This window comes from Emticicia sp. TH156, from assembly GCF_002855535.1.
Classification (GTDB): domain Bacteria; phylum Bacteroidota; class Bacteroidia; order Cytophagales; family Spirosomataceae; genus Emticicia; species Emticicia fluvialis.
The window spans coordinates 1-115,343 of the sequence record NZ_PKRS01000007.1 but is presented as its reverse complement, the minus strand read 5'-3'; the positions used below and the strand labels follow the sequence as shown (position 1 = coordinate 115,343).

100 protein-coding genes and 3 tRNA genes (1 of these 103 running past the window's edge) are annotated in these 115,343 nt (G+C 40.8%); 54 read left to right on the top strand and 49 right to left on the bottom strand.

The window, feature by feature from the left end:
• Window positions 1-756 carry the 5' end (the start) of a type I DNA topoisomerase gene (gene topA, locus C0V77_RS14160; RefSeq protein ID WP_101726993.1) on the bottom strand. 1,713 nt of this gene lie to the left of the window's left edge, so 756 of the gene's 2,469 nt are visible here — the first part of the coding sequence; its start codon is at window positions 754-756; the stop codon falls past the left edge of the window.
• A 306-nt stretch (window positions 757-1,062) separates the two neighbouring features.
• Here topA and C0V77_RS14155 point away from each other — a divergent pair, with 306 nt between their 5' ends.
• Window positions 1,063-3,330: an aconitate hydratase gene (locus C0V77_RS14155; RefSeq protein ID WP_101726992.1), complete on the top strand. Its 2,268-nt coding sequence runs from the start codon at window positions 1,063-1,065 to the stop codon at window positions 3,328-3,330.
• Between the two features lie 76 nt (window positions 3,331-3,406).
• Here C0V77_RS14155 and C0V77_RS14150 read toward each other — a convergent pair whose 3' ends face one another.
• The 6 genes from C0V77_RS14150 to C0V77_RS14125 form a co-directional block, all read right to left on the bottom strand.
• On the bottom strand, window positions 3,407-4,774 hold the full coding sequence (locus tag C0V77_RS14150; protein WP_101726991.1) for a glycoside hydrolase family 140 protein: 1,368 nt from the start codon (window positions 4,772-4,774) through the stop codon (window positions 3,407-3,409).
• Window positions 4,775-4,931: 157 nt separating this feature from the next.
• The gene (locus tag C0V77_RS14145) at window positions 4,932-6,128 is read right to left on the bottom strand and encodes a hypothetical protein (protein ID WP_101726990.1); all 1,197 of its coding nucleotides are present in this window, start codon (window positions 6,126-6,128) and stop codon (window positions 4,932-4,934) included.
• A 42-nt stretch (window positions 6,129-6,170) separates the two neighbouring features.
• On the bottom strand, window positions 6,171-6,983 hold the full coding sequence (locus C0V77_RS14140) for a type 1 glutamine amidotransferase (RefSeq protein ID WP_101726989.1): 813 nt from the start codon (window positions 6,981-6,983) through the stop codon (window positions 6,171-6,173).
• A 195-nt stretch (window positions 6,984-7,178) separates the two neighbouring features.
• Window positions 7,179-8,276: a carboxylate-amine ligase gene (locus tag C0V77_RS14135; protein ID WP_101726988.1), complete on the bottom strand. Its 1,098-nt coding sequence runs from the start codon at window positions 8,274-8,276 to the stop codon at window positions 7,179-7,181.
• A gap of 83 nt (window positions 8,277-8,359) precedes the next feature.
• Window positions 8,360-9,466 (bottom strand): RimK family alpha-L-glutamate ligase, encoded by a 1,107-nt coding sequence (locus tag C0V77_RS14130; protein ID WP_101726987.1) that lies wholly within the window; start codon window positions 9,464-9,466, stop codon window positions 8,360-8,362.
• Between the two features lie 58 nt (window positions 9,467-9,524).
• Window positions 9,525-10,244: an alpha/beta fold hydrolase gene (locus C0V77_RS14125; RefSeq protein ID WP_101726986.1), complete on the bottom strand. Its 720-nt coding sequence runs from the start codon at window positions 10,242-10,244 to the stop codon at window positions 9,525-9,527.
• A 373-nt stretch (window positions 10,245-10,617) separates the two neighbouring features.
• On the opposite strand from C0V77_RS14125, the gene C0V77_RS14120 reads away from it, so the two are divergent.
• The 6 genes from C0V77_RS14120 (at window position 10,618) to C0V77_RS14095 (ending at window position 17,160) form a co-directional block, all read left to right on the top strand.
• Window positions 10,618-11,421 (top strand): esterase family protein, encoded by an 804-nt coding sequence (locus tag C0V77_RS14120; RefSeq protein WP_101726985.1) that lies wholly within the window; start codon window positions 10,618-10,620, stop codon window positions 11,419-11,421.
• Window positions 11,422-11,452: 31 nt separating this feature from the next.
• Window positions 11,453-14,071: a DUF5686 and carboxypeptidase regulatory-like domain-containing protein gene (locus C0V77_RS14115; RefSeq protein ID WP_101726984.1), complete on the top strand. Its 2,619-nt coding sequence runs from the start codon at window positions 11,453-11,455 to the stop codon at window positions 14,069-14,071.
• A 26-nt stretch (window positions 14,072-14,097) separates the two neighbouring features.
• Window positions 14,098-14,796, top strand: coding sequence for a murein L,D-transpeptidase family protein (locus C0V77_RS14110; protein ID WP_101726983.1), 699 nt, complete (start codon window positions 14,098-14,100; stop codon window positions 14,794-14,796).
• 92 nt (window positions 14,797-14,888) lie between these two features.
• Window positions 14,889-15,581, top strand: a complete 693-nt coding sequence (locus C0V77_RS14105) for a 16S rRNA (uracil(1498)-N(3))-methyltransferase (RefSeq protein WP_101726982.1) — start codon at window positions 14,889-14,891, stop codon at window positions 15,579-15,581.
• Between the two features lie 68 nt (window positions 15,582-15,649).
• Window positions 15,650-16,270, top strand: coding sequence for a DUF4159 domain-containing protein (locus C0V77_RS14100; protein ID WP_409012798.1), 621 nt, complete (start codon window positions 15,650-15,652; stop codon window positions 16,268-16,270).
• Window positions 16,271-16,413: 143 nt separating this feature from the next.
• Window positions 16,414-17,160 carry an acyl-CoA desaturase gene (locus tag C0V77_RS14095; protein WP_101726980.1) on the top strand — a complete coding sequence of 249 codons (747 nt, stop codon included), beginning with the start codon at window positions 16,414-16,416 and terminating at the stop codon, window positions 17,158-17,160.
• A gap of 80 nt (window positions 17,161-17,240) precedes the next feature.
• Here the strand turns inward: C0V77_RS14095 and gldC are convergent, their stop codons facing one another.
• Complete coding sequence (gene gldC / locus C0V77_RS14090; protein ID WP_101726979.1) at window positions 17,241-17,588, bottom strand: gliding motility protein GldC; 348 nt, start codon at window positions 17,586-17,588, stop codon at window positions 17,241-17,243.
• Between the two features lie 421 nt (window positions 17,589-18,009).
• On the opposite strand from gldC, the gene rhaM reads away from it, so the two are divergent.
• Genes rhaM through C0V77_RS14075 form a run of 3 tightly spaced genes read left to right on the top strand, consistent with a single transcriptional unit; the run spans window position 18,010 to window position 20,739 of the window.
• Window positions 18,010-18,327 (top strand): L-rhamnose mutarotase, encoded by a 318-nt coding sequence (rhaM, locus tag C0V77_RS14085; protein WP_173830550.1) that lies wholly within the window; start codon window positions 18,010-18,012, stop codon window positions 18,325-18,327.
• Window positions 18,328-18,337: 10 nt separating this feature from the next.
• Complete coding sequence (gene rhaT, locus C0V77_RS14080; protein WP_101726978.1) at window positions 18,338-19,378, top strand: L-rhamnose/proton symporter RhaT; 1,041 nt, start codon at window positions 18,338-18,340, stop codon at window positions 19,376-19,378.
• 14 nt (window positions 19,379-19,392) lie between these two features.
• Window positions 19,393-20,739 carry a glycoside hydrolase family 105 protein gene (locus tag C0V77_RS14075; RefSeq protein ID WP_101726977.1) on the top strand — a complete coding sequence of 449 codons (1,347 nt, stop codon included), beginning with the start codon at window positions 19,393-19,395 and terminating at the stop codon, window positions 20,737-20,739.
• A gap of 177 nt (window positions 20,740-20,916) precedes the next feature.
• Here the strand turns inward: C0V77_RS14075 and C0V77_RS14070 are convergent, their stop codons facing one another.
• Window positions 20,917-21,714 (bottom strand): hypothetical protein, encoded by a 798-nt coding sequence (locus tag C0V77_RS14070; RefSeq protein WP_101726976.1) that lies wholly within the window; start codon window positions 21,712-21,714, stop codon window positions 20,917-20,919.
• Between the two features lie 215 nt (window positions 21,715-21,929).
• Here C0V77_RS14070 and C0V77_RS14065 point away from each other — a divergent pair, with 215 nt between their 5' ends.
• Window positions 21,930-22,277, top strand: coding sequence for a hypothetical protein (locus C0V77_RS14065; protein WP_229236283.1), 348 nt, complete (start codon window positions 21,930-21,932; stop codon window positions 22,275-22,277).
• A gap of 286 nt (window positions 22,278-22,563) precedes the next feature.
• On the opposite strand, the gene C0V77_RS14060 is transcribed toward C0V77_RS14065, so the two are convergent.
• Window positions 22,564-23,295: a DUF4197 domain-containing protein gene (locus C0V77_RS14060; RefSeq protein ID WP_101726975.1), complete on the bottom strand. Its 732-nt coding sequence runs from the start codon at window positions 23,293-23,295 to the stop codon at window positions 22,564-22,566.
• 134 nt (window positions 23,296-23,429) lie between these two features.
• On the opposite strand from C0V77_RS14060, the gene C0V77_RS14055 reads away from it, so the two are divergent.
• The 5 genes from C0V77_RS14055 (at window position 23,430) to C0V77_RS14035 (ending at window position 28,772) form a co-directional block, all read left to right on the top strand.
• The gene (locus C0V77_RS14055; RefSeq protein ID WP_101726974.1) at window positions 23,430-24,704 is read left to right on the top strand and encodes a competence/damage-inducible protein A; all 1,275 of its coding nucleotides are present in this window, start codon (window positions 23,430-23,432) and stop codon (window positions 24,702-24,704) included.
• A gap of 28 nt (window positions 24,705-24,732) precedes the next feature.
• A complete protein-coding gene (locus tag C0V77_RS14050; RefSeq protein WP_101726973.1) occupies window positions 24,733-26,046 on the top strand; it encodes a dihydrolipoamide acetyltransferase family protein in 1,314 nt (437 codons plus the stop codon).
• Window positions 26,047-26,166: 120 nt separating this feature from the next.
• Window positions 26,167-26,700 (top strand): hypothetical protein, encoded by a 534-nt coding sequence (locus C0V77_RS14045; protein WP_101726972.1) that lies wholly within the window; start codon window positions 26,167-26,169, stop codon window positions 26,698-26,700.
• A 15-nt stretch (window positions 26,701-26,715) separates the two neighbouring features.
• Window positions 26,716-27,558 (top strand): MoxR family ATPase, encoded by an 843-nt coding sequence (locus tag C0V77_RS14040; RefSeq protein WP_101726971.1) that lies wholly within the window; start codon window positions 26,716-26,718, stop codon window positions 27,556-27,558.
• 17 nt (window positions 27,559-27,575) lie between these two features.
• Window positions 27,576-28,772 (top strand): VWA domain-containing protein, encoded by a 1,197-nt coding sequence (locus tag C0V77_RS14035; protein ID WP_101726970.1) that lies wholly within the window; start codon window positions 27,576-27,578, stop codon window positions 28,770-28,772.
• Here C0V77_RS14035 and C0V77_RS14030 read toward each other — a convergent pair.
• Window positions 28,769-29,788 carry an acyl-CoA reductase gene (locus tag C0V77_RS14030; RefSeq protein WP_101727200.1) on the bottom strand — a complete coding sequence of 340 codons (1,020 nt, stop codon included), beginning with the start codon at window positions 29,786-29,788 and terminating at the stop codon, window positions 28,769-28,771. The two genes, C0V77_RS14035 and C0V77_RS14030, sit on opposite strands and share 4 nt — an antisense overlap.
• A 117-nt stretch (window positions 29,789-29,905) precedes the next feature.
• On the opposite strand from C0V77_RS14030, the gene C0V77_RS14025 reads away from it, so the two are divergent.
• The 3 genes from C0V77_RS14025 to C0V77_RS14015 all read left to right on the top strand — a co-directional run bounded on the left by C0V77_RS14025 (window position 29,906) and on the right by C0V77_RS14015 (window position 33,132).
• On the top strand, window positions 29,906-30,256 hold the full coding sequence (locus C0V77_RS14025) for a 4Fe-4S dicluster domain-containing protein (protein WP_101726969.1): 351 nt from the start codon (window positions 29,906-29,908) through the stop codon (window positions 30,254-30,256).
• Between the two features lie 343 nt (window positions 30,257-30,599).
• Window positions 30,600-31,721, top strand: a complete 1,122-nt coding sequence (locus C0V77_RS14020) for a porin (RefSeq protein ID WP_101727199.1) — start codon at window positions 30,600-30,602, stop codon at window positions 31,719-31,721.
• Between the two features lie 76 nt (window positions 31,722-31,797).
• On the top strand, window positions 31,798-33,132 hold the full coding sequence (locus tag C0V77_RS14015) for an ammonium transporter (RefSeq protein ID WP_409012793.1): 1,335 nt from the start codon (window positions 31,798-31,800) through the stop codon (window positions 33,130-33,132).
• A 244-nt stretch (window positions 33,133-33,376) separates the two neighbouring features.
• Here the strand turns inward: C0V77_RS14015 and C0V77_RS14010 are convergent, their stop codons facing one another.
• The 4 genes from C0V77_RS14010 to mtaB all read right to left on the bottom strand — a co-directional run bounded on the left by C0V77_RS14010 (window position 33,377) and on the right by mtaB (window position 37,286).
• The gene (locus C0V77_RS14010; RefSeq protein WP_101726967.1) at window positions 33,377-33,784 is read right to left on the bottom strand and encodes a hypothetical protein; all 408 of its coding nucleotides are present in this window, start codon (window positions 33,782-33,784) and stop codon (window positions 33,377-33,379) included.
• Between the two features lie 29 nt (window positions 33,785-33,813).
• A complete protein-coding gene (locus C0V77_RS14005; RefSeq protein ID WP_101726966.1) occupies window positions 33,814-34,227 on the bottom strand; it encodes a hypothetical protein in 414 nt (137 codons plus the stop codon).
• Window positions 34,228-34,358: 131 nt separating this feature from the next.
• The gene (locus C0V77_RS14000) at window positions 34,359-35,723 is read right to left on the bottom strand and encodes a M20/M25/M40 family metallo-hydrolase (protein WP_101726965.1); all 1,365 of its coding nucleotides are present in this window, start codon (window positions 35,721-35,723) and stop codon (window positions 34,359-34,361) included.
• Between the two features lie 234 nt (window positions 35,724-35,957).
• On the bottom strand, window positions 35,958-37,286 hold the full coding sequence (mtaB, locus tag C0V77_RS13995) for a tRNA (N(6)-L-threonylcarbamoyladenosine(37)-C(2))-methylthiotransferase MtaB (protein ID WP_101726964.1): 1,329 nt from the start codon (window positions 37,284-37,286) through the stop codon (window positions 35,958-35,960).
• Window positions 37,287-37,392: 106 nt separating this feature from the next.
• Between mtaB and C0V77_RS13990 the strand changes: the two genes are divergently transcribed.
• On the top strand, window positions 37,393-37,881 hold the full coding sequence (locus C0V77_RS13990; protein WP_143706099.1) for a GNAT family N-acetyltransferase: 489 nt from the start codon (window positions 37,393-37,395) through the stop codon (window positions 37,879-37,881).
• Window positions 37,882-37,943: 62 nt separating this feature from the next.
• On the opposite strand, the gene C0V77_RS13985 is transcribed toward C0V77_RS13990, so the two are convergent.
• The gene (locus tag C0V77_RS13985; protein ID WP_101726962.1) at window positions 37,944-38,960 is read right to left on the bottom strand and encodes a glutamine synthetase beta-grasp domain-containing protein; all 1,017 of its coding nucleotides are present in this window, start codon (window positions 38,958-38,960) and stop codon (window positions 37,944-37,946) included.
• Window positions 38,961-39,522: 562 nt separating this feature from the next.
• On the opposite strand from C0V77_RS13985, the gene C0V77_RS13980 reads away from it, so the two are divergent.
• From C0V77_RS13980 to metE, 3 genes are all read left to right on the top strand, one after another.
• Window positions 39,523-39,888: a hypothetical protein gene (locus tag C0V77_RS13980; protein ID WP_229236282.1), complete on the top strand. Its 366-nt coding sequence runs from the start codon at window positions 39,523-39,525 to the stop codon at window positions 39,886-39,888.
• A 116-nt stretch (window positions 39,889-40,004) separates the two neighbouring features.
• Window positions 40,005-40,529 carry a ferritin gene (locus tag C0V77_RS13975; protein ID WP_101726960.1) on the top strand — a complete coding sequence of 175 codons (525 nt, stop codon included), beginning with the start codon at window positions 40,005-40,007 and terminating at the stop codon, window positions 40,527-40,529.
• A gap of 528 nt (window positions 40,530-41,057) precedes the next feature.
• A complete protein-coding gene (gene metE / locus C0V77_RS13970; RefSeq protein WP_101726959.1) occupies window positions 41,058-43,373 on the top strand; it encodes a 5-methyltetrahydropteroyltriglutamate--homocysteine S-methyltransferase in 2,316 nt (771 codons plus the stop codon).
• Window positions 43,374-43,495: 122 nt separating this feature from the next.
• Here metE and C0V77_RS13965 read toward each other — a convergent pair whose 3' ends face one another.
• Complete coding sequence (locus tag C0V77_RS13965) at window positions 43,496-43,762, bottom strand: ferredoxin (protein ID WP_101726958.1); 267 nt, start codon at window positions 43,760-43,762, stop codon at window positions 43,496-43,498.
• A 2-nt stretch (window positions 43,763-43,764) separates the two neighbouring features.
• A complete protein-coding gene (locus C0V77_RS13960; RefSeq protein WP_101726957.1) occupies window positions 43,765-45,603 on the bottom strand; it encodes an LTA synthase family protein in 1,839 nt (612 codons plus the stop codon).
• A 191-nt stretch (window positions 45,604-45,794) separates the two neighbouring features.
• On the opposite strand from C0V77_RS13960, the gene C0V77_RS13955 reads away from it, so the two are divergent.
• Window positions 45,795-47,987 (top strand): glutamine synthetase III, encoded by a 2,193-nt coding sequence (locus tag C0V77_RS13955; protein WP_101726956.1) that lies wholly within the window; start codon window positions 45,795-45,797, stop codon window positions 47,985-47,987.
• Window positions 47,988-48,085: 98 nt separating this feature from the next.
• Here the strand turns inward: C0V77_RS13955 and C0V77_RS13950 are convergent, their stop codons facing one another.
• The 6 genes from C0V77_RS13950 to ispG form a co-directional block, all read right to left on the bottom strand.
• The gene (locus C0V77_RS13950) at window positions 48,086-50,578 is read right to left on the bottom strand and encodes a DUF5686 and carboxypeptidase-like regulatory domain-containing protein (RefSeq protein WP_101726955.1); all 2,493 of its coding nucleotides are present in this window, start codon (window positions 50,576-50,578) and stop codon (window positions 48,086-48,088) included.
• Between the two features lie 173 nt (window positions 50,579-50,751).
• Window positions 50,752-51,171, bottom strand: coding sequence for a gamma-glutamylcyclotransferase (locus C0V77_RS13945; RefSeq protein ID WP_101726954.1), 420 nt, complete (start codon window positions 51,169-51,171; stop codon window positions 50,752-50,754).
• Between the two features lie 9 nt (window positions 51,172-51,180).
• Window positions 51,181-51,735 (bottom strand): M48 family metallopeptidase, encoded by a 555-nt coding sequence (locus C0V77_RS13940; protein WP_143706098.1) that lies wholly within the window; start codon window positions 51,733-51,735, stop codon window positions 51,181-51,183.
• Window positions 51,736-51,739: 4 nt separating this feature from the next.
• Window positions 51,740-52,096, bottom strand: a complete 357-nt coding sequence (locus C0V77_RS13935; RefSeq protein WP_101726952.1) for an MmcQ/YjbR family DNA-binding protein — start codon at window positions 52,094-52,096, stop codon at window positions 51,740-51,742.
• Window positions 52,097-52,106: 10 nt separating this feature from the next.
• Window positions 52,107-52,298, bottom strand: a complete 192-nt coding sequence (locus C0V77_RS13930) for a DUF6728 family protein (RefSeq protein ID WP_101727198.1) — start codon at window positions 52,296-52,298, stop codon at window positions 52,107-52,109.
• A gap of 16 nt (window positions 52,299-52,314) precedes the next feature.
• Window positions 52,315-54,285, bottom strand: a complete 1,971-nt coding sequence (ispG, locus tag C0V77_RS13925; RefSeq protein WP_101726951.1) for a (E)-4-hydroxy-3-methylbut-2-enyl-diphosphate synthase — start codon at window positions 54,283-54,285, stop codon at window positions 52,315-52,317.
• A 273-nt stretch (window positions 54,286-54,558) separates the two neighbouring features.
• On the opposite strand from ispG, the gene C0V77_RS13920 reads away from it, so the two are divergent.
• Window positions 54,559-55,140: a 7-carboxy-7-deazaguanine synthase QueE gene (locus C0V77_RS13920; protein WP_101727197.1), complete on the top strand. Its 582-nt coding sequence runs from the start codon at window positions 54,559-54,561 to the stop codon at window positions 55,138-55,140.
• A 64-nt stretch (window positions 55,141-55,204) separates the two neighbouring features.
• Here C0V77_RS13920 and C0V77_RS13915 read toward each other — a convergent pair whose 3' ends face one another.
• On the bottom strand, window positions 55,205-55,759 hold the full coding sequence (locus tag C0V77_RS13915) for a YbhB/YbcL family Raf kinase inhibitor-like protein (RefSeq protein WP_101726950.1): 555 nt from the start codon (window positions 55,757-55,759) through the stop codon (window positions 55,205-55,207).
• 59 nt (window positions 55,760-55,818) lie between these two features.
• Window positions 55,819-57,330 carry a vanadium-dependent haloperoxidase gene (locus C0V77_RS13910; protein ID WP_101726949.1) on the bottom strand — a complete coding sequence of 504 codons (1,512 nt, stop codon included), beginning with the start codon at window positions 57,328-57,330 and terminating at the stop codon, window positions 55,819-55,821.
• Window positions 57,331-57,439: 109 nt separating this feature from the next.
• Between C0V77_RS13910 and polA the strand changes: the two genes are divergently transcribed.
• From polA to C0V77_RS13890, 4 genes are all read left to right on the top strand, one after another.
• Complete coding sequence (polA, locus tag C0V77_RS13905; RefSeq protein ID WP_101726948.1) at window positions 57,440-60,301, top strand: DNA polymerase I; 2,862 nt, start codon at window positions 57,440-57,442, stop codon at window positions 60,299-60,301.
• Window positions 60,302-60,454: 153 nt separating this feature from the next.
• Window positions 60,455-61,072: an NTP transferase domain-containing protein gene (locus C0V77_RS13900; protein ID WP_101726947.1), complete on the top strand. Its 618-nt coding sequence runs from the start codon at window positions 60,455-60,457 to the stop codon at window positions 61,070-61,072.
• Window positions 61,072-61,971, top strand: coding sequence for a lysophospholipid acyltransferase family protein (locus C0V77_RS13895; protein WP_101726946.1), 900 nt, complete (start codon window positions 61,072-61,074; stop codon window positions 61,969-61,971). The genes C0V77_RS13900 and C0V77_RS13895 overlap by 1 nt, the downstream gene beginning before the upstream one ends.
• Window positions 61,968-62,924, top strand: a complete 957-nt coding sequence (locus C0V77_RS13890; RefSeq protein ID WP_101726945.1) for a glycosyltransferase family 9 protein — start codon at window positions 61,968-61,970, stop codon at window positions 62,922-62,924. Before C0V77_RS13895 ends, C0V77_RS13890 begins: the two co-directional genes overlap by 4 nt.
• A 6-nt stretch (window positions 62,925-62,930) precedes the next feature.
• Here the strand turns inward: C0V77_RS13890 and nudK are convergent, their stop codons facing one another.
• On the bottom strand, window positions 62,931-63,515 hold the full coding sequence (gene nudK / locus C0V77_RS13885; protein WP_101726944.1) for a GDP-mannose pyrophosphatase NudK: 585 nt from the start codon (window positions 63,513-63,515) through the stop codon (window positions 62,931-62,933).
• A 54-nt stretch (window positions 63,516-63,569) separates the two neighbouring features.
• Between nudK and C0V77_RS13880 the strand changes: the two genes are divergently transcribed.
• Window positions 63,570-64,322: a DeoR/GlpR family DNA-binding transcription regulator gene (locus tag C0V77_RS13880; RefSeq protein ID WP_101726943.1), complete on the top strand. Its 753-nt coding sequence runs from the start codon at window positions 63,570-63,572 to the stop codon at window positions 64,320-64,322.
• A 33-nt stretch (window positions 64,323-64,355) separates the two neighbouring features.
• On the opposite strand, the gene C0V77_RS13875 is transcribed toward C0V77_RS13880, so the two are convergent.
• The 4 genes from C0V77_RS13875 to C0V77_RS23600 all read right to left on the bottom strand — a co-directional run bounded on the left by C0V77_RS13875 (window position 64,356) and on the right by C0V77_RS23600 (window position 69,709).
• On the bottom strand, window positions 64,356-65,504 hold the full coding sequence (locus C0V77_RS13875) for a DUF1624 domain-containing protein (protein ID WP_101726942.1): 1,149 nt from the start codon (window positions 65,502-65,504) through the stop codon (window positions 64,356-64,358).
• A 247-nt stretch (window positions 65,505-65,751) separates the two neighbouring features.
• Entirely contained in the window at window positions 65,752-67,776 is a 2,025-nt protein-coding gene (locus tag C0V77_RS13870; protein ID WP_101726941.1) for a beta-L-arabinofuranosidase domain-containing protein, read from the bottom strand.
• A gap of 34 nt (window positions 67,777-67,810) precedes the next feature.
• A complete protein-coding gene (locus C0V77_RS13865) occupies window positions 67,811-69,340 on the bottom strand; it encodes an alkaline phosphatase family protein (RefSeq protein ID WP_101726940.1) in 1,530 nt (509 codons plus the stop codon).
• A gap of 156 nt (window positions 69,341-69,496) precedes the next feature.
• A complete protein-coding gene (locus tag C0V77_RS23600) occupies window positions 69,497-69,709 on the bottom strand; it encodes a T9SS type A sorting domain-containing protein (protein ID WP_409012797.1) in 213 nt (70 codons plus the stop codon).
• A gap of 191 nt (window positions 69,710-69,900) precedes the next feature.
• Between C0V77_RS23600 and C0V77_RS13855 the strand changes: the two genes are divergently transcribed.
• The 9 genes from C0V77_RS13855 to C0V77_RS13815 all read left to right on the top strand — a co-directional run bounded on the left by C0V77_RS13855 (window position 69,901) and on the right by C0V77_RS13815 (window position 80,580).
• On the top strand, window positions 69,901-71,241 hold the full coding sequence (locus C0V77_RS13855) for a Gfo/Idh/MocA family protein (protein WP_101726939.1): 1,341 nt from the start codon (window positions 69,901-69,903) through the stop codon (window positions 71,239-71,241).
• A 62-nt stretch (window positions 71,242-71,303) separates the two neighbouring features.
• Window positions 71,304-72,560: a sugar MFS transporter gene (locus tag C0V77_RS13850; RefSeq protein WP_101726938.1), complete on the top strand. Its 1,257-nt coding sequence runs from the start codon at window positions 71,304-71,306 to the stop codon at window positions 72,558-72,560.
• A gap of 74 nt (window positions 72,561-72,634) precedes the next feature.
• Window positions 72,635-73,813 carry a thiolase family protein gene (locus C0V77_RS13845; protein ID WP_101726937.1) on the top strand — a complete coding sequence of 393 codons (1,179 nt, stop codon included), beginning with the start codon at window positions 72,635-72,637 and terminating at the stop codon, window positions 73,811-73,813.
• Window positions 73,814-73,868: 55 nt separating this feature from the next.
• Window positions 73,869-75,200, top strand: a complete 1,332-nt coding sequence (locus tag C0V77_RS13840) for a GHMP kinase (protein ID WP_101726936.1) — start codon at window positions 73,869-73,871, stop codon at window positions 75,198-75,200.
• Between the two features lie 8 nt (window positions 75,201-75,208).
• Complete coding sequence (locus tag C0V77_RS13835) at window positions 75,209-76,069, top strand: glycerophosphodiester phosphodiesterase family protein (protein ID WP_101726935.1); 861 nt, start codon at window positions 75,209-75,211, stop codon at window positions 76,067-76,069.
• Between the two features lie 137 nt (window positions 76,070-76,206).
• On the top strand, window positions 76,207-77,559 hold the full coding sequence (locus tag C0V77_RS13830; RefSeq protein ID WP_101726934.1) for an amidohydrolase: 1,353 nt from the start codon (window positions 76,207-76,209) through the stop codon (window positions 77,557-77,559).
• A 98-nt stretch (window positions 77,560-77,657) separates the two neighbouring features.
• A complete protein-coding gene (locus C0V77_RS13825; RefSeq protein ID WP_101726933.1) occupies window positions 77,658-78,290 on the top strand; it encodes an L-threonylcarbamoyladenylate synthase in 633 nt (210 codons plus the stop codon).
• A gap of 171 nt (window positions 78,291-78,461) precedes the next feature.
• Window positions 78,462-79,445 (top strand): c-type cytochrome, encoded by a 984-nt coding sequence (locus C0V77_RS13820; protein WP_101726932.1) that lies wholly within the window; start codon window positions 78,462-78,464, stop codon window positions 79,443-79,445.
• A 202-nt stretch (window positions 79,446-79,647) separates the two neighbouring features.
• A complete protein-coding gene (locus C0V77_RS13815; RefSeq protein WP_101726931.1) occupies window positions 79,648-80,580 on the top strand; it encodes an SPFH domain-containing protein in 933 nt (310 codons plus the stop codon).
• Between the two features lie 39 nt (window positions 80,581-80,619).
• On the opposite strand, the gene C0V77_RS13810 is transcribed toward C0V77_RS13815, so the two are convergent.
• Both C0V77_RS13810 and C0V77_RS13805 read right to left on the bottom strand, forming a co-directional pair.
• The gene (locus tag C0V77_RS13810; protein ID WP_101726930.1) at window positions 80,620-81,225 is read right to left on the bottom strand and encodes a LysE family translocator; all 606 of its coding nucleotides are present in this window, start codon (window positions 81,223-81,225) and stop codon (window positions 80,620-80,622) included.
• Between the two features lie 21 nt (window positions 81,226-81,246).
• Window positions 81,247-81,804 carry an NUDIX hydrolase gene (locus C0V77_RS13805; RefSeq protein WP_101726929.1) on the bottom strand — a complete coding sequence of 186 codons (558 nt, stop codon included), beginning with the start codon at window positions 81,802-81,804 and terminating at the stop codon, window positions 81,247-81,249.
• A 597-nt stretch (window positions 81,805-82,401) separates the two neighbouring features.
• Here C0V77_RS13805 and C0V77_RS13800 point away from each other — a divergent pair.
• The 3 genes from C0V77_RS13800 (at window position 82,402) to C0V77_RS13790 (ending at window position 89,111) form a co-directional block, all read left to right on the top strand.
• Window positions 82,402-85,656, top strand: coding sequence for a TonB-dependent receptor (locus C0V77_RS13800; RefSeq protein WP_101726928.1), 3,255 nt, complete (start codon window positions 82,402-82,404; stop codon window positions 85,654-85,656).
• A gap of 28 nt (window positions 85,657-85,684) precedes the next feature.
• Window positions 85,685-87,454: a RagB/SusD family nutrient uptake outer membrane protein gene (locus C0V77_RS13795; RefSeq protein WP_101726927.1), complete on the top strand. Its 1,770-nt coding sequence runs from the start codon at window positions 85,685-85,687 to the stop codon at window positions 87,452-87,454.
• Between the two features lie 130 nt (window positions 87,455-87,584).
• On the top strand, window positions 87,585-89,111 hold the full coding sequence (locus C0V77_RS13790; RefSeq protein WP_101726926.1) for a c-type cytochrome domain-containing protein: 1,527 nt from the start codon (window positions 87,585-87,587) through the stop codon (window positions 89,109-89,111).
• A 9-nt stretch (window positions 89,112-89,120) separates the two neighbouring features.
• Here C0V77_RS13790 and C0V77_RS13785 read toward each other — a convergent pair whose 3' ends face one another.
• Together C0V77_RS13785 and surE are read right to left on the bottom strand one after the other, a co-directional pair.
• Window positions 89,121-90,683, bottom strand: coding sequence for a GH3 auxin-responsive promoter family protein (locus C0V77_RS13785; RefSeq protein ID WP_101726925.1), 1,563 nt, complete (start codon window positions 90,681-90,683; stop codon window positions 89,121-89,123).
• Window positions 90,684-90,790: 107 nt separating this feature from the next.
• A complete protein-coding gene (surE, locus tag C0V77_RS13780) occupies window positions 90,791-91,558 on the bottom strand; it encodes a 5'/3'-nucleotidase SurE (protein WP_101726924.1) in 768 nt (255 codons plus the stop codon).
• Between the two features lie 129 nt (window positions 91,559-91,687).
• Between surE and C0V77_RS13775 the strand changes: the two genes are divergently transcribed.
• Complete coding sequence (locus tag C0V77_RS13775) at window positions 91,688-92,197, top strand: GNAT family N-acetyltransferase (RefSeq protein ID WP_101726923.1); 510 nt, start codon at window positions 91,688-91,690, stop codon at window positions 92,195-92,197.
• On the opposite strand, the gene C0V77_RS13770 is transcribed toward C0V77_RS13775, so the two are convergent.
• Complete coding sequence (locus tag C0V77_RS13770; protein WP_101726922.1) at window positions 92,192-92,749, bottom strand: YdeI family protein; 558 nt, start codon at window positions 92,747-92,749, stop codon at window positions 92,192-92,194. The two genes, C0V77_RS13775 and C0V77_RS13770, sit on opposite strands and share 6 nt — an antisense overlap.
• A 114-nt stretch (window positions 92,750-92,863) precedes the next feature.
• On the bottom strand, window positions 92,864-93,898 hold the full coding sequence (locus C0V77_RS13765) for a rhodanese-related sulfurtransferase (protein WP_101726921.1): 1,035 nt from the start codon (window positions 93,896-93,898) through the stop codon (window positions 92,864-92,866).
• Between the two features lie 134 nt (window positions 93,899-94,032).
• Here C0V77_RS13765 and C0V77_RS13760 point away from each other — a divergent pair, with 134 nt between their 5' ends.
• Window positions 94,033-94,674, top strand: a complete 642-nt coding sequence (locus C0V77_RS13760; RefSeq protein WP_101726920.1) for a deoxynucleoside kinase — start codon at window positions 94,033-94,035, stop codon at window positions 94,672-94,674.
• A gap of 15 nt (window positions 94,675-94,689) precedes the next feature.
• Here the strand turns inward: C0V77_RS13760 and C0V77_RS13755 are convergent, their stop codons facing one another.
• Together C0V77_RS13755 and C0V77_RS13750 are read right to left on the bottom strand one after the other, a co-directional pair.
• Window positions 94,690-96,162, bottom strand: a complete 1,473-nt coding sequence (locus C0V77_RS13755; RefSeq protein ID WP_101726919.1) for an LptF/LptG family permease — start codon at window positions 96,160-96,162, stop codon at window positions 94,690-94,692.
• A gap of 79 nt (window positions 96,163-96,241) precedes the next feature.
• Window positions 96,242-96,625: an START-like domain-containing protein gene (locus C0V77_RS13750; RefSeq protein ID WP_101726918.1), complete on the bottom strand. Its 384-nt coding sequence runs from the start codon at window positions 96,623-96,625 to the stop codon at window positions 96,242-96,244.
• A gap of 204 nt (window positions 96,626-96,829) precedes the next feature.
• Between C0V77_RS13750 and C0V77_RS13745 the strand changes: the two genes are divergently transcribed.
• Window positions 96,830-96,903: transfer RNA gene (locus C0V77_RS13745), tRNA-Met, on the top strand.
• Window positions 96,904-97,755: 852 nt separating this feature from the next.
• Window positions 97,756-99,357: an HTH domain-containing protein gene (locus C0V77_RS13740; protein ID WP_101726917.1), complete on the top strand. Its 1,602-nt coding sequence runs from the start codon at window positions 97,756-97,758 to the stop codon at window positions 99,355-99,357.
• On the opposite strand, the gene C0V77_RS13735 is transcribed toward C0V77_RS13740, so the two are convergent.
• A complete protein-coding gene (locus tag C0V77_RS13735) occupies window positions 99,349-101,232 on the bottom strand; it encodes a sigma 54-interacting transcriptional regulator (RefSeq protein WP_101726916.1) in 1,884 nt (627 codons plus the stop codon). The genes C0V77_RS13740 and C0V77_RS13735 overlap by 9 nt on opposite strands.
• A 640-nt stretch (window positions 101,233-101,872) precedes the next feature.
• On the opposite strand from C0V77_RS13735, the gene C0V77_RS23180 reads away from it, so the two are divergent.
• On the top strand, window positions 101,873-102,031 hold the full coding sequence (locus C0V77_RS23180; RefSeq protein WP_158237958.1) for a hypothetical protein: 159 nt from the start codon (window positions 101,873-101,875) through the stop codon (window positions 102,029-102,031).
• A gap of 246 nt (window positions 102,032-102,277) precedes the next feature.
• Here C0V77_RS23180 and C0V77_RS13730 read toward each other — a convergent pair whose 3' ends face one another.
• From C0V77_RS13730 to C0V77_RS13715, 4 genes are all read right to left on the bottom strand, one after another.
• Window positions 102,278-102,664 (bottom strand): VOC family protein, encoded by a 387-nt coding sequence (locus C0V77_RS13730; protein WP_101726915.1) that lies wholly within the window; start codon window positions 102,662-102,664, stop codon window positions 102,278-102,280.
• An 89-nt stretch (window positions 102,665-102,753) separates the two neighbouring features.
• Window positions 102,754-103,098 carry a hypothetical protein gene (locus C0V77_RS13725; protein ID WP_101726914.1) on the bottom strand — a complete coding sequence of 115 codons (345 nt, stop codon included), beginning with the start codon at window positions 103,096-103,098 and terminating at the stop codon, window positions 102,754-102,756.
• A gap of 558 nt (window positions 103,099-103,656) precedes the next feature.
• Complete coding sequence (gene holA / locus C0V77_RS13720) at window positions 103,657-104,664, bottom strand: DNA polymerase III subunit delta (RefSeq protein WP_101726913.1); 1,008 nt, start codon at window positions 104,662-104,664, stop codon at window positions 103,657-103,659.
• Between the two features lie 4 nt (window positions 104,665-104,668).
• The gene (locus C0V77_RS13715; RefSeq protein WP_101726912.1) at window positions 104,669-105,295 is read right to left on the bottom strand and encodes an ACP phosphodiesterase; all 627 of its coding nucleotides are present in this window, start codon (window positions 105,293-105,295) and stop codon (window positions 104,669-104,671) included.
• Window positions 105,296-105,398: 103 nt separating this feature from the next.
• On the opposite strand from C0V77_RS13715, the gene C0V77_RS13710 reads away from it, so the two are divergent.
• On the top strand, window positions 105,399-105,911 hold the full coding sequence (locus C0V77_RS13710) for a peptidylprolyl isomerase (RefSeq protein ID WP_101726911.1): 513 nt from the start codon (window positions 105,399-105,401) through the stop codon (window positions 105,909-105,911).
• On the opposite strand, the gene C0V77_RS13705 is transcribed toward C0V77_RS13710, so the two are convergent.
• The 3 genes from C0V77_RS13705 to C0V77_RS13695 form a co-directional block, all read right to left on the bottom strand.
• Entirely contained in the window at window positions 105,905-106,381 is a 477-nt protein-coding gene (locus C0V77_RS13705) for a dCMP deaminase family protein (RefSeq protein WP_101726910.1), read from the bottom strand. The two genes, C0V77_RS13710 and C0V77_RS13705, sit on opposite strands and share 7 nt — an antisense overlap.
• A 190-nt stretch (window positions 106,382-106,571) precedes the next feature.
• Window positions 106,572-107,864 (bottom strand): M43 family zinc metalloprotease, encoded by a 1,293-nt coding sequence (locus C0V77_RS13700; protein WP_101726909.1) that lies wholly within the window; start codon window positions 107,862-107,864, stop codon window positions 106,572-106,574.
• Between the two features lie 56 nt (window positions 107,865-107,920).
• The gene (locus tag C0V77_RS13695) at window positions 107,921-108,868 is read right to left on the bottom strand and encodes a PhoH family protein (RefSeq protein ID WP_101727195.1); all 948 of its coding nucleotides are present in this window, start codon (window positions 108,866-108,868) and stop codon (window positions 107,921-107,923) included.
• Between the two features lie 253 nt (window positions 108,869-109,121).
• On the opposite strand from C0V77_RS13695, the gene dnaB reads away from it, so the two are divergent.
• Entirely contained in the window at window positions 109,122-110,729 is a 1,608-nt protein-coding gene (gene dnaB, locus C0V77_RS13690) for a replicative DNA helicase (protein WP_101726908.1), read from the top strand.
• 71 nt (window positions 110,730-110,800) lie between these two features.
• On the opposite strand, the gene rlmD is transcribed toward dnaB, so the two are convergent.
• Window positions 110,801-112,210, bottom strand: a complete 1,410-nt coding sequence (gene rlmD / locus C0V77_RS13685) for a 23S rRNA (uracil(1939)-C(5))-methyltransferase RlmD (protein WP_101726907.1) — start codon at window positions 112,208-112,210, stop codon at window positions 110,801-110,803.
• Between the two features lie 179 nt (window positions 112,211-112,389).
• A complete protein-coding gene (locus C0V77_RS13680) occupies window positions 112,390-113,016 on the bottom strand; it encodes an SH3 domain-containing protein (protein ID WP_143706097.1) in 627 nt (208 codons plus the stop codon).
• 249 nt (window positions 113,017-113,265) lie between these two features.
• On the opposite strand from C0V77_RS13680, the gene C0V77_RS13675 reads away from it, so the two are divergent.
• From C0V77_RS13675 to C0V77_RS13655, 5 genes are all read left to right on the top strand, one after another.
• Window positions 113,266-113,338, top strand: a tRNA-Lys gene (locus tag C0V77_RS13675).
• 41 nt (window positions 113,339-113,379) lie between these two features.
• Window positions 113,380-113,452, top strand: a tRNA-Lys gene (locus C0V77_RS13670).
• Between the two features lie 68 nt (window positions 113,453-113,520).
• Complete coding sequence (locus tag C0V77_RS13665; RefSeq protein WP_101726905.1) at window positions 113,521-113,703, top strand: hypothetical protein; 183 nt, start codon at window positions 113,521-113,523, stop codon at window positions 113,701-113,703.
• A gap of 213 nt (window positions 113,704-113,916) precedes the next feature.
• The gene (locus C0V77_RS13660) at window positions 113,917-114,246 is read left to right on the top strand and encodes a helix-turn-helix transcriptional regulator (protein ID WP_101726904.1); all 330 of its coding nucleotides are present in this window, start codon (window positions 113,917-113,919) and stop codon (window positions 114,244-114,246) included.
• Window positions 114,247-114,282: 36 nt separating this feature from the next.
• Window positions 114,283-115,284 (top strand): hypothetical protein, encoded by a 1,002-nt coding sequence (locus tag C0V77_RS13655; protein WP_216824439.1) that lies wholly within the window; start codon window positions 114,283-114,285, stop codon window positions 115,282-115,284.
• Window positions 115,285-115,343 lie beyond the last annotated feature (59 nt).

Below are 115,343 nucleotides of genomic sequence, written 5' to 3'. Positions count from 1 at the left end.
AAATGGCGCTGCCGGAGATTTTTTACCCGGCTTTACCTCCAGGTTTTTGATGGTAAAGATGGCGTTGCGGCATTTTTCAAGAAAAGTTCTTGCCTGCTCTTCGGTTTCAAAGTTTTTTGGTAACTCGGCGTTCAGAACCTTGCCCTTTTCAACCAGAAACTGCGCTATTACCTTAAAAGAAGATTTTGAATTGTGACCATCAATTTCTCTTTCACGTTCTACAATTAAACGCACTGCCACTGACTGCACCCTTCCGGCAGATAGATTTGTGCGTTCGCCGGTTCTGATTTTCTGCCATAAAACCGGCGACAATTCAAAGCCCACCAGGCGGTCCAGAATTCTCCGTGCCTGCTGTGCATTCACCAGGTCCATATCAATGGTGCGAGGGTTTTCAATGGCATTGGTAATGGCTTTTTTAGTAATTTCTCTGAAAACAATCCTTGGCGTGCTGTCTTTCAGTCCTAAAGATTCTTTCAGATGCCATGATATGGCTTCTCCCTCACGGTCGTCGTCAGTTGCCAGCCATACGGTTTCCGATTCTTTGGCAATTTTCTTCAGTTCGTTTATAACCTTCGTTTTATCAGCAGAAATAGTGTATTTGGGAGCGAAGTTTTTATTTATATCAATGCCCAGTTCTTTTTCAGGCAAATCTCTGACATGGCCAAAACTTGATTTCACAATAAAATCTTTTCCAAGATAACCTTCTATGGTTTTTGCTTTTGCAGGGGACTCAACTATGACTAAGTTTTTTGACATTCTTTGGTCTTCAATTTTAAATTTTGTGCGATATTAAGATATTAATGCAAAAGAGAATACAAAAGTTTTGGAAATTTTAATAAAAAAATCTAAAACGGATAAGTTTTGAACAAAAATGCAATGGTTTGAGGTTTAATAAATAGATAGCCCTGAATATTAATAGCAGTGATATGCGTTTAGATATATATTTTTAGCAATATTTAATAAATTACTATTCAAAATTTGACGATGTTTTGTAATTTTGGCGCAATCCTCATCTATACAATCCGTATTTGAGTTTTTAACATTTAAAAATTTCTTTAACAAATGGCAGTTTTTGATTTAGATATGATTAAGAGCGTCTATGCTCGAATGCCCGAAAGAGTAGAGGCCGCTCGAAAATTAGTAGGTAGACCTCTTACTTTAGCGGAAAAAATCCTTTATTCTCACTTGTGGGAGGGAAACCCTGCAAAAACGTATAGCAGAGGCGTAGACTATGTTGATTTTGCTCCTGACCGCGTAGCTATGCAAGATGCTACCGCACAGATGGCATTATTGCAGTTTATGACTACCGGACGCCCAAAAGTTGCTGTTCCTTCTACTGTACACTGCGACCACCTGATTCAGGCAAAAGTAGGCGCGGCAGAAGATTTGAGAGTTGCCAACGAAAAAAATAAAGAAGTATACGATTTCCTTTCTTCGGTTTCAAATAAATATGGCATTGGTTTCTGGAAAGCCGGTGCGGGTATCATTCACCAGGTTGTAATTGAAAACTATGCTTTTCCGGGTGGTATGATGATTGGTACCGACTCTCACACGCCGAATGCCGGTGGTTTGGGTATGGTTGCTATTGGTGTAGGTGGTGCCGATGCCTGCGACGTAATGTCTGGCCTGGCTTGGGAACTGAAAATGCCTAAACTGATTGGCGTTAAATTAACCGGAAAACTGAAAGGATGGGCAGCACCAAAAGATGTAATTCTTGAAGTGGCAGGCCGCCTGACTGTTAAAGGTGGAACAGGTTATATTGTTGAATATATTGGTAAAGGCGCAGACAGCCTTTCGGCAACCGGTAAAGGTACTATCTGTAACATGGGTGCCGAAATTGGTGCAACTACCTCTTTATTTGGTTATGACCGCAAAATGGCGGCTTATCTGAAAGCCACAGGCCGTGCCAAAGTAGCTTCTCTGGCCAATGGCATTAAAGATTTGTTACGCCCTGACCAGGAGTGTATCGATAATCCTGAAGCCTACTACGACCAGGTAATTGAAATTAATCTTTCAAGATTAGAGCCGCGTATCAATGGTCCGTTCACACCAGACCTTGCCTGGCCTCTTTCTAAATTTGCCAAAGCCGTTAAGAAAAACAAATGGCCTGAGAAACTGGATGTAGGCCTGATTGGCTCATGCACCAACTCATCTTATGAAGACATGACCCGCGCGGCATCTGTTGCAGCGCAGGCGGCCTCAAAACATATTTTGGCAAAATCTGAGTTTACCATCACTCCGGGTTCTGAGCTGGTGCGTTACACTGCCGAAAGAGACGGTATTCTTGATACTTTTAATTCTATTGGCGGGGTAGTACTGGCTAATGCCTGTGGGCCTTGTATTGGCCAATGGGCGCGTCATGGCGCTGAAAAAGGCGAGCGTAACTCTATCATTACCTCATTTAACAGAAACTTTGCGAAACGTGCCGATGGTAACCCAAACACACACGCGTTTGTGGCATCACCGGAAATCGTTACCGCATTTGCCATTGCAGGTAGCCTGACTTTCAATCCTTTGAAAGATACCTTACTTAACGAAAAAGGTGAGCAGGTAAAACTGGATGCACCACAGGGTGTTGAATTGCCTCCAATGGGCTTTGACGTAAAAGATGCCGGATACCAGAAACCTAAAAAAGACGGTAGCAAAGTAAAAGTTGCAGTAAGCCCGACATCTGACCGTCTGCAATTGTTAGAGCCTTTCAAAGCCTGGGAAGGTACAGACCTTACCGGCCTGAAATTGTTGATAAAAGCCAAAGGTAAATGTACAACTGACCATATTTCTATGGCTGGCCCATGGTTGAAATACCGTGGACATCTGGATAATATTTCTAATAACCTGTTGATTGGTGCCATTAACTTTGCTAACGGCTCAGCCAATACGGTTAAGAATCAGATAACCGGCCAATACGGTGAAGTACCAACCGTACAACGTGCCTACAAAGCTGCCGGAATTGGCACTATTGTAGTGGGCGACGAAAATTACGGTGAGGGTTCGTCTCGTGAGCATGCTGCTATGGAACCACGCCACCTGGGTGTGCGAGCCATTGTTGTACGTTCATTTGCACGTATCCACGAAACCAACCTGAAAAAGCAAGGGATGCTGGCATTGACTTTTGCCAACCCTGAAGACTACGATAAGATTCAGGAAGATGATACTTTTGATATTCTTGGCCTGACCACTTTTGCTGAAGGAGTACCTTTAACACTGGTGGCACACCATGCCAATGGTTCGAAAGATGAAATCAAGTTGAACCATACCTACAACGCGAGCCAGATTGAATGGTTCAAGGCTGGTTCGGCGCTGAATCTGATTGCATCAGAAGTTGCCTGATAAGATTCGTAATAAATTGGAAATATGAAAATATCCCGCAGTAATGCGGGATATTTTTTTGAGATATAGTACTTGTTTAGCGCATCTGGTAGTTTTTTGATACATCGTCCAGCACTAGCACCCAGTCTTGTCCGTATCCTTCACCTGGTGGGGTAAATCTGTATTTTCCACTGTTATCAAATTGACCGATGTATTGAGTTCTGCCATTGCGGGGGTCATACCAGTATGCGTTTAACTCTTTGCCTGATATTTTACCCATATTTACGGTAAAGGCTTTTCCTGCAGTTGAATAAATATAGGCGAAGTCTTTACCCCTGGTGGCCTGAATACGCTCGGCAGCAGCAAGATTGTTTTCTTCAATAATTGATTGATCTGGCACCCTGCCAAGAATAGGATGAGACTCTATCAGTCTTTTTAACCACTGCATTTGTTTAGCACCCGGCAGTTCTATAGCCTGCTGCCAGTATATATGCGGGTTATTAACGGCTTCCCGATTCGGCGAATACATCTGCCATATACCATGACAGCCATATGTATGCCCAAAGGCTCCCGCAAAAACCTCCTGATAGGCATATTTACGCACATCATAGGCATTAGAGGTTCCTAAATCTGTTGCATTGAAACAAACGGGGTGGTCTTCATAAATGGGTTCTCCGTCTATTACGGGTTTGATTCTGGTGCGGTTGTAGGCGTCTTTGATGCGGTCATAAACGGGGGTGTCGCGGCAATGCCCGTTCTGAAACATATTGAAGTCGAACCAGGAATCGTCATGAAACCACTCACTGGCACCTTCTTTATTGGGCTGAGGGTGAAAGGTAATTAATGCCTTATCCTTCCCACCTACACCTTCTATTATTCCGGCTGCTATGGCTCGCCACACTTCTACATCGTTGGTATTGGGGCGGGGGTTGCGGTCTCCACCCAGAATCCAGATAATATTTTTGCGATTTTTGTAACGATTCCCAAGCCACTTGCCATAAACCCGTGCATTTTCAGGATTGAATACCTCTGGCCCCTTTCCCCAACTTGCTTTAAACAGCTTATCGCCCCAGGTAGGTAAAAAACCTATAACAAGACCATATTCTGCAGCTTTATCAATTATATAATCTACATGACTGAAGTAGCCCTCAATTGGTCTGGCAGGGTCATTATCAATCAGAGGCCGGTAACCATAAGCATTAGGAGTATTCAGGCCATCCAACTCGGCCAAGGCAACGGCCTGAATCACCGTAAATTGTTGATCAGCCCGTTTTTTAAGGTAATAATCGGCCTCTTCACGGTCTAGTCTATGAAAAAGCTCCCAAGCGGTGTCGCCCAACCAGAAAAAGGGCGCACCATTTTTCAGAATGAATCGTTTGTTGTCGCTTACTGTAAATGTTTGTGCTGATGCAAAAAAACCTGAAAGAAGAAGCAAAAGGGTAATCAGAGCAAAGTTTGATTTCATTGTTTTAGATAATTTCTCGTTTTAATATTAAACAATATAAAGAAAAAATTAAATAAAACAATGAAAATGTGATTATACTTTAAATAGTACATCTATATAACAAAAGCCAGTGGGCTAATTAACTGCGCCGGCTTTTTATAACTTGAGTTTTATCTTTTCAATCTTCAAAGAAGGCGCAACTGCCGCCGACCCAGTCGAAATTTTTATTAAAATTGACACCTATCATTTCTCCGCGGCTGAGCCTTGCCAGATTGGTTACAAGTGAAGGTCGCTGTGCAGCATCGTCCCACACAAATAGCATCCGTATTTCAGTTTTTATGAGCTTGCCCTCTGTATCTTCAATAATTGGCTCATATTTTACTTTTTTCTGAATCAGATAATTTTCTTTGTCGCTGATAGCATCCAGGTCAGACTTCGTAAAATCAAGTTTTACACCACTTCCTGCGAAGGAAAACAAGGGCTTAAGCACATAATTTTCTAGGTCGGCCGGATATTCTTTTAAATCAGACAAATAATAACTCTCAGGCACATAAGGGCTCCTGAGCAGCGGCAATGTAAACTTACTGATTCTGAAAAACCAGTTGGGGTGTGTTACCCATTTTACATCTACGTCGTCAGTCAGTTTAAATTCTGTCTCTAAATCAGGATAATTCTGCAGCAGGTCATCAAAAATCAGCCGGTTGTAAATCCGTTTGATTTCAATCTGGCGGCCTTCTTTTTCATAATAGAGTTTCCGTCCGTTTTTCTTTATTTTTGTATAACAAACCGGCTCAATACCCCAAAGTTGTTTGCTTATTTCAAAGTCAAGCCTTGTTTTTTGCTTTTCAGGGTAAATCTCAAGCAGAATTACATTTTCGGCTTTTTCATTGCCTAACAATACTTTTCTCATGGCTTCTACATAAGTAGCCATATTTAGCCGGTTAAAAAACTGGTTAAAGTTTTTAGGTACGGCAAAAAACTTTCTGTATTTCTGGCCCAGATACCATTGGTAAGCAAACAAAGACGGAAAACCTTGTAATTCTATCAGTTGGGGTGTTAATTCACCATTGGCGTCTTTACAAACCGCAAAATCAATAGCCAGAAAATTAGGATGTTTATCTTCATTGGGTACATACTGATTAGCCGGAATAGCCCTATCTGTCTTTGCCTTAAAATCATCTTTTTTTATGGTATCAATAATATCATTACAAGCCTGCAATAGCTTTATTTTCAATGCCTGCGGTACAAAAACGGGTGTTTCAGCAATGCGGAAGTCCAGTTGGCCGGGGAAGTCTCTTTCAATTTCAGCCAAAAAGGCTTCATATCTTTCTGTTGAAAAACTTTCGTTAAACTGGCGGCGTATTTCAGGAATCATAAATAACGCTTTTAATAAATGTAAAAATAAATTTTGCTGATTTTACGCCAGCTCTAACAGATGCTCAGCCGCATTTCTCAGGAACGTCGGAATAATTACCGCCTCGGTAAGCATTATCTTGTCGGGGTCATCCAGCCTGTCAATCATTTCTTCGTATTTGTCGGCCCCGTATTCTTTAATAACGGCCAGCATTTTTTCTTCCTGCTTAAAGTATCTCTTCATACCTTCAGAATCAGCTTCCGGGTGAAACTGCGTACCGAAAACTTCATCAGAGAACCTGATGGCCATAATAGCCCGCTCTAAAGGAACATAAGGTCTGATTTTCTCGAGGCATAGTACTTTGGCGCCAAACGCGTTTATTTTCTCCCAATCAGGCTGAATTAGCTGATAGTCTCTTGAGTCAACTGCATAAAATAGCTCAGGTAGTTTATCAAATAATGGCTCGCTTTCACCTTCGTGCGTGCGGTGTATTGGCATTACACCAAATGAGGTAGACCTACGCTTGCAAACGCTACCAAAACCCAGATGATGACTGGCTATCTGAAAAGAATGACAAATCAGAAACAGGTATTTCTTTACATCATGCGTTGCATTGTAGGCAAAGATGCTGTCAATAAAGCCGGTAAATTTTTTCTCCCAAGGGTGCCCTTCAGGCAAAGGGTTACCGGGGCCGCCGGTAGATATAAAAATCTGATAATTGTATATATCGGGTATTTCGTTTTTCTGACGTACATCAAAAATATCGTACTGACCACCAGTACCTTCCTGTGCCAGAAACTGGTCGCACAACATTTTTATACAACGCATACCTTCGTTGGGTCGGCCGTCATATAGGTCTAAAATTGCAATCTTCATCATTATAAGGGGCTTATGCGTAGCAACATAAGGCTTATTTTAGTAAAAAATAACACAAATTTAACAAAATCTGTGGAAATACAGGGCATAAATACCCTTAAAAGAAGCCAAATCCTGCAAGTTAACGTGCTAACCTACAGGATTTGGCCTTTACAATTCAATAAAAACATCTATTTCAGGTCTGATTGTTCCTTACTACAAACCAACTCTGGTTTCAGAAACTATGTAATCAACCACCGACTTCATGTTTTGGGTTTGTTCAAACACCCGCAGCTGTCTGTCGGCACCTGTACCCATCTTTAAAATTTCATGAATGTATTCCACTTCTTTACGGCTGCCCAGTTCATCAAGTACATCATCAACAAACTCCATAAGTTCTTCTGCCAGGTGGCTGTATGGAACTTCTATTTCTTTACCAAAATCAATCAGGTTTCCGGCAATACCGTACCTGGCTGCACGCCATTTGTTTTCGCTGATGAGCATCCGGTGGTAGGGTCTGAAACTCAGGTTCTGTTGGTGCAGCTTATGTATTTTAGCCACTATTGCCTGCATTAAAGCAGCCAGACAGATGGTTTCGTCGGCACGCATAGGGATATCGCAGATACGGAACTCAACCGTAGGATAGACCGGATGCAGGCGGATATCCCACCAGATTTTCTTGCCGTTATCAATACAGTTGGTTTTAATGAGCAGGTTTACGTAGTTGTCGTACTCTGCCACGCTTGAAAAATAATCTGGTATACCAGTTCTAGGAAATTTATCGAAAACCTTTGAGCGATACGACTTAAAGCCAGTATTTCGCCCGCACCAGAACGGCGAATTGGTTGATAAGGCGTATATGTGCGGCAGAAAATAGCGGGCGGTGTTCAGAATCTGCATACCTTCTTCACGATTAGGAATACCCACATGCACGTGTAAGCCAAAAATAAGATTTGAACGAGCCACATCGCGCATGTCGTCAATCAGTTTTTCATATCTTTCGTTGGGGGTAATGAGTTGCCGTTGCCAGTCTGAAAAAGGGTGAGTACCCGCAGCGGCAATGTGTAGGTTTTGTTTGGCTGCCAGGTCAAACAGCATTCGGCGCAGGTAAGTAACTTCTTCACGCGCCTGCTGAATGTTCTCGCACACACTTGATATCATCTCTACCACTGCCTGGTGCATTTCCTGCTTGATTCTCTCCTGCAGAATCACCTGGCCACCCTCTACAATTTTAGACATGTGCGAACGAAGCTCACGGGTTTTGGGGTCAATAGTCTGAAATTCTTCCTCAATACCTAGTGTAAATTGCGCCATAATTTTCTTAGTTCAGGATGTATAAGAGAGAAACAGTTTAGCTTGGGTGGGTAATAAACCCTTATTACCCACCAAGATAAAAATTATTTTTTCTTTGCAACTGTTTTAGCGGCAGGTTCTTCTTTTTTGGCCGGGGCTTTTTTATTTTTTGCAACTTTTGGTGCGGTTTCAGCTTTTTTTACGGCAGGAGCCTTTTTCTCGGGCGCAGCCGGCTGGAAGGTCGTAGTCAGTAAATCATTACCTGTAATTGATGCCCGCGTGAAGGTACCCCATGTACAGTTGTTTTTGCCATCTTGTTGCTCTATGGCTCTTTCAATGGCCATTTTGGCTGCATTTTTTACAATCCAATCAAAATTTTCGTTACCTACCGAATTGATGTCGGCATCAGGGGCCGGGTTGCAGAAGTCAATGGCATACGGAATACCATTGCGAACGGCAAACTCTACCGTGTTGAAATCATAGCCTAATGCGTGGTTGAGTTTCAACACATAGTCTGTAATGGTTTCCATCAGTTTTTTGTGCTCTTCACCCTGTGTTTTAGGCTGAGTAGCATAACGCAAATGATGCGGATTACGGGGCTCGTAAGGCATAATGTGCACATATTTTCCATTGAGGCAGTAGCAACGGTAATAATCGGTAAACTCTATTTCTTCCTGCAGCAACATAACCAGCTGGCCTGTTTCTTCGTGTTTCTGCCATAGGTCGTTCGGGTCATAAACTTTATATACGCTTTTCCAGCCGCCACCGGCGTGGGGTTTCATATAGGCCGGAAAACCAATCTGACCGAACATATATTCCCAATCCATCGGAAACTTCAGGTTGCGGAATGAACGGTCGGTGGTGTCGGTTGGTCTCTCTTTCGACGGAAGTAAAACCGTTTTTGGCACAGGAACACCCAGCTTTACAGCCAGGCAGTTATTGAAAAACTTTTCGTCGGCGCTCCACCAGAATGGGTTATTGATAACAGCCGTGCCGCACAACGCCGCGTTTTTAAGATACGCCCGATAAAAAGGTACATCCTGCGATATCCTGTCTATAATTACTGCGTAATCTGTTGCTACGCCCTGTTCTACCTTGTCAATCAACACGGGTTCGGCAATGATACCGGCCGGGGCTGTTCTGTTTACTTCTTCAATAAATGCCCACGGAAATGTATCTTCCATTCCAAAAAGAATTCCTATTTTTTTCATGATGCTATGCTTTGTTATGAATGCTTTAGTATTTATTTTTCTTTGATTAAATTCTTGTTTAGAGTTCGCCTGCCAGCATTTTGCCTACATACTCAGGGAACATCATGCGCCAGAGAGGCCAGTCGTGCGACGCCCACTGTTTCTCGTCATACCAATGATGGATACCTCTTGAACGTAAAATGTGCGACATATTGACGTTGTCTGCCTTGCAGATGTCCCAGTCTGATGTGCCCAATACAATTTTCATGTGGTTGTATTTCCAGCCATCCTGGCTTTGCATGTAGTCAACCGGGTTGTTAAAATAAACGTTATCATCAAAATGGCCTTTCATAAAGCTTTTGATGTCAAACGCACCACTCATACTGAAACAATACTCAACTAAGTCGGGATATTTCAGGGCAAAATTGGTACAATGAAATCCTCCGAAACTACACCCGGCTACCGCAATGCGGTGTACGCTGCATTCGCGCTGAATGGCCGGCACCAGCTCTTCTTTTATAAACCTGGTGTACAGGTTATAGTTATGAATCTTTACGTCGGGTGGAAGGTCGCGGCCATAAAAACTCTGAAAATCGATGCTGTCTACGTTATATAACTTCACTCTGCCATCGTTAACAAACTGAGCTATGGAATGGTTAAGGCCGAAGTCACGATTCTGAAGATAATTACCCATTGAGGTAGGAAACATAAGAATAGGGTAGCCCCAGTGGCCGCTTACCAGTAAATCAATGTCTCTGCCCAGAATATGAGAATAGAATTTAATGTGTCGTTCGTCCATACAGTTTTGCAGGCTTTTATGTTTTGGTTTTTGATGATTTACTGATGTTTATTTTAGAAAATCTGTCACAAAATTGGCTTATTAAATGCAAACGATAAAAGATTAAACCAAATAAAATACTGGCAAAGAGTAAACTGAATTATTGATTTGAGACTAAAATTCTGACAATGGTCGGTCATGTAAAATAAAATATTGTTTTATAGCATTCTGGTGTTTTAGCGTATTGAATTTGTAATTTTGCCAGAACAAAACAAATCTTTGAAATATTAGTCGATTTTGCTCAATGTTACAAATGATTTCAGGAAAATTTATTGATACGCTGTAGCCAAAAACTAATGTTTCTGTTTTTTTGTCATCTTAAAACTAATCAAAAGTGCATTTCATTTCAGTTAAGAAAAACCTAAAAATTTACTCTGAACACCTAAAAAGAGAAGTTGTTTACGACATCATTTTGCCGCATCAGCACTCAACTCAACAGTCTTCGCATAAAGTTTTATTGATGAACGACGGGCAGGACCTGGCCGCGCTGCAAATAGAGCGCATACTGCAAAGCCTTTATGCGAACAACGAAATTGTGCCTTTTGTTTTAGCCGCCATACATACCAACGAAAACCGCCTGAAAGAATATGGTACATCTGCCATGCCAGATTACAAAAACAGGGGTAATATGGCCGGTAAATATGAACAGTTTATAATTGAGGAGTTTTTACCGTTATTAAGACAGACTTACCAAACCTCATTAAAAATAGAAGACAACTACTTTTGCGGTTTTTCGCTCGGTGGTCTGTCGGCTATGGATATCACCCGCAACAACCCGCATGTTTTTTCTAAAGTCGGGGTTTTTAGTGGTTCGTTCTGGTGGCGCAAAAAAGCCTATGAGGAGGGTTATGATGACGAAAACGACCGCATTATGCATGTGCTGGTGAGAAACGGGCGTTACCATGCCAAACAAAAATTCTGGTTTGAATGCGGCACAAACGACGAAAAAGACGACCGAAACGGCAACGGAATTATAGATTCTATTGAAGATACGCTTGATTTAATAACAGAATTAGAAAAACTGGGTTATAAACCGCAGGAAGACATTGTTTATTATGAAATAAATGGCGGAGAACACAACTACCAGACCTGGAGCCAGGCCATGCCCGTTTTTCTGAAATGGCTGGTAGGTAAATAAACTTTTTAACTGTTGCCGGGGCAACAATCTTATGCTTAGACTGACACTTATTTCTGTTCTTGTTTTTATCAGCACTTTAGTGCGTGCCGGAGGCATAAAAGGCATAGTAACTGACGCTACCGGAGAGCGTATGGCGTTTACGTCTGTTATAGTAAAAGGCCAGAACGCCGGAACCATGACCAATGCAGAAGGTGAGTATAGGATAAATCTGAAACCGGGCAGTTATGAGATTAACTTTCAGTTTATAGGCTTTAAAACTGTTACCCGCCGTGTAGTTGTGGCTAATGAGTTCATAGAACTAAATGTGCGTATGCACGAGCAAACCATTATGCTGCAGGAGACCAGTATAAGTGCCAAAGAAGAAGACGCCGCCTATACCATTATGCGCAAGGCAATAGCCAAAAGCAAAATTCATCAGAAACAGGTGGTGAGCTACCAGGCAAATGCGTATGTACGTAATTCAATATTACTCAACAAAATTCCGCTGGTACTCAAAAAGGATCTTTACCGACAAAACATTAAAGAGGGGATACCGTTTTTGTCTGAGTCGGTAATGGAAATAGTTTTCAACGAGCCCAACTCTAAATTTACCAAGGTGCTGGGGCAGAAGAGTTCTTTCAACAATATTTCTATTTCTGACGGTTTTTATCTTTTCGATTTCTACGACCCGGGTCATTACCGTGTTTCTCCGCTTTCGCCACAGGCTTTCAGATACTACCGCTTTGAATACGATGGTTTTTTTGAAGACCGCGGCCTGATTATCAATAAAATAAAAATCATTCCGAAGTCGTTCGGGGAAGGCGTTTGGCAGGGAACCATTTATATTATAGACGATTACTGGAATATCCATAGCATTGATGCTGAAACTATTGAAAACGGCCTTAATCTTAAAATAAACCAGTATTATAGCCCGGTTGAGAAAGTCTGGATGCCGATTAACCAGCGGATAGACTTTTACGGAAAATTGTTAGGATTTGACTTTGTTATTAAGGCACAGTTAAATGCCGGTTATACTGCCGTAAAAACGAATCCGGCTTTTGTGGAAGACATAAAAATTATTGACGAGAAAAAAGAGGGGAAAACGATGGAAGGGATTTCGAAAAATTCTCTGAAAAATTCGAAAACTGAAGAACTGCTGAAAGACAACAAAGAGTTTTCGGTGAAGAATCTCATGAAAATAATGAAAGATTATGAGAAAGAAGAAAGAACCCGGGCCAGAGCGAACAAAGAAGAAGCAGCGGTTGTAAGCAGAGAATTGATGGTAGTAGAGCCATCTGCCAAAAGCAAAGATTCTACTTTCTGGAATTCTATGCGTAAAATACCGCTTACCAAAGAAGAAAGCGAAAGCTACCAATACAGCGACAGTGTAAAAATTGCAAAAATTGAAAAAAGAGACAGCTTGCAAAGAGATTCGCTGAAAAAAGCATGGCGGTATTTTTTGTTAAATTATGATTTTAAACTCAAAAATGGCAGATATCTGCATTTTGAACCACCCTACACTCCGTTTGTAGGTTTAAACTATAATTCGGTTGAGGGCATTGTGTCTGATATGGGTATCGGCTTTAAAAACTATACATCTCTTGGCGCAAAACCCAGAGTAAGATACAATGTGTCGGCAAATATGCGTTATGCTTTTCAGGAAAGGGCATTGCGTGGTAAAGTAGGCGGAGAATACGAGGTTGGCACATCAAAACTAACAATTGGTGCGGGAAATTATATTGAACAATTTGACCCCAACAGCCTAATTTTTGAATGGATGAACACCGTAACCACTTTGTTTAATGAGCAAAACCTGATGAAGATTTACGGCAAGAAATTCGTTAACATTGGCTACAGCTATAACGAAGATGCCCGGTTGACTTTTTCAACCAACATGGAACTGGCAAGGAGGTCTCCGCTGGAAAACCTTCAGAAAATATACCGCATAAAAGATTTTGAAAAAAACGGGTTTTCGCCTAATAATCCATCCAATCTTGAGCTAGGCGAAACCGCTTTTACTACACACAATGCGCTTTTATGGCAGAATATGATAAAATGGACACCGTCTTCTAAAGTGATAATCAGAAACGGGGTGCGCAAGTATCTGACAGGCGGAGCACCCATTATTACTTTTATTTATAAGAAAGGAATGCTTGATGCCAATTTTGACTACCTGAGCCTGAATGTAAAGCAACACGTAAATACCGGGGTATTGGGCAAACTGGATTATATGGTTGAAGTAGGTGATTTCGTTAACGACCGCAGCGTTTACCTGATGGATATGAAGCATATTAATAATAGCTACCTGAATGCCCTGCGGATTGGTCTTTTTGCCAGATACCGGTTGTTAGAAACCCGTATGCCCCTGCCTGAAGATAGCGGAGCCAAATCTATAAACCTTTACCGTTTTAGTACCAAAGGCGCATATTTGCAGGCCCATGTAATTAATGAATTTAAGCAGCTTATTTTTACCCGTCTGCCTTTTGTAAAGAGATGGGGGCTAAAAGAAGACCTCTTTGCCAATTATCTGAACACTCCCGCTGTAAAAAACTATATAGAAGTTGGTTATGGTATTGATGGCATCATGAGGGCATTAAGAATTGAAGCCGTAAGCAGTTTTGAAAACGGCATATACAAGAGGGCTGGTATTAAATTAGGTGTAACTATGTAAAATCAGGCTTGCTTAGTTTTTAAAATATGGGTTTAGACAATTTGCTTCAAAAACAATTGCTTTACGAACGTGTGGCCAATGCCTATAAGGCAAAAAGTGCCATGCTTGACAGTATTTTAGTTGAAAAATCAATTAAAAACAGAAATTTCAGGTTCTTTATCAGGGTGTTTAAAAAGGAGCAAATACTTGAAGCTTGGATAAAACACCCTGAAAAAGCAAGGTATGAATTGCTAAGCAAGTATAACTTTACGGGTAGCTCAGGTAATGCAGGTCCTAAGCGGAAATCAGGCGACGGGCAGATTCCGGAAGGAATCTATCAAATTACTAATTTTAATCCTTTAAGTGCCTTTCATTTGTCGCTCAGAGTAAATTACCCAAATATTGCAGATACACACTGGGCTGATAGCGAAAACCCGGGTGGAGATATTTACCTGCATGGCGGTAACACAAGTACAGGGTGTATTCCGGTAGGTGATGATTGTATTGAAGAACTCTATCTGCTTTCGGTTTATGCTGCTGATGCAGGCCATTTGCCAGACGTACATATTTACCCTACCATTATGGCTGGCGCGGCTTTTAACTCACTTATTACTGGCCATAAAAATAATATACACCTGATTAACTTCTGGCACAAGCTAAAAGCAATATTTGATGATTTTGAGCAAACAAATGCGTTGAAATCAATAAAAACAGACCAGAAAGGCCATTATTATCTGGCAGACTAAATTTCCCTGATTGAGGTAAATGAATTATATTTGGCATTCTATAAAATTAATCCTGCCGGTTAAATAACCGGCCAATCTATTACATTACCTGCATGCTTTTATTTTATCAGCCAGCTATAGCCACCAGTCATTTTCTTGATACAGACGACTCACGTCATTGCGTAAAGGTGCTTAGAAAAACACCTAAAGACATAATTCATGTGGTTGATGGCACAGGCGGGCTTTATGAATGCGAAATAACAAAAGCCAACGAAAAAAAATGTGAAGTAAAGATAGTTTCGTGGCAGACAGATTTTCAGAAAAGAAACACGTACCTTCATATTGCCATTGCCCCAACCAAGAACGCCGATAGGCTTGAATGGTTTATTGAGAAGGCTGTTGAAATAGGCATAGATGAAATTTCGTTAATCCTTACGAAGCACTCAGAACGCAGGCAGCAAAAAACAGAGCGGCTGGAGAAAATTGCGGTTTCGGCCATGAAACAATCTTTGAAGGCCTATTTGCCAAGAATTAACGAACTAGTGCCGTTTGAGAAATTTTTGAAGAGTGTATTGCAGGAACAGAAATTTCTGGCGCATTTAACTGAGGAATCAAAGCCGCTGGTTAGTAAACTTAAGCCCGGCACAGCACATTGTATTATGGTTGGCCCCGAAGGCGATTTTGCTGCTGAAGAAATACAATTGGCTCGTGATAATGGTTTTGAATGGGTTACACTCGGAAACGCCCGCCTCAGAACAGAAACAGCAGGCCTGGTGGCATGCACGCTAAGCAACAACATGTTTTAACGAAGTTAGTCTTTATGAAGCAAATCATTACATATTTAATGCTGGGTATTTTTTGTTCATTCATTAGCATGACCAAAATTATGGCTCAGCAGCCTACGCTTAAAATTGCTAAACTGAGGTATGGCGGTGGTGGCGACTGGTATGCCAATAAGACCTCATTGCCGAATCTGATTAAGTTTTGTAACCAGCATCTGAAAATGAACCTGTATCCGGAAGAAGACATTGTGGAGGTTGGAAGCGGTGATATTTTTCAATATCCTTTTATACACATGACAGGCCACGGAAATGTGGTTTTTACAGATGCCGAGGTGCAAAACCTACGTAAATACTTAATATCAGGTGGTTTTTTGCATATCGACGATAACTACGGTCTGAATAAGTTTATCAGACGAGAAATGAAAAAAGTTTTTCCTGAACTTGAGTTCATTGAACTGCCTTTTTCACATCCAATCTATCAGCAGAAATACAAGTTTCCGAACGGCCTGCCTAAAGTGCATGAGCATGACAACCTGCCTCCGCAAGGTTATGGGCTAATCTGGCAGGGAAGGCTGGTTTCTTTTTTTAGTTACGAATGCGACCTCGGCAACGGCTGGGAAGACCAGAGCGTACACCATGACCCGGAAGAACTACGCCAGAAAGCGCTTCAAATGGGGGCAAATCTTGTGCAATATGCCTTTACAAGTTATTAAAATAATGAATTGTACATTTCAAAGTGCTGGTTTTGGACATTTTGAAGAACTTTTCGCTTTCTTTTGCAACAGCGTAACATTATGCTTGCAGTTATTGTTTTAGGTTTATATTTGTATTTTAATCTAATCCTTATTACGTTCAAATGGTTGCCGCAATTTCTTTTTTTATTGGTCATTGGTACTTATCCTTATTTAGTCAGACATTCTTCTTACACCGATATTCAGCTCACAAAATGTTTACGATGAATAAGTTCTGGGAAAGGTTTTTCTATTTCCTTACTTATGTATCGCAGGGGTCTTCCTATCTTAATCCTCGTTCGTACGCCATTTTGCACCGCATGCACCACGCTTACAGCGACACCGAGCGCGACCCGCATTCGCCGCATCATACAGAAAACGTTTTTACCATGATGTGGAAAACCAAAGAAATTTATAATTCTTTACTTAACTATAAGTATAAAATTGAAGAGCGCTTCGAAAAAGACTTACCAGAGTGGAGAATCATTGATAAAATAGGAGATACGTGGTTTTCAAGAATTGCCTGGGGTTCAAGCTATGTAGTGTTTTATGTGCTTGGCTTTTTGTATTTCGATATCCACTGGGGTTTCTTCTTCCTGTTGCCGATACACTTCCTGATGGGCCCAATTCATGGTGCTATTGTAAACTGGAGCGGCCATAAATATGGCTATCAGAACTTTGACAATAAAGACGAATCTAAAAACTCATTGTTTTTTGATTTTCTGATGCTGGGCGAATTGTTTCAGAATAACCACCATAAACACCCGATGTCAATCAATTTCGGTAAAAAGTGGTATGAGATTGACCCGACCTATCCGGTTATTAAATTTCTAACCTGGACCAAGATAATCAAGCCTAAACGGGCAAAATAATAGCTTTCAAATGAAAAAGATTTGACATTCATAGCCAATGGCTTAGATTGTCAAATCTTTTTTTATGTTTTTCACCTCAATTATTGTTGGTTTTCGTTCTTCAGCTCTTCATCTAAATGGCGTTTCAGGCTTCTGCAGGTACTCTCTAAGATCTCAATCATTTTCTTGTCGCCTGTTGCATCGCTTATCATTTGTGCTACATTTCCTACAATATCAATAGCAAAGTGCTTCATTTCGTCGGTTGCCATCTCTTTTGTCCAGAGATTAATTCCCAGCAGACCTTTATGGTAGTGGTCCCAGACACTTATTGAAATAGCCTTTGATTCATTGATACCCTCATTCGGGTTTTCAGTAGCATCCCAGAATATTTTTTCAGGGACTCTGGCTGCGTCAAGCTCGATAGTAAAATTAATTTCTGATTTCTTCATTCAATTTAAGAGTAAATAAGATAATAGATTAAAAATTAAAATTCCGGGCAGAAAGTTCAAAATCTGAACAAAAAACTACACAGACATTTTTGACAATTCAGAGCCGTTATGGTGCAAATGTAACTTTTCAATGAAAAAATTTAATTAACATGAGAGTACAGGAGAGGATAACAGCGGTTATTGAGTATCTTTGGATAAAGTTGTAGGTCTATATTAATTAAACTTTACACGCCTGTGTTGCATAGCAATGCTGGTTTTTCCATTACGACAATACGATTTTTTTAAGGCCGACACTTTTGGGTATTGGCCTGTATGTAAATAATGTGTTAGCGTTAATTACTTACCTGAACTTGCATTTACAAGCTGGCAATTTTATTGATTACAGATTTGAAACTTCAAAAGCCTTTTTGAAAACAAGAATATGAAGCATAGAGTGGCACTAAAAATGAAGCTCCACCCCGGGCAGGCCGAAGAATACAAGCAACGCCACGACGAATTGTGGCCGGAGATGAAAGCGCTACTGAAAAGCATTGGTGTGGAAGATTATGCCATTTTTCTGGATGAAGAAACCAATATTTTGTTTGCCTCGCTAAAAATAGAAGACCCATCGCTTTTAGATACATTACCCGGCCACCCTGTTATTCAAAGCTGGTGGAAATACATGGCTGATATTATGGATGCCAATGCTGACAATTCGCCTGTTTCAATACCCTTAAAAGAAGTATTTTACTTGCCCTAACTAAAAACTTATGAATGCAATTCTTGGTATCATTTTTCATTTCATAGGCGGTTTTGCCTCTGGTAGTTTTTACATTCCTTATAAAAATATAAAGCAATGGGCCTGGGAAAGTGGCTGGATAATAGGCGGGGTGGCCTCATGGATTATAGCTCCCTGGCTTTTCGGATTCATAACCGTGCACGACTTATTACCGAGTATTCAGTCGGCCGATAGCAAAACTATTTTCTACACAGTGCTATTTGGTGTGTTGTGGGGTTTCGGAGGGCTTACTTACGGGTTAACCATGCGTTACCTGGGTGTGTCGTTGGGTGTGGCAGTTGCGTTGGGTTTTTGTGCTGCATTTGGTACGCTTATTCCACCAATTTATGAAGGTCGTTTTGGAGAATTGCTCTCTACCAGTTCAGGGCAGATAACCCTGGCAGGGGTCGTACTTTGCGTGGCCGGTATATTTGTATGCGGTAAGGCCGGAATGATGAAAGAAAAAGAACTTGACAACGCAGCCAAACAGGAAACCGTAAAAGAATTTAACCTTAAAAAAGGTTTGTTCGTGGGTACCTTCTGTGGTATTATGAGTGCCTGCTTTGCTTTCGGGCTTGCTGCCGGGGCACCCATTGCGGCTCAGGCAGAAGCCAACGGAACCGACCCTCTGTTTAAAAATAACGCCATATTACCGGTGCTGCTGATAGGCGGTTTTGCCACTAATTTTGTGTGGTGTATGATTCTGAATTTCAGAAATAAATCTTTTGGTGATTACACCGACACCAAAACACCCCTAAAAAGCAATTACCTGTGGGCTATGCTGGCCGGTGTAACCTGGTATTTCCAGTTCTTCTTCTACGGCATGGGGCAGTCAAAACTGGGTAAATCGTTAGACTTTGCTTCATGGACACTCCACATGGCATTTATAATATTGGTAGGCACCTTGTGGGGGCTTTTCTATAAAGAATGGAAAGGCGCCAGCAGCGCAACCATGCGGGTGCTGTATCTGGGCTTATTCATCATTATACTTTCTTCTGCTTTTATTGGTATGGGAAGCTATTTTGTTCATTAAATCTATTATTTATTATGCTTAAGATTTTTAAGACGGTTGCCCTGCTTGTGGCAATCGGATTTACTTGTTTTGCTCAGCAACAGGCACCAGCATCTGCATTACACTCAGATGCCCTGCATACGGCCAAGCCAGATTACCCAACTTTATACGGCACTACCAAACCGGAAGATATTATTGCTGTGATGAACCGTGTCAGGAATAATCTTGAGAGGGTTACACCTACAAGGGTGGTAGATAAAAATACAAATGAGGTTATAAATGACTTTTCAAAAATTGATAATAACGCTATTGTTTTTAAAGGGGATTTCAGCCTGACCAGTTATGAGTGGGGAGTAACCTACGAGGCCATGTTGCTGGCAGGTGAGGTAACCGGCGACACTGCTTTTACTAATTATACCGCGCGTCGATTCAAATTTCTGGCAGATGTTGTACCTTATTTCAGAGAAGTATATAAAACAAATAAGCAGACATCACTAAAACAGATGATTGACCCACATGCACTTGATGATTGCGGTGCCATGTGTGCGGCTATGATAAGAGCCACCAAAAGCGGTGTAGTGAAAGCCAATCTGAGACCCATCATTGATAATTACATCAATTACATTGTCAATAAAGAGTTCCGTCTGAAAGATGGTACATTGGCTCGTAATCGCCCATTGCCAAATACTTTGTGGCTCGATGATATGTTTATGGGTGTACCTGCCATTGCCCAGATGGGCAGCCTGACAGGCGACAAAAAGTATTATGATGAAGCCGTGAAGCAGGTGCTACAGTTTTCTAAACGCATGTTCAATAAGGATTTAAATTTATACATGCACGGCTGGGTGCAGGAAATGGAAACCCACCCTGAGTTTCATTGGGCAAGGGCAAACGGCTGGGCTATTTTAACAATGGTTGAGCTGCTGGAAGTACTACCTGAAACTCACCCGGGCAGAACGGCCATACTAAACCAACTAAAAGCACATGCCAAAGGGCTGGCCGCACAGCAATCGGGTAGTGGTTTCTGGCATCAATTGCTTGACAAACATGATTCATTTCTGGAAACATCATCCACTGCTATTTATACGCATAGTATTGCCAAAGCCATTAACAGAGGCTGGCTTGATGCTACCACATACGGCCCGATGGCCTTATTGGGTTGGAACGCCGTTGCCACCAAAGTAAATGAAAAAGGACAGGTAGAAGGTACCTGCGTTGGCACCGGCATGGGTTTTGATCCTGCGTTTTACTATTACAGACCCGTAAATGTATATGCAGCACACGGCTATGGCCCGGTACTTTTGGCAGGCTCAGAAATGATTAAATTATTGAAAAATAAGAATTTTGCTTTGAATGATAGTGCGGTGATGTTTGGGAAGTGAGATATAAGTTAAGACGCAATATTGTTTTCCTGCAAAATGGAGACGCATTCAGCGCCTCCAAATTCAACACAGGTTAGAACCACATTGTATGATGGGGAAAATGCATGTTTATATGTTTATAAATACTCTATTACAATTGCTCGTCTCGCTAATCTAATTGGCAAATCATCTTCTTTATCAATCAGGTATTTTTATTTTACCATTATCTACATCTTCTTGGAAGATTACTTGACCATCTAGAAGGATGTAGCCATCTGGATTTTCATCGTAAGGAATTGAGCCTGGAATTATAACTTCTCCTATTTCTAATCTCCCATCTAATTCGCCAATCAGTTTTTTTAAATCTCGTAAAAAGCTATTATATTTGGGCGTAATTCGGTAAGCTGTTGGTCGATTATTAAATGGAGGGTCAAAAAGTGTGTACTCAAATTTTTCTTGTTCGTTTCCAGTAGGAATCAACCCCAATTCTATTGTATCTAGCCAAACATTGGATTTTGAATAAAGACTAAAGGTTAAATCTTGACCCTGCCCGTCCTTCAAGTCTTCTCGATTAATTCCAAGGCTATAATAGTGCAAAGGCGAATTATTATATTCTCCAGAAATACTAAAATGCTTATACTCCCACACGTCTCCTACTTTTATTGGTAATAATATAGAAACGTCCCAAAGCCTCTTGGCATAAACATTTTCTACTAATAAATCCCAATCATAAATACGAATTAGAGCCACATCTTCACTTCCATTAAGTAATTGCACAATTCTATTTTGCTGATAATTTTTAATAAATTCGCTGACTGTAAAATTTTCACCAGTAAGAGAATGTATTTTATGTAAACCATAGAAATCAGCTAATTCAAGAAAATTACTATCAAACTTTAAAATTTTTTTTACATAATTTTCATAATTTACTGGAATATGCACAGTAAATCCAAAAGCTACTAAATCGCTTAAATGTTCATTCCATATTTTATTCATTAGACTAAATTTAAGGTATTATGTTAAAATGATTATTCCCCCAATAACTGTGCAGTAAATTAAGGTAAAATAACTTAAATTTACTGGAATATGAAACGTAGAAATTTCCTTATCCACCACCTCTCATACTTAAATCTTCCAACATTTATTATAAAAAGCTGTCCTATTAACTGAATATTATTCGTCTTAGAGTAAAATTTTAAACAAATAATCAGATGACACTACCTAACATTTTTACAGAGCCGGTTTCAACACAAGTTGTTAACTGCATCAATCAACTGCAACCTGTAACTACTCCACAGTGGGGTAAAATGACAGTAGACCAGATGCTGGCACATTGTAGTGTGGCTTATGAAATGGTTTATGAAGATATTCACCCTAAACCCGGATTCTTCATGAAAATTATGTTGAAGCTGTTTGTAAAACCAGCCACTACGGGATTGAAGCCATATAAACGTAATTCCCCAACAGCACCTGCTTTTATAATTAAAGACCGAAAAGATTTTGAAGCGGAAAAAAGCCAATTGATAGCATACATCACTAAAACACAAGAACTCGGATAAATGCACTTTGACAATAAAGTGTCTGATTCGTTTGGAGTATTGACTACAGAAGAATGGAATAATCTATTTTATAAACACATAGACTACCACTTAACACAGTTTGGGGTGTGAACCCCACTCCCTGCCTCTCCCCAACAATGGGGAGAGGAGTTATATGAATATTATTTACATAAAATAATTAAACTATTCTTAAGAATTTTTACTGTACTCATATTCTCAAAATTCTTATTCCTTCCCCATTGTTGGGGCGACCCGCGCAGAGAGGGTTTTGGTGGGTTTTCCTCTGTCATATCGCACCAAAAACCTTCTTCAACAATTCTGTAGTTCTTGCCCAGGGATTTTCTCTTATTTTCAATTCTTCGTTTGCAACTAATATAAACAGACCGTCTATGGCTTTTTGTGTGGCGTAGGCGTTCAAATCTGTATTTACTTTTTTAACAAATGGTAATCGGTTATAAGCCGTTGCCAAATCGGTGTAGTATTTGGTGGCCTGAGTTTTTTGAAGGGCATTTTGCACAACGGGCGAAAATTTGGCAATCAGTTGGTCAGATGTCGTCCTTTTCAGGTATTCGGTTGCGGCATTTTTTTCTCCTTTCAATATTCCCCAGGCATCAGTAATGGTCATACCGGTAATGGCGCTTACAAATATAGGTTTGGCCTCTTTGGCAGCTTCTTCGGCGCCTCGGTTTAAAGCTACTACAAACTTATCTACTTCGCTACCAAGCCCGGCTCTGCGCAAGGCAGTTTCAACTCTCTCAATTTCAGGCGGGAACGGAATTTTTATAGTAGGGTTTAGGTAATACCCATTAAGCCTTGATGCGCTGTCGGCTCCTTTATTGATACCCACCTGAAGCGCCTGCTTCAAACCCGCCACTACTTCCTGAGTGCTTAATGAGCCGGTGCCCTGTACATGTTTATTGACTTCATTTAATACTTTACCCAGATTTAATTTTTGTCCGGCGCAACTTTGCAAGCCTAAAAGACCAGTTATCAACACCAGAATAAGTACTCTTCTCATTTTCGACTAATTTTAAATGTGAATTTTTATAATTAATAATTGTCTTACTAACGAATGAACCCCGAAAATTGTATTTTTGTGCAGATTTAGTTTTATCGGCACATACAGGTATAACAAAACGCAATATTGTAAATATGAAACTAATTTTAGCAGAGGTTGTCACGATTGGAGACGAAATTTTATACGGACAAATTACAGATACCAATACACAATGGATGAGTACTGAACTTGATAAGATTGGTATCAAGACAGTTCGGAAATCGTCGGTGGGTGACCAGGAAGATAAAATTTTACAGATACTTGAAGAGGCAGGAAGCCGGGCCGATATTGTTTTGATAACAGGTGGCCTTGGCCCTACCAAAGACGATATTACCAAAAAAACGCTTTGTAAGTATTTTGGCGATGAGTTAATCATGAATGAAGATGCCTTGGCCTTTGTAACTGATTTCTTTAATAAAAGAGGCAGACCATTAACAGAAATCAACCGTCAGCAGGCATTAATACCAAGCCGATGTACGTATCTGCCCAATAAAACCGGCACGGCCCCGGGTATGTGGTTTGAGAAAAAAGAAGGAGACCAAAAAGGCAGGATATACGTTTCAATGCCGGGTGTGCCGTCAGAAATGAAATACCTCATGACAAACGAGGTGATTCCGAGATTGAAGAAATACTTTGACACTCCGGTAATATATCATAAGATGATTCGTACAATAGGTATCGGAGAGTCTTTACTGGCAGAAAAAATTGAGCATTGGGAAGACAGCCTGCCTGCGCATATCAAACTGGCCTACCTGCCCAGCTTCGGACAGGTGCGTTTACGCCTGACAGGTGTAGGTGAAAACGAGGAAATACTGAAACAACAGGTGCAGGCAGAAGTTGATAAGGTATTACCCCTTATTAATTCTTATGTTTTTGGTTTTGACGATGAAGACCTGGAAGTAGCCATAGGCAAGATACTTAAAAGCAAAGGGCAGACCGTATCTGCTGCCGAAAGTTGCACAGGTGGCTTTGTTTCGCACATGTTTACCAAGGTGCCGGGTAGCTCTGCCTATTTTATGGGAAGCGTGGTGAGCTACGATAACTCGGTAAAAATGAATGTGCTGGGCGTAAAGCCGGAAACACTGGAGGCACATGGGGCAGTGAGCGAAGAAACAGTTACCCAAATGGCCGAAGGCGCAAGGGCATTGATGAAAACAGACTATGCCATTGCTACCAGCGGAGTAGCAGGGCCAGACGGCGGCACACCTGAAAAGCCGGTTGGCACGCTCTGGATTGCCTGCGCTATGGATGGCAAAACGGTGGCACGAAAAATACAAATGTCGAACCAACGAGATACTAATATAAACTATGGCAGTGTAGTTGCGCTCAATCTGTTAAGAAAAATGCTGATTGGCGACTACGAATCTTAATCTGACATCAACAAAATCGAAAAAGAATATGGCTCTTGTAGAAATGATAATGCCAAAAATGGGCGAAAGTATATTTGAATGTACTGTCCTGAACTGGTTGAAGAATGTGGGCGACACAATAGAACAAGATGAAATGATTCTGGAAGTGGCTACAGACAAGATTGATACCGAGATAGGCTCACAATACGATGGCGTTATTAAAGAAATACTGGTAAAACAAGGAGAAATAGCCACCATAGGCAAACCTATATGTATTATTGAAACAGATGCTGTTCAGGCTGCTGCAGCCAAAGAAAAAACTGCTGATGCAGTGGTTGTCATAGAAGAAAAAGAACCGGAGATACTGGCGGCAGAGCTGGAGCAACAGGCGAAACTAACGAATGTAATTCTTGAAAACGCCGAACCAAAGGTAAACTCGCTGAGCGGCAGGTTTTATTCGCCACTGGTGCAGAACATAGCCAGGGAAGAGAATATATCTATTGAAGAGCTGGAAAGCCTGAAAGGTACAGGCATTGAAAACCGTGTTACCAAAGATGATATTCTGGCTTATGTGCAACTGAAAAATGATAAAAAAAGTGTAGCATCTGTAGCGCAACCGGTTGCAACCACGAGTAACTATACACCACAGGCCACCGACCAGATTATTGAAATGGACCGTATGCGGAAAATGATTGCCGAGCGGATGATTGAATCGAAGCGGATTTCGGCGCATGTTACTTCATTTGTAGAAACCGACATGACCAACGTGGCCTTATGGAGAGACAAAATAAAGACCAAATTTCAGCAGGAAACCGGAGAGAATATCACCTTTACGCCATTGCTGATTGAGGCGGTTGTGAAAGCCATCAAGGATTTTCCGATGATTAATATTCAGATAGACGGAGACAGGATTATCCGCAAAGGTAAAATCAATATCGGTATGGCGGTAGCATTACCAAGCGGTAACCTTATTGTTCCGGTTATACATGAGGCAGACTCTTACAGCCTGATTGGCCTAACAAAAAAAGTAAATGAGCTGGCACAAAGAGCCAGAGGCAATAAGCTAAAGGCCGACGATTTGTCTGACGGCACCTTGTCAATCTCTAACATAGGTTCATTTGGTAACATTGCCGGTACACCAATTATTATGCAGCCACAGGTTTCTATACTGGCGTTTGGTGTTATTCAAAAGAAAGTATCGGTAATTGAAACCGCACATGGCGATACGATTGGCATCAGACAGAAAATGATTATTTCGCATTCTTATGATCACCGCGTGGTTGATGGCTCGCTTGGCGGCCAGTTTGTGAAGCGGGTATCTGATTACCTGGAAAACTTTGATTTAGATAGAAAGTTGTTTTAAACGATACACGGAGGTCTGGCAGTGGTCAGACCTTTGTTATATTCATTGAATCACCCTGATTATTGTAAAAGACATTAATTTGCGTTAAAGCATATAATCTCACATTTAAAATCTAATTGTATGAAAAACGAAGGATTTGACCCCGCAGAAATAGCCGAACTGAAAGCTGAATGCAAAGCAGAAGGGCAGAACTATATAGTAGTAGAAGACGAAGATGGCATGAGTGACTCCGGCGAGTTTGCCCATATTCAGTTTGTTGGTAAGCATGATGGCGCAGAGGTAATCTATGATGCCGTTATCAGCACCTTGCGTCTGAACCACAGCAGTCTGGTTTTTGAAGAAGCCGAAGAAAGAATGAAAAAGGCCTACCCGAACTATGTAGAGGTTGACAGACGCAAAGCCAACTATAAAATGACCGAAGATATGGAGCTGATGCTGGAAGAAATCATTGAAGAGCTGGAAGAAGAAGAGGTAATTAAGGTGTCGGAGTTTCTGGATATCGACGAAGACTTTGAATACGGCATAGGGCTTGATGTTTCGCTCAATGTTGAAGAAATAACCGATGAGGTGGTTACTAAATTTGTGAATGATTTCAACGCAGGTACACTTAAACTAGATAATACGCTTTACAGCTTTACCAGCGAAGAAGAATAAACCGCAAATAAAAGCATGGCAGGAAGTTTTACAGGAACCGATAATTATATAGCCACCCGCGAACTGCAAACTGCAGTGAATGCTGCGGTGGCGTTGCAAAGGCCATTGTTAATTAAAGGTGAACCAGGCACCGGTAAAACCCTGCTGGCGTTTGAGGTAGCACGAGCTTTAAACAGACCGCTGTTTACGTGGCATGTAAAGTCTACCACTACTGCACAGCAAGGGCTTTATGAATATGATGCCGTTTCTCGCTTGCGTGATTCCCAGCTGGGTGATGCTCGGGTAAATGAGGTGGCAAATTATATCAAAAAGGGTAAAATATGGGAAGCATTTGATACTGATGAACCCAGCGTATTGTTGATAGATGAAATTGATAAAGCGGATATTGAGTTTCCGAATGATTTGTTGCAGGAGCTTGACCGGATGGAGTTTTATTGCTACGAACTGAAAGAAACCATTCGGGCCAGGCACAGGCCGATTATTATCATTACGTCAAACAATGAAAAAGAACTGCCTGATGCCTTTTTGCGACGTTGTTTTTTTCATTTCATTCGTTTTCCGGATAAAGAAACCATGCAACAAATAGTAGATGTGCATTATCCGGGTCTGGAAGAAAACCTGCTTGCCAATGCTTTAAAGACTTTCTTTGGTATCAGAGAAATCAAAAATCTAAAAAAAAGGCCTTCTACCAGTGAGCTGATCGACTGGCTTAAATTATTGCTGGCAGGTAAGGTGTCGGCAGACGACCTGAACGATTTAAGCAAATTGAATGAAATTCCGCCATATCTGGGTGCGCTGCTGAAAAATGAATCTGACTATGATTTGTACAAGGCATTAAGAGAAAAGGGAATCAAATAATTTAAACTATTAAGGCTTTGCTTTTAGATTTCTTCTATCATTTAAAGGCCAATCATCTGCCTGTTTCGTTGAGAGAGCATCTGACCCTGTTGGAAGCGCTCAATAAAGAGGTAATTGCATACAATGTAGAAGAGTTTTATTTTTTAAGCAGAGCCATTTTTGTAAAGCACGAGCAAAACCTTGATTTGTACGATAAACTATTTGGTGAGTTTTTCGGAGAAATGGAAAGTGTGCCGGTTGAAAGCCTGATGGCCAATATCAATGAAGACTGGTTGAAGGCCCATTTCTTGAAAGAGTTGAGCGAAGCGGATAAACAGGCCATTGAGGCAGCGGGAGGGCTTGAACAATTGCTGGAACGACTCAGAGATTTGTTAAATGAGCAAAAGGAAAGGCATGAAGGCGGAAGCAAATGGATAGGTACCGGAGGCACTTCGCCTTTTGGTAACTCGGGGTATAACCCGGCCGGAGTACGGGTAGGAGGGAAAGGCGGCGGTAAAACTGCAGTAAAGGTTTGGGACAAACGCGATTTTAAGAACTATGATAATGACCTTGAACTGAACACCCGCAATACCAAAATGGCCTTAAGAAGGCTCAGGATATTGACCAGAGACGGGGTAGAAGATGAGTTGAATATTGAAGAAACAATTGACCGGACATCACAGAACGCCGGATTGCTTGATATTAAAATGCAGGCTTCCAGGCAAAACAGGGTAAAAGTATTGCTGTTGTTGGATGTAGGTGGGTCAATGGATGATTTTATTGAAGAATGTTCAACTTTGTTTTCATCGGCTAAGTATCAGTTCAAGCATCTGGAGTACTTTTATTTTCATAATTGCATTTATGAAACCATGTGGAAAGATAATGCCCGTAGATATGAAGACAAAATAGCTACCTGGGATATACTGAATAAATATAACAAAGACTATAAAGTTATCTTCGTTGGCGATGCCTCCATGTCTCAGTGGGAGTTGTCAGAGCCACGCGGTAGTGTTGAGCATTATAACGAAGAATCGGGTTTAACCTGGTTGTCAAGATTCAAAGATAAATTCCCGAATCTGGTTTGGCTAAACCCGATTAACGACGGCTACTGGCAATATACACACAGCATTAAACTGATAAGAGACTGGTCTGACGACCGAATGTTTCCGCTTACCATAAACGGAATCGAAAAAGCGATGAAATGCCTTAAAAACAATAAGCTGAAATTCAGTTAAATTCCTTTCAGAAACGATAATGTATTTACGCCATCTGCAAAATCGTTCAGTTTAGGGCATTGTGCCTCTCCAAAATCAAAACTGTTTTCAATTTGTCTTTGGCCAGATACAATACATTGTATTTTGTCTTGCTGCTCAGCCAGTAATTGTTTCAGATGCGCTTCATTTTCGTAATATTCAAAATAGCAGACAGATATTGGCGAAACAAGCGATGGCTCTTCGCGGAGCAGTAAAAAACCGTTATCGAAATGTGCAATTTTGTTTACTAGTAATACAGACTTGTTGTAGTCGTAGTTATTATTGTATTTATGATGAATACTGATGGTGCTCCAGTATTCTATTGACTCATAGAACTTATCAAATGTATAGCCTGCCGGCACATATAATTTTGAAACGTTTCTACACCCCAACCCGAAATACTGAAAAATATCATTACCCAGATTCGCCAGCTCTGTTCTTGTTTCATTGCCTGTCAGTACAGCTACCGAAGTCCGGTTTTTACGGATTATATGCGGAATCTTAGAAAAATAATATTCAAAGTGTTTTGCTGTGTTATCACTTCCGGTTGCAATTACGGCATCGGCAGTATTCAGTTTATCAGCCATTTGTAAGTATGGCTCAATGGCAGAGTTAATAGCAATCAATCTGGCAATGAGCATACGCATCAGAACCGAATCGCTAGAGCTGAGCTTAATCAGCGCAATATTACCGCTCAGCAATACGCACAGCAAATCATGAAACCCAACCAAAGGTATGTTGCCAGCCATTACAATACCTACTTTTTTAGATGGGTTGGCAACAGCTAAGTTGTTGGCTGTAACAAAATCTTCAAGTTCAGTTTTAGTAAGGTAATAACGAGCTATATTTTGAAGCGATAACAATACATTATCTTCTGTAAACCAGGCATTTTCGTTGCGCGCCGCCACCGACCACTGCTTCAACACATCGGCATTCTTTTCATCGAGCAGGAAGTCTCCTAATTGAGAAAATGTAACAATAAAATCTTTTAATTGCATTATTTTTGGAAAAAGTACCCTGTTATTTAAAATCATACAAAAATACGACTAATTTGAAACTTTGAAGGTGTATATTTGTTGATTATTTGAAATAACTACTAAAAATATAGAGAGAGTATGGCAATTATGATTACAGACGAGTGTATCAATTGTGGTGCATGCGAACCTGAATGCCCTAATACGGCAATCTATGAAGGAGGAGTGGAATGGACATGGGGTGGAGGAACAAAATTGACAGAGGTAGAGTTAGGTGATGGAACGATTATCGGAGGCAAAGATCCAATGTCGCCCGTTTCCGATGAGTTTTATTATATAGTGTCTGATAAGTGTACTGAATGCCATGGTTTTCATGAAGAACCGCAATGTGCAGCCGTTTGCCCGGTTGATTGTTGCGTGCCAGACCCGGACAATGTAGAAGACGACGAAACGCTGGAAGCGAAAAAAGCTTGGCTTCATGCTGAAGCCTGAAAAATAAAAGAGGCGCCTAGCTGACGCACTTATTAAAGCCTGACGGGTATTACCGTCAGGCTTTTTTTGTGGCTTATTCTTACAATTGTACATATTTAAGAAATAATTGCACTCCAAAACAATCTACTGAATATTAGATAAAAATCAATAGAATATTTGTTTTGTTAAATTCTTGCACTTTTTTTATATTTTATATTTTTTTACACACAGAAATTGGCAAAAAACAATTTTGTTGTAATATTTTAATTTTTTTTGAACATAAAATTTGGATATAAAAGATTTTTGCCAAACATTTGCATTGAAATTCAGTTTCAAACAATCGCCACTTAAACCAAAGATTATTATGAAAAAATTAGTTTTTACAGTATTATCGTTGCTTACAGTAGCGGCGACCCAAGCACAAGAAAGTACAACAACCACAGAAAAAACAAACCCACTAACATTCTCAGGTTACGTTGATACCTACTTCTTCGCCAATTTTAATAATCCAAAATCAAGATCAAATTTAGGTACCTCAGGCTACGAACGCGTTTTCGACCAAAAAGCCGGTCAGTTTCAGGTTGGTCTTGCTCAAACAAAATTGTCTTACTCAACCGAAAAAGTAGACGCAGTGATTGACCTTGTATTTGGTAACCATGCTGACCTTGGCAACTACGCCAACGTTATCAGCCCGGTTTCTGGCGCAACCAGTACAGCGCTTGCTATCAAACAGGCTTACATTACCTGGAAAGCCACAGATAAATTCTCTTTAACGGCTGGCCAGTTTGGTACACATATTGGTTATGAAGTTATTGATGCCCCGGTTAACTTTAACTACTCACTTTCAAACCTTTTTGGTAATGGTCCATTTTACCACACAGGTTTAAAAGCAACCTTTGCTACTTCTGAAAAATCATCATTAATGGTAGGTTTAGTAAACGGAGTTGATTCTAAAGATGATAACAACGACAAATTGGGTATCATTGGTCAATTCTACATTTCCCCTGCTGAAGGCTGGAATTTGTATCTGAACTGGATTGGTTCTGATGAAGGAACTACCGAGAAGTCTTACTATTCATTATTTGATGTTACTACTTCTTATCAAATTACTGAAAAATTATTGTTAGGCTTAAATGCCGCTACAGGTAGCCAGAACAAAAAGACCTGGGGAGGTGCAGCTTTCTATGCGCAATATGCAATTACCGATAAATTTGCTTTGGGTGGTCGTTATGAATACTTTGACAACCTGAGCGCTATCCGTGGTTTGCAAAACTCAAAAAGACTAGGCGGCGGTACTTCGGTTAATTCATTTACATTAACTGGAAATGTTACCATCTCTGAAAATCTGTTGTTCAAACCTGAGTTCCGTCTTGACAGCTACGCCAAGTCTTCATTGGCTGATGGTCAGCAATTCCAGGACAAAGATGGCAACTTCACTAAAGACTCACAGTCTACTTTTGGTGGTGCGCTAATCTTTAAGTTTTAATCAATTACACTTTTTCAATAACCTAAACTAAACATAAACCTTTACTTTTTGTACAACACTTAAACCCAAACACATTATGCGTAAAAATCCTCTCCCTCTCATTATTTTGCTTGCCATAGCAATTGCCGGGGTATTTATGCCTGCTGTACCTTCTACTATCGTAACAGAGGGTATTGTTGGCGCCGACGTAGCATGGATGCTTGTAAGTACTGCCTTAGTGCTTATCATGACACCAGGTCTTGCATATTTTTACGGTGGTATGGTAAACGCCAAAAACGTTATTTCAACCATGCTTCAGAGCTTCATTGCTATGGGTGTTATTTCTATTCTTTGGGTTACAATTGGCTTTAGCCTTGCATTTGGTGATTCAATTGGTGGCTTTGTTGGCGACCCTACTACTTTCTTTATGTTTAAAGGTGTGCTTGAAAGCAAACCGTGGTCGCTTGCCCCAACCATTCCTTTAGTTGTTTTTGCGTTTTTCCAATTGAAATTTGCCGTTATCACACCCGCCCTTGTTACGGGTTCATTAGCAGAACGTATCAATTTCAAATCATACGTATTGTTCATGATTCTTTTCAGTTTGTTTATCTATGCTCCTTTGGCGCACTGGACATGGCATCCTGAAGGTTTCCTTTTCAAACTGGGTGTGCTTGACTTCGCCGGTGGTACCGTTGTACACATGTCGGCCGGTTGGGCTGCATTGGCTGGCGCTATCTACCTGAAACGTCGTCGTGCACACGTTGAAAGCAGTTTCTTGCCTCCTGCCAATATTCCTTATGTATTGTTAGGTACTGGTTTACTTTGGTTCGGTTGGTTTGGTTTCAATGCGGGTTCAGCATTAAGTGCAGGTACATTGGCTGCTTCTGCTTTTGCTACTACTAATACTGCCGCTGCTGCTGCAGGTTTGGCGTGGGTGTTGTTTGATGCCGCACGTGGTAAAAAAGTATCGGCACTTGGTTTTAGCATTGGTGTTGTTGTAGGTTTAGTTGCCATTACTCCGGCGGCTGGATTTGTTACCATTCCTCACTCAATCTTTATCGGAGCTATTGCCTCTCTTATCTCTAATTACCTGGCGCACCTTAAAACCAAAACAGCTCTGGACGATACGCTTGACGTGTTCCCTTGCCATGGTGTTGGTGGTATGGTTGGTATGGTTATGACAGGTATTTTTGCCAGCAAAGGTGTTAACAGCGCCGTAGCTGACGAAGGATTGTTCTTTGGTACATCAAAACTATTTGTTAATCACATGATTGCGCTAGTAGTAGTTTCGGTGTTTGCATTTGCCATGTCTTTTGTTCTTTTGAAAATTACTGATTTAATTCTTCCACTACGTGTGAGCGAGTCTGACGAAAAAGAAGGTCTTGACATCAGCCAACACGATGAGTCTCTTCTTGAGGCCGCTGGTGCGTAAGCAATTAAACGCAGAAGATATACCCAATATGTAACAAAATCACAATTGCGGGTTAAACCGTACTTTTATTGTGGTTTTGTTGTACTCCATAAGTTAAAATGCCCGCTATATTAGTGGGCATTTTCTTTTATATAGGTTCTCGTGGCTAATCTAATTACCGGTTGGTAGAGAAATGACATAAGAAAAGGAATCTCAGCATCACATCTGCAAGTTGAGATTCCTTTATAAAAGAGTAGTTCCTTTTTTATTTTACCCTTAGGTATTTGCTTCTGCTCTCTGCACTTCCAATAACCATTACTTTTGAATCTAACTGATAAATTGTCCATTGCGGACCGGTTACACAACTTACATTCGGACAATCTTTAAGGTCAGAGAAGAAAATGGTTTTATCTTTAACAGTGTATTTGTTACCTGCGCTACAACATTCTGCTCCGGGTTTACCATCACGTAAAAACGCACCACTGGTTTTAAATTCTATGTTGGGTAAAGCCATTAAAGTATTAATGGTTACCCATTTACCCCATTTACCATTTTCTTTTTGTTGCATTTCATAAGTGGGCGACCATTCGCCGATTAACTTCTTAGGTGAAATGTCTGACTGACAAGATAATAAGCCAATGGTAATGCCCAGAGCAACAACCAGTTTTTTCATTTTAAGTAAAATTAGGGAAAGGGGCTAAATTATTTTGCTCTTGAGTACTTTACCCTGGTACCGCAACTTTCAGCAACCAGTGTATCGGTATCCAGGCGTGGAATACCCCATTCTGAGCAAGGCATACAGCTTGCGTAAGGGCAGCTTTTCAGGTCTGAAAAAATTATCTTTTCGTTTACTACAGTAAATTTATTTCCGGCAGAGCAGCATTCTGCGCCATCTTTGCCGTCGCGCAGGAAACGGCCATTGGCTGTAAATTCTATGGGCGCCAAAGCGGCAAAGGTTGAGATATATTGCCACTGGCTCCAGGAGCCATCGGTGGTTTTGGTCTGAATCTGGTAGGTATGGTTCCATTTGCCAACCAGTTTTTCAGGCACAACAGCATCTTTTTGACAAGCCGCAAAAGCAAAGGCGAACATGAAAATTTTTATAAATGTTTTCATTTAATTAGGTTGTTTACCTGAATGATGCTTTAGCGGCAAAAAACGTTGGAATAGAAGTAAAATTTTTATAGCCAGCGGTTTATATTAAAACAAGGCACCCGGTTGATTGAGGGTGCCTTGTTTTGTAAATGCTATTCACCGGCATTTCTTAAACCAACTCTTGGCAGCACCGGTAAACTCTCATTGCCGTCTTCGCTAACGGCCTGCACTGCAAAAAAGTAGTTGTCTTTAGAGTACGGCAGCGTAATTTTTACATCTGTGGTAAAGAACTTCTTCTGCCAGTAGGGCATGGCGGTTTCACGCATTAAAACGTAATATCCTTTTACCTTGCCGGTTTTTGAAGCTTTCCAGCGCAGACTGGTTGAATTACCCAGGCCTCGCACATCAAGAATTACGTCTTCCGGCATGGATGGTGACTTTGCCAGATTGGCCAGAGTTGCAGCATTAATGGCCGTGTTTTTACGGAGGTATTCAAAATCCATGTATCGGGCATGATCGCCAATTTCAATGCCTTTTTCAATGCGTAAATCCTGATGCTGACGCAAAAAATTCTCGTTCATTTCAGAAAGACGCACAGCAGCAAAGCCTTTGTTCACAAACGGGGTGTGGTCGCCGCCACGTAAGAAACGATCGTTTCTGTATATCATAACCACCTCCAGGTTATCAACGTATCGTTCACCTGTTTCTTTTACATAACGCGCCAGCTGGCGGGCTTTACCGTCATTCTCTACGCCATACTGTCTGATTGCCCCCACCTTTTTATCCAACTCAAAGGCAGGTAATCCCTCGCTGAAAACCCGCAGACGGGTGTTGTCTATTATATTGGTTTCATTGCTGTGGTTTGAACCCATGATGTCGTTATTGAGCACGCCTTCAATATTCCAGTTTTCGGCAACCGCTCTTTCTGCGAGATGATTCGCACCCAAAAGCCCTTGTTCTTCGCCGCTCACGGTTACAAAAATAATAGTTGCCGGAAACTTAGACTTTGCCATTACACGTGCCAGTTCAATAACGGCAACGGTTCCACTACCATCATCATTAGCGCCGGGTGCGTCAGCTTCGCGGTTCATTACATCCGTAACACGGCTGTCTATATGGCCACTTACAATAAAAATCCGGTTGTCGGTGGGGTCGGTGCCTTTTAAGGTGGCCATTACATTGCCAATCTCAATGGTTTTATCTACACGTTTACCATCCGGCTGGAGCGTCCAGGTATCAATATAAGCGGTCATACGGCCATCTGATTGCCTGGCAAATTCCTGAAACTTACTTAAAACCCACTTACGGGCGGCCCCAATACCCCGTTTGTTGTCTGTAGTGGTTGATAGCGTGCTTCTGGTACCAAAACTTACCAGTTTGTCTATATATGCTTTCAGGCTATCGCTTGAAACCTGATTGACGATTGTCTCAATTTGTGGGTCGCGGTTAATGATTTTCTGTGCTGACAGTTGAGAAGAGATGATGATGAAGTTGATTGCCAGGAGTACTTTTTTCATAGATATGTTTTGATTAGATGTCTCTAAACAAAAATACTAAACAATTGGCAGATGAAAACAACCATGCAAAAAGTTTTAGTCACAAACTGACGGTTTGTGGAGTAAGTAGAGGAATTATGGATTGTAGAAGGCTATCATTCATTACACCGACTAAAGTTGGCTGTATAGTTACGAATTAAACAAAAAAGGATGCTTCGGTTAAGAAACATCCTTTAATATAACTAATAAATAGATTTAAGCATGCAACAGTTCTTCGTAGGCTTCTTCTACTTCAACCAGCATTTCTTCATTGATTGAAACCAGTTGAACCTTCTTGGTTTCGTTGATTAGCAATGGGTCGTACCTGGCAACTACACGAACATAGTTTTCAGTAAAGCCCTGCATCAAGCCGTTTTCAACATCTTCTTCAAACAATACCGAAAAAGACTTGCTTAATTGCTGCTCGTAGAAAAAGCGTCTTTTCTTATCAGAAAGGATATGAAGCATTTTGGAGCGTTCAGCTCTTTTGCTGGCAGGTACAACGGGTTTAATGCTCAAGGCGGTTGTATTAGGGCGCTCTGAGTAAGTAAAAACGTGCAGGTAACTAATATCTAAATCGTTTAAGAACTGGTAGGTAGTCAGAAACTCCTCGTCAGTTTCGCCCGGGTGGCCTACAATTACATCAACTCCAATACAACAGTCAGGCATCAACTCTTTAATTTTCGTTACCCTGTCGGCATATAATTCTCTTTTGTACCTGCGGCGCATCAACCCTAATACTTTGTTGGAGCCAGACTGCAAAGGAATATGAAAATGCGGTACAAAACGTTTTGATTGCGCCACAAACTCAATGATTTCATCAGTAAGCAAATTTGGTTCGATGCTGGAAATCCTGAATCTTTCAATGCCTTCTACTTCGTCTAACGCTTTTATCAGTTCCAGAAAAGTTTCTTTTCTTTCATCATGCTGCAGGCCGAAATCACCGATGTTTACACCCGTAAGCACAATTTCTTTTACACCTCTATGGGCAATTTCAGAGGCCGCTTTCAATACATTCTGAATAGTATCTGAGCGGCTTTTGCCTCTGGCCAGTGGAATAGTGCAATAAGCGCAAGGATAATCGCAGCCATCCTGAACTTTCAGAAAAGTACGGGTACGGTCATTCAATGAATAAGAAGTATGGTAATCAATGGCTTCTTCAATATTAGAATTATATACTTTTGCGCTTGCCTGTTTTGGCACTTTTACAAAATCGCCGATGATATCAATAAGCCTGAATTTTTCAGCAGCGCCCAGCACCGCATCTACGCCTTCAATTTCAGAAATTTCCTTTGGTTTAAGCTGGGCATAACAACCTATAATAGCTACGTAGCCATCCGGGTTTATTTTATTGGCTTCCTTAACTATCTTTTTGCACTTCTTGTCTGCGTTTTCGGTAACCGAGCAGGTATTAATTATAAAAATATCAGGTTGTTGGTTAAACTCAACTTTCTGATACCCCCGCTCTTCAAACATCCGCCCGATGGTTGAGGTTTCAGAATAATTAAGTTTACAGCCTAACGTATAAAACGCTACTTTCTTCATATATTCAAATTTCTGTGCAAATTTAATTAAAATTAATAGATTTGTTTATATATCATTGAAAACCAATGGTATCAATACTACCGACCCAAAAAATCAATGCTTTTTTATGCTAAAAAGTTCAAGACTCAACTTTCTGAAAATTAACGAATCGTGCGTTGACCTATTTACAGATGCACAGTTTACTTACCCGGTTATGAAATATATAACCGGCCACGCTTTAACCAAAGAGGAAGCCATTGAAAGATATCTGAAATTTACAGATGAGCCCATTGCCGGTAACTATTTTGTACTGGATGCTGCCAGTGGCCAGACAATCGGTCTAGCCAAGCTGGCGGTCGAATCGCCGGGTGTGGTAGAAATTGGCTACAGTCTTTTTGAAGATTACTGGGGCAGGGGATTAGCCTATGAAATGGCGCAGGCATTAATGGATTATGCACTTGAAACCCTGAAACCCGTAAAAATAATTGGTTTCGTAGATAGCCGGAACAGGGCATCGGTGAGAATATTAGAAAAAGTGGGATTAACTTTAGAAAGCGAAGTTAAAGAGCGGCAGGGTGGAAATGTCTGGTTGTTTTCAAAAACCATAACCTATTAAAAAACAAAAACCCCATCAAAAGATAATGGGGCTTTGTAAACAAAATATTATTCGAAAAAGTCTTATACTTCTGCAGTCTTAACGGTTTTGATAATACGCGCAGCCACTTTGTATGGATCTGCCGCTGAGTTTGGACGACGGTCTTCCAACCAGCCTTTCCAACCTTTCTGAACCGCTGCAATCGGGATACGGATAGACGCACCGCGGTCAGACACACCGTAAGAGAATTTGTCAATTGATTGTGTTTCGTGCTTACCAGTTAAACGAAGGTGGTTATCGGCACCGTAAACAGCAATGTGTTCTTTCACAAATGGAGCGAACGCCTGACATATAATATCGTAAGTTTCTTTTTTGCCTGCAGTTCTCAAAATAGTGTTTGAGAAGTTTGCGTGCATACCAGAACCATTCCAGTCTGTTGCGCCTAGTGGCTTACAATGCCAGTTAATTGCAACATTATATTTTTCACCTAATCTTTCTAACATATAACGTGCAATCCAGGTTTCGTCACCTGCTTGTTTTGCACCTTTTGCAAATACCTGAAACTCCCATTGTCCGGCAGCTACCTCAGCGTTGATACCTTCAACGTTCAAACCAGCTTGCAGACAAAGTTCCAGGTGTTCTTCAATGATATCACGACCGAAAGCGTTGTTAGCGCCAACCGAGCAATAATACTGGCCTTGTGGAGCAGGGTAGCCGTTTGCCGGGAAGCCTAACGGTTTGTTTGTTTCCGGATTCCACAAGAAATACTCCTGTTCAAAACCGAACCAAAAATCGTTATCGTCATCTTCAATAGTAGCACGACCGTTTGACTCATGAGGAGTACCATCGGCGTTCAATACTTCGCACATTACTAAATAACCGGTTCCCAGACGAGCAGGGTCAGGACAAATGAAAACGGGTTTCAATAAACAGTCAGACGAACCACCAGGAGCTTGTTCAGTAGAAGAGCCATCGAAAGACCACATATCACAATCTTCCAATTTGCCACTGAAATTCTTTTCTATTTTGGTTTTGCTGCGAAGGCTTTGAGTTGGTTTGTAACCGTCAAGCCAGATGTACTCTAATTTAGCTACTGACATTGTTGTAATTTTTTAAGATGTATCGGTTATTGATCAAAGAATATGTTACAAATATAAATGCAAAAAACAATATAAGATTCTTTAAACAGCAATTATTTTAGTGAAAAATTTTATTTTCTTTAAAAAATGCAATTAATTATAGAAATATTAAGATTGCCTTGGTTTGTAATAATTCTTTGAGTGTGATTATGTTGTAAATCTACTAATTTTAATGATACATCAACTATTTTTGAAACCTATTTTTGACGAATTAACAAAAAAAATATAAATATTGGCCTGAAATTGCACTGATATTTTTCAAAATTGCATTTTTATCGGATTTCATTTTTCTAAGAAATAGCCGCAAAGGTAATCTGGCTACTATAAGTATAAATACTCACAGGTGAAACGCAACTTTATTAGGTTTCGACGCCAGAAAAAAGGAATACTTTAAGAGGTATGCACAAACAGATAATAATTATTTAGACCAGTTCCAAATAGTTTTAATTTTATTTGGATTTATTCTAAACAGCATCTAATTTTGTAGTGCAATATTTTTACAGTCAATCAGAGTTTTGAAGAAATGGAAAAACTAAACGTGCCGGATAGGATGAAAGCGGAGCTGCATAAAACAAATAAAGGGATTGTTTGGCAATGTGACCTGACTAACAGGATTTTTGTTGAGTTTGGAGGAATGACCACAGCATTTAAAATTCATAATTTTATAAATTTTAAACGGCTGGTTGACAGCATTAATATTATAGATAAATTATACGATTTATCTGACGAGGCCGACTTCGACATCATTGAGGCACCTAATACAAATCATACATTTACGCTACACCTTTGTGACCTTATCCACCTGAGAGAGTTATTGTCTGGTGCCAAATTTGCCTTATATGTTAATTCATTTCTGATTGAATTGCTGGGTGATTATGAAGTTGTTTAATCTTCTCTATATTTAGATTATCTCTAAATTTTATCTTTTCGGGCTATTATTTGAACAATTACGGTTTTCTGATTGTAATATTGTCATACATTTGAACAAACAATATTATTTATATTATGAAAGACCTGGTTAGACTTCGTACGTCTCTTAAAGAAGAAATTGAAACCGCATTAAATGCGCAGATAAAAATGGAAGCTGAGGCTTCTGCCAAATATTTGTCGATGGGTTCATGGTGTGAGCGCAATGGCTACATAAAAAGCGCCGAATACCTGTATCGCCAGTCGAACGAAGAGCGCGAGCACATGCTGAAAATTTTCCATTACGTAGCATCTGTAGGCGGAACAGCCATCAGCCCTGCCGTTGAAACGCCGCAATTAGAGTGGGGGACTTTCCAGAGTGTATTTGAAGCCGCCTTACAAAGCGAGATTAACGTAACGCATGCTATCAATAAACTGGTTACCAAATGCCGTAATGCTGAAGATTACGCCACTGAGAATTTCTTACAATGGTTTGTAAAAGAACAAATTGAAGAAGAAGCCAACGCACGCCGTGCCCTTGAACTGTTTGATGTGATTGGTACTGACGGAACAGGATTGTTTGTAGTTGATAAAGAAATAGGAAAAATAGGCACAGAAGAATAGAGTTTTGTTTTCTGTAAGATAAAGCACAGGTATGGCCTGTGCTTTTTTTGTTTTTATGCGTGCTGCAAAAAATTGTTTTATCCGTTAAATCGTAATAGTGTAGTATAAGTATCTATAATTGTAATTACAATTGGATATTTTATCTTGTTTTTGTTTTAATAATAGATGTTTTATTTTACTTTTGCAGTGTCTTCGCAATACCTTTCAATCGGGTTAACGGTTTTTATTGAGGCTTGCTTTAATAAAACCAAGAAGGAATCGTGTGAGAATCACGAACAGACGTGCTACTGTAATTAAATGTTCTTTAGAGAACAGTTTAAAAGTCAGATACTTGCCGTTAACCTAAATGACTACGCCTTCACGATTAAGGTTTTAGTCAAGCATTGTTTTTATGGAATCAAAAAAAAGGATGTTCCGGCCATTAATAAATGGTTGGGCTGGCATTGCTTTGTTTTTTCTGTAAAATCCCGGCCTTGAAACGGGAATTGGTGGGTTCGGGGTAATGATAACCTTTAACAAATCAATCAAATGTTTACTCACAATCTGGGTTACCCGCGCATCGGTAACAAACGCGAATTAAAAAAAGCCTGCGAGGCATTCTGGGCAGGTAAAATCACAAAAGAAGAATTGTTGGACACCGGCCGACAAATCAGGCTCAAAAACTGGCAGATTCAAACAGAAGCAGGTATTGAGCTTGTACCGTCTAACGATTTTTCATTGTACGACCAGGTGCTGGATATGTCGCTCATGTTGGGGGCGATACCTACGCGATACCATTCTTTGCAGGCACATGAACTGGAGCTCTATTTCGCTATGGCAAGGGGTGTACAAAAAGACGGTATGGACATAAGCGCTATGGAAATGACCAAGTGGTTTGACACCAACTACCATTACATTGTGCCAGAATTTATAAAAAATCAGCAGTTCAGCAATTTCTCGAAGAAAGCCATAGAAGAGTTTGAAGAAGCCAGAGAGCAGGGATTTTTAACAAAGCCGGTATTGATTGGGCCGGTGTCTTATTTGTTACTAGGTAAAGAAAAAGAAGCGGGTTTTAATAAAATAGACCTGCTGGAAACACTTTTACCAGTTTACCTTGAAATATTGCAGGAACTATCTTCTAAAGGTGCAGAATGGATTCAGATAGATGAACCTTATCTGGTAATGGACCTGAGCGAAGAAGAAAAGACAGCCTTTGCCAAGGCTTATCAGGTAATCAGGAAGGCCCTGCCTGAACAAAAAATTTTACTTGCCACTTATTTTGAAGACCTGGGGAATAATTTCGAGCTGGCGCTTTCTTTACCTGTTGATGCCCTGCATATTGATTTGGCCAGAGCGCCACAGCAGTTAGAGGCTATTTTAAGCAATGAAGGTTTCAAGGCTTCAGAAAAAATTCTTTCATTAGGAATAGTGGATGGCCGGAATATCTGGAAAAACAATTTTACAGCTTCCTTAGTGCTTATAAAAACAGCTTTGAAAACGCTTGGTGCAGGCAGGGTGGCGGTTGCCCCGTCATGCTCATTATTGCATGTGCCTTGCGACCTTGCATTTGAAAAAGATGAGGAGTCGCTCCCGACTGAAATCAAAAACTGGCTTGCCTTTGCGAGACAAAAGCTCTGGGAAGTGTGTACCCTTGCCAAACTGGCTGAGCCAGACACAACAAATACGTTTTTGGACACACTGACAGAAAACCAGCAGGCAATCAGGCAACGCAGGGAATCGGCAAAAATTCACAAATTTATCGTAAAAGAACGATTGGGGAAATTAAATGCGCATGATTTTAACCGTGCAAGCAATTTTGAGATCAGACAAAAGCTGCAGTGGAAGGCTCTGAATCTGCCGGTTTTTCCTACAACCACCATTGGGTCGTTTCCACAGACCTTAGAAATACGAAAATTACGTGTAAGCCTGAAAAAAGGAGAAATATCGCCCGAAACCTACGAAAAACTTATTGAAGAAGAGATTCAAAAAGCAATCTGCTGGCAGGAAGACCTGGGCATTGATGTGCTGGTACACGGAGAGTTTGAAAGAAACGACATGGTTGAATATTTCGGCGAGCAACTGACGGGCTACGTATTTACACAAAACGGATGGGTACAAAGCTATGGTAGCCGTTGTGTAAAACCACCCGTCATCTACGGCGACATAGAACGCCCACAAGCCATGACAGTCCGCTGGTCTGCCTTTGCGCAGTCAAAAACAAAACGTTTAATGAAAGGCATGCTTACCGGGCCGGTTACCCTATTGCAATGGTCATTTGTGAGAGACGACCAACCCCGCTCGCAAACGGCTTTCCAGATTGCGCTGGCCATCAGAGATGAGGTAGTTGACTTAGAAAAAGCAGGCATTAAGGTGATACAGATAGATGAGCCGGCTATCAGAGAAGGCTTGCCACTCAGAAAATCGAAATGGGACGAATACCTGAAATGGGCCGTGAATGCTTTCAGGTTGAGCGCAGCCGGGGTGAAAGACGAAACGCAGATACATACGCACATGTGTTATTCTGAGTTTAACGACATCATTTCATCTATTGCAGCTATGGATGCAGATGTGATAACCATTGAGACGTCGCGCTCTCAGATGGAATTACTAAAGGCCTTTGCAGACTTTAAATATCCGAACGAAATAGGGCCGGGGGTTTATGACATACATTCTCCGAGGATTCCGACTGTTGAAGAAATGGTTTCCTTGCTCGATAAGGCCCTGGAGGTAATACCTGCCCGCAACTTGTGGGTGAACCCCGACTGCGGCCTTAAAACCAGAGGCTGGCAAGAAACCGAAGAAGCCCTTAAAAACATGATAGAGGCTGCCAAACGTATGCGTAGGGTGGTGCAGATTAATTCGTAAGGCTTCATCCCAACCTTCCTCCACAGTAGAGAAGTAGTAAAACAAAAATCTCTCCGCACGGTGTTTGCTCCCTCATGTGGGGTCATACTGCCGAGGCGGAGAGAAATGAAGCCTATCAGGTTTTATTCACCCAGTATATATTTACCAAAAAATTTCTCTGCTTTTTTCTCTGTTACTTCTCCATGCCAGGCGTTTTCGGGCTGAAAACAAACCACAGGAGCGTAATCGCAATTATCAGAGCAGTCCATCTTTACAAGCAATACTTCTGCTTTCAGATGGTTTTCTTTGATTTTCTCTTTAAAAACCTTCCTTATTTCTTTGCTGTATTTACCGCATTTACTACCGTCGCACACAAATATGGTATGGTCAGGAATTTCTATCTTGCTCATGGCTATTTATCTAGGTAATCCTGAAAAGTACGCTGGATGAGCGCTTTGCCTAATTCAAGGTCATGAGGGGTAATGTCTCCGTCAGACTCAATCATTTTCTTACCGATGTTGTCGAAAATTAGGTTTTTCTTTGGTTGCACAAACCCAAACCCATTATTAAACGAGAAAAACGCCCAAGGTCTTACTTTGGGGTCAAAAATATTTTTACTCCAGTTATAGGCATAGGCATTAAAACCCACCTGATGCAACAAAGTAGCTGAAATGTCTATCTGCGATGCCACCGACGAAATCTCAATGCCTGTTTTAGCCAAAGCGCCACCCAGCCAAAGCATCGGTATTTTAAAATCATCAACTTTTTTGCCAGTTGGCGGTATCCGGTGGCCGTGGTCGGCTATAATAATAACCAGGGTGTTATTCCACCAGGGCTGTTTTTTAGCCGTTTCAATAAAGTCTCCGAGCGAATGATCAGCATAATACATGGCATTCATGAATTTTGTTTGCTCATCATCACCCTCAAATGCGTTGGCAATCGGAATTTCAAATGGTTCATGGCTGCTCAGCGTTAATATGGTCGAGAAAAAGGGCTGATTCATAGTAGCATGGTCGGCCAGAAACTTGTTAAAAACGATGTCATCATGCGCACCCCATTTAGAGTTCCAGTATTTTGAATCAAAATCCTGCTTGCTCACAATCTTCTGAAAATCAGAAGAATAGAGATAAGACTTAATATTGGCAAATTCAATTTCTCCGCCATAATAAAAATCGGTTGCGTAGGCGTTCTGCTCAAAATCTTTACTTAAAACCGGCAACTTGGCCGATTTGTTGGGTTCTGTAATGATAGATGCAATTGGCTGTGCCGGATACCCACTCAAAATAGCCGGTATACCTTTGTCTGTTCTGTCGCCGCTGGCATAAATATTCGAAAAATAAACGCCTTCTTTTTTCAGTGCATTGAAACGGGGTGTAACTTCAACACCGTTAATCTGATGTCCGGTTGCCTTTTTTGTAAAACTCTCCCAGATTACAATCAGTACATTCGGTTTTTTGATACCCTGTTTTAAAATTTTCTGCCCTTTTTTTGAGCTCACATATAATTCCTTGATTTTGTCGCTCAATTCTTCTTTAGGCAGGTAGGTATAAGGATTTACCTTATCTATAGAACCATTAACCAGCGAGCTGAAGAAGTTCCAGGTGGGGTTAACCGCAGCAATATTGGCAAAATTATTGGTAGAAAAATAAACGGTACTCTGGTTCATGGGCGATACCCCCAGGCTGCCGCGTATGGGTATTATCAGCGAGCCGGTAACAAGTATTGCAACCGGTATAAATGGCAGATTGTCAATGTAATTCCAGTTGTCAATATTTCGCGTTATGATTCTGTAAACAATTAATGACGCAACGGTTAGCAGTATCAGAAAGCTGAGAAACAACTGTAACAGCGGAGAAGAACTAACCGATGCCCAAGCTTCGCGCGGTGTTTTCAGATACCGCAAAGGGGTGGCATCCAGGTGGTATCCCCAGGTATTAAAAACCTGAAGGTCAATTACAACAATGAGATTGGCAAAAAGAACCATTATAAAAGTATAGCTGAAAATCCAGTTTTCGAGCCTGCTTTTTTTAATGAAGTTAGAGAATGCCACCAGCAAAAAAGGAATAACAGACAGGTAACCTGCCATTGAAAAATCCATTCTTATACCGTTCCAGAAAATCCCCCATACGGTTTGCAAGGTAAGCAGTTTGGTGTCTTCAATATGATAACCCAAAAAAATTAGTCTTGCAACCAGAAAGAAGATAACCCAAAACCCATAGTAAATCAGTAAAAATTGTAATCTTTCTTTCATTGAATCGGTTTAGTAAAATTAGCTCAAGCTTTATACAAAGTTTGCGCAGCCAATAATTGAGGCTGGCAGATTTGTTTTTAATAAAGAAATATCACTTTTTGTGCAAAAGTTATAAATGCTTTTTTAATCGATGTTCTTTCTCTATTTTTAACCCCAAATATAGGACATCTCAACAAAACTACTAATAAAAAATGGCAAGATTAAGATTTAAGGCGGTAGATGAAGCCCAAACCCGCCAAACTATTAAAGTAGACATACCTGCTGGCAAAGTAACAGAATACTATGGCGCAAATATCTTTAATGATGACGTGATGCGCGCCATGTTGTCGCCGGAGGCATATACCAAAGTAACAACAGCCATTAAGAGTGGTGAAAGAATTGATCGTGAGATAGCTGACGAGGTGGCGTCTGCCATGAAATCGTGGGCGGTTTCAAAAGGTGCCACACACTATACGCACTGGTTTCAACCTTTAACGGGTGGCTCTGCCGAAAAACATGATGCTTTTTTTGACATTAATTTTGACGGCAAAGCTCTGGAGAAATTCAAAGGCAGCTCATTGGTGCAGCAAGAACCAGATGCCTCTTCGTTTCCGAGCGGGGGTATCAGGGCCACTTTTGAGGCGCGTGGTTATACCGCCTGGGACCCTACTTCTCCGGCGTTTATTATTTACAACGACGCCGGCACAGGTACGCTTTGTGTACCTTCTATTTTTGTGTCGTACACAGGTGAGTTGCTTGATTCCAAATCGCCGTTGTTAAAGTCTCTATCGGTGCTCGACAAAGCTGCTACCGAAGTAGCAACTATTTTTGACCGCCATGTTGAGAAAGTATCAGCTACATTAGGTGCAGAACAGGAGTATTTTCTCGTGGATAAGGCCTTATTCAATGCCAGACCTGACCTGATGATGGCCGGTAGAACTGTTTTTGGCCATGCCCCGGCAAAAGGCCAACAGCTGGAAGACCACTACTTTGGCAGTATTGCCCCAAGAGTTAATGCCTTTATGGTTGACTTTGAATTTGAGTGCCTTAAACTGGGTATTCCGGTTAGAACGCGTCATAACGAGGTAGCCCCGGCTCAGTTTGAAGTAGCCCCTACTTTTGAAGAAGTAAATCTTGCCTGCGACCACAACATTCTGTTAATGGACGTAATGCGTAAAGTAGCTAAAAAACACCACTTTGAAGTTTTGTTTCATGAAAAACCATTTGCTGGTATTAACGGTAGCGGTAAGCACAACAACTGGTCGATGGGTACAGATACCGGCGTAAACCTTTTAGGCCCAAGTACCAAACCTAAAGAGAGCTTACGTTTTGTAACGTTTCTGATAAATGTAATAAAAGCTGTGCACGACAATGCCGATTTGCTGAGAGCCAGTATCGCCACCGCAGGCAACGAACACCGCCTGGGCGCTAATGAGGCGCCTCCGGCCATTGTTTCTATCTTCCTGGGTTCAGAAATGATTAAGGTACTGGAAGACATAGAAAACAAAGAAATAGTTTCTATTGAGAAAGGTGAGAACGCGTATATTAAACTGGGTTTGAATCGTATTCCGTCTATTTTGCTTGATAATACCGATAGAAACCGCACATCGCCGTTTGCATTTACCGGTAATAAGTTCGAATACCGCGCTGTGGGTAGTTCTGCCAACTCAGCTCAGCCTATGATGGTGCTGAATACCATTGTGGCTAATCAGCTAATAAAATTCCGCCAGGATTTTGATGCGGAAATGACCGAGCATGAAGGTAAAAAAGAAGAGGTAATTGTAAAGATTCTGAAAGGCTATATTAAGGAGTCAAAGAAGATATTGTTTGAAGGAAACGGTTATTCTGACGAGTGGAAAGATGAAGCGGCCAGAAGAGGCTTGTCTAATGTTGCCAGTGCTCCTGAGGCGCTGAAAGCTTATCTGAAACCTGAATTTATTGCAGTATTTGAAAAACTCGGCGTGCTGACAGAGCGAGAAATTCATGCCCGCTATGAAATAGAACTGGAGAATTATATCAAGAAAATTCAGATTGAATCTCGCCTTATCGGCGACCTGGCAATGAATCACGTAGTTTCTACGGCCGTTAATTATCAGGGCAAGATGGTGCAAACCGCCAAGGCACTGCGCGATATGGAATTAAACAAAGAGGCCGAGCCAGTATTGAATATCATTAAAGAAATATCGCTCCGGGTTTCTGAAATATCTAAAAAAGTAGAAGAGATGACAGAAGCACGCAAGCACGCCAATGCAGTAGACGACATTGAAGAAAGAGCAAAACTTTACGGAAACGACATTAAGAATTTCTTTGAAGAAATCAGATATCATGTTGATAAACTGGAATTACTGATAGACGATGAAGACTGGCCACTGGTAAAATACAGAGAGCTGTTGTATATCAGATAATACCTGGATTAATAAGCAATCAAAGAAAAGGTTTGTTCAGCAATTGATTGAACAAACCTTTTTCTTTTGGGTTATTTCCTTAAAATAGAATACAAAGCTTAAAGTGTTATTTCGGCAGATACTTTAACCCCAAAACGCTGTACATCCGGCTTGTTTAGGTAAGTAAGGCGGTGCATGGCTTCAACCCTGAAAAACTTAAAAATATTGCTTACGCCATACCCTAATTCAATGTAAGGTGATTTGCCCAGCCCTGAGAAATTCCTGAAGCCGGCATCAGAATTGGGCGGCGTAATTGAATAGTTTTTATCGCTAAGTGTACCCCATAAAAATTTTCCGGTGGTAAAGGTTCTCCATTTCCATTTTTTAATGAGCGGAAAACGGTTAAAAAGCAAGCCCTCAAAATCATGATTGTATCGAACGGTGGCGTAGCGGTCACTAACAAACTCAAAGATATTCATGAGATTGAAAGAGTTGCTGACAATAAAAATGGATTCGTTACCGAGATGGCTTTTCAGCAATGGGTAAGGAACGGTACCAAATATAGCCCCTGCTTCTGCTCTGTAGTAGGTCTTACCAAAATACCCGAGATTAAGCGTATGGCTGAACTTGGCCATCAGGTTATGGTAGTTAAAATCGCTGTTCAGAATATTCTTGGCGCCAAGTGTATATTTGAAGGTAATGGTAGGAGACTTAACCGTGCCAAAGCTGAGCCTTTCGTTATCGTTAATAACAGCCAGTTCGTCGCGCGCAAAAGTTATTTCAGACAACAGCTCTGATGTGTTAAAGCGTGTGGTAAGTGGCGAGGTGTCGCCCATGTGTGGTAAACTTCTGTACTGAAAATTATAAAGGGGGTCGAAACTCCGGGTTCTTACTCCAAACGACGTAAACACGCCCTTTGATACTTCTCTCTGAAACTGTATTCTGTTTTCGTTTTCATAATACGGTCTGTTCAAAGTGAAGAAACGCATATAGGCCGAAAAAATAGGCCCCAGCCCCAGGTCTTCCTTGCGCAAGCCTACCTGCTCAATATCATGAGAAACCTTCATACTCATGGTTGTCCAGGGCTTTCTTGAAAATATACGGGTTACTTCTCCGCTCATTTTCCATTCTTCATCTTTTGTGCCATAAGCAAGGTAACCTTCCAGCACCCATTTTCTGCTGAACTCATAATTGGTTCTTAAGCCCAGCCTGAGGCGCACGCCTTCAACATCGTTTATGGCGCCAGTGTAAACCAACGAACCCAACTCAATGCCTGTAAACAAGCGGGTATAGCCACTGGTAAGAATCTTGGCTATTTCTGTATAGTTTTTAATGGCCGGTATAGTCTTGATGGTATCTATCATGGTATAGGCCAGTTGTTCGTCTTTTGTAAATGGTTCCGGCCGTACCGACTGCCAGTATTTATTGTCGGTCTCGCGGTAGTCTGGCGATATCTCAATACCGCTTGCATAAAACTTTACATCTTTGGGGCGATTTATAACAATATCTTCATTATAGTTAGTAAACTTGAGCAAAAGCCCGGCCGAACCTTTGGTAACTTCGGAGACATCAACCAGAATACGGTTTTTAACGGGCATCCAGATATTATCCACCGGTTCCAGTTCCTGCTGGATTTTAATTCTTTCTACAAAATTAAGGTTGGCATCTTTTGAGATGGCCGCGTCTATCTGCACAATTCCCCAGGTGCCTTTATGTATCCACATGGTGCCAGCAAAGGCTAAGTCCTGCTTTCTTTTGGGTGTAAACTCAATGCGGTAGCAGAAATCATCGCCCAGGTAGGTGCTGTCTGCCAGGTAATAATCATATACCAGGCGCCAGTCGTCTGCAATAGGAGAGGCAAAAGTTTTGTTCAGGATATCAACCTGATTGACATAAAAATTATATTGCTGAAATGTAGACCCTATCAACTGCGACGTAAGGCTGCCATCTGTAACGCCAATGCCTTTAATGTTGGTCTTTTCTATTATTTCTTTCGATAACCGAGGGTCGTTTCTGAAATAATAATGCGATACCGATTCAGATATAAACGTAGGCACCAGTGCCTTACCTTCGTCGTCAGTTAGTGTACCCAGTTCTTCAATGGCTTTGTTTACTTTTTGCGCCAGTTTTCGTTTTCTGAGCTTATCTGTAATGTTATTGATATCTACCTCAATTTTATTATAGCTTTTGTAATCAAAGGCGCTTAATTTCTTGAAATTGTTTTCTGATTTGGCAGCAACTGCCTTCCTGATAATAGCCCAGGCGGGGTTTTCTCCGGCATGAACAGTGATTTCATGCAGCAGAATCTCGGTTGGTTTTAATTGGATATTGACTGTTTGGGTCAGGGAGTCGCGCCGAATAAAAACTGTTTTGCTGGCATAGCCCATACAGCTGATAAGCAGGGAGTCTGAATTGAGGGCCGGAAGTATGAGAACAAAATTACCTTCAAAATCGGTGTTTTTGCCGATGGTGGTATTTTTTAAGCTGATAGAGGCAAACGGTACAGGGTCATGCGTAACAAAGTCTGTTACTTTGCCTTTAATTGTGTAAGAATTTTGAGCAGCAGCAATGGTGGATGCAAGGTATAAGACCAACAAGTAAAGTCTTTTCATTTCATATCTTGGTGAATTCACTAATCTATAAGATAAAACGCAGCCGCTCTGCCAAAGGTTGCCTTATTTAGCAAAATAAGTGTTTTTATAATAGTTATTGTTGAAAAAATACAAAAAAAGTTGGCAGTTTTTCTCTGCCAACTTTGTGTTTTTGTGAGCCGGTAATTCAGCCGCTATTTATGGTATTCGTTTATGAAATCTCCTTTGGGCATAAATTCAAGATCTTCAACCGACTGATTGAAATAATACACCCAGGCTTCGTATTCCTGCTGATTGCTTTTCAGTATTACCCTGGCTTTTTTTCTTACGTATTCAGAGTGGTCAGGGTCCATCGGGTAGTACTCTTCGTATTTGTCTAAGAGAGAAAAAAGCTTGTCAGGTTCTTTCAATTGGTAGAGTTCTCCTTTTACAAAGTATTTTTCTCCGCTGGGGCAAGGTATTATACCCGGGTAGTAGTCTACCATATACATTTTGCCCTCCATAGCTGCCTTACCCAAAGGTTCGGCATACTGATTTATCCAATCGTGCGATTCAATGTTTCCGTACTCGCTCAACAGAGTACCATACACAAACAGATACTGGTTTTCATTCATTTCTTTGATTCAACTTGATGCTTTTTTACTATATCCAAAAAAAAGCGTTTTTAACAATTGAGTAGATTGGTTATCACCCAACCGGGCAGCTATTTTAAAACTTTTTTCTGCACTTTCAAAATCTGCCGTTCTGAACTCCAGCTCGCCAATCATTCTCATTACTTCCGGGTTTTTATCCAGGTACATTCTTGAAGCGCGTTTAAGTTCAAAAAGCGACATTTTATAATCTTCAAGATGATAATGGCACAGGGCTTTCCAACGGAAAGTTTCGGCCAGTGCATTATCTATTCGTATAGATTTTTCAAAGTCGGCCAGAGCTGCTTCCCAGTTCTCAAAATAATAATGACATTTGCCTCTGTATAAATAAGCAGTTGAAGATTTGGGATAGTTGAGCACCGCTAGGTTGAAGTACCTGAAAGCCGCCAGAAAATCGGCATTATTGTAATACCCTACGCCTTCTTTGAACAGGATTTCGTCATACTCCTGGGGTGTAACATCCTGACCTAGTCTGATTCTCAGATAGATAAATATCATAAACGGTATGCCAATCAGCAAAGCCTCCATGAGATTATTCTTTTTTGAGTTCTTCCTGCGTTTTTTTGGGTAAACTTTTAACAACCAGGTCGTAAGACTCCGTTATCAGTTCTTTCACAACCGGGTCTTTTATACGTGCATCTGCAATTACGCTGTTCCAATGTCTTTTATTCATGTGAAACGCGCCTGTTATGCCGTCATATTCTGCCCTGAGTTCTTCATTCTTTTCGGGTGTATTTTTGAGGCTGATAACCAGCGGATGGTTGTCAATACCAACCAATGCAAACATTTTGCCCTTTACTTTATAAACCAGCGCATCAGGCCCGAAGGGGGTTTCTTCGGTAACTCCTTTTTTAGCCAGACAAAATTCTCTGAACGAATCAAGATTCATAACACACTGTTTAACGTGTTGCGCAACGGGTAACCATTACCACCAGACAGAAAAGAAAGATGATGATAGAAATTCTGTTGATTCCGTGCATCATTTTCAAGTTGAAACTATGCGGATATTTGCCTTCTTTGTCTTTACGGAAAACCCTTAGAAAGTAAGCAAATACAGGCCCGATAGCCAGATAATGTTTGATTTTATTCATCATGGTTCTATAATTGTCAGTCGTTCATCAGTTCCATTTCTAATACTTCTGGCTCTAACCAGCGACCATCTTCTTTAATTAGTTCTATTAATTCATTGACTGCGTTGTCGGCATGTACCGACTTCTTCACTACATTCTGCCCGCGATACAGCGCAATTTTGTCTTTGCCTATGCCTACGTAGCCATAATCGGCGTCGGCCATTTCGCCGGGCCCGTTTACAATACAACCCATAATACCAATTTTAACGCCTTTCAGGTGGTCTGTATGTTTGCGTATTAAGGCGGTGGTTTCCTGCAAATCAAACAGGGTACGACCACACGACGGGCAACTGATATACTCAGTTTTGCTCATCCTTGTACGCGCCGCCTGCAGAATACCAAACGATGTGCTATTGGCAACAGTGGAATTGTCGAACGATAAAAGAATACCATCACCGAAGCCGTCAACCAAAAGCCCGCCGCAATCGGTAGCGGCATATAACTGGGCATCTACTTCTGCCAGGCCTTTGTAATTGCGTTTCAAAACAGCCGGGTTTTTGATTCCGGCATTCAGTAATTCAAAGTATAACTTACGTAGTTCTGGCATGGCCGCCTCATTGGCTGTTTCAACCACCAACACCAGATTAGGGTGCTGTTTTATTATTTCTGCAAAAGCCGGTGTTAAATCGGCCAGCGTTACTTTTACAAAATTGATAGCCTGGTGCATTTGGTTTGTTGCAATGGCATCGGCAAAACTTTTACTATCAAAATAAGGGAACTTATTGACTTTGTCTTCATGCAATTTCCATGCTTCGGCATCCAGAATCTCTTTCAGGCCATTGGGTAACATAAACGGAATAGGCGTTTTGCCGCTAAAAATATAGTCGGCACCTATATCATTCATGCGCCATTTATCAGGTAGGGGTAAATAAAAATGCCCTATTGGCTTTAAATCTTCGTGCTTTTCAACAATCGTATCAGAAAAATCAGCAATTACTCTAGGCACATTCAACCCTCCGAAATTGCCAACCTCGAGCGTTTCGCGTCTTTGGTACTGGTAAGGATTAACAGGTATGGTATTAATTGGGGCTATGGGCTGGGCTTTTTCATTTCTATGGGCATAGCGGTCTACCAATGCACGTGCTACCGGCGCTTCAAACTCAGGGTCTTCTGTTAAACTTACGCGCACGGTGTCGCCGAGGCCGTCTTCCAACAAGGTACCAATACCCATGGCCGACTTGATTCGGCCGTCTTCGCCTTCACCGGCTTCTGTAACACCCAGGTGCAACGGATAAGGTTTCAGGTTTTCGGCGGCAAGTCTTTGCACCAGCAACCGGTAGGCTTCAACCATTACCTGCGGGTTAGACGATTTCATCGAAATAACGATATTGAAATAATTTTCGTCTTCGCAGATTCTGAGAAACTCCAGAGCAGATTCAACCATTCCGAGTGGGGTATCACCATAGCGGCTCAAAATCCTGTCAGATAGTGAACCATGATTGGTGCCAATACGCATGGCAGTGCCGTACTCTTTACAAATTCTTATCAGAGGCAGAAAACGGTCTCTGATTCGCTCCAGTTCGGCCTGATAATTTTCTTCGGTATACTCAATAAACTCGAAACGCTTTTTATCTGCGTAGTTGCCCGGGTTTATTCTTACTTTTTCAACAATTCTTGCGGCCAGTTCGGCTGCATTGGGTGTAAAATGAATATCAGCTACCAAAGGAGTAGTATAACCCCTGCGGCGCAGCTCATTTTTAATATTTTCAAGATTCTGTGCTTCTTTTACGCTGGGTGCAGTAATTCTAATCAGTTCACAACCGCTTTCAATCATTCTGATTGACTGTTCTACCGACCCTGTCGTATCCATGGTGTCAATGGTGGTCATTGACTGCACCCTGATCGGGTAGTCAGAACCCAGCCATAAATCACCTATTTTTACCTGTACGGTTTTTCTACGGGTGTATTCGGTTAACGAATCACAATATTTTTTTTCAGACTCAGACATCTATTTATGTTCTGTTTTTTGACGCAAATCTAACCATGAATATAACGAGTTTTATGCAAGAAAGGTTGAAAAATTTATCAGAAATTGAAAAATCGCTGATATAGACTGTTAAATACCAAAAACAAACCCTTAAATTGTGATTTAATGATGCTTTGTTCTAAAAAATCAAGATTGTAAGCAAGCTGCGGCCATGATTGCGCTTTAATGCCGGATTATTGATAATTTTGCAAAAAAAATACTTGAATGGTTTCAGAATTAATTAAACTGCCGGTGATGGAATCTTTTTACACCCTTCAGGGAGAAGGATACCATGCTGGAAAAGCTGCCTATTTTATACGGTTAGGAGGTTGCGATGTTGGCTGTGTATGGTGCGATGTGAAGGAGTCGTGGGATGCCTCCATTCATCCGCAATTTACTGTGGATGAAATTGTTGATGGCGCTTTGGCATATACAGGCAGAATGGCAGTAATTACAGGTGGCGAACCTTTGATGTATAACCTTGATGAATTAACGGCTTCTCTTCAGAAAGCCGGTTTTAAAACCAATATTGAAACGTCTGGCGTATATGAAATGAGCGGGCATTGGGACTGGGTGTGTTTCTCGCCCAAGAAATTTAAAACACCACATGAAAGCATCTATAAGCAGGCCAATGAACTGAAAGTAATCGTTTATAACAAGAGTGATTTTGCCTTTGCAGAAAAATACGCGGCATCGGTGAATGAAAACTGTATTTTGCTACTACAACCTGAATGGAGCAGGCACCAGGAAATGTTACCGCTGATTATTGACTACGTGAAAGCAAACCCGAAATGGAGGGTAAGTTTGCAAACCCATAAGTATATGGATATTCCATGATACCTAAACATGCCCCTTCCCAACTAAGGTGATGGGGCTAAAGAAAATCTCTTTTAAAGTTCAACTATTGCCCAAAATTAAAACGTTGCCCATACATCACAATAGAAGCAATAGCTAAGGCATTGGCATTCAGGTTAAAACCTACTAAAGGCGGTCTTGCGTCTTTACCTAGATCCAGCTTTGTTTTTAAGGCATAAACTGTTATCAGGTATTGATGTGGACCACCGGGAGGAGGGCAGGGTCCGGCGTAACCGACTTCGCCATAATCATTAATACACTGAATTGCCCCCTTAGGTGCAATAGCTTTTCGTACATCACCTGCATTGGCCTTTAATTCTGTTACATCGGCCGGAATATTAAAAATTACCCAATGCCAGAATCCACTGCCAGTAGGGGCATCTTTATCATATATTGTTACGGCAAAACTTTTCGTACCTTTTGGAGCATCAGACCAGGATAATTGAGGTGAGCTGTTCTTACCGCCACAACCAAAATTATTGTAAAACTCTTTGATGGTGGCTTGCCCACCAAGGTCATTGCTTTTTAACGTAAAGTTCTGCGCCAATGCCACATTGCCAAGTAGCATCACGAATAGTAAATATACACCTGTTTTTTTCATATCAATTTGGTTTTTAGTTTATCAATAATTTGAAGCTGTAGACTCATAAAACCTTACAGCTACTTTTTATATTGCAGGCGTAATGTGTTTTTACCAATCATTTTCCCCATTGCGGCACCCTGTTCTATACCATCTCTGAAATGGATACCCCCATAAACCCTTGATATACTGCATTCGTTGGCTGCTTCCCAGAAAGAATTGAATTTGCGGGGCGCACCTACAAAATATTTTGAGTAATCAATAAAACTCAGGTTGTCTCCCATTTTTTCGGTAAGGATAGTGGCCATTGTTGCCGATTGTGCCGAGTGACCAGATGGAAACTCCGGGAATGGCGGGGTAAGCAGGGCTGGTTCCCACTTGCTGTCAATATAGCGTTTAATATACGCAATAGGCCTGATAAAATTCTGCTCGTATTTGGTTTTCCAGCAGGCAATAAAAGTATCGTTCAGGCCAATTGTCAGGTTACTGTAAAGCTCGGCGGCTACATCAAGGCTTTTCGGATTTTGTTTCAATACCTGTGTAAGAATAGAAATGGAGTGCCCGGGCGCAGAGTAGGTAAAAGCGGCGGCGTCGTCCCAGAAATTGGCAATCTGCAGTTTCTTACTGTTGGGTTTTACTTCTTTTGAAATATTGTAGACTTCCATAGCCATCTTATAGAACTGAGAGCTGGGGTAAATAGAAAACTCAACCTTTGGCTTTATATCTACGCCATTCTGGTTTTCAAGCAGAAAAGTGCGGTTTTTCCCCCAATACGGATGCAGCGGCCCTGTGTTTTCGAGGTCGGCCACGCGGTTTATTTCAAAACAAGAGGTACAAACAGGCAATTTATAGTTCATGTCATAAGTGCGCATAAAGGTATTATGCCCACCGTCTGTCATGGAATAATTATAAACCCAGTTGGCTATTTTTACACCATATTTTTGCGATTTCTCAACAGTTTCGGTTGGTAATTTTTTTGAAAAATAACTATTGATTGAATCTTTAAGGGCATAGACTTTTTCCATCCAGATAAACGGAGACGACACAAACATTTTGTCGACCATGGTAAACATGGCTGTTGAGGCAGCCAGAGGGGCGTTGAAATAGGTGCTGTCAATAAAGAGGCTGTCGGGCTTTTTGAAATCCTGTAACTGACCCGATAACGAAAAATTGTCGGTGTAGGCTGGTAGAATTGCCTCGTAAGCCGCAATATTAATGTAAGCGGTGTTTCGTGCGGCTACATTGGGGCTGTAGCCCTGGGTTTGTTCAATTAAATCAAAGATTAGCTCATGCCAGTGCACCATCAGGTCAGAGGTTTCGTAGTTGTATTTACGTTGCGGCTCCTTTTTTCTGAAAGTTGAACCTGCATTTGCCGAATCTGCGGCCGATGCGTCGTCAATTTCTTCAATTTCTTCTTCCTGTTGTGTATTTACAGTTGCAGGCTTTACATTTGCAGTTGTTTTAGGAGGATTAGCTTTTTTAGCGGCCGGTACTTGCTTGCCAGTTGTTGTGGATTTGGCAGTTGGTTTTTGTTGCCCAAATACTCCTAAATAAACTATGATTAAAATTCCAGTCAAAAAAGATTTCTTCATAGTTGAGACATATTTATAAAAAAGACGAATATTTGAACCTTATTTCTATTTTCGACAAAAATCTGACTTAGAAAAGGTTTTTGCAACAATTTTTTAGACAATTTAAGTAATGCCGGACAAAAAACTATTTCTTCTTGATGCGATGGCCCTTATTTACAGGGCTCATTTTGCATTTCTGAAAGCACCAAGAATTACCTCAAGGGGATTGAACACCAGCTGTGTTTTTGGCTTTGCCAATTCGTTGCTGGAGGTGATTCAGAAAGAAAAACCTACACATATAGGTGTGGCGTTTGATTTGCCCGGTGGCACTTTCAGAAATACAATGTACCCGGAATACAAAGCTAACCGGCAGGAACAACCCGAAGATATTACCGTAGCCATACCTTATGTAAAAAAACTGGTAGAAGCGATGGATATACCCACCCTGATGTTGCCAGGCTACGAAGCTGACGATATAATTGGTACGTTAGCCAAAAAAGCAGCAAGAGATGGTTTTGAGGTTTACATGATGACGCCCGACAAAGACTACGGGCAGTTGGTAGAAGAGCATATTTACTTGTATAAGCCTGCCATTCTGGGTAAAGATGTTGAGATAATGGGGCCTAATGAGGTATGCACCCGCTGGAACATAAAAAATGTAGACCAGGTGGTTGATATTCTTGGTCTGATGGGCGATGCCGTTGATAACATACCCGGCGTGCCGGGAGTTGGCGAAAAAACTGCCGCCAAACTGGTAGCAGAATACGGCAGTATTGAAAACCTGCTTGCTAATAGCGACAGGCTGACAGGAAAACTGGGTGAGTCGGTAAGGAATAATAAAGAAATAGCCTTGCTTTCTAAAGAACTGGCTAAAATAGAACTGAACGTACCTATAGAATTTGAGGCCGACAGGCTGAAAATTATGCCGCCTCACGTAGAGTTACTTTCTCCGTTGCTTGATGAGCTTGAGTTCAGAACCTTAAGAAAGCGGCTTTTGCCAGACGAACCCGGAGCAACACCAGCCCCAAAAGCCACAAGCAGTGCAGATGCCGGCAAGAAATCGGCCATAGGCGCCAGGTCAGGTGAGCAGATATCATTGTTTGAGGCGGCACCGGCTGGAAATCTTTTTCCGGAAGAGCATGAAGAAGGCTTTGCGGCGCATTACGCCTCTAATAAAGATACCATTGAAACAGTTGTACATGATTATCATCTGATTGATACGCCAGAACTCCGTAAAAGCCTCATTTATTATTTATCGCAGCAGGATGAATTCTGTTTTGATACTGAAACTACCTCGGTAGATGCCATTGATGCTGAAATTGTAGGTATGTCTTTTGCCTACAGAAAAGGAGAGGCCTATTATATACCTATGCCTGAAAACCAGGAAGAGGCATTAGCCATTGTGCAGGAATTTAAAGAGGTTTTTGAGAACGAAGCCATTATGAAAATTGGCCAGAACATTAAGTATGATTTGATGATTCTGCAAAATTATGGCATTGAAGTAAAAGGCAAACTGTATGATACCATGCTGGCCCATTATATAATTGAGCCGGAGCAAAGGCATGGTATGGATTACCTGGCCAATGTTTACCTGAACTATGAACCGGTTTCTATTGAAACCCTGATTGGTAAAAAAGGTAAAACGCAGCTATCTATGCGCCAGGCAGATTTGGAGAAAATAAAAGAATATGCCGCGGAAGATGCAGATGTAACCTTGCAACTGAAACAGGTATTAGCGCCAAGGCTGAATACGAGCCAACAACAGGAAAAACTAATGGCCAATGTTGAGATGCCTCTGGTAACGGTTCTGGCCGATATGGAAATGGCAGGCGTAAGGGTAAGCATGGAGACACTGCACGAAATGTCGCGCGTGCTTGATACTGATATTCAGGAAATTCAGGGGAATATTTTTAAGCTGGCCGGTGGAGAATTTAATGTGGCGTCGCCGAAACAATTAGGCGAGATTCTGTTTGAAAAACTGAAACTGGACAAAAACGCCAAGAAAACCAAAACAGGGCAATATGCAACCGGTGAAGACGTGCTGTCTAAGCTGGAAAGCGAACATGAAATTGTAAGAAAGATATTGGATTTCCGTGAGCTGGTCAAGCTGAAAAGTACTTATGTAGATGCCCTGCCTGCGTTGATATCGAAGAAAACGGGAAGAATACATACTTCCTATAATCAGGCTGTAGCTGCTACGGGTCGTTTGAGTTCAACTAACCCGAACTTGCAGAATATACCGATTCGCACGGTGCGTGGCCGTGAAATCAGAAAGGCGTTTATACCAAGAGACGAAAACCATGTGATACTTTCTGCCGATTACTCGCAGATTGAATTGCGTATCATGGCTGCATTCAGTGAAGACGAAAGTATGCTCAATGCCTTCAACCAGGGTATTGATATTCACTCAACTACGGCTTCAAAAGTGTTTAAGGTAGCTTTAGATCAGGTAACCTCTGATATGCGCCGGAAAGCCAAAATGGTAAACTTCGGTATTATTTATGGTATTTCTGCCTTTGGATTAGCGCAGCGCCTGGGGATTCCGAGAGGTGAAGCCAAAGACATAATTGATGCCTACTGGGTTGAGTTTCCGAAGATTAAAACCTTTATGGATAATGCCATCAATAAAGCCCGCGAGACCAAATATGTTGAAACCATTATGGGTCGCCGCAGGTATCTGAGAGATATTAATTCTCAGAATCAGGTAGACAGGGGCTTTGCTGAGCGAAACGCCATTAATGCCCCCATACAGGGTTCTGCAGCAGACATGATAAAGGTTGCCATGATTAATATTCATGACTTTCTGAAGAAAGAAAATTTGCAGTCGAAAATGATATTACAGGTGCACGATGAGTTGGTTTTTGATGCCCTTAAAAGTGAGGTAGATTACCTGAAACAGAAAGTAAATGAACTCATGTGTACTGCAATTCCGTTACCTGTAAAGATGGAAACAGGTATGGGCGTAGGTAGCAACTGGCTGGAAGCTCATTGATATTCATAATTTTTAATTTAAGTAAGTTTTATAGCCACAATGATTATTGCTTGCATCAGGTACAAGACCTGTTGATTGGGCTTGCTAACCGTGCAGAATTTCTGTGGTTATGTGGTATAAAACAGTGCTTGTAAAGCACTTTAAGTAGTTTAAATGAACGTAAGTATAGTTATTTTAGCAGCAGGGGGTTCTACCCGCATGGGCGCCCCCAAACAACTGTTGCATGTAGAGGGGCAATCGCTTCTAAAGCGTGTGGCAGAAATGGCCATGGATACACCCTGTTATCCGATTGTGGTAGTGCTGGGGGCTAATAAAGCGTTGGTGCGCAAAGAACTGGAGCGTATGCCTGTTACCCTGATTGATAACCCAAACTGGCAGGATGGCATGGCCAGTTCGTTAAAGATGGGGCTGGTTGGTGCCTACATGACATTTAAAGACCTGGAAGCCGTTATTTTTCTTACAGTAGATATGCCTTATGTATCTGTTGAGCTGATAGAACACCTAATTAAGAAAGCACAGGAAAACATGAGCACCACAAACGAAACCCCAGACATAGTGGCTTGCCGTTATGATGGGCAGCTGGGGATACCTGTTCTTTTTAAAAGAAATATATTTAACGATTTACTTGAGCTGAAAGGAGACACCGGAGCCAAAAAAGTGATAATGGCGCATCAGGATAAAACCGCTACCATAGATTTTCCGCAAGGTAAATTTGACCTCGACACAATTGAAGAATACAGGAATTTTTTGTCAAATTTTAATCAGAACTAATGCAGGCAGTTGGTTATTATATTTCGTTACCTTTTCTATACTTTATTTCAGTTTTACCTTTTCCGCTGTTGTATCTGCTTTCTGATTTTTGCTACCTGATAATCTATTATGTAATTGGTTACCGGAAAAAAGTAGTAAGAACAAACCTGAGAAACAGTTTTCCTGAAAAAAGTGAAGCTGAATTGCGGGCAATTGAAAAAGACTTCTATAAGTATATTGTTGATTTTTTTCTGGAGATGTTCAAGTGCCTTACCATATCAAAAGAGGCACTGCTGAAAAGAGTAAGTATTGAAAACCCGGAAGTAGTATTGGAACTTTACAAAAACGGGCAAAATTGCATCGTGTCAACGGGTCATTACGGCAACCATGAGTGGGTAAACCAGGTGTTGCCATTTCTGCTTCCGTTTAAAATAAAAACGGTTTACCGAGTACAGCACAACACTTATTTTGACCGGATGTTTCTTGATTTCAGGTCGAAATACGGGGTTGAAATGATTTCGATGGAAGAAGCATCAAAAAAAATCACAAAAGCAGAAAAAGACCCGTTTCTTCTGCTGCTTGCTAATGACCAGTCTGCACCGCCAGACAGAGCATTCTGGACGATGTTTCTGAATCAGGAAACTTCATTTTTTATTGGTACAGAAATATTTGCACGTCGATTCAACATTCCTGTGGTTTATGGCTGTATAAAAAGAGTAGGCAGAGGCCAATACAAGGCTGTTTTTGATATGATCAGCGATGCCCCCAATACATTGCCCAAAGGTGATATTATTGCAGCACACGCGCAAAAGCTGGAGCGGGACATAAAGATGGACCCATCGCCCTGGATGTGGTCTCACAAACGCTGGAAATACAAAAAGGTAAACGGCCAATACATTGATTTAAATTATAAAGAGTGAAAACTAAGTTTTTAATCTTAAGGTTTTCTTCCATCGGAGACATTATACTAACCACCCCCGTTGTGCGGTGCCTGAAACTGCAATACCCTAATGCTGAGGTACATTTTGCTACCAAAAACCAATTTAAGGTGCTGGTTGAGAATAATCCTTATATAGATAAGTATTTTCTGCTTGATGGCCCGCTGAATAATTTTGTAAAAACCCTGAAAGCAGAGAATTATCATTATGTGATAGACCTGCATAATAACCTGCGCACATCGGTTATCAAGTTTCGGTTAGGGAAACCTTCGTTTAGCTATAATAAGCTGAATTTTGAAAAATGGCTGCTGGTTAATCTAAAAATCAACCGTATGCCGGATTTGCATATTGTAGACCGAAACCTGAAAACCGTTGAAAACCTGGGTGTAATAAACGACAACAAAGGGCTTGATTACTTTATACCTGAGCAGCACACAGTAAATCTATCTCAGGCTATTGGTGATGCACCTTCATTTGTGGCCTATGCCATTGGCGGGCAGCATTTTACAAAAAAACTACCTACCGAAAAAATTATTGAATTGTGCAGTACAATTGATAAAAAAATTGTGCTGCTGGGTGGTAAGGAAGATGAACCCAACGGCGACATAATAGCCAATGCACTGGGTAGCAAGGTTTATAACGCCTGCGGTAAATATAATCTCAACCAGTCGGCCTCCATACTTCAACAGGCTGAATACGTAATAAGCCATGATACCGGCCTGATGCATATAGCATCGGCCTTAAAGAAAAGAATAGTTTCTATCTGGGGCAATACAGTACCTGAATTTGGTATGTATCCGTATCAGACACAATTCAGTATTATTGAAAACAAGGGCCTGCCATGCAGACCCTGCTCAAAAATAGGGTATAATAAATGCCCTGAAGGCCACTTTAAGTGCATGAATAACCTCGAAATAAACAAAATTGAGTTTTAGCGATTATCAATTATACTTTATTAACTGATTGATTTGCGCATATTGCAGAAGCATAATAGTTTTGCCGTCCTTAATTTCACCGTTCTGCGCCATTTTCATTGCCTTGCTAAAGTCTAGTTCCAGTACGTCAATGTCTTCTTCATCGGTTACCCCGCCACCTTCGGTTACTTTCTGGTCTTTGGTGTATTCGGCTACAAAAAAGTAAAGGATTTCGGTTACAGAACCCGGCGACATATAGGCCTCAAATACTTTATGTACCTGGTTAATGTGGTATCCTGTTTCTTCTTCTGTTTCGCGTTTAATGCAATCTTCCGGATTATCTTTGTCTAATAAGCCTGCACATGCTTCAATTAGCATACCGCTCTCGTTTCCGTTTACATAGGTAGGTATCCTGAACTGCCGCGTAAGTATCACCGTTTTGCTGGTGTTGTTATAAAGCAAAATTGTTGCGCCATTACCTCTGTCGTAGGCTTCGCGGCTTTGTTTTTGCCATTCTCCGTTTTTCTTTTGCCATTCAAATGTTACTTTGCGAAGAATATACCAGTTATCTGACAAGACCTCGGTACTCAGATTTCTAACTTTCGGATTCATTCTGATTGTTTTTGATTTATTTTGATTATTTTTGAACAAATGTAAAAATTAAGTATGAATTTTCAAGAACGAAAACATATTATTTTAGAAAAAGTAGAAGAATCTGGCTCTGCTGATGTAAAAGAGCTGGCTGTTCTTTTGAATACCTCAGAAATAACCGTTCGACGTGATTTGGCCGCACTTGCCGAAAAAGGGTTAATCTACCGTACACACGGTGGGGCTATGAAAATTAGTCTGGCCAAAGACCCGGTAAGCTTTATTAATAAATCGGCTACGAGAAGTGAACAGAAAGACCATATATGCCAGATAGCAGCTTCATTCATACAAGAAGGAGACGTGGTGTTTCTTGACTGCGGCAGTACGGTTTACAGGTTATGTCCGTTTATCAGAAACATGAATATAAAGGTTGTTACTAATTCTATACCTGTTGTAAATGCACTGCTCAATTCGGCAGTAAGTCTGAATTTTGCGGGTGGTGAAATTGACATGGAACGACAGGCAAGCCACGGAACTATTGTAACCGGGCATTTTGCAAGATACCGCGCCGATAAGGCATTTATAGGTGTAGACGGTATTTCTATAGCCACGGGGCTGAGCGCTTCAAGCGAGAAAGAAGCAGAAATATCAACCACCCTGGCCAGATACAGCCGTGAAACTTTTCTTTTGTGCGATTCTACCAAATTAGAAAAAGATAAGTACCTGCCGTTTGCACCATTAACTATGGCACAGTATCTGATAACCGATAAAGAGGCAGATGCAGAACTAATGAAGCGTTATGAAAGCTACGGTATCAGGGTATTGAATTAAAAAAGGCCCGAAAACCGGGCCTGTATTAAAAAATCAGAGATATCTTAACCATTTGTTGTCTTTATGTGCTGCCTTGTAACTGGCATACCACTTGCACATCGGATACAGCAACGCAACAATACCAAGCCAGATAGGGTATATGTACCAGATTTCAAGACCTGAAGGGGCTTTGGGTCTTCCAAACTGAAACGACCCGAAAACAAGGTCTTTTAACTCAAAACCCTGAAAAAACAGCATCACAAACATTGCTGTATGAATAATGTACCAGTGGATTAAGTAATAAAACAGTGGCACTTTACCATAGGTTGACACAACCTTAATGAATTTGCCATGTTTATTGGCACTCACTGATAAGATAATGAAACAAATACCCAGTGTTACTAAAGTATATAAAAGAGAAGGCGGATATTTGGTTACATTGAGGAACGACATAATCACTAAAACCGGGTCACGGTCAATTTTCCAGGGTATAGGGTCTCCATATATATTAATGTATCTTAACACAACAAACAAAAGCAGCGATAGCCAGCCCAACTTGTACAGCAGGGTTTTCCGTTTACGGGGCGATAAACTGAAAACGGTTCCACCAAAGCCATAACCCAGCAGCATTATACCAAACCACGGTATTGGAGGATAACTGATTGCAAATACGTGGGTATCTGACAACTGAAAAACAGAAAACGTAAATAAAGGTGCCAGGTAAGAATAGGGTGGCTGGTTAAATGGCAATAGCCCTAATAGGTTATGCAGGAAGATAATGGCCAAACCAATAATCAGTATGGTTTTTGAACTTAACCGAATCAGGGGTGCCAGAAGAATAAAGCCAATGCCAATTGCGCCGATAACCTGAAAGAAAAGGGTTCTGAACTTCAGGTCAAACCATATACCTAACCCGACTATCGTAAATTCAAGCAACACCAGCCAAAGGCCTCTGCTAACAAGAAACTTCTGATTTTCTTTCAATTCAGTGTTTTGAAATGACAAATAAGCAGACACGCCAGATAAAAACACAAAGGTTGGCGCGCAAAGATGGGTTATCCAGCGGGTTAAAAATAAAAGAGGAGTAGTAACAGATAAGTCGGTAGGGTCTGTCCCTATGTGAAGCAGGTCTCGGGTATGGTCTAATGCCATAACAATCATTACAAGACCCCGCGTGAAGTCAATAGAATTAATTCTTCGCATTTTCAGTAAGTTGGCTATAGGTTCTTTCCAGGCAGGTTAGAAGTTTTATTCATCTCAATACAATTAATCAGTAAAAGTTCTCCGCTTGAAAGTGAAAGAAACTTTTACAAATACAATTTTATTAAAAAATATTTAAATTAAAATGCTTTACGATAGAAAGTGTGTTTTCGTTGCGTCTGGAATTAAAAAAAATCACCTTTACAAACTTTTCAGGTCTGTAAAGGTGATGAATCTGTCAGTTAATGCCTTATTTAACAACCGGGAAAGCCACAATCCTTAACTTACTACAACCATAAGGAATAAGCGTAATGGTTTCTTCGTTTTTATCTACTTCACCCAGATAAATGCCGTCGCGCGGGGTAACAGGTTGCCTGGCAACGCCTTCTACTAATTGCCATGCTGGTATCTTTTTACCTTTTGCTTTTATTTCAACTGGGGCATTGGCGCTGTTCCAGACAAACGCATCTGTTAGCGGCTTTATTACAACGGTTGTATTTTCTAAAGGTTTTTGAATCAGAGACCGGGGCAAACCATAATTCCAGTCGCTTCCGGGCTGAATTTCATAATAAGTACCTTCTTCTTTTATTTCTTTCTGCGACCAACTCTCTTCAATTTTAAGAGCATAAACCAGCGGACCCCGTTCAATGGCTTTTGAGTTTTTTGCCCAACTGGATGTTTTAACTTCCATTGGTAATTGCAGGGTAAGTTTGTCTCCGTTTTTCCATACACGTTTAATTCTTGCTATTTTTCCACCTTGTTCGGTCTTCAGTTTTTCACCATTGAGTATCAATTCGGCTTCTATGCACCAAACAGGAATGCGAATCTCTAATGGAAAATCAACCGCTTTGGTTGTACTGATTGTAAAATTGATCTGGTCTTCAAACGGATAACCGGTTTCTTCAGCTATGCTTATTGGTGTGCCGTCGCCTACTTTGGCTGTTATGGTGTTAGGAGCAAAAAGCAAGGCTGCCAGCCCTTTGTCTGGGGTGGCATACCAAAGATGTGACGTAAATTTTGTCCAACCCTGGTGCATATTGGCTGTGCAACAGGTGTAGCCGGCATAAGGACCAAATACATTACACATACCACGCCAGAAAGGCAAGGAGAAATCAAAAACCCCACGGCTTACCTGTACCTGATTGGCTATCTGAAAGTATTGGCGCGAGTTAAAGTCGTCGGTAGTTTGGGTAGGCAAGGCGTTGTAGGTCATACGTTCAAGGGCATCCATGTACTGTGGGTCGCCGGTTACTGAAATCAATTGTTCCATTGAAAACATGGTTTCAACAATAGAGCAAAGTTCAATGCCCTGGGTGGGGTCGTTGCCATGTAAATCTTCATCGCCCGAGTACATACCATGTGGCAAGCCGTGCAGCGTCATGATGTCTGTCCAGCCGGTTTTCAGACTTTTAAGTAAATCAGGATTCTTTGTAGCCTGATAATAAATAGCTGGCAGCTTAATGCCCATGCCCACGTTAACTGCGTGCCTGGTCATCCATTTTTCGTCGGTCTGGTTGGCAGCAGCCTGCATTACCCAGTTACGCTTACCCAGCAGGTCTGACCAGGGGGTAGTTTGCTTGTAAATGGTATCGCCAAGCTCTAACAGAAATTTCTCGCCAGTCAGGTTATACAACCAATAGACCGACATCAGGTTGTCTCCACCGCGCGCCTCTGCCCATTCAGTCCATTTTGCAAGCGGACAGCTTTTAAGGCTATTATATTGATATTTAAAGTACCTGCTCAAGCAGTTTATCACCCGCTTGTCGTTTGTAGCCGTATAATATTGCTGCAATACCTTTATCATCACCATTTTAGGCCACCAGTCTTCTCCCTGGCTACAATCGGTCATGGGTTTACCGGCTCTTTCAGCTTTGGTGATACCGCCAATGTATCCATTTGGTCGCTGGTTAGTTATTACCCAATCAATGTATTGTTGTACTTTGGTTTTCAGCTTTGCATCATCAAGCAAAAAAGCCAGGGGTACGGCGCCATCCAGCCAATAGGGGGTTTCTTCCCAGGCATCACCCTTACCGCCCAGCCAGCCGTTATCTTTCATCAGTTTGGGGTAGTATTCATCCAGATGCCCGGTGGTACCGTCTCGCATTATGGTCAGTTGCTTATGCAGCCAGCCTTTTGGTTTTACCGCACCCAAGGGCAACTCTATGTATTTTAGTGGCGCAAGAGGCGCTTTATTGCCGATGTAAAAAGAATTTTGCGCCTCAGCCTGACCTACAGACAAGCCAATTAACAAAATGCCCAGCAAGTTTTTTTTCATGGTGTTATTTAAGGTTGAAAAGATTAAATCAGCATTATTTTGATGTACGCGTTACTTTAGAGAAATCAAGGTAGCGATATTTACCCAGAATTGTTTGCTGCAAGGTTAGTTCATAAGAACCACCATCGTAATCTGCTTTGGTTTTTATGGTTTCTACTTTTAAGGCGGGCTGTTTGGGCGCATTTTTACTATTCAGTAATTCATAAAAAACGCGGCCGTTCATAGATGCCGGAATAGGCAGTTGATGCAAATGTAATATAGTAGGCGCCAGGTCAACATTTGAGGTGGGCAGGCTGCTTTCATACGCTTTTTTAAAACCTGGGCCATAGGCCAGAAGCGCTATATGCACTTCATAAGGGCTCATGCTGCCATGCCCGGCCACGCCTTTGGCGTAGCTTGTGCCTGCATAGCCTTTGTCATTCTTATCATCATTCCAGTTGTAGTCAACCAATATGTCGGCAGTGCGGCTTGGGTGATTCCAATGAATGGTCTCAAAAGATAAGGTGCCTTCAACAATGCCTTGTTTGTTACCGGCTTTTGCTGCTTTGGTATAAATACCTCCAACCCATTGCTGCGATTGCAGGCGATTAACAATTGTTTTGATTTTACTTTTGTCTTGCACATAAATGGCACCTTCAGTTACGATTACGTCTTCACTATCTTTATTTTGTTTCAGGCCTTCTTTAATCAGGAAATCAACCACATTGGTTTTGCCGATGAAGGTTGCAAAACCGTGGTCAGCTGAAATCAGAATATTGAAATTATTCGTTAGCCCTTTTTGTTCAATATCAGCCAGAATACGCCCGAACTGCTCATCTACCACTTTGATTGATTCCATGGCATAGTCTGAGCCAATGCCAAAAGTATGGGCAGTGCCGTCGGGGTCTGTAAACCACACAGAACTTACCAGGGGGCCATCCAGGGTAATGGCATATCTCATAACAGCATCGGCAATCCATTTATTAAGCTGAGTATTGGGCTTTGGTTTTACACTAGCCGGAATAGGGCCCACTTCGCTCAAAACTTTAGCTTTTAATGATTCTGGTCTGATCATGCTTGTTGAGATAACCGCGCCATTACCTATTTTATGATTTTGTAAAAGAGCCGAACCGGTTGAACCTGAGCTAAAAACCATCATTCTTTTTCCTGCCTTGGTCAGAATCTCTCCTAAAGATATAGCTGTAAGCAAATTTCCGTTTTCAGAATCATTAATTTTATCCAGATTTTCGGCATCACCGGTGTTCAGGCCCTGTGTTTTATTCACAGCAGGGAAAAACACCGTATTACCCATTAAACCATGCGCTTTAGAATAGCCGCCTGTTGCAAACGAAGAGGCATTTACTCTGGTAACAGTTGGGAATACGCTATGATGTTGTTTACCATAAGCCGCTTTCTTACTGAAAGCGTATAAATTGGGCATGGCCTCAGGAGTAATGTAATCCGGCCGCAAGCCATCAAAAAATATAATCAGGGTTCGTAGTTCTTTGGTTTGCTGTGCCGGGGCAGTAAAACAGTTTACCAATAATATAGCAAAGGCCAATGCCTGCCGCAGTAGAGATTTCATAGATGGAATGAGTTTCAGGTTATCGGACAAAAAACAGGGTATAAACCGAATGGATATTCCTCCGGTTTATACCCGCTAAAATACTGGATTAAAATGTATTCAGGCTATTTTTATGCGTGAATAATCTGTTAAATCCTTTTGTGGTTTTTAAGACTATTACTGCCTGATTACTTTGTAAGATACAATAGACCTTGGCGTTGAAACTCTCAGGATATAAAGCCCGGTCGGTAAGTCAGCTATGTCAATCGTATCAGAATCATCTGTTACTTCCCTGAGTAAAGCCCCATCTGTTTTAAAGATTTCTTTTTTGATGATTTTATCCGGTGTAATGATTTTTATAATATCATTAGTGGGGTTAGCCGGGTTAATGTGCCGCTTCCTGAATATCTTTCAGCCATTTTTTTTAACTAGACCGGTGTGTCCAATAGTCAACATTAATAATCGGCGGTAATATTAAAATAAGGCTGTAAAAGGCCGCAAAAAATAATATTTATAACCTAAACTTTTGAAATTGAATAATTAGTCTATTTTTTTGCAAAACTAATCTCCTAACATAAACTATGAATAGACGCGACTTTATCGGTACAACCCTTGCCTCCTCAAGTATACCATTTATTGTAAAAAAGAACCCCACCGAAGACAAAAAAGTAAGACTTGGTTTTATTGGCGTTGGCCTCAGGGGCCGCACTCACCTGCAGCAGGTGATGTATCGCCCCGATGTGGAGGTTCCGGCTATTTGCGACATTGATAAAAACTCAATTGCAGAGGCCAATAAAATATTTCAGAAATTTAACAAAGGCTTGCCGGTTGCCTACTCAAAAGGTGAAAGGGATTTTGAGAACATGGTAAAGCGTGATGACCTGGATGGTATTGTGATTGCCACCCCGTGGGAATGGCACGTACCCATGGCCATTGCAGCCATGAAAGCAGGCAAATATGCAGGCGTAGAGGTGTCGGCAACGGTTACATTGCAGGAATCGTGGGATCTGGTTGATACCTACGAAAAAACAGGCTCGCACTGTATGATTCTTGAAAACGTATGTTACCGACGTGACATTATGGCTGTGCTGAACATGGTTCGTAAAGGTATGTTTGGCGAGTTATTGTATGGCCATTGCGGGTATCAGCATGATTTGCGATTTGTAAAACTGAACGATGGCAAAACCGCGCATGGCAAAGGTGTTGAATTTGGAGAAAAAGGATTTAGCGAAGCCCGTTGGAGAACCCAGCACTCAGTTGACAGAAACGGAGATCTTTACCCAACGCATGGCCTTGGCCCTGTAGCACACTGGATGGACATTAACTATGGTAACCAGTTTTTATACCTTACCTCAATGGCTACCAAAACACGCGGTTTGCATAATTATATAGTTGAGAACGGCGGCCCCAACCACCCTAATGCAAAGGTAAACTTTAAACTAGGCGATATTGTAACTACCACTATACAATGTGCTAACGGTGAAAACATTGTAATTATACATGACACCAGCAGTCCACGCCCGTATTCACTGGGTTTCAGGGCGCAGGGAACAAAAGGTATTTGGATGAATGACGGCAACCAGATTTATCTGGATGGGGTGTCTAAAAAGCATGATACCTGGGAGCCATTTGCTGATTATCAGAAAGAATATGACCATCCGTTATGGAAGCGCTTTGAACAGGATGCGGCCAATGCCGGACATGGCGGAATGGACTTTTTTGTAATACGCGCATTTATTGAATCTATTAAAAAGAAAGTGGCTCCGCCAATTGACGTTTACGATGCCGCCGCCTGGAGTGCCATCAGCCCGCTATCTGAACTATCTATTGCCAGAGGCAGCTCTCCGGTTGAAATTCCTGATTTTACCCGCGGTAAATGGCGTACGCGCAAACGCACGTTTGGCCTTAACGACGAGTATTAAGAGTAATCAATTACCTAAACAAATATTTTACTTATCAGCAAACTGATTTTAACCCTATTATTATGGAGCAAAACAATAAAAGCTACCTGATGCCATTAGTAATGATTGGTGTTTTGTTTTTTACCTTTGGTTACATTACCTGGACCAACGGCACCCTCATACCTTTTCTTAAAATTGCATGTGAGCTAAAAACAGACACACAGGCATTTTTGGTTACTACGGCTTTTTATATGTCTTATTTCTTTTTATCTATACCATCTTCTATAATACTAAATAAGGTAGGTTTTAAAAATGGCATGGTAATAGGGCTAATAATTGTTGCTGTTGGTTCGCTGGTTTTTATTCCTGCCGCCAATTCACGTAAATTTGAACTCTTCCTTGCCGGTTTGTTTATGCAGGGCACAGGTCTGGCACTTTTGCAAACCGCTGTAAACCCTTATGTGAGTATATTAGGGCCAATTGAAAGCGCTGCCAAAAGAATCAGCATTATGGGTATGGCTAACAAACTGGCGGGTATTCTGGCACCAATTATTTTGGGTGCCATTGTACTAAAAGGAATAGGCGACATTGAACATAAGCTGGAGGTTTCTGAAAGTGCAACTGAAAAAGAAGCGCTTCTGAACGAATTGGTGCAAAGAATTAACACGCCGTATTTGGCGCTGGCAGTTGTGCTTGTTCTGGTTGCTGTCTTGTTCTGGTTTTCTAAATTACCTGAGGTAAAAGAAGAAGAAGAACAAACTGCAGGCGCTCAGAAAAAAGACTCAGTTTTTGCTTTTCCGAATCTGATACTGGGTGTTATGGCCATTATCTTTTATGTTGGTGCAGAAGTAATTGCCGGCGACGGTATCGGCCAGTACGGTAAAAACATAGGCATCAGCCTTGACGAAGCCAAAAACTTTACGTCTTATACATTAGGGGCCATGCTTGTGGGTTATCTGATAGGCATAGTGGCTATACCAAAATATATAAAGCAAGAGAATGCCCTTAAATACTCGGCTATTCTTGGTATAGGCCTTACGGTTGCCGCCATTTTTACTGAAGGCTACGTGTCTGTTTTTTGTATTGCTTTTATGGGTTTATCTAATGCTTTAATGTGGCCGTCTATTTTTCCGCTGGCCATTAAAGGATTGGGCAAATTTACAAAAATTGGTTCTGCCTTGTTGATTATGGGTATCGGACCCGGTGGTGGAATTATTCCGTTGGCATATACGGCCATAGGTGGCGAGGCCAATCCGCAGAGAGGATTCTGGATTATGGCAGTTTGTTATATTTTTATTTTGTACTATGCAATTGCCGGCTATAAGAAAAAAAGCTGGTGAAATTTTTTGTCATAAAATTTGTTTAACTGTTGCAGATACAACGCTGCAACAGTTTTATTTTTTAATAAATACCTATGAAAAAGGCCTATATCTTATCTGCCGTGCGCACGCCAATCGGAAGTTTCGGTGGTGCGCTTTCATCAATTCCGGCTCCGAAATTAGGAGCAATTGCTGTTAAAAAATCCATTGAAAAGGCCGGAGTTTCTGCTGACGATGTTGATGAACTGTTTTTTGGTAATGTGTGCCAGGCAAATGTAGGGCAGGCACCTGCGCGTCAGGCTGCTTTATATGGTGGGTTATCGGCCAAAACCAATACCACAACTATTAATAAAGTGTGTGCCTCAGGTATGAAATCGGTTATTTTAGGCAGCCAGTCGATTGAATTGAACGAAAACAGTATAGTAGTGGCAGGGGGAATGGAAAACATGTCGATGATTCCGTTCTATCTTGAAAAAGCACGTTATGGATATGGTTACGGAAACGGTGTTTTAATAGACGGCCTTGCTAAAGATGGCCTTACAGATGCCTATCAGCCTTTGGCTATGGGCTGTTTTGGTGATGCCACCGCTGCCAGATATAACATAAGCCGTGAAGAACAAGACAACTTTGCGATAGAGTCGTACAAGCGAGCGGCAGCTGCCTGGCAAAGCGGAGTTTTTAACAATGAAGTTGTGCCTGTTGAAGTAACCGACAGAAAAGGTAACGTGAAAGTAGTGGCAGAAGATGAAGAGTTTAAGAACGTAAACTTTGATAAAATACCAACCCTAAAGCCAGTTTTTACCAAAGATGGCACCGTTACAGCGGCCAATGCTTCAACCATTAATGATGGAGCGGCGGCATTGGTTTTATGCTCGGCTGAAACGGTTGAGCGTGATGGTCTAAAGCCGGTAGCCAGAATAATTGCCTATGCAGATGCAGAGCAGGAACCGGAATGGTTTACCACTTCGCCGGTTTATGCAGCTCAGAAAGCCTTGAATAGAGCCGGACTAAGCGTAGGCGATATTGACTTTTTTGAAGTTAACGAAGCATTTTCTGTAGTTCCTATCGTATTTTGCCGCGAACTTGGCATTAGCTACGATAAATTGAATATCTTTGGAGGTGCAGTTTCGTTGGGGCATCCTCTTGGTTGTTCAGGGGCCAGAATTATTGCTACTCTTATAAACGTACTGCAGCAAAAAAATGGCAAATATGGTCTTGCTGCTATCTGCAACGGTGGGGGTGGTGCAAGTGCTATTGTTATTGAGAATTTATAAATAACGCTAAATTTTTCGGAAAGATGTGGCCATGGCATCTTTATTATGATTAACTATGGAAATAAGTTCTAACAGTTCTACTGATTTACGTAATTTTTTCGGCTCGGCTCAGAGTCTGGTCAGGGCCACTTCTACCGGCCGCCTTGATATTATGGGGGGTGTAGCCGATTACTCCGGCTCAATGGTATTACAGATGCCAATAAAAGAAAAAGCCACTGTTACTATTGGTCACAGAAATTATAATCAGCTTCATATTAAAAGTCTTGACCTGACAGAAAACAACGAAGTTTTTATTGACCTCGAAGAACTGCCAAGAGACTACGAAGAAGCCCACAAGTATTTATTTGAAATAGAAGGCGGCGACTGGGCATCTTATCTGGTTGGCTGCTACCTGGTTATATTGAAAGAAAAAAATGCCCGGCTGGGCGGTCTGGATATTCTGATACAATCTGAAGTTCCGTTTGGTAAGGGGGTGTCTTCTTCAGCAGCTATTGAGGTAGCTATGTTTAAAGCTCTCGGAGAATTGTATTCGATTGATTTTTCTGGAACCGAACTGCCGCTTCTGGCACAAAAGGCAGAAAACCTGGTAGTAGGCGCTCCTTGCGGCCTGATGGACCAGCTTACCTCTTACCTGGGCAAGCCCAATTATCTGCTACCTATTTTATGCCAGCCAGATAAAGTTTACCCGAGCATAAAAATACCCGATAATTTGTATTTTGTGGGTATTGACAGCGGGATACGTCACAAAGTGGGTGCGGCATCTTATGGCGATGTACGCACGGCCGCATCAATGGGTTACTCAATTATTGCACAAAATCTGGGGGTATCAAAGCAAGACCTGAAAGTGGCAGAAAGCAACCTTTTGCCTTATTCGGGTTTTCTCAGCAATATTTCGCCTTCGCAATACGAAACTAATTTTTCTCGTTTGCTTAACTCTATGTATGGCAAAGAATTCATGAACGACTTCGTGGTGGTTACTGATCCTCTGGCACACGTAAAGGCAGATACCTACTATAATATTAAGGCAAGCACCGAACACCCGATTTATGAAAACTTAAGGGTAAGGCTTTTTACAGAAATGACCAAAGTACTTAATAACCATAATTATGTAGACCTGCTGCCGCTGATGGGCGAATTGATGTATCAGTCGCATGAGAGTTACAATAAGTGTGGCCTTGGTGATGAACACACCGACATACTGGTTGAAATTGCCCATGCCAAAGGAGCAAAGTCTGGTGTATATGGAGCCAAAATAACCGGTGGCGGCAATGGCGGAACCGTTTGCCTGATGGTATATGGGGTTAAAGGTCTATTAACAGCCAAAGAAATTCTTAATATTTACCAGAAAGAGACCAATCAGGAAGGACTTGCGTTTTTTCAAAGCTAAAATTACTTATGAGATACCTATATCTGTCCATTATACTTTTTGTTTTTAGTTGCAGGAGTGTTCCGCAAAAAACATTTATTCCTGTTCCGAAGCAGGGGTTGGTTGAGTATTTGAAGTATAAACCCGGATTCAAACCGATGGTTTCATCGCATAGGGGTGGGGGGGATATCCCGGGGTATCCTGAAAACTGCCTGGAGTCTTTCGCTTATCTGGCAGGTAAAATTCCTAATATCATTGAATGTGATATTGAAATTACGAAAGATAGCGTGCTGATGATGATGCACGATAATTCGCTTGACAGAACCACCACCGGAAAAGGCAAAATTATCAATCAGAACTGGGCCGATATGAAAGACCTGAACCTGAAAGACAATACAGGCAAGCTGACCAGCTTTAAAATTCCGACATTAGAGCAGGTACTCAAATGGGGTAAAAATAAGGTGATATTTACGCTTGATGTGAAAAGAAATACGCCTTATGAAAAAGTAATAGCTATGGTGAAGCAGCTACATGCCGAAAACTATTGCGTTATTATTACGTATGATGTTAATCAGGCCAGAAAAGTTTATAAACTTGACCCAAACCTGATGATTTCGGTAACTATCCGCGACATGAAGGAATACGAAAGACATCATGAGGCGGGTATTCCAGATAAAAATATGATAGCTTTTATAGGAACCCGGGAACCCAACAAAGAATTTAACGATTTTCTGCACCAGAAAGGTATTGTTACCATTCTGGGTACCTTAGGTAACCTTGATAAAATGGCTGCTGCCAAAGGTGATAACCTCTATAAAGAATTTGTAAATAAAGGGGCTGATATTCTCTCTACCGACAGAATGATTGAGGCATACCATGCCATTCAGTAACAATTGCCAGTAAATTTCTAAAAGCTAAAAAAACCTTCATTCCCGACGTTTTATAAACCTTTGATTAGTAATTGTTTTCAAATGCAACTAAACTGTAACAGAAATCTATAAACAAGTACCTAAACTATATTTCATCAATGCGAAATCTACTGATTACACTCCTTACGGCTACTTGCAGTGTGGCGGTTGGGCAATCTTCACTGAAACCCAAAATAAGCGCTGGTGCCGATGCCATTGAAAAGAAAGTGGTAAGCTGGCGAAGAGATTTTCATGAAAACCCTGAGCTTGGTAACCTTGAATACAGAACATCAAAAATTGTGGCCGGTCATCTGCGTTCACTGGGTATTGAAGTACAGGAAAAAGTAGGTGTTACAGGTGTTGTTGGCATTCTGAAAGGTGGTAAACCTGGTCCGGTTGTTGCCTTGCGTGCCGATATGGATGGCCTGCCTGTTACAGAAAGAGTAGATGTGCCGTTTAAATCTAAAGTAATGACCGAGTATAACGGTCAGAAAACCGGGGTTATGCATGCCTGTGGGCATGATTCGCACGTGGCTATTCTGATGGGTGTGGCAGAGATTCTGTCGTCAATCAAAAGTGAGCTTTCCGGTACTGTAAAATTTATTTTTCAACCGGCTGAAGAAGGTGTTTATGACCCTAAATTGCTAAAGAACGGAAAATCGGGGGCAGAATTGATGGTTATGGAAGGGGTTATGGAAAACCCGAAGGTTGATGCCATTTTTGGTCTGCATATCAGCTCGGTAACAGAAGTCGGGAAAATCGGGTACCGCCCCGGAGCAACTATGGCGGCGGTAGACCAGCTGGGTATAAAAATAAAAGGCAAGCAAACTCATGGTGCAAACCCCTGGCTGGGTATAGACCCTATTGTAACGGCATCGCAGATTGTGCTGGGGCTGCAAACCATTGTAAGCCGTAATGTAAATATTACCGAAAACCCGGCCATTGTTACAGTTGGGGCTATTCATGGAGGTATCCGCCAGAATATCATTCCGGAATCGCTGGAGATGATAGGTACCATCCGCACCTTTGCACCAGACCAGCGCCAATTGGTTCATAAAAGAATCAATGAAATTGCAACCCACATTGCAACCAGTGCCGGAGCCGTAGCTGAGGTAAAAATTGATACGGGGTATCCGGTTACTTATAATGACCCTGTGCTTACTGAAAAAATGATTGGTACCCTTGAAGGAATTGCAGGTAAGGAAAACGTAGTTGTGCAGGCTGTACAAACCGGCGCAGAAGATTTCAGTTTCTTTCAGCAAAAAGTACCAGGCCTTTTCTTTTTTCTGGGTGGTATGCCCAAAGGACAAACCAACCCGGCGCCACACCACACCCCAGATTTTTATATTGACGAATCAGGCTTTACGCTGGGCATCAAATCGCTGGCTGGTTTAACTGTCGATTACTTTGAAATGAATGCGCCTAAAACCGAAGAAACAAAGCCAGGCAAAGGCAGGAAAAAAAGTAAATGATATCAATCATATTTGTAAAAAGGTTCGAGGAAAACTTTACTTCGAACCTTTTTGTTTTATACCCAAGTACGCAAACCTGACCACAATAAATTAAGATTATGCCTGCTGAAATCATTGAAATATTTCCTGATAACCCGGATATGCGTAAAATACGTCAGGTAGTAGATGCCCTTAAAGAAGGTGCCATTGTGATATACCCGACAGATACCGTTTACGCAATGGGCTGTGATATTTTTAATACGCGTGCCGTTGAACGCCTCTGTAAGATAAAAGGAATTAAGCCACAGCAGAATAATTTTTCTATAGTTTGCCATGACCTGAGCAACATTGCCACGTATGCGCGGGTTTCTAACACGGCGTTCAGATTAATGAAGAGGGCTTTCCCCGGGCCGTTTACGTTTATTCTGCCAGCCACCGGCGATTTGCCTAAAATAATGCAAACCAAGCGTAAAACCATAGGAGTCAGGGTGCCTGACCATGAAATTCCGCAGAAAATAATTGAAATGCTGGGTAATCCAATCATTACTACCTCAGTAAAAGATGATATTGACGACATCATTGAGTATCCCAATGAAATAGAGGTAATTTACGACCAGAACAAAGAAAAGGCCGATATTATTATTGATGGTGGCTGGTGTGGTATTGAAGCATCAACCGTTGTGCTGGCCATTGATGACGACTTTGAGGTTATCAGAGAAGGCCTGGGTGATTTTGATGAAATAAACCGATAAGGGAAATAAGCAGCCAAAAGTGGCTGGTTTTATAACTGTCTTTGGGTGTATAAAATCTTTTACCATAAGATAAATTGTTGATAACCAGTATTGTAGTAGTAAAAAACATTTCCTAGCTTGCGAAACTGTTTTATCCTTACATACTATTCACGGTTATCCTCACTTTAAATTATGAAAAAAACACTCCGTTTTGTTGGCTACTTTGTGCTTTTTGCTGCCATAGTAGTTGGCGCTCTTCTTGCTTATGTAAAACTGGCACTGCCAGACATTGAGGCTCCACAGGATCTGAAAGTTGAAGCCACCCCTCAAAGAATAGAACGCGGCAAATACCTTGCCTATAATGTAACAGTTTGTATGGATTGCCATAGCTCGCGTGACTTCAGCTTGTTTTCCGGGCCATTAACCCCTGGTACAGACGGCAAAGGCGGCGATGTATTTGACCATCGATTTGGTTTCCCCGGAACATTTTATGCCAGAAATATTACACCATTTAATCTGAAAGACTGGACAGACGGTGAAATTTACCGTGCCATTACCTCTGGTGTAAAAAAAGATGGAAGCCCGATTTTTCCGGTTATGCCTTATGTTTACTATGGCCAAATGGACAAAGAAGATGTTTATTCTATTATCGCTTTTTTAAGAACCTTAAAGCCGATAGAAAGCACTACACCCGAACCAAAGGCCGATTTCCCGATGAATTTTATTCTCCATACGATTCCGGCTGTGCCTGAGCACAAGAAAATTCCGGACACCACACATGTGGTAGAATACGGTAAATATCTGGCTTTTAGTGCCGGATGTTTTGAGTGTCATACAAAACCCGACGACAAAGGAAAAAAATTAGAGGGGATGGATTTTGCCGGGGGCTGGTCGTTTAATCTGGGTGATGGCAGTGTGGTAACGTCTTCTAACCTGACACCCGACAAACAAACCGGGCTGGGCAATTATACCAAAGAAGCATTTATTGCCCGATTCAAGGCCTATGCCGACTCAGGCTATAAAGCGCCAAAAATTGGTAAAGGAGCGTTTAATACCTTAATGCCCTGGACCATGTACGCAGGCATGAAAACCCAGGATCTTGCAGCAATTTATGAATACTTGAAAACCGTAAAACCAGTCAGTAATAAGGTCGAAAAATTTGTGTATAAACCCTGATATTGCCTCTAAATGGTTTAAGTCGAGTGATTTTTCCGCTTATTCAATTTTTTTGTTTCATCATACAGAAAATTTACTTTAAAAATCTGTGTACCTGATGCACATAAAAAAAGGCTTAAATTACCATTTATCAACAAATATTTTTTGGTTTGTGTAAGTATTATACCTTTGAGACAACATTCTTAACTAAACATTTTAAATCATGGGTTTCATCATTTTTGTCGTTTTGCTTGTAGTTGTGCTGTACCTTTCGGTAGTAATTGTACAACAGGGCAATGTGGCTGTTATTACTGTTTTTGGTAAGTATCAGCGCATCATGACACCGGGTCTTAACTTTAAGATTCCGTTTATTGAATACGTTTTTCGTACCATTTCTATTCAGAACCGCTCGGTTGAGTTGCAGTTTCAGGCCATTACTAATGACCAGGCCAATGTTTACTTTAAAGCCATGCTTTTGTATACAGTAACCGACCAGCAGGAAGAATCAATTAAAAATGTTGCTTTTAAGTTTATTGACCAGGCCAACTTTATGCAAGCGCTGGTACGTTCAATTGAAGGCTCTATACGCAGTTTTGTAGCTACAAAAAAACAGGCGGAGATTCTGAGCCTGAGAACCGAGATTGTATCTGACGTAAAAGAAAACCTCGACCACATTCTGCTTGGCTGGGGGTATCATCTGATTGACCTGCAGATAAACGATATTACATTTGACGATGAAATTGTGCGCTCTATGGCTAAAGTGGTGGCATCTAATAACTCAAAGGCCGCTGCCGAAAACGAAGGCCAGGCTTTGTTAATTACCAAAACCAAAGCGGCAGAGGCAGAAGGCAACTACATCAGGATTCAGGCTGAGGCAGAAAGAGAGGCAAGCCGTTTAAGAGGCCAGGGGTTGGCGCAGTTTAGGGAAGAGGTGGCCAAAGGTATGGCTGTGGCCGCCAAAGAAATGGAAAAAGCAAACCTTGACTCTTCGTTGATTCTGTTTTCGCTTTGGACGGAGTCGCTGAAACATTTTGCCGAACAAGGTAAAGGCAATGTAATTTTCCTTGATGGCTCGGTTGATGGAATGGAACGCACCATGAAACAAATGATGGCCATGCAGCAGAAAGAAAGCAATGATAAAGGTATAAAAAAATAGGAGAGGTGTATCCGGGGATAGGGCATATCCCCGGATAACTCAGAAAATATCGTAAATGAGCTTCATTCCGATACCTATGAAAATAACACCCGAAAAATATTTGATACGCTGAATGGTATTATTATTCATTTTGTTTTTGATTTTATCGGCAAAAATAGCAAAGGCCGACTCCATAACGAATATCATCACTACACAGGTTGTAAAAAAGGCAGTTTCGTCATAAATATCATACTTATAGCCTTTTAGCGTTGCCGAAACTACCATCCAAGATATAAAGTTGACCGGATTGATTACGTTTAGCAAAAAGCCCTTCCCAAAAAAATAAAAGAACCTTGCCAGTTTAAAATCCTGAACACCGGCAGGTGGTTTTGTGTTTCTGAACTGCGCAATGCCCAGCCCAACCAGCAACAGCGACCCAAAAACCCTTGAAATAGTGGCAAAATGGGGTATGTCTGGCAAAAAAGAAGTACCCAGATAGGCAATAGTTATCATGATGATATCGCCAAATATTACTCCCAGAGATATTTTAACGCCGGCCATGTAGCCGTAATCAAGGCTTGTCTGAATAAGTGCAAAGAAAACACTGCCAAAACCGAAACTTAATACTACTCCTGTTGCAAAGCCTAAAGAAATCGCTTCAAGCATATTGGTGTTAATTTGTTAGGTTTATAATTGCTGCGGAAACTTCAGCAACATGGTTTTTAGGATACCTGCCACGCTGATTGAATCAGTTATTTCATCTTTCATAACCATTTCGTAAGCCTGACGTAACGGAATTTTTCTGATTTGCAGTTGCTCGGTTTCTTCAGGCTGGCTGTTTCCCTGTGTCAGCCCTTCGGCCAGATAAATATAAGCCACTTCTTTGCAAACAGAGTTAGAGGTATGTAGTTTTGATATCATGGTCCACTGTTCGGCCACCAGACCTGTCTCTTCCAGAAGTTCACGTTTGGCCGACTCCAGCATATCTTCTCCTTCCGGGCTTCCACCTTCCGGTATTTCCCATGAATATTCTTCAAGCGGGAAACGGTACTGGCCAACCAGCCAGGTATTTCCTTCGCTATCTACCGGTACAATTCCGATAGCAATATTTTTAAAGTGTACTGTTCCGTAAATGCCTTTACCACCGTTAGGGTTTAGCACATTCTGATGTACCACCTGAATCCAGTTATTATCATATTTTACCTCGGTGTCGAGGATTGTCCAGGGATTTTGTTTTTCATTCATGCAGCGAAATTAAGACTTTTTATGATAGCGAAAAAGTCAGGATATAAAAAGCCCTAACTAAAAAACAATTGTACTACATTCGGGTTGATGCAACCTGCTTTTGGTTCTGATTAACCTGCACGCCAGCATTCAATCAGCCACGTAATTTGTCTTTCATTACCATATTATACTTTTTATATTAATTATATAAAACTGCAGCCCATTTACAGCTTTAAAAAGCAACAATGACAAGGCATTTAGCCATTACTTTTCGGTCTAATTGTCTAGACAAGTAATTGTCAAATTGACACTTTATTGATACCGATAAGTAAACGACAAATATTTGTAAATCTGGCTTAAAACAACAATTTAAAACGTTTGCATAGAAAAAATAAAAATTTCTTGCTACAACTATTTTTATATTAACTCTTAATATAATACTATTGTAATGTTTTTAGTATTGCATTCAACCCTAACAGATTTCATCCTTCTTTTTCCAGACTAAACGGGCGTCTAAAAACCAATTATCCCTTAAACCTTGAAAATAAAGTTTGCTAAACTTTAGACTGAATCGTAATATTATTACGCTTTTTTATTAACCTAATTTTATATTTTTTCATGAAACAATCCTACTCTGTTTCTATCAGAGCGAGAGCTCTGATTATGCTGTTTTTTGTCCTCGGGACCTCTGCATTCGCCCAAAGAAAAATCACAGGAAAGGTTCTTGATGCTGAAGCCCAAATGGGTTTGCCGGGTGTAACGGTTCTCTTGAAGGGCGCTACGAAAGGTACATCAACTGACGCCAACGGTAATTTTACGTTGGATGTTCCGCAAAATGGCGGAACGCTTGTTTTCTCTTCTATAGGGTATGAAACCAAAGAAGAAGTAATCGGTAACCGCTCTGAGGTAAACGTTTCGTTAATGTCTGACACCAAGACACTTAACGAAGTTGTTGTAACGGGTTATGCTTCTCAGCGCAAGAAAGACATTACCGGTGCCGTAACTGTGGTAGGAGCAAAAGAACTAACCGCCACACCTACCGCCAGCGTAACACAAATGTTACAAGGTAGAGCCTCTGGTGTAACCGTTGGTAACGACAACTCTCCGGGTGGTGGTACCATGGTTCGTATCCGTGGTTTTGGTTCAGTTAACAACAACAGCCCTCTTTATGTAATTGACGGTGTGCCTACTCAAGGTACCCTGAACCAGATTAACCCGAACGATATTGAGTCAATGCAGGTATTGAAAGATGCATCTGCTGCATCAATCTACGGTGCTCGTGCAGCCAACGGGGTTGTGATTATCACTACCAAAAAAGGTAAACCAGGCGAGCCAAGTATCTCATTTGATTTTTATACAGGTACACAAAGGCCTGGTAAAATGCTTGATTTATTGAATACCAAAGAATTAGGCGAATACTTGTACCGTGCTGATGTTGGAGCAGGTAAAACACCTTGGATCACCTCACCATCAGTACAATACAAATTTGCACAGGATGGTACGCAAACTGTGGCCGATTATATTTACCCTAACGTTTATGGTTCTTTGCCTGCAGGTATTACTTATACCAATGACATTGCAGACCCTAACCTGGGTAAAACGGCTTTCAATATTACTAAAGCCAACAAAGAAGGTACTAACTGGCAGGATGTAATCTTTGATCCGGCTCCGATCTCAAATTACCAGGTTGGTGCAACGGGTGGTACTAACAATGCTAAATATGCGGTTTCGGCCAATTACTTCAAACAAGATGGTATTTTGAGATATACCAAATATGACAGATACTCGGTTAGAGCAAACACTGAATTGAAAAAAGGAAGATTTACTTTGGGTGAAAACCTTACGGTGTCTTATGATGAAAGACAAGGTATTACGAACAACGACGAGTCTAACCCGATTATGTTTGCTATCCGCGTTCACCCTATTATCCCTGTGTTTGATATTACCGGTGGCCCGGCTGCTTTGGGTGGTACTAACAGCTCGCCTTACAATGGTTTTGCAGGTAGTAAAGGTGTAAACCTTGGTAACGCGCCTAACCCATTGGCCAGATTGTATCGTGAAAAAGACAACATCACCAAAGGAACGCACATTTTCGGTAACGTATTTGCTGAGTTAGACCTTATCCCGGGTTTAAAAGCAAGAACAAGTTTAGGTTTGGAATATAACCAATACAACCGTTCAGAGTATTTTCACCGCGATATTGAAGCTGCTGAGGCAAGAGCCGCAAACAGCTTAAACGTTATCAATAACTATGACCGCTCGGTTACCTGGTTCAACACCTTAAACTATAACAAAGAAATTGGCTCTCATAGCTTCAATGTTCTGGTTGGTACTGAGGCCGTTACAACTTATGCGTTTGGTTTCCAGGCCAACAGAAGTGGTTTTGCATTTGACGATTTGGAGTATCGTTATCTTGACGCAGGTGCTGCAGCCGGTTTAAATAACTCAGGCGGTGGTGCTACTGTAAGTGCTTTGTTCTCTCAATTCGGCAAAGTAAACTATGCTTACAAAGATATTTACCTGGCTGACTTCACACTTCGTCGCGATGGTTCATCACGTTTCTCGGCAGCTAACAGGTATGGTATCTTCCCGGCGTTTTCAGTAGGCGTACGTTTGTCTGAATACGCATTCATGAAAGAGTTGAAATTCCTTAACGATATGAAAGTGCGCCTGGGCTGGGGTAAAACTGGTAACCAGTTGATACCTAACGTTTACAATGCCTATACACTTTATGCAGCAGACCCTATCAGAAATGCTTATGACATCAATGGTACGGGTTCATCAATTGTTGGTGGTTTTGACCTTGTTCAGTTTGGTAACCCTAACGGTAAGTGGGAAACAACAACTTCTACAAACATTGGTATCGATGCGGTGTTGTTTAATAGCAAACTTGAGTTTGTATTAGACCTTTACAAGCGTGTAACTTCTGATATGTTAACGCAGATTGCTATTCCAAGAACTGCAGGTACTGGTACTATACCTTATACCAACATTGGTGAGGTGCAAAACAAAGGTATTGACCTTGGCTTAAACTACCGTGATAAAATCGGCGACTTCCGTTACACAGTAGGTGTGAATTTCTCGCACTACAAAAACGAAGTTATTAAGCTGAATAATGACCCGAACGCTACCATATTTGGTTTTACTACGCGTCTTCCGGCAATTTCTGCCACCAAAGCGGGTTTACCAATTGCCAGCTATTATGGTTATATTGTTGATGGTGTAATTAAAGATGATGCTGAAGCAGCTGCTGCACCTAAATTTGGTTCGTATACAAGAGCCGGAACATTCAAGTTCAGAGATGTAAACGGTGACGGTGTAATTACCGCAGCCGACAGAACCATCATAGGTAACCCGCATCCTGACTTTACTTATGGTATCAATGTAAACCTGGGTTATAAAAACTGGGATCTGACCTTATTCGGACAAGGAAGTCAAGGTAACCAGATTTTCAACTACGTTAGATACTGGACAGACTTCAACACTTTCCAGGGAAACAGATCTAAAGATATGTTGTACAAATCATGGCAAAAACCAGGTGATGATGCTAAACTTCCTCGTTTGAACTCGAGTGATGCAACCAGCCAGCAGGTATCTTCTTACTTCCTTGAAGATGGTTCTTACCTACGTCTGAAAAACATTCAGTTAACCTACACGTTACCTACCAGCCTGATTAAAAAAGCTGGTTTAGGCAGTGCTCAGGTTTATGTACAAGGACAAAACCTCTTTACAATTACCAAGTACACTGGTCTTGACCCAGATATTAACCTAAGAAGATCTGGTAATGACAACCAGGATATCCACATGGGTATTGACGAAGGTGCTTACCCTGTTGCGAAATCATACCTGGTTGGTCTTCGTTTAGGATTCTAATTATCATTAATTACATTGACAAAAAAGAATGAAAAAAACATTAATTATAGCATTATTAGTCGTAACAAACTTTGCTTGTTCTGACTCGTTCTTCGACCTGAAGCCGCAAGGACGTGCTTCTCAAAGTCAGTTGAAGACCAAAAATGGAGTAAACGCTCTTTTAATTGGGGTTTATTCTTTGCTTGACGGTGTAGGTTCTGGTAATACCGGACGTACATCAACTGTATCAAACTACGTGTATGGTGGGGTAGCTTCTGATGATGCCGTAAAAGGTACTGATGCCGGTGACCAACCTGAGCAATCGTTTATTGAGCAATACAACTGGTTGGCAGATAACACTTATTTTCTTGGAAAATGGTGGGGTATGTATGATGGTGTTGCCAGAGCAAATGATGTAATACAGGTAGTTGCCAGCCCGGATATCAGGGATATGACTGACGCTGAAAAAACGCAGGTGGTGGCAGAGGCTCGTTTCCTGAGAGGTTTCTACCATTTTGAATGTAAAAAAATGTGGAATAACGTTCCGTACATTGATGAGAAAATCTACAATGCTGCGGATCCAAACTCAACAAAAATACCTAATACGGAAGATATCTGGCCAAAAATTGAAGCTGACTTCGCATTTGCTGCGCAAAACCTTCCTACTGTTCAATCTCAAAAAGGTAGAGCAAGCCAATGGGCTGCAAAAGCAATGTTGGCCAAAGCGTATTTGTTCCAGAAAAAATGGGCGCCTGCTAAAGCATTGTTGGAGGATATCCTGAAAAACTCTGGTAAAAAATTAATGACTAACTATCATGATAATTACAGAAACATTTACAATAATAACGCTGAATCAATCTTTGAGGTTCAGTTCTCTGTAAATGATGGTACTAACGGTGATAACGGTAACGTGGGTGACAACCTGAACTGGCCATACTCTTCAACTGCACCGGGTAGAGGTTGCTGCGGATTTTATCAGCCTTCACATAACCTGGTAAATGCTTTTAAAACTGACGCGAATGGCTTGCCATTAATTGGCAACTCTGCTGATGGTACGCAGGATACTTACAACCAGGTTGACCTACCAAACGACCAGGGTATCAGTGCAAGTACTGCTTTCACGCTTGATAAATCGATTCCGGTTGACCCAAGACTTGACTGGACAGTTGGTCGCAGAGGTGTTAACTTCCTTGACTGGGGCCCGATGCCAGGTTCTACCTGGGTGCGTGACCAGACTTATGCGGGGCCGTTCATTGGTAAAAAATGGATGTATTACCTGGCTGATGAAAACAGCTCGACGCACTCAACCAACAAACGTGCAGTTAACAATAACTTCAGAGTTGTTAAATTGTCTTCGGTAATTTTGTGGCTTGCTGAATGCGAAGTTGAACTAGGCAACCTTGGTGCTGCTGAAGGTTATGTTAATCAGATTCGTAACCGTGCAAAAAATGGTTCAGTACAAGATGCAACCGTAAATTACAAAGTTGAGCCTTATGCTGCCGGTACATTTGCCAGCAAAGGTGCAGACTTTGCAAGAAATGCAGTTCGTATGGAAACTCGTCTTGAGTTTGCCATGGAAGGCCACCGTTTCTTTGACCTTGTTCGTTGGGGAATTGCAGATAAAGTGTTGAACAAATATGCACAGGAAGAAGCGCTTCCAGGTAAAGAGCCATCAGGAAGAACTTTCACCAAACGTGGTTATATGGCAGGCAAAGTATTTACTGCTCCTAAAAATAACTACTTCCCGCTGCCACAGGATGAAATCCTTAACAGCCAGAAAGACGGAAAAGCTGTATTAGTTCAGAATCCGGGATATTAATCTCCTGAAATATAGATTTTTTAAAATAGCCAAAGCCGCGTGCTTTGGCTATTTTTTATTGGTTTAATTTATTAACTTTGGGTTATGCTGTTACCACGAACAGTTGTTTCAACCTTATCATTATTAGTTAATGGCACTCCTTACCGTTTCTGATTGGGCTGCTTTTTTTGGCCGGTTTCATCCATTACTTGTACATTTGCCTATTGGCTTTCTGCTTATTGCGGGTGTCTTTGAGTTACTTAAGATTACCGGCCGGTTAAGTATAAGCCTAGAAGTAATGCAAAGCATTCTATTGCTGTCGGCCATAGGGGCAACAATGGCTTGTGTGGCCGGATACTTTCTTTCGCTGGAAGGAGGCTATGAAGCAGATATGCTTGAAGAACATAAAATGCAGGGAATATGGCTGGCTGTATTTTGCTGGCTGGCCTGGCTGGCAAAAAACAGATGGGTAAATGAAAGGGTGGGGCTTAGCAGCATTTTGTATCTTCCGGCTTTGGTATTATCATTATTACTTATGATTGCTGCCGGGCATCATGGCGGTAACCTGACACATGGCGAAACGTATCTGACTGAAAACACACCACAACCCATGAGAGGCTGGTTGGGTATGCCAGACAAAAAAGAACGTGTGCAAGAAAATGAGGAGAAGAAATCAAAAATCAAAAACATCCAGGAGGCACTGGTGTATCAGGATATCATCAAACCTATTTTTAAGCAAAAGTGTGAGTCTTGCCATAATGCCAATAAAATGAAAGGAGACTTGAGAATGGATGAAATTGAGCTGCTTAAAAAAGGAGGAAAGCACGGTAATATTTTTGTGGAAGGTAATACAGATAAGAGTGAGTTTATAAAGAGAATAATCTTGCCGGAGTCGGATGATGACCACATGCCTCCCAAAGGTAAAACCCAGATTACAGAAGATGAGCTGGCGCTACTAAAATGGTGGATAGAACAGGGAGCGACTTTTGATAAGAGGGTGCGGGAAGTGCAGACCCCTGAAACCATAAAACCTATTCTGGCTAAGCTAGGCTCTGGCGCGGGTGGTGCTTCATCGGCAGATAAAGTGCCTCAGGATAAATTTGAGGTAGAAGATAAACTTCTTAACGAGAGCGTTGATAAATTAGATGAGGGCTCTGCACAAGCGATAAAAAAGACCGGGGCTTTGATTCTGCCTTTTGCCCAGAATAACAATTACCTAGAGATAAGTTTTATCAACAAACCAAAACTGACTGATAATGAAGTATCTGTAATTACAAAAGCAAAAGACCAGACCCTGTGGCTAAAACTGAGTAACACCCAGATAACAGACATAGCCCTTGCCGAAGTTGCGAAGCTGACTAAACTTACAAGACTACATCTTGAAAACACCAAAGTGACTGACAATGGGCTGTATCAGCTCAACCCCTTGACAAGTCTGGAATATTTAAATCTCACGGGCAATAAAATAAGCGATTCGGGACTAAAAAATCTTAAAACCCTTATAAATCTGAAGAAGCTATACCTTTGGAAAACAGAAGTTACCCCAAAAGGTGCTGAAGAACTAAGAAAAAGCCTGCCAAAACTGCAAATTGAGTTGGGTATGACAGAAGCGCAAATTGCTGATTTTTTGAAAGCAAAACCAAATGAAGTAAGTGACGATTTATATAAGAAAAAATAAAGGTTGGAGTTAAACTCCAACCTTCGGATAATTCTTGTTCACAAACTCTTCCCAATCTTCTAACTGCTTGCCTTTCAATACTCTAGGAAATTTGTGCTGCCCACCTTCTTTTCCTTTTTGTTTCATCCATTCATAAAATGCACTGGTAGGTAATACACGTAAAAATACATTCTTTAATGCATGGCCTCGTTCAACGGCGTAGTCGTCGTTCAACTCGCAAAGTTTTTTATCTATCAGTTCGCAAAGTAAAATTTCGTCAACTTTGCTATCGGTTGCAACATACCATTGATGGGCAAACAAAGGTGGGTGCTTCACACCAATTACTGTAAACTCACGTACATCAATGTCCATTTCTTTTGACACCAACTCTATGGCGTTGTTCATGTTATCAACAGAAAGGTGCTCACCACACAAACTGAGAAAATGCTTTGTTCGGCCCGTAATTTTAATTTCGGCTCTGGCTTTGTTGGTAAACTTAACGGTGTCGCCAATCAGGTATCGCCAGGCACCGGCGCAGGTTGAAATCAGAAGGGCATAATCAACATCTTCTTGTACCTGATGTACCATTAACGTTTCGGGTTTATCAACCACGTTGCCGTCTTCATCAAAATTATTTTCGTTAAACGGAATAAACTCAAAAAATATACCCTGGTTCAAAACAAGGCGCAGGTGGCCGTCGGGTCTGTCCTGGTAAGCCAGAAACCCTTCAGAGGCCATATAGGTTTCTATATAAATTACAGGTTTACCAAACAATTTTTCAAGACCTTGCTTGTAGGGTTCAAGAGAAACACCACCCCAGGCAAAAGCTGTAAGGTTGGGCCAAAGCTCATGAATATTTTTAAGATTATAACGCTTGATGATTTTTTCGAGCAATATCGTATGCCAGGCGGGTACCCCGGCCAGAAAACCAATATCCCAATACTTTGCATTTTCGGTAATTTCTTCCAGTTTGTTGGCCCAGTTTTTTTCGGCGGCAATTTTCTGGCCCGGCTTATAGAAATTCTGAAACCAGAATGGGAGCGTACCAGTGGTTATTCCGCTCAGGTCGCCTTCATAATGAGAATCTACTTCATTAAGAGCCGTGCTGCCACCCAACATTAGGTAACCTTTTTCGTAAATGTTTGAAGGAAGCTCATTATAATGGCCCAAGGCAATAATCTGATTGATACTAGTGCGCTGAATAGCCTTTATCATTTCTTTGGTTACGGGTATGGCTTTAGAGGCCGCGTCTGAAGTACCCGAACTTAAAGCAAAATATTTTACTCTACCCGGCCAGCACACATTTTTTTCACCATTACGGGCTTTGTGCCACCATTCGGCATAAATTTTATTGTAGTCGTAGATCGGAACAGATTCCTGAAACTTGGCGTAAAACTCATTACCTTTTTCAAAAATAGCGGTGCTCAGAATCTCTTCAAAATTGTATTTCTCGCCGAACTGAGTATATCTGGCTTTGGCAATTAACTTTGTAAAGGCCTTTTTTTGCCATTTCTGAGGTTTTACCTTTCTTATTTTTTGTATTGTACTTGTAAACTTTATACTTCCTTTTAATAAACTTCCTAAGACTGCCATAATAATAAAGTTAGTAGTTGAAGTGTAAACAGAGGCAATTATTATCTATTTCAGAAAGATTTTTTTTAAAACAGGTTAACAAACCCTAAATCACCCAATCATTTTATCTAAAGCTTCCACTTTTTCAATGTTTTGATTTCCGGGTACGCTGTGCGGTCATATTGTACCGGCACAATGGCTGCATAATTATTCTCCATAGCCCAGATATCCGTATCCTGGCTGTCTGGTTCTCTATTCACAAAATCGCCACCCATCCAGAAGTAAGGTCTGCCATATAAGTCGGTGCGGGCATCAAATTCTTCGCGCCAGTAGCCGTTGGTTTGTCTGCAAATTTTAACGCCTTTAATTGGCTCATCAGATTTTGCCGGAAAATTTACATTGAGTGCGGTATGTGGAGGAACGCCATTTTTTAAAGATTTTTCAACAATTTTTTTCAATAAACGTTTCGTGTGGCTAAAATCTGCATCATAGCGGAAATCATTTAAAGAAAAGCCAATGGCCGGAATACCCTCAATTGACGCTTCCACCGCAGCCGACATGGTGCCTGAATAAAGCACAGAAACGGAGGCGTTCATGCCATGGTTAATGCCGCTCACTACCAGGTCTATTTTTTTTCCTTTCAGAAAATGATGCTTGGCCAGTTTAACGCAATCGGCCGGAGTACCAGAACACTCGTAGGCTTCAACTCCTTCAAAAATCTTTGATTTTTTTATATGTATAGTACTGTCAACTGTTATTGCATGGCCCATTCCTGAATTGGGGCTGTCTGGCGCTACCACAAACACATCGCCGATTTTCTTTACTATATCAATTAAAACAGAAATCCCTTTTGATGTTATACCGTCATCATTGGTTACTAAAATAAGTGGTTTCATATAGTCTTGTTAATATCACGCTCACGGGTACCCCAAATAAAGGTGCCTTTAGTTGAATGCAATTTTTATGCAAATTAACAAAATGTTATGTAAGCAGAGTTTATATTTGCAAAGAAAATTATCCAAAGTATGAACCTTACCTACCGATTTGCCGATACTGCAGATGTTGCCCTGATTCGTGAAATTGCTGAAAAAACCTGGTTTGAAACTTATGTACCTATTTTGGGCAAGGAGCAACCCCAATACATGTTTGATTTAATTTACAGCATTGAAGGTCTTACAGAACAACTAAAAGATGGCCAGGTTTTTATTTTACAGTTATTGGCTGGTGATACCGGGCAGCAAATACCAGTTGCCTTTGCTTCTTATTCTATAAAAGATATTTCTTTAAAAATTTATAAGCTAAACAAAATATACCTGAACCCTGATTACCAGGGAGGCGGCCTTGGTAAAAAGCTACTGGCACAAGTTGAGAATGAGGTAAAAAGAATAGGAGGGGTTTGGCTCGATTTGAATGTAAACCGTTTCAACAAAGCCAGATTTTTTTACGAGAAAATGGGCTTTGAAATTATTGCAGAAGAAGATATTCCTATTGGCAATTATTTTATGAACGATTATGTAATGCGCAAAAAGCTATAATCGTTCATTTTTTGCGCAGGCATTTATTAGTTTTTCAAGTCTGGAGCCTTGCGTTGTTTTTTGCTTGGCGCTTACTACCCAACGTGTCATTAGCTTTTTGTAATAGGGTGGCTGGCTCTGAAAAAACGCCCAGGCTGGTGGGTTTTGCTTAAAAATCACCTCCATTTCAGCAGTAAAAAAAGCTTCTTCAACTTGTTCATACGTGTAGACATGAGACTTGTGTTCTTTTCTTTTGTGGTAGGCCTTTAGGCCGGCCGATTTCACCAGGCCTTTCGGAATCATTTCTTCCATTTTATTTATATTCACTGTACTCCAGTTACTACCCGGCTTACGAGGCGTAAATCTGATGCAATAGCTTTCATGGTCTACCGAACGGCGCACACCATCAATCCAGCCAAAACAAAGAGCCTGATCTACAGATTCAGACCACGTGAGGCTTGGCTTGCCTGAATTAACTTTATAAAAGCCAACAATCAGTTCGCTTTCTTTCTCGTGGTTTACTTCCAGCCAATCCTTGAAATCTAACTGATGGGCGAAAAATTTAATATCCATAATTGTAATGCAGATGCTTAGTAAGTACTAAATATAAAAAAACAGCCCCGAAACCAGACAGAATTTAATGGAAAATTCTTTGTTTTTTTCGGGGCTGCAGATATTTAAGAAGGCTTACAAGCCCAGTTCTTCTACAATATGTAAATTTTTGGTGTTTTTCCGGGTTCTGAGTGCTATTTCGGGTTTATAGCCCTCTACTGTTTTGGCATAGTAACCGGTACCGTTATAGATGCGTTTTCTTGGATTCTCCTTGCAGGCCACTGAGCAGGCACCTTCCATTTCCCAGCCACATTTTTCACAAATTGCCACGTGCTCGTTGCAATCGGGATTAGCACAGTTAACCATGCGGTCGCACTCAGTGCCACAAATATGGCATTTAGATATCACAACCGGATTCACCTTATTGACATCCGTAGTAAGGCGGTTATCAAATACATAACATTTGCCATCAAAATTTTCTCCGCCTTCTTCCAGCCCATATTTGATAATGCCGCCATGCAGCTGATAAACATCAGTAAAACCCTGAGATAACAGATAAGCACTGGCCTTTTCGCATTTAATGCCTCCTGTGCAGTAGGTTATTACCTTTTTATTTTTGAGGTGTTCAATTTCATGCACGTGGTCGGGTAATTCACGCAGGTTCTCCATATCAAAGGTTATTGCACCTTTAAATTTACCCACAGAATGCTCGTAGTTTGAACGCATATCTACAAGCACCACATCCGGGTCATTCTTGATAATTTCCTTAAACTCATCAGGTTCAAGGTGTTTACCTGTTTGCTCTAATGGGTTAACCGGAAGTTCAGAGTGTACAATTTCTTTTTTTATTCTTACATATAATTTAGTAAAGGCATGTGTTTCGTGGTTTTCTACCTTAAAATCAACCTTTGCAAATCTTGGGTCTGCTTTTACCCAGCTCATGTATTTGTTACAATCTTCAACCAGGCCTGAAACCGTTCCGTTTAATCCTTCCGGGGCAATCACAATTCTACCCAGAATATTGTTTTCGATACAGAACTGGTGGTGTATATCACGATACTCAACCACGTTTTCAATGGGAGCGTATATATAATAGAGTAAAACTGAATATTTACCCTTTGGCGTATGATTCGCCGGAATAGTTTGATCGTTTAATTCTTTTGTGTTCATAAGTAATTCAATATTTCAAGGCGTAGACTTGATTTGAATGCTGCAAAATTACAAAAGTTATTTTTGATGTTCTATGATTTTAGTCATTTTAGCGTTTATTTTGAAAAATTATCTGAATTTTAATTATTATATAAATGCATATTGCGATTACCGGGAATATCGGGGCAGGAAAAACAACGCTGGCCACTAAGCTGGCCGAACACTACGGATGGGATGTATTATTTGAAGCTGTTGAGGGCAACCCATACCTGCCGCCTTTTTATGAAGATATGGAGAAGTGGTCGTTTCATTTGCAGATATATTTTCTGAACAGCCGGTTTGAGCAGGTATTGAAAATCAAGAAGCTAACCGAAGATAAAACCATTGTGCAAGATAGGTCCATTTATGAAGATGCCTATATTTTTGCTCGCAATTTATACGAATCCGGCAAGTTTAACGAAACGGATTATCAAACATACACTGGTTTATTTAATACTATTACTCAGGCGATTTCTCACCCAGATCTGATGATTTATTTACGTGCCGATTTACCAAAACTACAAAGGCAGATTTTGAAACGTAACCGTGATTTTGAAAGAAACATAGACCCGGAATACCTGATAAGCCTTAACAAACTCTATGAAGATTTTGTAAATCTGTACACTCACGGAAAGCTTTTGATAATAGATGTGAATAACCTTGATTTTGCCGAAAACGAGAGCGATTTTATGGGCATAATTGACCAGATAGATAAAAACATTAATCTGGGTACTCAGTTGGAAATCAAACCTTTATGATAAAAAAAGCCTGAATCAAGCAGAATGGATGGATGCCTTCCGTCTGAATCTGGTTTTGAAATAAGTTTTTGCTTTATCAATGTAAATATCATAGATGTCGCTGTCAAACAAACGGGCATCGTTGGTGGCCTTGTATAAAAAGTAGATACCAAAGAGAAGTAATATTAAGTCGGGCATCCAGACCCCGATAATTACGTAAACAATGCTTTCTTTTGCATATTTGTCTCCGAGCTGCATCAATACATACATTAATATAAAGAAAGTGATGGATATCAGCACTGGCATTCCGAAGCCACCTTTTTTGATAATTGAACCAAGCGACGAGCCAATCAGGAACATTACAAAGCAGGCAAATGCCATTGTAAACTTGTGCCAACGCTCAACATCGGCCTTATTGGCGTCTTTTGTTTTACTTTTCCAGATATCCAGATTGGTTTTGTAGTGGTCCTGTACGCTTTTGGCCTGGTTAAAAGCCGACTCAAACACTTCAAGCACCTTGGTTGAGTCATTCTGGGGTTTCATTCTTTCATCAATCCATTTACCGGCCAGTATCACCTTTTTATGCGTAGTGTCTTTATATATACGTTTTAAATGATGGTTGTAGTATTGGTCCATCGTAGCCAGTTGAACCCTGTTGGTGGTTTCTATTTCTTTATGAATTGAATCTACCTGTTGCGCAAGGCCCTTCACATCTTTCATGAACTCGTGGTATTTGAACTGAGATTCGTCTGTTCTTTTCATACCAAAAGACTCCAGTGGAAAAACCAGCCGGTTTTTCTTGAATGAGTTTTTTACAAACTGCGTTTCGTTATTGCTACCACTCTGGGCATTCTTATAGTCCATGTAATTGGTACCATTAAAGAGCTCAAAAACCAGATAATTGTTATTGAGCATGGTGTACATTTTGCCAGAATCTGCAATGGTAACATTAATGTTGCCCTCGTTGCTGGTATGGTTATAGATGGTTATGCCCTTCAGGGTTTTGCCATCCGGAAACTTCTCCTGCACTTTTATTTTATAACCTGGTAGCTCGCCATAAAAAATACCTTCTTTAATATTTAAGGTTACTTTGGTGGTTTTAACGTCATACAATAAACTATAGCCCTTAAGATTGGCCCACGGAGCCACCGTATTATTGAACCAGAACGAAAATATACTCACACCAAAGGCAAATACAAGCGTTGGAAAAAGCACCCGCCAGATAGGAATACCCGATGCCTTAATGGCTGTAAGCTCTGAGTGCTCGCCCAGATTACCAAAACACATTAAAGAGGCAAGCAATGTTGCCAATGGTAATGATATAGGAACAGTTATGAGAGAGAAATAAACAAAAAGTTTCAGGAAAACGTCATAACCGAGGTCTTTACCCACAAAATCGTTGAAGTAAAGCATCAGGAAACGCATTAAAAAAATAAAAACTACCACGCAGGTAGTTAATATAAATGGTCCGATAAAAGACTTTATTACTAAAGAATCTATTTTCTTCATTAAAGAAATAAACAATTGCCTGCGCAAAATTCGTCATTGAATTTTGTTTACACAAGCTGTTTAAGCATATTTAACAAAATTATCCGCCTACTATCTCTCTCAGTTTATCAATCATGCCATCCCACAAATCGCTTAGCTCTTCTTCGTCGGTGTTGTCTGAGCAGTCAATAACCTTAAAGAAAGTAGCATTGGTTAGTTCGCTTTGCTCTAATTTAAACTCCACGAAATTACCGCGCTGTTCTTCATTCAGAAAATCAAATTTGGTGGCTTTATTCATTCTTTGCGAACTAAGCCTGGCCGGGTGGCTTTCGTTATCCCACACAAAATCAAAGTTGCCATCGTTCACGTACTTGACTTTAGAAGCGAACCACTGTTGCAAACCTGAAGGCGTGCTGATGTATTGATACAAGACTTTAGGCGAAGCCTTAAATTCATACTCCCGTGTAAACTTAAATTTTCCCATATCAAGTAGTTTGTTGGTTAATCACCCAGGCTATATAGAAACCCAGCGTGAATGAATCATTATTTAAAGAATTTGTATAATTTTTCCTTAAAATTAAGGTTGGTGAATTTTATTTTTTGCAATGTATGAAAACTTTCCCTAATATTGCAACATAATATTAAAACAGGGGCTCGCAAGAGCATTTTTTTTTAATAATTATTATTTGGCGGGGTAGCTCAGATGGTTAGAGCGTAGGATTCATAACCCTAAGGTCGGCAGTTCGATCCTGCTCCCCGCTACTAGATTGCAATTGAGGCATTTCAGGTTAAAACCTTGTGATGCCTCTTTTTTTTGCTTTATATTACAACAGTGTCTGGTTGGGCTTCAATTGTTTTTTTTATAAGATAGAACATTAAAACTGCCGTAAATATTGACTCTTCGTGTTATAATGAAAAACATGGTCTGAATAAATTTTATGCAAAAGTAATGAATCTTTCAACCTACTAATTAGAATACTGATTATCAGTTAATTAAGTTTCATTTTTGTAATAAATAAATGTTTCAGGTGAATATACGTAAGAAATATGGCATAATGAGTTCTCTTGATGTCTGAATTAATATCCTTTTTAAAATCAGGATGTTTTTCGCCCGTTTTTAGAATACCTAAAGCCATCCTTACGAATTAAAATGTGGTTATTTTTTAGATTTTATATTCTGAATGTGCTCCATTTTATTATCAAAGTAAGGGGAACATCATTCCGGCCACTTACTGTGAATGGCATTTTGAACCATACAATGCTTAATTAAAATAACGCATTTTAATTAAATATAAAATACAAAGCGCAACACACAAGCCAAATGTTTAATTTATTAGCACAGGTAACAAATATTTTGCGTAATTTTTTACCCGATATACAATTGGGCATAAAACCAGCTTTTAGATACAACATTTTTAAAATGTAGATGATTGCTGATTTTTTTGATAAAAGCCAGGTATTTTAAATAATTGCCTTTCAAATAATGCCAGCCTTATGAAAACTAAAACTAACCTGTTTAAGTGCTGATTTAGAACATAAAATGCTGATATTCACCCGAATACAAGTAAAATAACAGAATCCTGAAACCTAATATCGATATAAATCTAAATACTAATGTTCTCCAGAGACTATATTCATTATCTGATAGAAAGAGGAAACGATGAGCAAACCCAATTAATTAATACAGACAGGAAGTTATCAGACGCTTTTTTTTATACGTTATGCGCTTTTTTGAACACCAGCGGCGGAGAAGTGCTGATGGCCTATTCTTTTGATAAAGGTGTGATTGGGCTTACTGATACTGAAATTAAAATACTGGAAAAAAGTATTCTTGACGGCATAAATGATGCTGACAAGATACACCCAAAACCCAGACTGGTAATAAAGCCTATCAGCTATGATAACGAAAAGCTCCTATATATAAAAATACCCAATAGCTATTCTGTGCATACATTAGATGGTACCTGGGTTTATGAACGCCGCGGGCCTAAAAATATACAAATAGATAGTTTATCAGACCAGATACGGATTCAGGAAAGAAAAAGGTTTTATTACCCCGACAATAAAATTATTAAATATGTAGATACCAGCCATTTTAATATGGATGTCTACAAAAAGGCGATGAATTTTCTGGCACAAACCAGGCCTTCGCACCCGTGGCTGAATATGGATTTTGAGCAGGTTACGAAGAGTTCGGGCTTGTGGAGAATGGACCTTGAAACCAGAGAAAGCGGTTTTACAGTGGCTGCAGTACTGCTTCTGGGTAAAGATGAGGTAATAAGGGGGATTTTTCCGAGTTTCAGGATTGATGCCATCAGAGAAAAAGATGGTTTTGAAGGCTATTATGACCGCGAAACCTTTACCACTAACCTGATAGACACTTATTACCAGTTAATGGATTTTGTGCGAAAGCATCTGCCAGACTTCTTTGTAATGAATAATGCCACGCGAGTGGGTATCAGAGACCTGATGTACAGAGAGATATTTATCAATTTTCTGACACATCAGGACTACAGCTCGGGGCTGCCTGCCAAATTTGCCATTACCCATACAGACAGCACTTTTACGGCCAACAGCAACCGCATGAACCGTAATACCGACATAGACCCCAACGATTACCAGCCAATGCCAAAAAACCCTATCATAGGCCGTTTTTTGCGTGAACTGGGCCTGGCAGAAGAGCTAGGGTTTGGGCTTAAAAAAATTGCTTCGTTTGTTAGCCAGTTCTCATCAGAAACCGCGCAGTTTCATGATGGCCCTACTTTTCTGGCCTCTATACCGCCTTTAACCAAAAAAGCTGCACCAGAGGCAGACAAGCAAGAAGAAAAAGATAACAAAACAGGAGAGAAGGCTCTTAAAAGAACTGATATTCAACCAGTTAGCGCCAGTCAGCCGGGTAGTACCCTCACAGAAAAACAAAAAGAAAGCCCGTCTGGAAACGGGCCTCTTCATATATTTGATGACTTGAGTGATACAAAAAAGGAAAGATTGTTTGATATCATACAGCTTTTGTCGCAAACGAAGCATACCAACACGCAGGTTTTAACAAAACAACTGGGGGTATCGAGAGAAACAATAGCCAGAGAAGTCAAGATTCTTCGCGAACTCAGGCTTATTGAATTTAAAGGAGCCTTAAAAAACGGCTACTATTTATTAACTGACCGGGGGAATAACATTGCTGATTTTTTGGCTCAAAACCGGTTTAATTCAAAATAAACTCCCGTTTGATTTCTGAAGTGCCGATACCTCATCACCGGATTCCTGTACATTGTTTTCAAATAATTCGGTGTTTTCGCTCAGTATTTCGTTAAAAAAGGTTACTTTTCTTAAGAGCGGCCACTTCTCAGGGTGCAGATTCAATAAATATCTGGCAGCCAGTCTTTGCTGATTTACCTTGCCGTTTTTGGTGTCTTTATATCGGCTCACGGTCATACATTCGTTTTGCCGTTTTCTGCCTCGGGTTGACTTCTTCCCGGCTATAGAATCATGAAACTCTCGATGCGCCATCTTGTCAAGTTCTACTACTTTTATTACCTCAAAATCAGTAAAGAACTCTTCGGCGGTTTTTTCAAGAAAATCAAGATTTTTGCTGACAGTACTGATGGTTTTTGTATTCAGATGCAAACGATACAGCGCCAACTGAGGGGTATCTTGTTTAACTTCAAAACCTTTTTTGTAGGTGCCAAATATTTTTTCCATTTCAAAGCCGCGAATGACCGAGAACTCCGGTTTGGCCAGATTCATCAGATAAACATTCACGAAATGCTCGACAGACACAATGCCGTCCGGCCAGTTTTGTTTCGACAAAAATTCAATGGCCGTTTCATCTACAATAAATTCGGCTCCGGCATTTACCAGCAAGTAATGGAAAATATACTTAAAGTCTTGCTCGCGCTCATGGAACATCGGAATTTTAATTACACTGCCTTGCAAAAGATAATTAAGCAGATGCCACTTAAACTCACCTTTGTTGATCATGGTGTGTAAATTTCTGGCTGCTCCGGCAATAAGCGTAAAGTCAATATCTACTCTGTGTTCTTTTAGAGAACCGCCAAGCGGTGTTATATAACCGTTTTTAAGTGCTGCAAAAAGGGTTTCCTGATTACTGATACTTAGCTGGTCTATATTGTTAATAAACAAAAAGCCCTGATTGGCCTGTTCCAGCTTGCCTAGTTTTTCTTTACCCTGGTTGGTTACATATCGGTTATTCATTATCCGCTTAAAATGCCCGAACGCCTCAGCTTCGAAATCTTCGTTGCTGATTAAGGCGCAATCAAGCTCAATAAGAGGTACTTCATAAGGCAGATTCTTAAACAGATATATAAACGTAACCAGGTCTTTTATTTCGGCACCAGATTTACCATAAATTAGCATATTGCTGCCGGCGGCAATTGCCTGGCTGGTTTCTTCAAAAAATGTCTTTGTTTTCTTGCTGTTGCCAAGAAACGATTTTTCAAAGAAAGGTATGCGTTTCAGAATGTCTTCATCATGTATATCTATGTCTTTAAAAAACATAGAACGGAAAATCTCTCGCTCTTGTAAAAATATCTCTCTTTCTGATTTCAGGTACTTAAACAAAAAGCTGCCAGACTCTAATTTTTTACTTTCTGCCTCTCTTGAAACTTCCGACTTTGCTTTTTGTACTTCCTCGCTCAGTAAATTGATTTGGTCTTCCAGCTTTCGCTTAATCAGATTGTTTCTTTTCAATGACTGTTCAACCCGAAATAGAATTGCCTTAAAAGCCGTAAACTGACTTTTTGAATCTATCTGGTAACGCTCAATGACATCAAACAAACCGCCCTTACGATAAATCTCGAAAATATCTTCATAGCTGTCTCTGGGAGAGATAATCATAATCGTAGGCACCTCAGGGAAGTTACGGTGCAGCCCCCAGGCAAATTCAATACTCTGCTTGGTAGAAGAGAAGAAATGCTCGTCAATGATGATGGCATCAAATGAATACTTCGGGTTATCTAACAAATCGAAGATAACAGCATGATCCAGCTCAACGTGGGTTGAGTGATTTTTTCTTAACCACGTTACGAAGTCTGTTCGTTCATGGAAGAATTTACCTGTTAATAATAATTGCATTAGAGGATAAGCACGAAATAGGATTTGCAAATAAACTTACTGCAAGTGATTGAAAATGAAATTTTTACGATGGCATTGATGAAGTAAAAAAATACCTCTGCACAGATAAGACCTGGCGTCAGATTCGTTTTTCATGTCTATCACTTATGTAAATGTAGCAAAAGCAGCAGCAGGTAGCAAATTTTTATAATGCCAATTAGGCGTTGACACAATAAAAACACAAGAAAAGGGTAGGAAAAACGAAAAATTAAAGCCTGATGGCACAAAAAACAACTTCAAGATAAATACTAAAGAAGTCTGATAATCAATAGTTTGAGCAATGGCTTAAAATTGGTTTGGGTAATAATAGGTCTATTTTAGGCCATAATTAATTTAATATTTTGTTTTCAATGTTTTTATATGGGCATAACATAAAACCGGTATAATTAAAGACCCGATGTATGGCACTTGAGTTTCTCATTCAAACCAGCATTAATGGCTTATAGATAAAGCCCGAACCCATTTAATAGAGCATCGCATAAAAACCAAAAAATAAATGACCAACTTATTATTTTGAATACCGATTGGCTTATCGTTGACAATTATTCCCTTCAAATAATATAGTATTACGTTTCAGGCAATAATTTCCCATATTTAGTTTGTGTCTGGTACTGAAATGATATATGAGTCTGCCAAAGCTGAAAAGAGTTGCAACGGCTTACAAGGCATTAGATATGAAGTACTTACCAACGGGCTAAATTATATGGGTTCAATAAGAATAGAAGTAGCATGGGCATTGATGGCCAGATTAAAAGGCTGAATATAAATACAAACCATTGAAGATTTTTAAGCAAGAAATATAGGTTCAAAAAGAGGTGCAGGTGCCATGAATCATTTAAAAATGCAGTTATTTATAGCGTAAAAAACAACTGACACTATAAATACACTACAAATAAGAGCATTGACACAATAAAACAATTAATAATAAATCGCAGCTGAAATGAAAAATAGAAAGCGCGGCTGTGTTCTTTTAAGAATACGGCCACGCTTTTTATTGAAGAAAAGTTTATTTGTTTGAATGAAGGCCTAAAGAATTACCCTCAGAGTCAATAAAGAAGGCCATAAAACCGGTTTGTTCATCAATGAGGGTTTTGGGCATAATAACCTGCCCGCCTGCAGGCACTATTCTGTCGACGACCAATTGCAGGTCAGGATTAGCATTCAGGTACACCACTATTCCGGTTGTGCCGGGTTCATGACTTTGGCCTTTTACAAGCGCACCGCCAACATAAGGTGGTTCTGAAGGAAACATGGCCATCTGGAAGCCCGGCATGTCAAGGGGTGTCAATGTAAGGTCAAAAATGGCTTCATAAAATTTTTTGGCCCGGTCGAAATCAGTCACAGGAATTTCGAACCAGTTGAGCGCATTGGTTAATTTACTGAGTTTTTCCATTCTTTTTCAGTTTTGCAATCAGTTGATATTTATGAAATTATAAAAAAAACAGCAAATACCAAAGACAACCCTTCAAACACACCAAAAGCCTAAACCACCAGATACTTTCTTATCAGCATCAGCATGTGCAGATAAGTGCTGTCTTCTTCATATTGTGATTCGTCTGAGTAATCTATTTCTTTAAGGCGGTCTTTGTCTTTTCTAATCATCCACCAATCGCGCAGCTCTACAATATACTTTTTTACCTTTTTATATTCATCGCTGCTATCCCAGTCTATTACCTCAAGCACTTTGTCTTTCTCCAGGGCATCCATAAATATCTGAAACGCAATGTGCAATAATAAAGTATCTCTCTCTATCCAGCTATAATTAGGCAGCGATTCAATATGCACCGGGTTATTGGAGAAGGTCAGTTTTCTTTTCTTCTGTTCCACTAATTATTTAGATTTTTTCTCTGCTTAGTACAGAGCGATTTAGAGGATACGAATTTATATATAAAATCCCGACTATGGGTCAGGGAAGGCCAAATAAAAAAAATGAAGTGACTTAATTCATAGTATCCGAGCATAGATGCTGCGCCATAAACTACCAATTCAATTTACGGCTATTTATAATTGTACCAACCGATAAAAACCGGAATACTGATTAACAAACACTAAAAAAGTAGTTTGTATATAATGGCTAAAATGCCATAAAACAGGAGAGAAGAATCGTACTTTAAAAATGAGGCAGTTGATGGGAAATAATAAAAAATACGCAATTTATTAAACCCAAAAGCCTTTTGAAAGCTGCGCCAAGAGCAAAAAAAAGTGTTGGTTGCGGGTAATTATTGAAGCAAAAAGAACTGGGATGGGATTTCTCAGATTCAGTGCATTTTACCAAAACCTTAGCAACAAATTGGCCAGTTTAGTTGCCGCTGAAAATCAGATTTAAAATCCTTATCACTACCAATTACTTACTATATTTAATTAAAAAGCGAAATACTTTTAATACTAATGCAGTATTTCAAAAACCAGTCTTTTAAGAATATCGCCCTCCGTTTCTTCGCCGGTTTCCACACCTTTTGACTTCAAATCAGCTATTTTCAACGAGTGAATTACCGACCTCAATTTGGTAAACGAATAGTTTCTTGCAGCGTTAATATAATCTTTGGCAAAGAAGCTGTTTACCTTTAATAAGGCTGCAATGCCGCTATCAGACTTTTCGCCGGAAGCATGCACCAATAATACCTTGCTGAAAAAATTATAAAGGATAATGATAACAGGTTGTATGGGGTTGTCTTTTGGGTTATTGCCAAAGTAAATAATTATCTGGTTAGCCTTTACTATGTCTCGCTGAATAAGCGCTTTCTGAAGCTCAAAAACATTGTATTCTTTACTGATACCAACATACTTTTGAATCAGGTCTGCATCAATACCATCGCCGGCTTTTATATTCAGTATTACTTTCTCAATTTCACTGGTCAGTCGTTTTAAATCATTGCCTATGTGTTCAACAAGTAACTGAATAGCCTTCGGGCTTATCTTAACGCCCTTGCCATGGCAGTAATTGGCCACAAAATCGGGCAACTGGTTGTCATATAATTTCTTTGAGTTAAACAGCACGCCACTTTTGCCAAATGCTTTTACCCACGCTTTGCGTTCGTCTTGCGCATTACCAAAAGCCAGTACCAATATTGTAGTACCCAAGGGTAGCAGCGCATATTCTTCTATCAGTTTCTGGTTTTCTTTCTGGTCAATTCCCTGAATCTGCTGTGCATCTTTCACTATTATTAATTGCCGCTCGGCCATCATCGGGAAACGCCTCGCATAATTCAGCAGGGCACCCACATTCAGGTCTTTACCAAAAAGCACAAATTCATTAAAGCCCTTCTCGTGTTCGGGAATGGCCAGGCTCTGAATTTTCTCTACTATTTGCTCAATATGAAAAGGCTCTTCACCGTGTAAAAAATACAGGGCTTTAATAGTGTCTTTTTTTATTGATTTCAGTATTTCTGACATGTTCTTATTGTATTACGATACTGTTATGTGAAAAATGGTTTTCCTGTAAAAAGCTTGTACACTGCTGCACCAGTTGCGGGAAAAAAATTTTGAAGTTTTCATCAAAAAATACATAATGTGCCTGCAGGTCGTTTACTGCCTGCTCCATATTCGACTCAAAAACTGCTCTTTTGGCTACACCCGTAAGGGCGCGTTCAATGCCCCAGAACTCGGCATAGTTTTTCAGCCAGTCGTACTTAATCATCGATTCAATAACCGGCCTCATTTTATCCGGCAAAAGGTGCCAGTGGTCTATAAATGCCTGATGCACTCTTTTTCTGAATACATCAAATGGTTCAGTAGAATACAGCTCCCAATGGCGTGCCAGAAAGTGATCGAAAAAAATATCAATTACCACCGAAGCATACTTATGGTATTTATCATAAAGAACAGACTTTGAGGCGCTAATTAGCAGATGGGTATCGGTAAATGAATCAATGAGGCGATGCAATAAAATGCCTTTTTTAATGTTTTCTGAAAAATGGCTGTTTCTCGGATGCTCAATTCTACCAACCACGTAGTCTTCCAGCATATTGCCAACGAGTATTTCCTGGTTGTCGCCGGATAGAAATAAATGCGCTAAAAAATTCATTTATAAGGGTAGAATTTGTACGTTTGTGGCAAAGTTATGAAATATCGGGGTAATAAAATACCTCATTTTTAAAATTGAATTGTAATACATTAAATCAAAAAATATGAAAGTTGAAGCCCAAAAAGTTGTCACTGCCATCTACGAGCTCTATGTGGGCGAGAATGACGAGAGGGAAATTATCGAGGTGTCGGATGAGAACGATCCTATTGTGTTTATACATGGCCTGAGTGGCTTGCCAGAGGCATTTGAAAAAAATCTGATTGGGCTTGGTGCAGGCGATACCTTTGATTTCTCTATCAGCGCGGAAGAAGGGTATGGCGAAGTAGACACCGAAGCATTAATTGATTTTCCGATTGAGAATTTCAAGATTGATAACGGAGAAGTACCGGAGGGAATGCTTGAAATAGGCAATTATATTCCGTTTTCGAACGAAGAAGGACAACGCATGAACGGCAGAGTAGTGGAAGTACAACCTGAGGTTGTGATGCTCGACTTCAACCATCCTTTGGCTGGTGAAACATTGCATTTTAAAGGCAAAGTGCTGGGCGTAAGAAATGCCAATCCGGATGAAATAGCACACGGACACGTGCATGGCGATGGGGGAGTACATCACTGATTACCCCCATACTGCTCTACATCAATTCCGAACTTACGTAGAAAATCAACTCCTTCGTCAGTAGGAATCCCTTTGTATTTCGCATAAGATTCCAGAAAAATTACACGTTTTATTTTCATACTGAAAATAACCCTGGCACACGCTATACATGGCGACAACGTTACGTAGAGCGTGCTGCCTTCCAGATTAGCTCCGTTTTTTGAAGCATAGAGTATGGCATTTTGCTCGGCGTGCAAAGCCAAAGAACAACTACCTTTAGAGTCGCGCGGGCATCCCGTTTCAGGATACTCCTCATCACAATTATGCGTGCCAGACGGCGGGCCATTGTACCCAATAGAAATAATACGGGTGTCTTTGGCTAATACAGCCCCGACCTGAGCCTTTACACAATGCGAACGCAAGGCCAGGCTTTTAGCCAGGTTCATAAAAATATCATCAAAATCGGGTTTATCTTTTTTTACTATCTCCATTGTGGGTTCATGCGTATGCTTAGGTTTCTACTGGTACATAGAACCGCAAAGCTAATAAAACCTGCTAATAAAAATGCCGGACGGCATTGATTAAAAAAATAAAAAACGATACATACAAAAAAACAAAACGTTGAGCAAAAGTAAAGGTTGCTCAACGTTCGTTTTATAAACTATCATTAAATTTTATGCGCTATAATATTACCAGCCGCCTTGTAGCTTGCTGTTCCTTAGATGTTACCCGCATAAAATAATTACCCGGCACCAGGTCTGAAGCATTAATACTTACCACTGTACTTGGGTAATCTTTAAATGTGGCAGTGTAAAGGTTTCTGCCTTTTATGTCTATCAGCGAAATAGTGAAATCCTGAAAGTCTGGCAATAACACCTGCACCTGAATATTCTCTTTAGTGGTTGGGTTGGGTATGAGGTTAACGGCAAGCGTGGTTGAAGGAGGCAGCTCAAATCTGGCGTAGTTAACAACCCTTTTACGTCTCTGGCTCAGGTCTAATACCGCGCGCATTCTGTCTTTTTGCCCTAAAGTAAAAATATTCATGCAAGAGTCTGGCGAGTAGTCCATATAATTCTCAATCATATTTCTGGTAAGGGTTCCATTGCAATTAGAGAATTTATCGGTGCAAAAGGCCGAATTATTTGATTCAGAAGTTGGCGGAGTATCTGCTACGTAATCAGTGCCGCAATATTCATCTCCCCAGGTATGAATTAGACCCAGCCAGTGGCCAATTTCATGAGTGGTGGTTCTGCCCATACTGTAAAGACCTGATGTATTAGTGCCTGATTTTTTCCCGAACACCCGGTAATCAATAAAAACTCCGTCGATGTTTTCGCTGGCTTGTTCGCTCAGCCCGTCTACGGTTTCAGCATAGGGAAACTCGGCATAACCTATATATGGGCTGCGGAAAGTAGTTACCCAGATATTCAGGTACTTGTTGCTATCCCAATACCCGAGGTTAGAAAGGCGCGTGCGGTCTGCATCGCTTATCAGGCTAAAACTTGTTGTATTTGTATAATGACGGGTAATACCCGAAGTTGGATTACCGTTTGGGTCTTTTGAAGCCAGAAAAAATTCAATTTTTATATCGGCACCTACCGGATTGCTATTAAAACCCAATGTACCTTGTTTGCGCCGGTAATCTTCATTAAGTACTTTTATCTGTGAGAATACCTGCTCATCGGGAATATTATTATTTCGGATTGAGCCATCTGACTGATTATGGACAATATGTACCACCACCGGAATACGGATAACGTCTTCATTGGCTATACCGATACGGCTTTTTTGATTTTCGGCACTTATAACGTTGGCTAATGCCTGTTCAAACCTGAGTTTTTTGATGGCCCGGCCTGCATTGTTAACGGAGCGGATAGAATCAATAGCAGCATGGGCACAAATTAAAGTTCTTTGTGCCCATGTTTGCCATGTAAGCAGCATAAATAGCGGCGTAAAGTATAAAGTTTTTTTCATGCTTTTATGACGAGAGAAAAGTAGCCTATGGTTGCAACGGAACCCGCCGGTTATTATTATTTACTCTCGGCTTTTTCATAAGCATTTAATATGTCTTTAACCAATCGGTGTCTTACCACGTCTCTGCCATCCAGTTCAACAAATCCTATACCGGTTATATTCTTCAAAATTTCTAAGGCATCAACCAGACCCGACCGCTGATTTTTCGGTAAATCCACCTGTGTTCTGTCGCCGGTAATAATGGTTTTAGAAAGTGGCCCCATCCGTGTCAGAAACATCTTTATCTGCATGGGTGTGGTGTTCTGTGCTTCATCTAACAAAATAAAGGCATTGTTCAGTGTACGCCCGCGCATATAGGCCAGGGGTGCAATCTCTATGGTGCGGTTTTCGATATAAAATTTCAGTTTTTCTGCCTGAATCATATCGTCCAGCGCATCATAAATAGGCCGCAGGTAAGGGTCAATTTTTTCCTTTAAATCACCCGGCAAAAAGCCCAGGTTCTCTCCGGCTTCAACGGCCGGGCGGGTAATGATAATCTTCTTTACTTGTTTATCTTTTAATGCTTTTACAGCCAATGCCACGGCGGTATATGTTTTACCCGTACCGGCAGGGCCTGTGGCAAAAACTATATCATATTTATTGGCGGCCTCAATCATTTTTTTCTGATTGGCAGTTTTGGCGCGTACTATTATACCTCTTGTTCCGTAAACGATTACGTCATCGTCAGTAGCTTCATGATTGGCCGACTCTATGTCTTGCTGAATATAATTTTTTACCTGGTCGTTGCTTATTCTTCCGTATTTATGATAATGCTCAAGCAGCGACTCAAGTATATCTGAAATTTTGTTGATTTCTTTGTCGTTCCCTTTTACCAGAATCTGATTCCCTCTTGAAATTATCTTGCTTTCCGGGAAAGCAGCCGCTACCATTTTGATATTACTATTTTCTACTCCGAGAAAATCTATCAGGGAAACCTCGTCTAATGTGAATACTTTTTCTGTCAAAATACTTTTGTGTTTGTTTTTTAAGTTCAATTACCGTTTCTGTCTATAAAACGCAGGAAAACAAAATTAGTTTTTCTTACTGCTTTGAAATGATTTGTCAAAAATCAAAAATTATTCACAATATCTTAAGTTTTTTCCACAAAAAAATTCACGTTTATGAGTTAAATATTGACTATCAATTGTTTATATAATAACAGGCACATAGTACGTGTTTTTTAAGAAGTGTATTTTTTCTTAACATTGTATTAACATTATGGAATATATGAATCCAAATACTACAACGGGCAGAAATCAGGGACAAAGAGGTATAGGCAAGAACCCAACTTACGAGGTGCTTCGTCCTGAGTCCGGCAAACTCCCTCCACAGGCAATAGAGCTGGAGGAAGCAGTATTGGGTGCCTTAATGATTGAAAAAGATGCACTGACTACGGTTGTGGATATTCTTCAACCCGGCAGTTTCTATAAAGAATCTCATCAGCGTATTTACAATGCCATTCTGATACTATTCGGTAAATCTGAACCAATCGATTTATTAACCGTTACTTCTCAGCTGCGTAGCCTGGGCGAATTGGAGTTTGTAGGTGGTGCGCAGTATCTGGCCCGTCTTACAAGCAAGGTAAACTCGGCCGCTAATATTGAATGGCATGCTCGTATTATCTCTCAATCGGCAATTAAACGCGATATGATACGTGTGGCAGGGGATATTTTGCGCGATGCTTTTGAAGACACTACCGATGTATTTAATCTGCTTGACAGAACAGAGCAGACTTTCTTTGAGATTTCGGAACGTAACATCAGAAAGAGCTATGCCGATGCCAGCTCTATTATGCGTGCGACAATTGACGAACTTGAAAAAAAGAAAAATAATAAAGACGGCCTTACGGGTGTTGCCAGTGGTTTTACTGAGCTTGACCGCATAACGAGTGGCTGGCAGAAAACCGAGCTGATTATTATAGCCGCCAGGCCTGCGATGGGTAAAACCGCCTTCGTGGTGTCGGCGATGAGAAACGCAGCCGTTGAATGGAATGTTCCGGTGGCCATTTTTTCATTGGAGATGTCATCAACCCAGCTGATGTTGCGGATGATTTCTGCAGAAGCAGAAATTGATAGCGAAAAGCTAAGAAAAGGAACCCTTGAAAGCCACGAATGGCAGCAATTGCACCACAGGATTGACCGGTTGTCTAAAGCGCCTATTTATATTGACGATACCCCGGCCTTGTCGGTGCTTGAATTAAGAGCCAAATGCCGCCGCTTGAAAGCTCAGTTCAATATCGGGATGATTATTATTGATTATCTTCAGTTGATGACCGGAGATACGGGAGGGCAGAAAAGCGGTAACCGTGAACAGGAGATTGCAACCATATCGCGCTCGTTGAAAAACCTGGCCAAAGAAATTGATGTGCCTGTAATTGCACTTTCGCAATTGAGCCGTGCCGTGGAGACCAGAGGCGGAGACAAACGCCCGCAGTTGTCTGACTTGCGTGAGTCGGGGTCTATTGAGCAGGATGCCGATATGGTTATGTTTTTGTACAGACCGGAATACTATAAAATAACTCAGGATGAAAACGGGAACCCCACAGCCGGTGTGGGTGAAGTGATCATAGCCAAAAACCGTAGTGGTACCGTTGATACCGTAAGGCTGAGGTTTATTGGTAAATATACCAAATTTGCCGACCTGGACGGCTTCTACACACCTGTGCACGACAGTTTTACTGATTTTAACGGCCCGAAATCGTTCCCGACTACTAATGCACTGGATAGCTTTGAACAAGGAGGTGGAAATGCAGGCGGGGCGCCTGTTACGTTTGGAAGCAAAGCAAATAAGCCGCGTAACCCTGACGAGGAAGAATTTCCGTTCTGATAATTAAAACCCGGAGCCCGAATGATATTATGGCAGATAAGGATTAACCTCTCTATCTGCCATTTTTATTTTTACTGCTTTAGTTCAAGCAAAGCTATGTTTTCAACATGGTGTGTATGTGGGAACATATCAACAGGCTGAACCTTTAGAATACGATATTTTTCGCTCAAAATAGCCAAATCACGGGCTTGTGTGGCGGGGTTGCAACTTACATAAACTATTCTTTGCGGGGCTACATCCAGAATTGTGCGGGTAACCGGCTCGTCCATTCCGGCGCGTGGCGGGTCAGTAATAATTACATCCGGTTTACCTTTCAGTTCAATAAACTCACGGGTCAGAAATTTGCGCATATCACCGGCAAAAAACTCGGTATTATGTATGTTATTTACCTCAGAATTGATTTTTGCATCTTCAACTGCGGCTTCTACGTATTCAATACCTATAACCCTGCTGGCTTGTTTAGCTACAAAATTGGCAATGGTGCCAGTGCCGGTATAAAGGTCATATACCAGTTCGTTGCCTGTCAGGCCTGCGTATTCGCGGGTAAGTTTGTAAAGCTCATACGCTTGCTCAGAGTTGGTCTGATAGAACGATTTGGCACCGATTCTGAAAATCAGATCCTCCATTTTTTCTTCTATATACGGCTTACCAGCAAAAGTATGTACATCAAGGTCATGGAAGGTATCGTTTCGCTTTTGATTCAAAACGTAATTCAAAGACGTGATTTCAGGAAACTTTTCTATGAGGTGACTCAGTACCAGCTCAATATCAGATTCATTGTTTTGTGCAAATTGAATCATCACCATCAGATGGCCGATAGAGGTGGTTCTAATCATGATATTACGTAAGAAACCCTGGTGCGCAATGTGGTCATAATAGGTATATCCCTGCTCATTGGCCAGGTCGCGCAGGGCAAGTCTTATCTGATTAGAAGGGTCTTTTTGCAGATAGCATTTTTCAATGGGTAATACTTTTTCGAAACGCTTGGGCACATGAAAACCCAGGGCGTTTTTGTCGGTATCTTCTCCAAGGCTGGCTTCTTCTCTGGTAAACCAACGGCTGTTAGAGAAAGTAAACTCCAGCTTATTTCTGTAAAAAGTAGTATTGGCCGAACCAAGAATATCATTTATAACGGGGAGCTCAAGCCGGCCAATGCGGCTCAGTTGGTCTTGCACCTGCTGGCTTTTTAGTTCTAATTGTTTTTCATAAGGCACGTGTTGCCATTTGCAACCCCCACAAACCCCGAAATGCTGGCAGAAAGGAGCAATGCGCAGCGGAGAGGCCTCCAGTATTTCTAAGACGTTGGCCTCAGCATAGTTTTTTTTGCGGTTATTCACCCAAAGTTTCACTTTATCGCCAGGCGATACGTTACTGCCTTCAATAAAAATTACTTGTCCGTTGTGCCTTGCAAAACATTTACCCTCTGCTGCAAAATTTTCAACCTCTATACTGTCAATTACGAATGTTTTGTTTTTGGCCATTGCTTGGGTCAATTCTGTTTATAATTGTGCAAAATTACCGAACTTAGAATTAACATCAAAATTGAAGCTGAAGAGAGTCAGAAACCCACTGCTACACATTAATGCCCAAGGCACAGGTTAAATTCTAAAGGTATGCAAAAGTTATATAAAAGACTTTAACCAGCCAACGGCTCTAAGAATTAATGAATCAGGAGAATATCGCTTTGTTTAATGTAACAGAACTTGCCGTCCCATAGAACCTGATACCAGATGTCTTCAGAATTGATTACATTAAGCCTGTGGCCTTCGCTGATGATGCCAACGATATGCGAGGCCGCCGAGGGGTAGTCGCGCAGGTACACCTGCTCGTTTTTTATAATGGCGGTGCGGTAATTATTAGGAAGATTGATAAGCACCGACAAGAAAACCAGATATACCAGAAATAGTATTTTGTGCGGGATAGGGCTATATTGATTATTGAGCCTTTTGATTAGAAAAACTGCAAATACATAGATGCCAATAATTAAAAATCCCGCCCAAACGTATATGGAATATTGCCTGAAATAATACAGAAAATAATTGAGGTCGTTTTTTTCATACCCCTTGTAGCCGTTTTCGGTGGCGATGGTATAAATTTTCTCAAAGACGCGCTCATCAGCATACCTGAAAGAGTACAGATTAAGGTAGTAAAGCTCCATGACGAAGTCGCCACGGTTTTCATAAATATTTGCCAGCTTCAGATAAACCTTCGGATTAAAGTTGGGGGTTTCGGTAATTATTTTTTCATAAAGAGAGGCCGCTTCGTCAAATTTTTTCTGTTTAAACAAAGAATCTGCAGTTGTGTATAACTTTTTTTGAGCTTGACTATCAACGAATTGTAAAGAAAATATGAATATTATAAAAAGTTTTTTCTGAAATTTCAAAAAGTATGTTTGCATCATAATATCAAAAAATGTAATTTTGCACCGCGATTCAGGAAAAGGGGTAACACCTCCAATGAATTAAGAAAGCAAAAGTAATGAATTTTAGTTCTTCTTTCAATTTCTTCTTTTCAGATTTCTGAATAACCAAAATAAGATTCCGTAGCTCAGCTGGTAGAGCAATACACTTTTAATGTATGGGTCCTGGGTTCGAGTCCCAGCGGGATCACAAACGTTACAACCTTTTTTCGAGTAGATAAACCAGTATAAGATTCCGTAGCTCAGCTGGTAGAGCAATACACTTTTAATGTATGGGTCCTGGGTTCGAGTCCCAGCGGGATCACAGAAAAAGCCTCTCTTTTCAACCAGAGAGGCTTTTTGATTTTTATAATTTTTCTAAAATCTACTACTATGGAAAAACGAAAAGCTCCAGTTTTTACTTTAAGCATTGTGGCCATTATAGTTGGGGTAGCGTTGTATAAACAGTTCGACTTTAAAACACTTCAATTTCAGAAACCCGCTTTGGCTGCGGTTTACGGAATTACCTTTTTGTTTGCCGTTTATGTGTTGATACGAAATTGGGGGAAGAAGTAAAGATTAGTGACTTCTTGATAAGACTTTTATTCAATTGAATATCCTGGTTTTATGTTTCTTCTTTTACTAAAATTTCTTCAATAACTATTAACCCTGCCTATCTAAAGGCTGGGTTGCAATTTTATACATAAAAATTTAATCAAAAAACCATTGCAAACCACATTTGCTGCACTTAAATTCGCAACCAATTAGTTTCTTAAACAATATGTAATTATGAGGCGAGATGTTTTTCAGGCCATTGCAGACCCCACCAGAAGGGCCATTATTGCCCTGATAGCCTTGCAAGCCATGACCCCCAATGCCATTGCTGAAAACTTTAATACTACACGGCAGGCGGTGTCTAAGCATTTGCAGATACTGACAGAATGCGAGCTTGTAAAACAGGAGTTTCAGGGCAGGGAGATTTTCTATTCACTTGAAATTGAAAAAATGAAAGAAATAGATAAATGGCTGGAGCAATACCGTAAGATATGGGAGAACAGATTCAACCAATTAGATGATGTGCTGGCCACATTAAAAAACATGAGTCATCCCGAATTTTAGGATAGTAGATAAAAAAAGAACCTTCTGGTTAAATTTGTGAATCACTACAAACGCAAATTTTTACCAGAAGGTCTTTTTATGTTTACAATATTATCAAAAATTAAGACTACTCCCAATAAGTCAGGTATTTTTCTTCTTTGTCAATCTAATCAATACCTAAAAGGTATTCTTACGCAACTTGATTTGCAGATAGATAAGCGCTTAAGTCGTACCTTTTTTGATTTATTCACGGCAATTCTTCTATTCCGTAACCAGAAAATGGGCTTATTGCTGAGTGAATTAGGCGGGTATATCTGTGGTTTTGCTCATGCCCCTGCAGGCACAAAGCGTATCAGCAATTTACTTCGGAGCAAGAATTGGGAAAGTAAGTTGATTGATAATTTTTTATTTGCTAAAGCCAAGGAACGTATCAAGGACTTACAGACAAGAGGTCTACGTCCCCTATTGTTGTGGGACGATAGTCGGATAGAGAAGCCAGAGAGTTGGTTTGCAGAAGGATTGTGTAGTGTGGACAGCAGCAAGGGTAAGCGATTGATGAAAGTCAAGACAGGCTTCTATCATCCACCTGCTAATCGGATATGTGTGCCGGGCTTTCATTGGACAGCCGTATTAGTAAGTGCTTTAGGAGAAGTTCCGTCAGTCTGTCAGATGAGTTGGTGGACATCTAGAGGTAAATACAAGGAATGGGCTTCTAATATCATGTTCCGAATGCTCAGAAAACTTAATGATTCCTTAATAGTGAGGGTTTTGCATGTGCTCGACAGAGGTTATGCTTGTGCGTGGACCATTGAGTGGATGAATCATTTTCAGCAAGACTTTCTGGTTCGATGGAAGAAAAATATCCTGTTAACTCATCCCCAAAAAGGCACGAAACAAACTCATCAGCTTGCGCGTTCAATGAAAACAACTACTAAGAAACTCGTAGTTGATACCCAACGAAAAATCATTAAACATGTTTGCATTGCTTTTTGTGAAGTCGCTCATGCTGACTTTCCACAACTGAGATGGTTCATTAAATCGGCACACTTATTTGCATAAATTTTGCAAACATGGGAGATTCAAAAAAGCTGATGAGTCGTCGTAGTTACGATGCTGAT

Bases quoted from the DNA above. Each gene is read 5' to 3' on its own strand.
- C0V77_RS13845 (WP_101726937.1), top strand. From the start codon at position 72,635: ATGAAAAAGGCCTATATCTTATCTGCCGTGCGCACGCCAATCGGAAGT.
- mtaB (WP_101726964.1), bottom strand. From the start codon at position 37,286: ATGAAGAAAGTAGCGTTTTATACGTTAGGCTGTAAACTTAATTATTCT.
- C0V77_RS13950 (WP_101726955.1), bottom strand. From the start codon at position 50,578: ATGAAAAGACTTTACTTGTTGGTCTTATACCTTGCATCCACCATTGCT.
- holA (WP_101726913.1), bottom strand. From the start codon at position 104,664: ATGTCAGAAATACTGAAATCAATAAAAAAAGACACTATTAAAGCCCTG.
- C0V77_RS13800 (WP_101726928.1), top strand. From the start codon at position 82,402: ATGAAACAATCCTACTCTGTTTCTATCAGAGCGAGAGCTCTGATTATG.
- C0V77_RS14040 (WP_101726971.1), top strand. From the start codon at position 26,716: ATGGCAGGAAGTTTTACAGGAACCGATAATTATATAGCCACCCGCGAA.
- nudK (WP_101726944.1), bottom strand. From the start codon at position 63,515: ATGAATCCGAAAGTTAGAAATCTGAGTACCGAGGTCTTGTCAGATAAC.
- C0V77_RS14070 (WP_101726976.1), bottom strand. From the start codon at position 21,714: ATGAATAAAATATGGAATGAACATTTAAGCGATTTAGTAGCTTTTGGA.
- C0V77_RS13750 (WP_101726918.1), bottom strand. From the start codon at position 96,625: ATGGGAAAATTTAAGTTTACACGGGAGTATGAATTTAAGGCTTCGCCT.
- C0V77_RS13945 (WP_101726954.1), bottom strand. From the start codon at position 51,171: ATGAATGAAAACCAGTATCTGTTTGTGTATGGTACTCTGTTGAGCGAG.
- rhaT (WP_101726978.1), top strand. From the start codon at position 18,338: ATGAATGCAATTCTTGGTATCATTTTTCATTTCATAGGCGGTTTTGCC.
- C0V77_RS14125 (WP_101726986.1), bottom strand. From the start codon at position 10,244: ATGGACGAACGACACATTAAATTCTATTCTCATATTCTGGGCAGAGAC.
- ispG (WP_101726951.1), bottom strand. From the start codon at position 54,285: ATGTCTGAGTCTGAAAAAAAATATTGTGATTCGTTAACCGAATACACC.
- C0V77_RS13910 (WP_101726949.1), bottom strand. From the start codon at position 57,330: ATGAAGAAATCTTTTTTGACTGGAATTTTAATCATAGTTTATTTAGGA.
- C0V77_RS13840 (WP_101726936.1), top strand. From the start codon at position 73,869: ATGGAAATAAGTTCTAACAGTTCTACTGATTTACGTAATTTTTTCGGC.
- polA (WP_101726948.1), top strand. From the start codon at position 57,440: ATGCCGGACAAAAAACTATTTCTTCTTGATGCGATGGCCCTTATTTAC.
- C0V77_RS13935 (WP_101726952.1), bottom strand. From the start codon at position 52,096: ATGAATCTTGATTCGTTCAGAGAATTTTGTCTGGCTAAAAAAGGAGTT.
- C0V77_RS13940 (WP_143706098.1), bottom strand. From the start codon at position 51,735: ATGGAGGCTTTGCTGATTGGCATACCGTTTATGATATTTATCTATCTG.
- C0V77_RS13850 (WP_101726938.1), top strand. From the start codon at position 71,304: ATGGAGCAAAACAATAAAAGCTACCTGATGCCATTAGTAATGATTGGT.
- surE (WP_101726924.1), bottom strand. From the start codon at position 91,558: ATGAAACCACTTATTTTAGTAACCAATGATGACGGTATAACATCAAAA.
- C0V77_RS14030 (WP_101727200.1), bottom strand. From the start codon at position 29,788: ATGCAATTAAAAGATTTTATTGTTACATTTTCTCAATTAGGAGACTTC.
- C0V77_RS14065 (WP_229236283.1), top strand. From the start codon at position 21,930: ATGACACTACCTAACATTTTTACAGAGCCGGTTTCAACACAAGTTGTT.
- C0V77_RS13665 (WP_101726905.1), top strand. From the start codon at position 113,521: ATGGAAAAACGAAAAGCTCCAGTTTTTACTTTAAGCATTGTGGCCATT.
- C0V77_RS14055 (WP_101726974.1), top strand. From the start codon at position 23,430: ATGAAACTAATTTTAGCAGAGGTTGTCACGATTGGAGACGAAATTTTA.
- C0V77_RS13810 (WP_101726930.1), bottom strand. From the start codon at position 81,225: ATGCTTGAAGCGATTTCTTTAGGCTTTGCAACAGGAGTAGTATTAAGT.
- C0V77_RS14000 (WP_101726965.1), bottom strand. From the start codon at position 35,723: ATGAAAAAAGTACTCCTGGCAATCAACTTCATCATCATCTCTTCTCAA.
- C0V77_RS14010 (WP_101726967.1), bottom strand. From the start codon at position 33,784: ATGAAAAAACTGGTTGTTGCTCTGGGCATTACCATTGGCTTATTATCT.
- C0V77_RS13835 (WP_101726935.1), top strand. From the start codon at position 75,209: ATGAGATACCTATATCTGTCCATTATACTTTTTGTTTTTAGTTGCAGG.
- rhaM (WP_173830550.1), top strand. From the start codon at position 18,010: ATGAAGCATAGAGTGGCACTAAAAATGAAGCTCCACCCCGGGCAGGCC.
- C0V77_RS13715 (WP_101726912.1), bottom strand. From the start codon at position 105,295: ATGAATTTTTTAGCGCATTTATTTCTATCCGGCGACAACCAGGAAATA.
- C0V77_RS14045 (WP_101726972.1), top strand. From the start codon at position 26,167: ATGAAAAACGAAGGATTTGACCCCGCAGAAATAGCCGAACTGAAAGCT.
- C0V77_RS13920 (WP_101727197.1), top strand. From the start codon at position 54,559: ATGGAATCTTTTTACACCCTTCAGGGAGAAGGATACCATGCTGGAAAA.
- C0V77_RS13870 (WP_101726941.1), bottom strand. From the start codon at position 67,776: ATGAAAAAAAACTTGCTGGGCATTTTGTTAATTGGCTTGTCTGTAGGT.
- C0V77_RS13955 (WP_101726956.1), top strand. From the start codon at position 45,795: ATGGCAAGATTAAGATTTAAGGCGGTAGATGAAGCCCAAACCCGCCAA.
- C0V77_RS13660 (WP_101726904.1), top strand. From the start codon at position 113,917: ATGAGGCGAGATGTTTTTCAGGCCATTGCAGACCCCACCAGAAGGGCC.
- C0V77_RS14050 (WP_101726973.1), top strand. From the start codon at position 24,733: ATGGCTCTTGTAGAAATGATAATGCCAAAAATGGGCGAAAGTATATTT.
- C0V77_RS13790 (WP_101726926.1), top strand. From the start codon at position 87,585: ATGGCACTCCTTACCGTTTCTGATTGGGCTGCTTTTTTTGGCCGGTTT.
- C0V77_RS14140 (WP_101726989.1), bottom strand. From the start codon at position 6,983: ATGAAGATTGCAATTTTAGACCTATATGACGGCCGACCCAACGAAGGT.
- C0V77_RS13820 (WP_101726932.1), top strand. From the start codon at position 78,462: ATGAAAAAAACACTCCGTTTTGTTGGCTACTTTGTGCTTTTTGCTGCC.
- dnaB (WP_101726908.1), top strand. From the start codon at position 109,122: ATGGAATATATGAATCCAAATACTACAACGGGCAGAAATCAGGGACAA.
- rlmD (WP_101726907.1), bottom strand. From the start codon at position 112,210: ATGGCCAAAAACAAAACATTCGTAATTGACAGTATAGAGGTTGAAAAT.
- C0V77_RS14005 (WP_101726966.1), bottom strand. From the start codon at position 34,227: ATGAAAACATTTATAAAAATTTTCATGTTCGCCTTTGCTTTTGCGGCT.
- C0V77_RS13895 (WP_101726946.1), top strand. From the start codon at position 61,072: ATGCAGGCAGTTGGTTATTATATTTCGTTACCTTTTCTATACTTTATT.
- C0V77_RS13825 (WP_101726933.1), top strand. From the start codon at position 77,658: ATGCCTGCTGAAATCATTGAAATATTTCCTGATAACCCGGATATGCGT.
- C0V77_RS14135 (WP_101726988.1), bottom strand. From the start codon at position 8,276: ATGGCGCAATTTACACTAGGTATTGAGGAAGAATTTCAGACTATTGAC.
- C0V77_RS13855 (WP_101726939.1), top strand. From the start codon at position 69,901: ATGAATAGACGCGACTTTATCGGTACAACCCTTGCCTCCTCAAGTATA.
- C0V77_RS13915 (WP_101726950.1), bottom strand. From the start codon at position 55,759: ATGAAAAAAACAGGTGTATATTTACTATTCGTGATGCTACTTGGCAAT.
- C0V77_RS13875 (WP_101726942.1), bottom strand. From the start codon at position 65,504: ATGCGAAGAATTAATTCTATTGACTTCACGCGGGGTCTTGTAATGATT.
- C0V77_RS14095 (WP_101726980.1), top strand. From the start codon at position 16,414: ATGGTTGCCGCAATTTCTTTTTTTATTGGTCATTGGTACTTATCCTTA.
- C0V77_RS13730 (WP_101726915.1), bottom strand. From the start codon at position 102,664: ATGGAAAAACTCAGTAAATTAACCAATGCGCTCAACTGGTTCGAAATT.
- C0V77_RS13985 (WP_101726962.1), bottom strand. From the start codon at position 38,960: ATGTCAGTAGCTAAATTAGAGTACATCTGGCTTGACGGTTACAAACCA.
- C0V77_RS13865 (WP_101726940.1), bottom strand. From the start codon at position 69,340: ATGAAATCTCTACTGCGGCAGGCATTGGCCTTTGCTATATTATTGGTA.
- C0V77_RS14130 (WP_101726987.1), bottom strand. From the start codon at position 9,466: ATGAAAAAAATAGGAATTCTTTTTGGAATGGAAGATACATTTCCGTGG.
- C0V77_RS14020 (WP_101727199.1), top strand. From the start codon at position 30,600: ATGAAAAAATTAGTTTTTACAGTATTATCGTTGCTTACAGTAGCGGCG.
- C0V77_RS13710 (WP_101726911.1), top strand. From the start codon at position 105,399: ATGAAAGTTGAAGCCCAAAAAGTTGTCACTGCCATCTACGAGCTCTAT.
- C0V77_RS14025 (WP_101726969.1), top strand. From the start codon at position 29,906: ATGGCAATTATGATTACAGACGAGTGTATCAATTGTGGTGCATGCGAA.
- C0V77_RS14015 (WP_409012793.1), top strand. From the start codon at position 31,798: ATGCGTAAAAATCCTCTCCCTCTCATTATTTTGCTTGCCATAGCAATT.
- C0V77_RS14115 (WP_101726984.1), top strand. From the start codon at position 11,453: ATGCTTAGACTGACACTTATTTCTGTTCTTGTTTTTATCAGCACTTTA.
- C0V77_RS13880 (WP_101726943.1), top strand. From the start codon at position 63,570: ATGAATTTTCAAGAACGAAAACATATTATTTTAGAAAAAGTAGAAGAA.
- C0V77_RS13740 (WP_101726917.1), top strand. From the start codon at position 97,756: ATGTTCTCCAGAGACTATATTCATTATCTGATAGAAAGAGGAAACGAT.
- C0V77_RS14150 (WP_101726991.1), bottom strand. From the start codon at position 4,774: ATGAAATCAAACTTTGCTCTGATTACCCTTTTGCTTCTTCTTTCAGGT.
- C0V77_RS13805 (WP_101726929.1), bottom strand. From the start codon at position 81,804: ATGAATGAAAAACAAAATCCCTGGACAATCCTCGACACCGAGGTAAAA.
- C0V77_RS14155 (WP_101726992.1), top strand. From the start codon at position 1,063: ATGGCAGTTTTTGATTTAGATATGATTAAGAGCGTCTATGCTCGAATG.
- C0V77_RS13930 (WP_101727198.1), bottom strand. From the start codon at position 52,298: ATGAATAAAATCAAACATTATCTGGCTATCGGGCCTGTATTTGCTTAC.
- C0V77_RS13785 (WP_101726925.1), bottom strand. From the start codon at position 90,683: ATGGCAGTCTTAGGAAGTTTATTAAAAGGAAGTATAAAGTTTACAAGT.
- C0V77_RS13965 (WP_101726958.1), bottom strand. From the start codon at position 43,762: ATGAGCAAGATAGAAATTCCTGACCATACCATATTTGTGTGCGACGGT.
- C0V77_RS14075 (WP_101726977.1), top strand. From the start codon at position 19,393: ATGCTTAAGATTTTTAAGACGGTTGCCCTGCTTGTGGCAATCGGATTT.
- C0V77_RS14060 (WP_101726975.1), bottom strand. From the start codon at position 23,295: ATGAGAAGAGTACTTATTCTGGTGTTGATAACTGGTCTTTTAGGCTTG.
- C0V77_RS14145 (WP_101726990.1), bottom strand. From the start codon at position 6,128: ATGATTCCTGAAATACGCCGCCAGTTTAACGAAAGTTTTTCAACAGAA.
- C0V77_RS13980 (WP_229236282.1), top strand. From the start codon at position 39,523: ATGGAAAAACTAAACGTGCCGGATAGGATGAAAGCGGAGCTGCATAAA.
- C0V77_RS13700 (WP_101726909.1), bottom strand. From the start codon at position 107,864: ATGAAAAAAACTTTATACTTTACGCCGCTATTTATGCTGCTTACATGG.
- C0V77_RS13760 (WP_101726920.1), top strand. From the start codon at position 94,033: ATGCATATTGCGATTACCGGGAATATCGGGGCAGGAAAAACAACGCTG.
- C0V77_RS13975 (WP_101726960.1), top strand. From the start codon at position 40,005: ATGAAAGACCTGGTTAGACTTCGTACGTCTCTTAAAGAAGAAATTGAA.
- C0V77_RS13900 (WP_101726947.1), top strand. From the start codon at position 60,455: ATGAACGTAAGTATAGTTATTTTAGCAGCAGGGGGTTCTACCCGCATG.
- C0V77_RS13735 (WP_101726916.1), bottom strand. From the start codon at position 101,232: ATGCAATTATTATTAACAGGTAAATTCTTCCATGAACGAACAGACTTC.
- metE (WP_101726959.1), top strand. From the start codon at position 41,058: ATGTTTACTCACAATCTGGGTTACCCGCGCATCGGTAACAAACGCGAA.
- C0V77_RS13705 (WP_101726910.1), bottom strand. From the start codon at position 106,381: ATGGAGATAGTAAAAAAAGATAAACCCGATTTTGATGATATTTTTATG.
- C0V77_RS13815 (WP_101726931.1), top strand. From the start codon at position 79,648: ATGGGTTTCATCATTTTTGTCGTTTTGCTTGTAGTTGTGCTGTACCTT.
- C0V77_RS14105 (WP_101726982.1), top strand. From the start codon at position 14,889: ATGCTTTTATTTTATCAGCCAGCTATAGCCACCAGTCATTTTCTTGAT.
- C0V77_RS13830 (WP_101726934.1), top strand. From the start codon at position 76,207: ATGCGAAATCTACTGATTACACTCCTTACGGCTACTTGCAGTGTGGCG.
- C0V77_RS13765 (WP_101726921.1), bottom strand. From the start codon at position 93,898: ATGAACACAAAAGAATTAAACGATCAAACTATTCCGGCGAATCATACG.
- gldC (WP_101726979.1), bottom strand. From the start codon at position 17,588: ATGAAGAAATCAGAAATTAATTTTACTATCGAGCTTGACGCAGCCAGA.
- C0V77_RS13795 (WP_101726927.1), top strand. From the start codon at position 85,685: ATGAAAAAAACATTAATTATAGCATTATTAGTCGTAACAAACTTTGCT.
- C0V77_RS14110 (WP_101726983.1), top strand. From the start codon at position 14,098: ATGGGTTTAGACAATTTGCTTCAAAAACAATTGCTTTACGAACGTGTG.
- C0V77_RS14100 (WP_409012798.1), top strand. From the start codon at position 15,650: ATGACCAAAATTATGGCTCAGCAGCCTACGCTTAAAATTGCTAAACTG.
- C0V77_RS13990 (WP_143706099.1), top strand. From the start codon at position 37,393: ATGCTAAAAAGTTCAAGACTCAACTTTCTGAAAATTAACGAATCGTGC.
- C0V77_RS13770 (WP_101726922.1), bottom strand. From the start codon at position 92,749: ATGGATATTAAATTTTTCGCCCATCAGTTAGATTTCAAGGATTGGCTG.
- C0V77_RS13755 (WP_101726919.1), bottom strand. From the start codon at position 96,162: ATGAAGAAAATAGATTCTTTAGTAATAAAGTCTTTTATCGGACCATTT.
- C0V77_RS13960 (WP_101726957.1), bottom strand. From the start codon at position 45,603: ATGAAAGAAAGATTACAATTTTTACTGATTTACTATGGGTTTTGGGTT.
- C0V77_RS13775 (WP_101726923.1), top strand. From the start codon at position 91,688: ATGAACCTTACCTACCGATTTGCCGATACTGCAGATGTTGCCCTGATT.